Origin of the sequence: Janthinobacterium amylolyticum, assembly GCF_051380655.1 — a bacterium.
Lineage (GTDB): Bacteria > Pseudomonadota > Gammaproteobacteria > Burkholderiales > Burkholderiaceae_D > Janthinobacterium.
Genome location: NZ_JBNYXL010000006.1, coordinates 279308 through 394650, shown reverse-complemented (window position 1 = coordinate 394650; position 115343 = coordinate 279308). Strand labels below are relative to the sequence as shown.

Annotated in this window: 97 protein-coding genes (2 of these 97 running past the window's edge); 68 read left to right on the top strand and 29 right to left on the bottom strand. The window is 63.5% G+C overall.

Annotated elements, in window-relative coordinates; translation table 11 throughout:
- The 10 genes from ACQ4WR_RS15430 to leuB all read left to right on the top strand — a co-directional run.
- On the top strand, window positions 1–1063 hold the 3' portion of the coding sequence (locus ACQ4WR_RS15430; RefSeq protein WP_436488258.1) for an ABC transporter substrate-binding protein. The gene continues 11 nt to the left of window position 1, outside the view; only the last 1063 of its 1074 coding nucleotides appear in the window; its start codon lies beyond the left edge, outside the window; the stop codon is at window positions 1061–1063.
- 14 nt (window positions 1064–1077) lie between these two features.
- Window positions 1078–3261, top strand: coding sequence for an ABC transporter permease (locus ACQ4WR_RS15425; protein WP_436488256.1), 2184 nt, complete (start codon window positions 1078–1080; stop codon window positions 3259–3261).
- Between the two features lie 11 nt (window positions 3262–3272).
- Window positions 3273–4325: an ABC transporter ATP-binding protein gene (locus ACQ4WR_RS15420; protein WP_436488255.1), complete on the top strand. Its 1053-nt coding sequence runs from the start codon at window positions 3273–3275 to the stop codon at window positions 4323–4325.
- Between the two features lie 41 nt (window positions 4326–4366).
- Entirely contained in the window at window positions 4367–5419 is a 1053-nt protein-coding gene (locus tag ACQ4WR_RS15415) for an ABC transporter substrate-binding protein (protein ID WP_436488253.1), read from the top strand.
- Entirely contained in the window at window positions 5412–6269 is an 858-nt protein-coding gene (locus tag ACQ4WR_RS15410) for an ABC transporter ATP-binding protein (protein WP_436488251.1), read from the top strand. Before ACQ4WR_RS15415 ends, ACQ4WR_RS15410 begins: the two co-directional genes overlap by 8 nt.
- Complete coding sequence (locus ACQ4WR_RS15405) at window positions 6266–7126, top strand: ABC transporter permease (RefSeq protein WP_436488249.1); 861 nt, start codon at window positions 6266–6268, stop codon at window positions 7124–7126. The genes ACQ4WR_RS15410 and ACQ4WR_RS15405 overlap by 4 nt, the downstream gene beginning before the upstream one ends.
- Before the next feature lie 56 nt (window positions 7127–7182).
- Window positions 7183–8175 (top strand): porin, encoded by a 993-nt coding sequence (locus tag ACQ4WR_RS15400; RefSeq protein ID WP_436488247.1) that lies wholly within the window; start codon window positions 7183–7185, stop codon window positions 8173–8175.
- 51 nt (window positions 8176–8226) lie between these two features.
- Window positions 8227–9627 (top strand): 3-isopropylmalate dehydratase large subunit, encoded by a 1401-nt coding sequence (gene leuC, locus ACQ4WR_RS15395; RefSeq protein WP_436488245.1) that lies wholly within the window; start codon window positions 8227–8229, stop codon window positions 9625–9627.
- 79 nt (window positions 9628–9706) lie between these two features.
- Window positions 9707–10354: a 3-isopropylmalate dehydratase small subunit gene (gene leuD / locus ACQ4WR_RS15390; protein WP_436488243.1), complete on the top strand. Its 648-nt coding sequence runs from the start codon at window positions 9707–9709 to the stop codon at window positions 10352–10354.
- Between the two features lie 11 nt (window positions 10355–10365).
- The gene (gene leuB, locus ACQ4WR_RS15385; protein WP_436488242.1) at window positions 10366–11442 is read left to right on the top strand and encodes a 3-isopropylmalate dehydrogenase; all 1077 of its coding nucleotides are present in this window, start codon (window positions 10366–10368) and stop codon (window positions 11440–11442) included.
- Window positions 11443–11455: 13 nt separating this feature from the next.
- Here the strand turns inward: leuB and ACQ4WR_RS15380 are convergent, their stop codons facing one another.
- Window positions 11456–12097, bottom strand: a complete 642-nt coding sequence (locus ACQ4WR_RS15380; protein WP_436488241.1) for an acyl-homoserine-lactone synthase — start codon at window positions 12095–12097, stop codon at window positions 11456–11458.
- Window positions 12098–12295: 198 nt separating this feature from the next.
- Between ACQ4WR_RS15380 and ACQ4WR_RS15375 the strand changes: the two genes are divergently transcribed.
- On the top strand, window positions 12296–12592 hold the full coding sequence (locus ACQ4WR_RS15375) for a hypothetical protein (protein WP_070260281.1): 297 nt from the start codon (window positions 12296–12298) through the stop codon (window positions 12590–12592).
- Window positions 12593–12641: 49 nt separating this feature from the next.
- On the opposite strand, the gene ACQ4WR_RS15370 is transcribed toward ACQ4WR_RS15375, so the two are convergent.
- Window positions 12642–13193: a DinB family protein gene (locus ACQ4WR_RS15370; RefSeq protein WP_436488239.1), complete on the bottom strand. Its 552-nt coding sequence runs from the start codon at window positions 13191–13193 to the stop codon at window positions 12642–12644.
- A 265-nt stretch (window positions 13194–13458) separates the two neighbouring features.
- Here ACQ4WR_RS15370 and ACQ4WR_RS15365 point away from each other — a divergent pair, with 265 nt between their 5' ends.
- Complete coding sequence (locus tag ACQ4WR_RS15365) at window positions 13459–15471, top strand: S9 family peptidase (protein ID WP_436488237.1); 2013 nt, start codon at window positions 13459–13461, stop codon at window positions 15469–15471.
- Window positions 15472–16025: 554 nt separating this feature from the next.
- Here ACQ4WR_RS15365 and ACQ4WR_RS15360 read toward each other — a convergent pair.
- Window positions 16026–16229, bottom strand: a complete 204-nt coding sequence (locus tag ACQ4WR_RS15360; RefSeq protein WP_180979491.1) for a hypothetical protein — start codon at window positions 16227–16229, stop codon at window positions 16026–16028.
- On the opposite strand from ACQ4WR_RS15360, the gene ACQ4WR_RS15355 reads away from it, so the two are divergent.
- Window positions 16228–22932: a putative Ig domain-containing protein gene (locus ACQ4WR_RS15355; RefSeq protein ID WP_436488235.1), complete on the top strand. Its 6705-nt coding sequence runs from the start codon at window positions 16228–16230 to the stop codon at window positions 22930–22932. The two genes, ACQ4WR_RS15360 and ACQ4WR_RS15355, sit on opposite strands and share 2 nt — an antisense overlap.
- A gap of 193 nt (window positions 22933–23125) precedes the next feature.
- The gene (locus ACQ4WR_RS15350) at window positions 23126–23419 is read left to right on the top strand and encodes a DUF6916 family protein (RefSeq protein ID WP_436488233.1); all 294 of its coding nucleotides are present in this window, start codon (window positions 23126–23128) and stop codon (window positions 23417–23419) included.
- 96 nt (window positions 23420–23515) lie between these two features.
- On the opposite strand, the gene ACQ4WR_RS15345 is transcribed toward ACQ4WR_RS15350, so the two are convergent.
- From ACQ4WR_RS15345 to ACQ4WR_RS15335, 3 genes are read right to left on the bottom strand one after another with little or no spacing between them, the layout of a single operon-like run.
- The gene (locus ACQ4WR_RS15345; RefSeq protein ID WP_436488231.1) at window positions 23516–24049 is read right to left on the bottom strand and encodes a phage tail protein; all 534 of its coding nucleotides are present in this window, start codon (window positions 24047–24049) and stop codon (window positions 23516–23518) included.
- Between the two features lie 49 nt (window positions 24050–24098).
- A complete protein-coding gene (locus ACQ4WR_RS15340; protein ID WP_436488230.1) occupies window positions 24099–24632 on the bottom strand; it encodes a phage tail protein in 534 nt (177 codons plus the stop codon).
- A gap of 30 nt (window positions 24633–24662) precedes the next feature.
- Window positions 24663–25163, bottom strand: coding sequence for a phage tail protein (locus tag ACQ4WR_RS15335; RefSeq protein WP_436488336.1), 501 nt, complete (start codon window positions 25161–25163; stop codon window positions 24663–24665).
- 432 nt (window positions 25164–25595) lie between these two features.
- Here ACQ4WR_RS15335 and ACQ4WR_RS15330 point away from each other — a divergent pair, with 432 nt between their 5' ends.
- Window positions 25596–32414: an IPT/TIG domain-containing protein gene (locus tag ACQ4WR_RS15330; protein ID WP_436488228.1), complete on the top strand. Its 6819-nt coding sequence runs from the start codon at window positions 25596–25598 to the stop codon at window positions 32412–32414.
- A 96-nt stretch (window positions 32415–32510) separates the two neighbouring features.
- Here the strand turns inward: ACQ4WR_RS15330 and ACQ4WR_RS15325 are convergent, their stop codons facing one another.
- The 9 genes from ACQ4WR_RS15325 to ACQ4WR_RS15285 all read right to left on the bottom strand — a co-directional run bounded on the left by ACQ4WR_RS15325 (window position 32511) and on the right by ACQ4WR_RS15285 (window position 41049).
- Window positions 32511–33227 (bottom strand): glycosyltransferase family 2 protein, encoded by a 717-nt coding sequence (locus tag ACQ4WR_RS15325; RefSeq protein ID WP_102299572.1) that lies wholly within the window; start codon window positions 33225–33227, stop codon window positions 32511–32513.
- A complete protein-coding gene (locus ACQ4WR_RS15320; protein ID WP_436488226.1) occupies window positions 33224–33868 on the bottom strand; it encodes a class I SAM-dependent DNA methyltransferase in 645 nt (214 codons plus the stop codon). The genes ACQ4WR_RS15325 and ACQ4WR_RS15320 overlap by 4 nt, the downstream gene beginning before the upstream one ends.
- Entirely contained in the window at window positions 33865–34635 is a 771-nt protein-coding gene (locus ACQ4WR_RS15315) for a PIG-L deacetylase family protein (protein ID WP_436488224.1), read from the bottom strand. The genes ACQ4WR_RS15320 and ACQ4WR_RS15315 overlap by 4 nt, the downstream gene beginning before the upstream one ends.
- Window position 34636: 1 nt before the next feature.
- Window positions 34637–35680 (bottom strand): acyl-CoA dehydrogenase family protein, encoded by a 1044-nt coding sequence (locus ACQ4WR_RS15310; protein WP_436488222.1) that lies wholly within the window; start codon window positions 35678–35680, stop codon window positions 34637–34639.
- Window positions 35681–35847: 167 nt separating this feature from the next.
- Window positions 35848–36468, bottom strand: a complete 621-nt coding sequence (locus ACQ4WR_RS15305) for a hypothetical protein (protein ID WP_436488221.1) — start codon at window positions 36466–36468, stop codon at window positions 35848–35850.
- A gap of 165 nt (window positions 36469–36633) precedes the next feature.
- Window positions 36634–38715 carry a methyl-accepting chemotaxis protein gene (locus tag ACQ4WR_RS15300; RefSeq protein ID WP_436488219.1) on the bottom strand — a complete coding sequence of 694 codons (2082 nt, stop codon included), beginning with the start codon at window positions 38713–38715 and terminating at the stop codon, window positions 36634–36636.
- Window positions 38716–38772: 57 nt separating this feature from the next.
- Window positions 38773–39555, bottom strand: coding sequence for a TorF family putative porin (locus tag ACQ4WR_RS15295; RefSeq protein WP_436488217.1), 783 nt, complete (start codon window positions 39553–39555; stop codon window positions 38773–38775).
- Window positions 39556–39831: 276 nt separating this feature from the next.
- Window positions 39832–40257, bottom strand: a complete 426-nt coding sequence (locus ACQ4WR_RS15290; RefSeq protein ID WP_436488215.1) for a hypothetical protein — start codon at window positions 40255–40257, stop codon at window positions 39832–39834.
- Between the two features lie 558 nt (window positions 40258–40815).
- Window positions 40816–41049, bottom strand: a complete 234-nt coding sequence (locus ACQ4WR_RS15285; protein ID WP_102293634.1) for a DUF3563 family protein — start codon at window positions 41047–41049, stop codon at window positions 40816–40818.
- 437 nt (window positions 41050–41486) lie between these two features.
- On the opposite strand from ACQ4WR_RS15285, the gene fucP reads away from it, so the two are divergent.
- Window positions 41487–42791 carry an L-fucose:H+ symporter permease gene (fucP, locus tag ACQ4WR_RS15280; RefSeq protein ID WP_102293633.1) on the top strand — a complete coding sequence of 435 codons (1305 nt, stop codon included), beginning with the start codon at window positions 41487–41489 and terminating at the stop codon, window positions 42789–42791.
- Between the two features lie 56 nt (window positions 42792–42847).
- Here fucP and ACQ4WR_RS15275 read toward each other — a convergent pair whose 3' ends face one another.
- On the bottom strand, window positions 42848–43741 hold the full coding sequence (locus ACQ4WR_RS15275; RefSeq protein ID WP_436488212.1) for a LysR substrate-binding domain-containing protein: 894 nt from the start codon (window positions 43739–43741) through the stop codon (window positions 42848–42850).
- Between the two features lie 159 nt (window positions 43742–43900).
- Between ACQ4WR_RS15275 and scpC the strand changes: the two genes are divergently transcribed.
- The gene (scpC, locus tag ACQ4WR_RS15270; RefSeq protein ID WP_436488210.1) at window positions 43901–45397 is read left to right on the top strand and encodes a succinyl-CoA:acetate CoA-transferase ScpC; all 1497 of its coding nucleotides are present in this window, start codon (window positions 43901–43903) and stop codon (window positions 45395–45397) included.
- A 207-nt stretch (window positions 45398–45604) separates the two neighbouring features.
- On the opposite strand, the gene ACQ4WR_RS15265 is transcribed toward scpC, so the two are convergent.
- Window positions 45605–46267 (bottom strand): TetR/AcrR family transcriptional regulator, encoded by a 663-nt coding sequence (locus ACQ4WR_RS15265; protein ID WP_102293630.1) that lies wholly within the window; start codon window positions 46265–46267, stop codon window positions 45605–45607.
- Window positions 46268–46568: 301 nt separating this feature from the next.
- Here ACQ4WR_RS15265 and ACQ4WR_RS15260 point away from each other — a divergent pair, with 301 nt between their 5' ends.
- Together ACQ4WR_RS15260 and ACQ4WR_RS15255 are read left to right on the top strand one after the other, a co-directional pair.
- Complete coding sequence (locus ACQ4WR_RS15260) at window positions 46569–47690, top strand: M14 family metallopeptidase (protein WP_436488208.1); 1122 nt, start codon at window positions 46569–46571, stop codon at window positions 47688–47690.
- Window positions 47691–47702: 12 nt separating this feature from the next.
- Window positions 47703–48167: a CYTH domain-containing protein gene (locus tag ACQ4WR_RS15255; RefSeq protein ID WP_102293639.1), complete on the top strand. Its 465-nt coding sequence runs from the start codon at window positions 47703–47705 to the stop codon at window positions 48165–48167.
- A 191-nt stretch (window positions 48168–48358) separates the two neighbouring features.
- On the opposite strand, the gene ACQ4WR_RS15250 is transcribed toward ACQ4WR_RS15255, so the two are convergent.
- From ACQ4WR_RS15250 to ACQ4WR_RS15230, 5 genes are all read right to left on the bottom strand, one after another.
- Complete coding sequence (locus ACQ4WR_RS15250; protein ID WP_436488207.1) at window positions 48359–49612, bottom strand: DUF2863 family protein; 1254 nt, start codon at window positions 49610–49612, stop codon at window positions 48359–48361.
- 212 nt (window positions 49613–49824) lie between these two features.
- Entirely contained in the window at window positions 49825–52545 is a 2721-nt protein-coding gene (acnA, locus tag ACQ4WR_RS15245; protein WP_436488205.1) for an aconitate hydratase AcnA, read from the bottom strand.
- A gap of 90 nt (window positions 52546–52635) precedes the next feature.
- Complete coding sequence (locus tag ACQ4WR_RS15240) at window positions 52636–53205, bottom strand: hypothetical protein (RefSeq protein ID WP_102293626.1); 570 nt, start codon at window positions 53203–53205, stop codon at window positions 52636–52638.
- A 13-nt stretch (window positions 53206–53218) separates the two neighbouring features.
- Window positions 53219–54217 (bottom strand): HpcH/HpaI aldolase/citrate lyase family protein, encoded by a 999-nt coding sequence (locus tag ACQ4WR_RS15235; RefSeq protein ID WP_102293625.1) that lies wholly within the window; start codon window positions 54215–54217, stop codon window positions 53219–53221.
- Window positions 54218–54328: 111 nt separating this feature from the next.
- A complete protein-coding gene (locus ACQ4WR_RS15230) occupies window positions 54329–55318 on the bottom strand; it encodes a malate dehydrogenase (protein WP_034752084.1) in 990 nt (329 codons plus the stop codon).
- A gap of 305 nt (window positions 55319–55623) precedes the next feature.
- Between ACQ4WR_RS15230 and ACQ4WR_RS15225 the strand changes: the two genes are divergently transcribed.
- From ACQ4WR_RS15225 to ACQ4WR_RS15180, 10 genes are all read left to right on the top strand, one after another.
- Window positions 55624–56508: a GntR family transcriptional regulator gene (locus tag ACQ4WR_RS15225; RefSeq protein WP_102293624.1), complete on the top strand. Its 885-nt coding sequence runs from the start codon at window positions 55624–55626 to the stop codon at window positions 56506–56508.
- A gap of 304 nt (window positions 56509–56812) precedes the next feature.
- The gene (sdhC, locus tag ACQ4WR_RS15220; RefSeq protein WP_102293623.1) at window positions 56813–57235 is read left to right on the top strand and encodes a succinate dehydrogenase, cytochrome b556 subunit; all 423 of its coding nucleotides are present in this window, start codon (window positions 56813–56815) and stop codon (window positions 57233–57235) included.
- On the top strand, window positions 57235–57600 hold the full coding sequence (sdhD, locus tag ACQ4WR_RS15215; protein WP_102293622.1) for a succinate dehydrogenase, hydrophobic membrane anchor protein: 366 nt from the start codon (window positions 57235–57237) through the stop codon (window positions 57598–57600). The genes sdhC and sdhD overlap by 1 nt, the downstream gene beginning before the upstream one ends.
- Window positions 57601–57602: 2 nt before the next feature.
- Complete coding sequence (gene sdhA / locus ACQ4WR_RS15210; protein ID WP_102293621.1) at window positions 57603–59384, top strand: succinate dehydrogenase flavoprotein subunit; 1782 nt, start codon at window positions 57603–57605, stop codon at window positions 59382–59384.
- Window positions 59385–59394: 10 nt separating this feature from the next.
- Complete coding sequence (locus ACQ4WR_RS15205; protein WP_102293620.1) at window positions 59395–60105, top strand: succinate dehydrogenase iron-sulfur subunit; 711 nt, start codon at window positions 59395–59397, stop codon at window positions 60103–60105.
- 117 nt (window positions 60106–60222) lie between these two features.
- Window positions 60223–60504, top strand: coding sequence for an FAD assembly factor SdhE (locus ACQ4WR_RS15200; protein ID WP_034752073.1), 282 nt, complete (start codon window positions 60223–60225; stop codon window positions 60502–60504).
- A 122-nt stretch (window positions 60505–60626) separates the two neighbouring features.
- Complete coding sequence (gene gltA, locus ACQ4WR_RS15195) at window positions 60627–61931, top strand: citrate synthase (RefSeq protein ID WP_102293619.1); 1305 nt, start codon at window positions 60627–60629, stop codon at window positions 61929–61931.
- 198 nt (window positions 61932–62129) lie between these two features.
- Entirely contained in the window at window positions 62130–62780 is a 651-nt protein-coding gene (locus ACQ4WR_RS15190) for a PEP-CTERM sorting domain-containing protein (protein WP_436488201.1), read from the top strand.
- Between the two features lie 130 nt (window positions 62781–62910).
- Window positions 62911–63252, top strand: coding sequence for a winged helix-turn-helix transcriptional regulator (locus ACQ4WR_RS15185; protein ID WP_436488199.1), 342 nt, complete (start codon window positions 62911–62913; stop codon window positions 63250–63252).
- Between the two features lie 217 nt (window positions 63253–63469).
- A complete protein-coding gene (locus tag ACQ4WR_RS15180) occupies window positions 63470–64012 on the top strand; it encodes an NAD(P)H-dependent oxidoreductase (RefSeq protein WP_436488197.1) in 543 nt (180 codons plus the stop codon).
- A 20-nt stretch (window positions 64013–64032) separates the two neighbouring features.
- Here ACQ4WR_RS15180 and ACQ4WR_RS15175 read toward each other — a convergent pair whose 3' ends face one another.
- Complete coding sequence (locus tag ACQ4WR_RS15175; RefSeq protein WP_436488195.1) at window positions 64033–64533, bottom strand: MBL fold metallo-hydrolase; 501 nt, start codon at window positions 64531–64533, stop codon at window positions 64033–64035.
- A 117-nt stretch (window positions 64534–64650) separates the two neighbouring features.
- On the opposite strand from ACQ4WR_RS15175, the gene ACQ4WR_RS15170 reads away from it, so the two are divergent.
- The 20 genes from ACQ4WR_RS15170 (at window position 64651) to ACQ4WR_RS15075 (ending at window position 91140) form a co-directional block, all read left to right on the top strand.
- Window positions 64651–65625, top strand: coding sequence for a LysR family transcriptional regulator (locus tag ACQ4WR_RS15170; protein ID WP_436488194.1), 975 nt, complete (start codon window positions 64651–64653; stop codon window positions 65623–65625).
- A 255-nt stretch (window positions 65626–65880) separates the two neighbouring features.
- Complete coding sequence (locus ACQ4WR_RS15165) at window positions 65881–68733, top strand: 2-oxoglutarate dehydrogenase E1 component (protein WP_102293615.1); 2853 nt, start codon at window positions 65881–65883, stop codon at window positions 68731–68733.
- Between the two features lie 115 nt (window positions 68734–68848).
- On the top strand, window positions 68849–70105 hold the full coding sequence (gene odhB / locus ACQ4WR_RS15160; protein WP_436488192.1) for a 2-oxoglutarate dehydrogenase complex dihydrolipoyllysine-residue succinyltransferase: 1257 nt from the start codon (window positions 68849–68851) through the stop codon (window positions 70103–70105).
- Window positions 70106–70199: 94 nt separating this feature from the next.
- On the top strand, window positions 70200–70586 hold the full coding sequence (locus ACQ4WR_RS15155; RefSeq protein WP_102293613.1) for a PspC domain-containing protein: 387 nt from the start codon (window positions 70200–70202) through the stop codon (window positions 70584–70586).
- Window positions 70576–72006, top strand: coding sequence for a dihydrolipoyl dehydrogenase (gene lpdA / locus ACQ4WR_RS15150; RefSeq protein WP_034752057.1), 1431 nt, complete (start codon window positions 70576–70578; stop codon window positions 72004–72006). Before ACQ4WR_RS15155 ends, lpdA begins: the two co-directional genes overlap by 11 nt.
- A gap of 93 nt (window positions 72007–72099) precedes the next feature.
- Window positions 72100–73197, top strand: a complete 1098-nt coding sequence (zapE, locus tag ACQ4WR_RS15145) for a cell division protein ZapE (RefSeq protein WP_436488190.1) — start codon at window positions 72100–72102, stop codon at window positions 73195–73197.
- A gap of 16 nt (window positions 73198–73213) precedes the next feature.
- Complete coding sequence (locus ACQ4WR_RS15140) at window positions 73214–73927, top strand: hypothetical protein (RefSeq protein ID WP_436488188.1); 714 nt, start codon at window positions 73214–73216, stop codon at window positions 73925–73927.
- Between the two features lie 152 nt (window positions 73928–74079).
- On the top strand, window positions 74080–74280 hold the full coding sequence (locus tag ACQ4WR_RS15135) for a YdcH family protein (protein WP_102299483.1): 201 nt from the start codon (window positions 74080–74082) through the stop codon (window positions 74278–74280).
- A 43-nt stretch (window positions 74281–74323) separates the two neighbouring features.
- Window positions 74324–76366 (top strand): DNA repair helicase YoaA, encoded by a 2043-nt coding sequence (yoaA, locus tag ACQ4WR_RS15130; protein WP_374755288.1) that lies wholly within the window; start codon window positions 74324–74326, stop codon window positions 76364–76366.
- A 286-nt stretch (window positions 76367–76652) separates the two neighbouring features.
- Window positions 76653–77258, top strand: coding sequence for a toll/interleukin-1 receptor domain-containing protein (locus tag ACQ4WR_RS15125; RefSeq protein ID WP_436488185.1), 606 nt, complete (start codon window positions 76653–76655; stop codon window positions 77256–77258).
- A gap of 20 nt (window positions 77259–77278) precedes the next feature.
- The gene (locus ACQ4WR_RS15120; RefSeq protein WP_436488183.1) at window positions 77279–79759 is read left to right on the top strand and encodes a tetratricopeptide repeat protein; all 2481 of its coding nucleotides are present in this window, start codon (window positions 77279–77281) and stop codon (window positions 79757–79759) included.
- Between the two features lie 93 nt (window positions 79760–79852).
- Window positions 79853–80590: a 5'/3'-nucleotidase SurE gene (surE, locus tag ACQ4WR_RS15115; protein WP_102299477.1), complete on the top strand. Its 738-nt coding sequence runs from the start codon at window positions 79853–79855 to the stop codon at window positions 80588–80590.
- A gap of 35 nt (window positions 80591–80625) precedes the next feature.
- Window positions 80626–81516, top strand: a complete 891-nt coding sequence (locus tag ACQ4WR_RS15110; RefSeq protein ID WP_102299475.1) for a protein-L-isoaspartate(D-aspartate) O-methyltransferase — start codon at window positions 80626–80628, stop codon at window positions 81514–81516.
- 42 nt (window positions 81517–81558) lie between these two features.
- Window positions 81559–82476, top strand: coding sequence for a peptidoglycan DD-metalloendopeptidase family protein (locus ACQ4WR_RS15105; protein ID WP_436488180.1), 918 nt, complete (start codon window positions 81559–81561; stop codon window positions 82474–82476).
- Between the two features lie 8 nt (window positions 82477–82484).
- Window positions 82485–83516: an RNA polymerase sigma factor RpoS gene (gene rpoS, locus ACQ4WR_RS15100; protein ID WP_102299710.1), complete on the top strand. Its 1032-nt coding sequence runs from the start codon at window positions 82485–82487 to the stop codon at window positions 83514–83516.
- A 138-nt stretch (window positions 83517–83654) separates the two neighbouring features.
- Window positions 83655–84998: a 23S rRNA (uracil(1939)-C(5))-methyltransferase RlmD gene (gene rlmD, locus ACQ4WR_RS15095; RefSeq protein WP_436488178.1), complete on the top strand. Its 1344-nt coding sequence runs from the start codon at window positions 83655–83657 to the stop codon at window positions 84996–84998.
- A gap of 750 nt (window positions 84999–85748) precedes the next feature.
- Entirely contained in the window at window positions 85749–87692 is a 1944-nt protein-coding gene (locus tag ACQ4WR_RS15090; protein WP_436488176.1) for a glycosyl hydrolase family 18 protein, read from the top strand.
- A gap of 83 nt (window positions 87693–87775) precedes the next feature.
- Window positions 87776–88822, top strand: a complete 1047-nt coding sequence (locus ACQ4WR_RS15085) for a cupin-like domain-containing protein (RefSeq protein ID WP_436488175.1) — start codon at window positions 87776–87778, stop codon at window positions 88820–88822.
- 304 nt (window positions 88823–89126) lie between these two features.
- Window positions 89127–90272, top strand: a complete 1146-nt coding sequence (gene cfa / locus ACQ4WR_RS15080) for a cyclopropane fatty acyl phospholipid synthase (RefSeq protein WP_436488334.1) — start codon at window positions 89127–89129, stop codon at window positions 90270–90272.
- A gap of 28 nt (window positions 90273–90300) precedes the next feature.
- Window positions 90301–91140: a LysR family transcriptional regulator gene (locus ACQ4WR_RS15075; RefSeq protein ID WP_436488174.1), complete on the top strand. Its 840-nt coding sequence runs from the start codon at window positions 90301–90303 to the stop codon at window positions 91138–91140.
- A gap of 64 nt (window positions 91141–91204) precedes the next feature.
- Here ACQ4WR_RS15075 and ACQ4WR_RS15070 read toward each other — a convergent pair whose 3' ends face one another.
- Window positions 91205–91891 carry a Bax inhibitor-1/YccA family protein gene (locus ACQ4WR_RS15070; RefSeq protein WP_071322696.1) on the bottom strand — a complete coding sequence of 229 codons (687 nt, stop codon included), beginning with the start codon at window positions 91889–91891 and terminating at the stop codon, window positions 91205–91207.
- Between the two features lie 221 nt (window positions 91892–92112).
- Between ACQ4WR_RS15070 and ndk the strand changes: the two genes are divergently transcribed.
- The 19 genes from ndk (at window position 92113) to ACQ4WR_RS14975 (ending at window position 110864) form a co-directional block, all read left to right on the top strand.
- Window positions 92113–92529 (top strand): nucleoside-diphosphate kinase, encoded by a 417-nt coding sequence (gene ndk, locus ACQ4WR_RS15065; protein WP_092795197.1) that lies wholly within the window; start codon window positions 92113–92115, stop codon window positions 92527–92529.
- Window positions 92530–92655: 126 nt separating this feature from the next.
- Window positions 92656–93831, top strand: a complete 1176-nt coding sequence (gene rlmN / locus ACQ4WR_RS15060) for a dual-specificity RNA methyltransferase RlmN (RefSeq protein WP_071326298.1) — start codon at window positions 92656–92658, stop codon at window positions 93829–93831.
- 56 nt (window positions 93832–93887) lie between these two features.
- The gene (gene pilW / locus ACQ4WR_RS15055) at window positions 93888–94619 is read left to right on the top strand and encodes a type IV pilus biogenesis/stability protein PilW (protein ID WP_436488173.1); all 732 of its coding nucleotides are present in this window, start codon (window positions 93888–93890) and stop codon (window positions 94617–94619) included.
- A 67-nt stretch (window positions 94620–94686) separates the two neighbouring features.
- The gene (locus ACQ4WR_RS15050) at window positions 94687–95625 is read left to right on the top strand and encodes a helix-turn-helix domain-containing protein (protein WP_436488171.1); all 939 of its coding nucleotides are present in this window, start codon (window positions 94687–94689) and stop codon (window positions 95623–95625) included.
- 38 nt (window positions 95626–95663) lie between these two features.
- A complete protein-coding gene (gene ispG / locus ACQ4WR_RS15045) occupies window positions 95664–96938 on the top strand; it encodes a flavodoxin-dependent (E)-4-hydroxy-3-methylbut-2-enyl-diphosphate synthase (RefSeq protein ID WP_436488169.1) in 1275 nt (424 codons plus the stop codon).
- A gap of 86 nt (window positions 96939–97024) precedes the next feature.
- Window positions 97025–98386, top strand: coding sequence for a histidine--tRNA ligase (gene hisS, locus ACQ4WR_RS15040; protein WP_436488167.1), 1362 nt, complete (start codon window positions 97025–97027; stop codon window positions 98384–98386).
- A 53-nt stretch (window positions 98387–98439) separates the two neighbouring features.
- Window positions 98440–99108, top strand: a complete 669-nt coding sequence (locus ACQ4WR_RS15035; RefSeq protein WP_102296628.1) for a YfgM family protein — start codon at window positions 98440–98442, stop codon at window positions 99106–99108.
- 78 nt (window positions 99109–99186) lie between these two features.
- Complete coding sequence (gene bamB / locus ACQ4WR_RS15030; RefSeq protein WP_102296630.1) at window positions 99187–100332, top strand: outer membrane protein assembly factor BamB; 1146 nt, start codon at window positions 99187–99189, stop codon at window positions 100330–100332.
- A gap of 5 nt (window positions 100333–100337) precedes the next feature.
- Window positions 100338–101684 (top strand): ribosome biogenesis GTPase Der, encoded by a 1347-nt coding sequence (der, locus tag ACQ4WR_RS15025; RefSeq protein WP_070221915.1) that lies wholly within the window; start codon window positions 100338–100340, stop codon window positions 101682–101684.
- A gap of 256 nt (window positions 101685–101940) precedes the next feature.
- The gene (gene hfq / locus ACQ4WR_RS15020) at window positions 101941–102177 is read left to right on the top strand and encodes an RNA chaperone Hfq (RefSeq protein WP_008450615.1); all 237 of its coding nucleotides are present in this window, start codon (window positions 101941–101943) and stop codon (window positions 102175–102177) included.
- A gap of 114 nt (window positions 102178–102291) precedes the next feature.
- The gene (gene hflX / locus ACQ4WR_RS15015; protein ID WP_102296631.1) at window positions 102292–103515 is read left to right on the top strand and encodes a GTPase HflX; all 1224 of its coding nucleotides are present in this window, start codon (window positions 102292–102294) and stop codon (window positions 103513–103515) included.
- 2 nt (window positions 103516–103517) lie between these two features.
- A complete protein-coding gene (hflK, locus tag ACQ4WR_RS15010; RefSeq protein ID WP_436488164.1) occupies window positions 103518–104816 on the top strand; it encodes an FtsH protease activity modulator HflK in 1299 nt (432 codons plus the stop codon).
- Entirely contained in the window at window positions 104816–105703 is an 888-nt protein-coding gene (gene hflC / locus ACQ4WR_RS15005; RefSeq protein WP_102296635.1) for a protease modulator HflC, read from the top strand. The genes hflK and hflC overlap by 1 nt, the downstream gene beginning before the upstream one ends.
- A 268-nt stretch (window positions 105704–105971) precedes the next feature.
- Window positions 105972–107132 (top strand): ATP phosphoribosyltransferase regulatory subunit, encoded by a 1161-nt coding sequence (locus ACQ4WR_RS15000; protein WP_102296637.1) that lies wholly within the window; start codon window positions 105972–105974, stop codon window positions 107130–107132.
- A gap of 3 nt (window positions 107133–107135) precedes the next feature.
- Complete coding sequence (locus ACQ4WR_RS14995) at window positions 107136–108449, top strand: adenylosuccinate synthase (protein ID WP_034752021.1); 1314 nt, start codon at window positions 107136–107138, stop codon at window positions 108447–108449.
- A gap of 66 nt (window positions 108450–108515) precedes the next feature.
- Window positions 108516–109061 carry a phosphoribosyltransferase gene (locus ACQ4WR_RS14990; protein WP_092795180.1) on the top strand — a complete coding sequence of 182 codons (546 nt, stop codon included), beginning with the start codon at window positions 108516–108518 and terminating at the stop codon, window positions 109059–109061.
- Between the two features lie 68 nt (window positions 109062–109129).
- Window positions 109130–109639 (top strand): GNAT family N-acetyltransferase, encoded by a 510-nt coding sequence (locus ACQ4WR_RS14985; RefSeq protein ID WP_436488162.1) that lies wholly within the window; start codon window positions 109130–109132, stop codon window positions 109637–109639.
- Complete coding sequence (locus ACQ4WR_RS14980) at window positions 109636–110562, top strand: WD40 repeat domain-containing protein (RefSeq protein WP_436488160.1); 927 nt, start codon at window positions 109636–109638, stop codon at window positions 110560–110562. The genes ACQ4WR_RS14985 and ACQ4WR_RS14980 overlap by 4 nt, the downstream gene beginning before the upstream one ends.
- Window positions 110559–110864 (top strand): NIPSNAP family protein, encoded by a 306-nt coding sequence (locus ACQ4WR_RS14975; protein ID WP_436488158.1) that lies wholly within the window; start codon window positions 110559–110561, stop codon window positions 110862–110864. Before ACQ4WR_RS14980 ends, ACQ4WR_RS14975 begins: the two co-directional genes overlap by 4 nt.
- Before the next feature lie 6 nt (window positions 110865–110870).
- Here the strand turns inward: ACQ4WR_RS14975 and ACQ4WR_RS14970 are convergent, their stop codons facing one another.
- The 5 genes from ACQ4WR_RS14970 to ACQ4WR_RS14950 form a co-directional block, all read right to left on the bottom strand.
- Window positions 110871–111530 carry a glutathione S-transferase family protein gene (locus ACQ4WR_RS14970; protein ID WP_436488156.1) on the bottom strand — a complete coding sequence of 220 codons (660 nt, stop codon included), beginning with the start codon at window positions 111528–111530 and terminating at the stop codon, window positions 110871–110873.
- A 115-nt stretch (window positions 111531–111645) separates the two neighbouring features.
- Window positions 111646–113082: a Dyp-type peroxidase gene (locus ACQ4WR_RS14965; RefSeq protein ID WP_436488154.1), complete on the bottom strand. Its 1437-nt coding sequence runs from the start codon at window positions 113080–113082 to the stop codon at window positions 111646–111648.
- Window positions 113083–113158: 76 nt separating this feature from the next.
- On the bottom strand, window positions 113159–113617 hold the full coding sequence (locus tag ACQ4WR_RS14960; protein WP_146012446.1) for a hypothetical protein: 459 nt from the start codon (window positions 113615–113617) through the stop codon (window positions 113159–113161).
- Between the two features lie 284 nt (window positions 113618–113901).
- Window positions 113902–114963: an AI-2E family transporter gene (locus ACQ4WR_RS14955; RefSeq protein ID WP_102296649.1), complete on the bottom strand. Its 1062-nt coding sequence runs from the start codon at window positions 114961–114963 to the stop codon at window positions 113902–113904.
- Window positions 114964–115166: 203 nt separating this feature from the next.
- A protein-coding gene (locus ACQ4WR_RS14950) for a hypothetical protein (protein ID WP_436488151.1) crosses the window boundary here: on the bottom strand, window positions 115167–115343 show its 3' end. The gene runs 585 nt beyond the window's last position; the window shows 177 of its 762 coding nt (coding positions 586–762); its start codon lies beyond the right edge, outside the window — the gene reads right to left on this strand; it ends in the stop codon at window positions 115167–115169.

Genomic DNA, 115343 nt, shown 5'->3' with positions numbered 1-115343 from the left:
AAACTTGGCAGTAAGCCGGGCGGCGCGCCTGCGCCGCGCACTGGGCGCGGCGGCAGTGGCGCTGGCGGCATGCATGGCGTGGGCGCTGCCGGCGGTCGCGCAGGCGGCCGGGCAACTGAACCTGTATTGCGCCTATCCTGACGCGGCGATGTGCCAGGCGCTGGCGAATGGTTTCGGCGCGCGCCACGGCGTCAAGGTGAGCGTGGTGCAAAAGCCCACCGGCGAGCTGTATGCGCAGATTAAGGGCGAGGCCGGTAATCCGAAGGGCGACCTGTGGTGGGGCGGCTCCGGCGATTCCTTCCTGCAGGCGGCGCAGGACGGCTTGCTGGAAACCTACCGCTCGCCGCAGCTCGCGCAGCTGGCCGCCTGGTCCCTGATCCAGGCGGAGCAGTCGGCCTACCGCAGCGTCGGCGTGTACCGCGCCGTGATGGTGCTGGCGTATAACACCGAATTGCTGAAGAAGAAAAAGCTCGCGCCGCCGCAGTGCTGGCGCAACCTGGTCGATCCCATCTACAAGGGCGAAATCGAACTCTCCAATCCCGCCTCGTCCGGCACGGCCTACATGATGCTGGCCACGATGGCCCAGCTGTTCGGCGAAGACGGCGCCTTTCGCTACCTGCAACAGCTCCATCCTTCGGTCACCAGCTATGCGCGCAGCGGTGCCGGACCGCTGAAGGCTGTCGCGCGCGGCGAGGCCAGCATCGGCGTGGCGATGTTGCATGGCGTCATGACGGAACGCGAAAACGGCTTTCCTGTCGCCTATACGCTGCCCTGCGAGGGCACGGGCGCCGAGGCGGGGTCCATGGCGATCCTGCGCAATGCGCGCAACCTGGCAAATGCCAGGCTGTTCTATGACTGGGCCCTGGGGGCCGAGGCGCAGGCCCTGCCATATTCGCTCAAACAGTATCCACTGCCAGCGAATCGTGACATCAAGCTGCCACCCGGGATGCCGGACCTGGCCAAGGCGAAGTTCCTCGACTACGACTACGCCAAATTCGGCTCCCGCGAACAGCATGCCTTGCTGCTGGGACGCTGGAATAAAGATGTTGCCAGTGCCCAATGACAGGATATCGCGCCATGGCTGTTTCTGATGGGAACGCGGCGAGCGCCGCGGCTGGCGGCGCCGGCCGGCACCGCATTGCGTCCTGCTGGTACTGGGTCCTGCTCGGTCTGCTCGGTGCCTGTCTGCTGCCCTGGCATGCGCAGTCCGATGGACGCTGGCTGCTGCCCCCGGCCTTGCTGCTGGGCGAGCCGGCCAGCATGGCCGGCGCGGTGCTGCTGCTGCAGTCGCGCGATGGCGGCGCGCTGCCGCCGCTGCTGCTGCCATTGCTGCTGGGCTGGGCCGTGTGGCGCCGTCGTCCGCCCGCCGTGGTACTGCGGTTGGCGGGGGCTGCCGGCTTGTTGTGGCTTGGCCTGTGCGCTTTTTCCGCCAGCGGTGCCAGCATCGGGCCTGGCCAGCTGGCGTGCGCGGCCAGTCTGCTGTCCTGCCTGGCGCTGGGCCTGAGCCAGCGCGGCTACTTCGGCGGCGACGCCTTCGTGGCCGGCACGGTATTGTCGATCAGCCTGCTGGTAGGGGTGTTCACGCTGGTGCCGACCGCTGCCATGCTCTCGCATGCATTCGATGATGGCCATGGCGGGCATGCCTGGACCGCGCCGCTGCGACTGCTATACAGTGGCTACCTGTGGAGCGGCGCCTGCCTGACCGGCGCGGGACGCTGCGGTACGGTCTGGACCACACTGTTCATCGCCACCATGTCTGCACTGCTGTGTACGCTTGTCGGCTTCGCGCTGGCGCTGCAGATGGCCCGCGTGCGCGGACCGCTGACGCGCGTGGTGCAATGGCTGTCGGTACTGCCGCTGATCGCCCCGCCTTTCGTGGTCGGCCTGGCGTTCATCCTGCTGTTTGGCCGTTCCGGCCTGTTCAATACCCTGCTGGAAAGCTGGTTCGGCATCGTGCCCGGGCGCTGGATCTACGGCGTACAGGGCATCTTGCTGGCGCAGTTGTTTACGTTCACGCCGGTTGCCTGCCTGGTCCTGCGTGGCGTGGTCGAGGGTATTTCGCCGGCGCTCGACGAGGCGGCGCAGACCTTGCGAGCGGGGCCGTACCAGCGCTTCTTCAGCATTACCTTGCCGCTGGCCAAGCCGGGCCTGACCAGCGCCTTCCTGATTTGCTTCGTCGAATCGCTGACCGATTTCGGTAATCCCATCCTGCTTGGCGGCAATACTGAAGTGTTGGCCACCGATATCTTTTTTGCCATCGTTGGCGCGCAGCAGGATGTCGGCCGCGCGGCCAGCCTGTCGGCATTGCTCCTGGGATTGACGCTGGTGGCGCTGTGGCTGCAGCGGCGCGTGCTGGGCAAGGCTTCCTACGCCACCATCGGCGGCAAGGGCGCCGCCACGCGCCATGCGCCATTGCCGGTGAGCCTGCAACGGGCCTGCGGGAGCGCTGCCGTCCTGTGGAGCGCGCTGACGCTGCTGGTCTTCATGCTGGTGCTGGTGGGCGGTTTTGTCGTCAACTGGGGGCGCGACTACCGGCCCAGCATGGTGCATTACCTGAATGCGTTTGGCGTGACCCCTGGCGCGGCCGATCCCCTGACGGGCGTGGCCTGGGAAAGCTTGCTCGGCACGCTGGGCATGGCGTTGCTGGTGGCGCCGCTGGGTGCGGTGCTGGGCCTGCTGGCCGGCTGGGTCATCAGCCGCCAGCAGTTTTCCGGCAAGCGCCTGTTCGAGGCATTCAGTTTCCTGCCACTGGCGGTGCCGGGCACGGTGATCGGCGTGGCGTATGTGCTGAGCTTTAACGGCCCGCCCCTGGAACTGACGGGCGGCGCGGCCATCATCGTCATCTGCCTGCTATGCCGCAACCTGCCCGTGCTGGTGCAGACCACGGTGGCGGCACTGGCGCAGGTTGAACGCAGCCTGGGCGAGGCGTCGCTGACCCTTGGCGCCAGCAATTTGCAGACCCTGCTGCGCATCGAGCTGCCCTTGCTGCGCCAGGCGCTCAGCGGCAGCCTGATCTATGGCTTCGTGCGCGCCATGACCACCATCACGGCCGTCATTTTCCTGGTCTCGGCCGGCCACGAGCTGGCGACCACGTTCATCATCAATCGCGTCATCAATGGCGATTACGGGCTGGCGGTTGCCTACAGCACGCTGCTGATCGGGCTCAGCCTGGTGGTCGTGGCCCTGGTGCAGCGCCTGGTCGGGCGGCGCCGCGCGGGGCCGGCATCCGGCGCCGGCGGTATCCCTATTCATGTTTCCTGAGGAGCAGCACGATGGCAGCAGCACAGATTCAATTGCAGGGCGTCTCGAAACGCTACGGTACGGTCACCGCCGTGGATGACGTGTCACTGACGATCGAGGCCGGATCGCTGACGACCTTGCTGGGGCCATCGGGCTGCGGCAAGACCACGATGCTGCGCATGCTGGCGGGGCTGGAACTCGCCTCGGCAGGCCGGATTCTCATCGGTGGCCGCGATGTCACGCATGTCGGCGCTGCCGGGCGCAACGTCACGATGGTGTTCCAGAGCTACGCCCTGTTCCCGCACATGACGGTGTTCGACAACGTCGCCTACGGCTTGCGCCTGGCGGGGTGTGCCAGGGCGGAGGTACAGGAGCGCGCCATGGCCGGCCTGGCGCTGACGGGACTCGATGCGTATGCGCGGCGCTGGCCGTCCGAGCTGTCCGGCGGCCAGCAGCAGCGCGTGGCCATCGCCCGCGCGCTGGTGCTCGAGCCGGAGGTGCTGCTGTTTGACGAACCGCTGTCGAATCTGGATACGCAGCTGCGCCGCATGCTGCGCAAGGAAATCCGCGAATTGCAGCAGCGCTTGCAGCTGACCGTGGTGTACGTCACCCACGACCAGGCCGAGGCGCTGGCCATTTCGGACCAGGTGGTGCTCATGCATCGCGGCAAGGTGGCGCAGGCCAGCACGCCGCAGGGCATCTACCGCGCGCCGCGCGACGCTTTCGTCGCCACTTTCCTGGGCGACTGCAACCTTGCGCCGGGTCGCCTGATGGCCATCGAAGGTGCGCTGGGAAGAGTCAGCATGGGCGGCCTGGAACTGCGCCTGCCCCATTGCGGCCAGATGCCAGGGCCGGTGCAACTGGCCATGCGTCCGCAGGCGCTGCGTCTTGCGGGCGCGGGCCAGGCGGGTGGCGTGGCTGCCGAGATCACCAGCGTCACCTTTCTGGGTGGCTTGCTGGAGATCGAATTGCGCACCGCGTTCGGCCCCTGGCTGGTGCATGCGGCGCCGCAAGCGGGCCTGGCGCCGGGCATGGCGGTCACGGTCATGCTCGATACAAGTTCCATGGCGCTGCTGGCCGCGTAGGCGCCATCCCCCTCAAAAAAATCTCAGAGAAGGACTTTCGCATGATGAATCGACGAACTATGCTTGCCCGGCTGGGTCTGATGGCCGGCGGTGCCGCCGCCTGGCCGGCGCGCACGGCCGCGGCGCCGCCGCTGGCCCCCGTGCTGGCCGGGCACCCCGCCTACATCGTGAACTACCTGCCGCACATGGTCGCCTTGACCCAGCAGTATATGCGCGAGGAGGGCCTCGATTTCCGCCTCATGTCGTCCGATGGCGGGACCAAGCTGCGCGACATAGTCGCCGGTGGCCAGGTCAGCTTCGGCCTGGGCGACAGCACGCATCCTATCCAGCTGGCCAACCGCGGCCGCCCGGCCAAGATACTGCTGGCGATCGACCGCCGCTGTCCGTATACGAACGTGGTGGTGCGCAGCGACCTGTACGAGAAAGGCATCACCACCTTGCAGGCGCTGGCCGACTACCGCCGGCCGGACCGCGCGCGTCCCATCGTGGCCGTGGCGACCCTGGGAGGCGGCCAGTATGTGTATGCCAGCTACCTGTTCGAGCAGATCGGTGCCGCCAACAAGCTGAACCTGGTGTCCGGCGGCGTCACGCTGACCATGCTCGGCGGCCTGCGCAGCGGTCAGTTCGACGCCATCATCGCGCCGGCCGCCTGGCAGATCGAGGCTGAGCGCGGCGGTTTTGGCAAGACCATCTTTGACGTGTCCGACGAGGCCAGCTGGAACCGCTATTTCGGCGGCCCCCTGCCGGTAACGTGTGCCTATGCACTGCAATCGACGATCGACCGGTATCCGCAACTGGTGCAGGCATATGTCAATGGCATGGTGCGGGCGCTGCACTGGATACGCCGCAGCAGCAGCGCGCAGATATGGCAGGACGTCGGCGCCAGGCAGCTGCGCGAAACGCGCGCCGATACGGCCGTGATGGAACTCGATGCCTTCAAGCGCACGGCCAGCTACGACGGTGAAACCGATGCCGCCGCTTTTGCCAACGGCGCGCCCATCTGGTTCCGTCCGGGCACCGGCATCAAGCCGATCCGCTACGCGGACGTCACCGACCTGTCTTTCCTTCACCTGAGTAGGCGCAAATATGGCTAGCACATTACAACCCCTGCAGGAAGCGCTGCCCGGACCGCAGTTGCGGCTGGTGCCCGAAACGACGCAGCCGCGCCTGGAATTGCGCGGACTGACGCGCGACTTCACCCTCAACGCGCGGCCCGTGCGCGTCGTCGACAACCTCTCGCTCTCGATTGCCAAGGGGGAGTTCGTCTCGCTGATCGGCCCGTCCGGCTCGGGCAAAAGCACCATTCTGAACATGCTGTCGGGCGTGCTAGAGCGGACGGCAGGCGACGTGCTGGTCGACGGTGTCAGCCTGTCGTCGAGCGACATGATGCGCGAGCTGGGCTATGTCTTCCAGAGCGACAACTGCTACCCCTGGCGCAACGTCGCCGACAATATCGGCCTGGGCCTGGAGCTGGCCGGCATCCCCAAGCCAGAACGGCGCAGGCGCGTGACCGAGGCCATCGAACGCATCGGCCTGCAGGGATTTGAACGGGCCTTTCCCAAGATGCTGTCGGGCGGCATGCGCCAGCGCGTGTCCCTGATGCGTACGCTGATCATGCGCCCCAGCATCCTCCTCATGGACGAGCCGTTTGGCGCGCTCGATACGCATACCAAGTTCGAGATGCACAAGCTGCTGCTCGAACTTTGGCAAGCCGAGCAGCAGACGGTGGTTTTTATCACGCATGATCTGGGCGAGGCCATTACGCTGTCGGACCGTATCGTCGTGCTGTCGGCGCGGCCCGGCCGCATCAAGGAAATCTTCGACGTCAAGCTGCCACGCCCACGCGACGCACTGTCGGTGCGCGAATTGCCGGAATACAGCGCCCTGTTCGCACGCATCTGGCATTCGCTGGGCGAGGAATTCAACAAGGGAGAGGCGACATGACACTGAGCCGCTATACCTGGCATTCGGTCTGGTTCTGGCGCATTGCCGTGCTGCTGATCCTGCTCACAGTGTGGCAGTGGGGCTTCAGCCTGCAGCCGAAGCTGCCGTGGCTGGTGCCCAGCTTCATCGATCCCTACTTCATTTCCACGCCCACGGGCGTGTTGCACAAGCTGAGCCACATGGCGTGCATGACGGACGAGGAAGGCCACCTGCTGCCGGGGCGCTCCGGGGCGGTGGCGGCCTGCTTCAGCGCTACCGACAATAATCTGCTGGCCGCCATTTCAGCCACGCTGCGCAATACCTTCTGGGGCTTTGCGCTGGGCGTGAGCACGGGATTTGCCGTCGGCCTGCTGCTGGGCCGCTCACCTTTCTGGGCCAGCGTCTTCGACCCTTACATCGTCGGCTTCAACTCGGTGCCGCGCATCGCGCTGGTACCGCTGATCGTGCTCATTTTTGGCCTGGGCGATGCATCCAAGATCCTCACGGCCTGGCTGATCGTCTTCTTCGTGGTGTTCTTTAACACCTTCGGCGGCGCGCGGCAGGTGCAGCGCGACCTGGTCCATGTGGCGCGCGTGCTGGGCGCGACGAACTGGCAGGTGATGACCCGCACTGTCATTCCGTCCACGCTGGAATGGGTCTTCGCCTCGCTGGTGCCCAGCGTGTCATTTGCGCTGATCGGCGTCATCGTGGGCGAATTCATCGGTTCCGAACAGGGACTGGGACGCCTGATCATCGAGGCGCAGGGACGGGGCGACGCGGCCGCCATGATGGCGACGCTGAGCGTGCTGGTACTGATAGGCGTCATGTTGTCGGGGCTGATCCACCAGTTACAGGAGTACTTGCTGCGCTGGCGCTGAAGAGCTGCACAGGCGGTGATCCGATCGATTCTTTACATAGGACTGGTAACGATTTCATGAAAAAAAAGACAGGCATCCTGCTGGCGCTGGTGGCGGCGCTGGGCTGGCACAGCGCCGCCACCAGCGGCGAACTGAAACTCTACGGCCTCATGGACATGGGCCTGAATCTGGAAAATGATGGCAGCGGAGGAGGAACCGTCACGCGCCTGAACAGCGGAGGCCAGAGCAGCAGCCGCATCGGCATCAAGGGCAGCGAAGCGCTCGGCGGCGGCCTGGTCGCCAGCTTTGTGCTTGAGAACGGTATTCTGGCCGATACCGGCGGCATCGACCAGGGCGGGGTACTCTTCGGGCGCCAGTCCTGGGTCGCCCTGGGGGGCGATTTCGGCATGCTCAAGCTGGGCAGGAAATACACGGTCAGCGCCGAGGTGCTCGACAGTTTTGATCCCTTCCACATCAATATGGCGGGCGACGCCAGCCGTCTGTTCAACGTCAGTGGCAAGCGCGTCAACAACAATCTCAGCTACACGACGCCGGAGCTGGGCGGCCTGAGCGCGCAGCTGTCGTGGGGATTCGGCGAACAGCCCGGCAGCCTGGCGGCCGGTCGCCAGCTTGGCGCCAGCGCCAGCTACGCGCGTGGCCCGTTAGCGCTGGCGCTGGCCTATGTCGACCAGGACAGCGCCAGCACGCGCGCCAGTGCCAGCACCATCATGCTGGGTGGCGTGTACGACGCGGGCGCGCTGAAGCTGCACGCGGGCGCGGCGCGCAACACCGACAGCCTGGGCCTGGACACGCGCGACCTGCTGCTCGGCGTCAGCGTGCCGTTCGGCGCCGCGCTGCTGCTGGCCGATTACATCCGCAAATGGGATAGCGGCAAGGCTGGTGGCAATGCCGGCCAGTTCGCCCTTGGCTACAGCTATGCGCTGTCGCGGCGGACCAATGTGTATACCTCGTACTCGCAGACGCACAACGGCCACGCTGCCAGGTACAACACCGCGCGCACCGGCGACACCGACCGCCTGTTCAATGCGGGCATCCGCCACTTCTTTTGAGGCGGCGCCTGTCTACCTGACCCCTAACGCGGCCTTGCCGCCCTGGACACGATGAAAACGCTCTACGATAAATTATGGGAATCCCACGCGGTGCAAGTTGACGAGGATGGCACCGCCATGCTGTATATCGACCGGCACCTGCTGCATGAAGTCACCAGTCCGCAAGCCTTCGAGGGCTTGCGCGCGGCCGGACGCAAGCCGTGGCGCGTTGGCGCCAACCTGGCGGTGGCCGATCACAACGTGCCGACGGGCGACCGTGCCAGCGGCATAGCCGATCCGGTCGCGCGGCGGCAGGTACAGACCCTCGATACCAACGCCCGCTTCTACGGCCTGACCTATTTCGACATGCACGACAGGCGCCAGGGCATAGCGCATGTGGTCGGGCCGGAGCAGGGGGCGACCCTGCCGGGCATGACGGTCGTCTGCGGCGATTCGCACACCTCGACGCATGGCGCCTTTGGCTGCCTGGCCTTCGGTATCGGCACTTCCGAAGTCGAGCATGTGCTGGCTACCCAGACCCTGCTGGACCGCAAATCGAAGGCCATGCTGGTGCATGTCGACGGCCTGCTCGAATCCGGCGTCACGGCCAAGGATATTGCCCTGGAAGTGATCGGGCGGATCGGTACGGCCGGTGGCACCGGCTACGCCATTGAGTTTGCCGGTCCGGCCATCCGCGCGCTGTCGATGGAAGGGCGCATGACGCTCTGTAACATGGCGATCGAGGCGGGCGCGCGCGCCGGCATGATCGCGGTGGACGAGACGACGATTGCCTATGTCAAGGGGCGGCCGTATGCGCCGGTGGGCGCGCAGTGGAAAAAAGCCGTCGCGTACTGGAAGACGCTGCACACGGATGCGGGCGCCAGTTTCGACCGCGTGGTACTGCTCGATGCCGCTGGCATCAGCCCGCAAGTGACCTGGGGCACCTCGCCGGAAATGGTCGTGGCGGTCGACGGCCGCGTGCCGGATCCCGGCGCGGAGCGGGACGCGGCGCGGCGCGAGGCCATGAGCAAGGCGCTGGCCTATATGGATCTGGCGCCCGATACCCTGATCGCCGACATCCGCATCGACAAGGTGTTCATCGGCTCCTGCACCAATGCGCGCATCGAGGATCTGCGCTCGGCGGCCGAGGTCGTGCGCGGCAAACGGCGCGCCGCCAGCGTCAAGCTGGCCATGGTGGTACCCGGCTCGGGCCTGGTGAAGGCGCAGGCCGAGCGGGAGGGGCTGGACCGCGTCTTCAGGGAGGCCGGCTTCGAATGGCGCGAGCCTGGCTGCTCGATGTGCCTGGCCATGAATGCCGACCGCCTGGAACCGGGTGAACGCTGTGCCTCGACCTCGAACCGCAACTTCGAGGGACGTCAGGGCGCGGGTGGACGCACGCATCTCGTCTCACCGGCGATGGCCGCCGCGGCAGCCATCGCCGGTTGCTTCGTCGATGTGCGCAAGATGCGTTAAGGCCGGCATACGCCGGCTGCATATCAACGCGGCGCCAGCTGGACATCCGGCCGGCGCGCTCTCCAGGGAGGCTCAAAGCATGGAAAAATTCACACAGCATACCGGTCTGGTCGCACCACTCGACCGCGCCAACGTCGACACCGACGCGATCTTGCCCAAGCAGTTTCTGACGGCGATCCACCGCACCGGCTTCGGTCCCAATCTGTTCGACCAGTGGCGCTATCTGGACACCGGCGTACCAGGCCAGGATAACAGCCGCCGTCCGCTGAATCCCGACTTCGTGCTCAACGAGGCGCGCTACCAGGGCGCCTCGATACTGCTGGCGCGCGCCAATTTTGGCTGCGGCTCATCGCGCGAGCATGCGCCCTGGGCGTTGGGCCAATACGGCTTTCGCGTCATCATCGCACCATCGTTTGCCGATATTTTCTTCAATAACTGCTACAAGAACGGCTTGCTGCCCATCGTGCTGGCTGAAGCGCAGGTCCATTACCTGTTCAATGCGGTCGGCGCCGAACCTGGCTTCCGGCTGGAAGTCGACCTGGCGCGTCAGCGCGTTGCCGCCACCGATGGCAGCTTCGCCTGTTCCTTCTTCATCTCCGCGTTCACCAAGTATTGCCTGCTGAATGGCTTCGACGATATCAGCCTGACCTTGCGCCGTGCCGATGCCATCCGCCGTTTTGAAGAGCGCCATCTGACGAAAAATCCCTGGCTGGCCAACGTCCTGTAAAGGTTATTTCCATGAACATTGCAATTTTACCCGGCGACGGCATCGGTCCTGAAATCGTCGCGCAAGCCGTCAAGGTACTGAATGTACTGGGCGAATCGTTCGAGCTGGAAAGCGCGCCCGTGGGCGGCGCCGGCTATGCGGCCCATGGACACCCGCTGCCCGAAGGTACTCTTGCCCTGGCGAAAGCGGCCGATGCCGTGCTGTTCGGCGCTGTCGGCGATTATCAATACGACAATCTGGAGCGCCAGTTCCGTCCAGAACAGGCGATCCTGGGCCTGCGCAAGAACCTGGGCCTGTTCGCCAACCTGCGTCCGGCCATCCTGTATCCGGAACTGGCGGGCGCCTCGACCCTGAAGCCGGAAGTGGTTTCCGGCCTGGATATTTTGATCATCCGTGAATTGACGGGCGACATTTATTTCGGCCAGCCCCGTGGCGTGCGCGAGTGCCCGGACGGCCCGTTCAAGGGCCAGCGCGAAGGCTTTGATACCATGCGCTATGCGGAAGGGGAAATCCGCCGCATCGCCCACGTGGCTTTCCAGGCCGCGCAAAAGCGCGACAAGCGCCTGACCAGCGTGGACAAGGCGAACGTGCTGGAAACCTTCCAGTTCTGGAAAGACATCGTCATCGACGTGCACAAGGAATACCCGGATGTGGCGCTTGACCACATGTATGTCGACAACGCGGCCATGCAGCTGGTGCGGGCGCCGAAGAAATTCGACGTCATGGTGACCGGCAACATGTTCGGCGACATCTTGTCGGACGCGGCCGCCATGCTGACGGGGTCGATCGGCATGCTGCCGTCCGCTTCGCTGGACGCCAATAACAAGGGCCTGTACGAGCCATCGCACGGTTCGGCGCCCGATATCGCCGGCAAGGGCATCGCCAATCCGCTGGCGACGATCTTGTCGGCCGCCATGATGCTGCGCTATTCGCTGAATCGCGAAGAGCAGGCCGACCGGGTGGAAGCGGCCGTGAAGAAAGTACTGGCGCAGGGCTTGCGCACGGCCGACATCCATGAAGCGGGCATGACTTTGGTCGGTACCGAGGCGATGGGTGATGCTGTGGCGCGCGCCTGTGCCGCTGCCTGAGATGGCGCCGCCTCTATTGCACTACACGCGCCGGCTGGCTGGTGCGTGCTGGCAAGGCCAAATGCTGGGCGGCAACCAACAGGCTCGAACGTGCCGCCGCCAGTTGCGCCGTCGTGACGTCAATCGAGAACGCCACCGAGCGCTCGTGCCCGACCATCATCGGCGGGCCGAAACGCTTGACGTGCAAGCCGATCTTGCGCAGCAGTTTTTCAAAGGCGACGGTCGTGACGCCGACGTAGCGCGTGATGTTGTTGTCCAGGGCGAATTCAAGGGCCTCGACCACCATGTGCGAACTGGCCAGCGAGAAGCGGTGTTCGCCGCCTTTCGACTGCTCGAAGGCGAACCGGCTGAGCTCCCAGGTATCTTCGGCGTTTGGAATGGGATTGCCTTGCAGCAATTGCGGGAAAACGGACTTGAGCATGTAGTCGCCGGTCGTCGGCAGCAGGCGCGCGCAGCCGAACAGTTTGCCGCTGATATCGCGCGCCAGCATGTACACGGGGAACAAATCATCGTATTCGTCCGATTCCATGCCGTCCGTCGTATGCACGTCCCAGTGCAGCCGTTCGCAGAACACCATGTGGCGCAGCCGGTACATGGCATGGGTGTCCTCGGGTTTCATGTTGTCGCGTGTACAGGCGCTGACGGTGATGACCATGGTTCGCTCTCCATTCAAATTTGATAATGCTTCCATATAAACATTGACTGTAGTTAACTGATACTGTAGGTTCCAACAGGTGTCTGTCCGACAATAGACGTGTCATGGCACGGGCCCAGGAAGCAACGGCTGGCATCTGCGAATAGCAACAAGGTGTTGTGGCGCCACGCCTGCAGGCGCCGTGATCAGAAAAGAGTAATGCCGATGAAATTTCCAGAAGCGATGACGGATAGAATTTCCGTGTTGAAGTCGAACGGTGTGCGTGTCGATGGCTTGCGTGCACTGGTTAAGAAAAACAGTATCCTGACCCAGCAGGATCTGGTGGTGATCGAGGCAGGCGACTTAATCGTGCGGCAACTTTGCACGGGGCGCGAAGAGACGTATGAAGTGCTGGATCCGGGATTCCACGAGAAATTTTATGATATCCGGGCGGCATACCATATGGAGGTGCGGCGCTGCGACCGCGCCAGACGCGGCAAGTTGGCCGCGGACTGACGCGGGAAGGCTGGCGGCGGGGGCGTGCTGCCGCCCGTACCTGCGCTCGTCAGTCTTCGTTGGGAATCAGCATCAGCAGGTCGGTAACGCCGATGTCGATGCTGCTTTGCGACAGCAGGGTGGTGGCCTGGCCCCGGTGATGCGTCTGGTGGTTGAAAAAATGCATGATCAGGCTCGAATAGCGCTTGCGCGACACCATGCCTTTCATGTTGGCGTAGCCGAGCGGCTGCTCCAGGTCACCTGGCGTCAGGTCGGCGGCCCAGCGCTGTATGGTCTGGTCCAGCGTATGGCGCAGCCTGAGCAGGCCCGTCAGGTCTTCGGCCTGCGGCTGGTTCAGCGCCGCCGGGGCGGCTGCGGCGCGGATGGCGTCGAGCGCCGGCTGGCGTGCCGGATGTCCGCAGAACCGCTTTAGCCAGATCGTATCGGCGACGACAAGGTGATTCATCGTGCCGAAGAGGGAGCCAAAAAAAGCCTTGCGGTCGGCAAAGAGCTCCTCCTGAGATAGTTGCCCAGCTGCACTATACAGTTTCTCATTCATTAGTTCATTGTAGGCGGCCATTCGGACGATATGGTCACATGTGCTCATGAGTGCTTTCTCCATGTCAGGGCTGAAATACTGCACGCAGATAGTGTATGGTTTTGCAAGAATTGGCAAGCGTGCTACGTCCGCTCGGGTCACGCCATCGTGCCAGCGTTTTGCGTTTGCTCAATGCTTGTCTCCGGCATTTCATTCCCCGCTATAGGCATTCTGTTCCCCCATTTCCTGCTTTGGTCATTGTGATCAGCCTGGCAACAGCCGTTTGGCCTATGATGGCCTGGCACATGCACGTGTGATGTTCCCTTTATTTATCAACCATGAGGTGTCCATGATTCGCTATGCCCTGCCTGCCCTGTTGTTTGCCGCCGCCCTGCCGGCGCATGCCCAAGCCCCTGCCAATGACACGCCGCTGATCGAGCGGGCGAAGATCTTTGGCAACCCCAGCAAGTCTGGCGGGCGCATCAGCCCGGATGGCAAGTGGCTGTCGTGGATCGCGCCGCGCGATGGCGTGCTCAATGTGTGGGTGGCGCCGGCCAGCGACTTGGCGCAGGCGCGGCCGTTGACGCAAGAGAAAGTACGCCCCATCCGCAGCAGCTTCTGGTCGCCCGATTCCAGTACCCTGCTGTTCATCCAGGACAAGGGCGGCGATGAAAACTTCCTGCTGTACGGCGTCAATGTGGCGACGGGCAAGCAGATCAATTACACGCCGTTCGAGAAAACCCGCGCACGGGTGATCCAGATCAGCAGCAAGGTCAAGGACCGCATCCTCGTGGGCATCAATAACCGCGATGCGCGCTGGCACGATGTGTACAGCCTGGACCTGGCCAGCGGCAAGCTGACCCTGGTGCAACAGAATGATGGCTATGCAGGTTTCCTGGCCGACGAGCAACTCAAGCTGCGCATCGCCAGCAAGGCGCGCGCCGATGGCGGCATGCAGTATTTCCGCATGAGCGATGGCAAGGCCGAGAGTGCGCCGCTGGCCGAAGTGGGGCTGGAAGACTCGCAGACGACGTCGCCGCTGGCCTTCACGGCCGATGGCAAGATTTTGTACTGGACCGATTCGCGCGGCCGCAATACCTCGGCGCTGCTGGCGCAGGACGTCGCCAGCGGCAAGACCACGGTGGTGGCGCAAGACCCGCGCGCCGACATTTCGGACGCGCTGTACGATACGCGCACGGGTAGGGTGCAAGCCTACACGGTCGACTACCTGCAGCAGGAATACCTGCCGCTGACGGACGACCTGAAGGCCGACCTGGCCTTCCTGAAGAAGAACACCGAGGGCCAGTTCAATATTACGTCGCGCACGGAAGCGGACGACAAATGGCTGGTCGGCGTGGATGCCGTCACGGCGCCCGCGTCAAGCTGGCTGTATGACCGCAAGAGCAAGAAGCTGACGCAGCTGTACGTCACGCGGCCCGAGCTGGTGGGCGCGCCGCTGGTGCCCATGTATCCGCAGGAAATCAAGGCGCGCGACGGCCTGACGCTGGTGTCCTACCTGACCTTGCCGCACGCATCGAAGGCGGGCGCCGGCGGCAAGGCTATGCAGGCGGTGCCGATGGTGCTGCTGGTGCATGGCGGCCCGTGGGCGCGCGATACCTACGGCTACAACGGCTACCACCAGTGGCTGGCCAACCGCGGCTACGCGGTGCTGTCGGTGAACTACCGTGGTTCAACGGGTTTCGGCAAGCAGTTCATCTCGGCCGGCGACCTGCAGTGGGGCCGCAAGATGCATGACGACTTGCTCGATGCGGTGCAGTGGGCCGTGAAGAGCGGCGTGACGACGGCCGACAAGGTAGCCATCATGGGTGGCTCGTATGGCGGCTACGCCACCCTGGCCGGCATGGCGTTCACCCCCACCACATTTGCCTGCGGCGTCGACATCGTCGGCCCGTCCAACCTGTTTACGCTGCTGCAAACCATCCCGCCGTACTGGGAAGCGGGCAAGCAGCAGTTTTACAAACGCATGGGCGACCCGACCACGGAAGAGGGCCGCGCACTGCTGAAGGAACGCTCGCCGCTGAACTTCGCGCAGAATATCCAGCGTCCATTGCTGATCGGGCAGGGCGCGAACGACCCGCGCGTCAACGTGGCCGAATCGGACCAGATCGTGGCGGCCATGGCGGCGAAGAATATCCCTGTCACCTATGTGCTGTTCCCGGACGAAGGCCATGGCTTTGCGCGCCCCGTCAACAACATCGCCTTCAACGCGGTGACGGAAAACTTCCTGGGCCAGTGCCTCAACGGGCGGGCCGAGCCGATCGGCGCCACCTTGAAGGCATCGACCGCGCAGGTCAAGCACGGCGCAGAGTTTGCGCCGGGGCTGAAGGAAGCGATGCGCTAACCCCGCAGTGCCAGCGGCGTGGCTGGCCGGGCGCCATGCCCGGCGCGCCGTGCCGCCGCCTGTGGACCCGGCGCATGGCGCCGGACACGGTCGCTAGCAAGGTGACAGCCTCCGGCGCGTGAGTCGAAGCGGGTGGCAACATTGCCCGCAGCGCGCGCGGCAGAGTTACGCGCCTTGATGTTGTCTGCACGCAACAGTGCCGCACCCCGGCGGCAGTGCAACGGCACGCCGCCGGGAGACTGGGTGTTTGTCAGGCAAATGCTATCCGCACCTGCGGAATGCGCGGTGATTCCCCATTGCCGCTATACAAAATATGGTGCTGCGATGCCCATGCTCGTCAATATCCATGACACGGTCCAGCAAAGATACGCTTTGTTACGGCACCGTCACGCCTTGATCGTTGTTAAATGCGCTATCAATGAGTACATTTACGCACGACAATTGATTATTGTTAAATGTGGTTATTTTTAACAACAGTCTGGAGTTGCGTTATTTGTCGCTCGTAGTAGCATATATTGACTCAAAGCAAGGTTTAAGCGTGCTGTGACGCTTGTTCAGATGCGGCTGGCAATGGGTGTCGACGTTGCCATATTCGGGCGAGATCCGGTTTTAAAAATGTACTGAAAGAAAATAATGTCCCTAAATTTCGCGAAATTTGGATGGTTGACCGCGCCTGCCGGCGCCGTTGACCATTCCGGCGCTGGTGCGCGCAGCACGCCGCCTGCCATGCTGCGGCCACCGACGTGGCTGATGCGCATGACGGCGGCCCTGCTGTTTGCCGTGCTGTCCCTGTGCTCGTACCAGGCTTCGGCGGCGAGTACCTGTCCGAGCCCGCGCGCCGTCAGCGTGGTGGCGGGGGGAGAATATTACGAGGATTATACCAATGCCCCTTGCTCCCAGTTTGGCCTGACGGGTACCCTGGTGGCGCCGCTGTATGGCACGCTGGAAGATTCCAATGCGACGAATGCCGTGCGCTACCGGAATACCAATCTCAGCGCGACTTCGGATACATTTACCGTCAGGGATGATGTGGGGCAGCCCATCGTCTACAACGTCACGATCACCTCGGCCATCGTGGTAGCGCCGGCCACCGTGCCAAATGCCACGGTGGCCCAGGCATACCCCACGACAACGTTTACATCGACGGGTGGCGCGGCGCCATACACTTACGCCATCAGCGCTGGCGCCTTGCCGGCTGGCATGAGCCTGAGTGCTGGCGGCGTGCTGTCGGGTACGCCGACGGCGGGCGGCACCTTCAACTTTACCGTGCGCGCCACCGACTCGCTGGCCGTGAACGGCACGCGCCCTTATACACTGACGGTCTCCGCGCCCACCATCGCCATCTTGCCGACGACCCTGCCGGCAATGACATCCGGTGTCGCCTACAGCCAGACGATAGCCGCCAGCGGCGGCACCGGCACGTACACCTATGCCAGAACGGCCGGCAGCCTGCCCGCAGGCTTGACCCTGGCATCGAACGGCACCCTGTCCGGCACGCCCACGGCGGCCGGAGCCTACAGTTTTACTGTCACCGCGACCGACAGCAGTACCGGCGCCGGCCCCTATTCGGGCGCGCGCGCCTATTCCGGCACGGTGGCGCCTGGTGCGCCGACGGCCGGCGCCGCCAGCGCCACGGTGGCCTACGGCAGCAGCGCCAACCCGATCACCCTGAACCTGGGCGGCGGTGCGGCGACGTCCGTGGCGGTGGCGTCTGCCGCCTCGCACGGCACGGCGACGGCCAGCGGCACCAGCATCACCTATACGCCGACGGCAGGTTACGGCGGGCCGGACAGCTTTACCTATACGGCCAGCAACGGCGTCGGCACTTCGACGCCGGCCACCGTGACGATCACGGTTGCCAGCGCCACCATCGTCCTTGCACCGAGCACCGTGCCGGCGGCAACCGTCGCGCTAGCCTACAGCCAGACTGTGACGGCCGCGAACGGCACGGGTCCCTACACTTACGCCATCAGCGCCGGCTCCCTGCCGACCGGACTCAGCCTGAATACGGCTACCGGTAGGCTGTCGGGTACGCCGACGGCCGGCGGCGTCTTTAACTTCACCGTGCGCGCCACGGACAGTTCGACGGGCGACGGTCCGTACGCGGGCGCGCGCGCCTACTCGCTGACGGTGGCGTCGCCGACGCTCGGCGTCGCCCCGTCGACCCTGCCTGTGCCGACAGTGGGCGTGGCCTACAGCCAGGCCATTACCGCCAGCGGCGGCACGGCAGAGTACAGCTATGCCGTCACCGCCGGCAGCGTGCCTGCGGGCTTGACCCTGGCGGCGAACGGTATCTTGTCCGGCACGCCCACAACTGCCGGCGCCTACAGCTTTACGGTCACCGCGACCGACAGCAGTGGCGGCGCCGGCCCCTATACGGGGGGGCGCGCGTATTCCGGCACGGTAGCGGCCGGTGCGCCGACGGCCGGTCCTGTCAGCGCCACGGTGGCCTACGGCAGCAGCGCCAACCCGATCACCCTGAACCTGGGCGGCGGTGCGGCTACGTCCGTGGCGGTGGCGTCTGCCGCCAGCCATGGCACGGCGACGTCCAACGGCACCAGCATTACCTATACGCCGACGCCAGGTTACGGCGGACCGGACAGCTTTACCTACACGGCCAGCAACGGCGTCGGCACCTCTGCGCCGGCCACCGTGACGATCACGGTTGGCGGGCCAACTGTGACGCTGACGCCCACCACGGTGCCGGCGGGAGCCGTCGGCGTGGCCTACAGCCAGACCGTGACGGCTGCGAACGGCACGGGGCCGTACACTTATGTCATCAGCGCCGGTTCCCTGCCGACCGGGCTCAGCCTGAATACGTCCACCGGTACGCTGTCGGGTACGCCGACGGCCGGCGGCGTCTTCAACTTCAGCGTGCGCGCCACGGACAGTTCGACGGGCAGCGGCCCGTATTCGGGTGCGCGCGCCTACTCGCTGACGGTGGCGTCGCCGACGCTCGGCGTCGCCCCGTCAACCCTGCCGGCGCCGACAGTGGGCGTGGCCTACAGCCAGGCCATTACCGCCAGCGGCGGCACGGCAGCGTACAGCTATGCCGTCACCGCCGGCAGCGTGCCTGCGGGCTTGACCCTGGCGGCGAACGGTACCTTGTCCGGCACGCCCACAACTGCTGGTGCCTACAGCTTTACCGTGACTGCCACTGATAGCAGCACCGGCATCGGCGCGCCATTCTCGGCTTCGCGCGCGTATTCCGGCACGGTAGCGGCCGGTGCGCCGACGGCCGGTCCTGTCAGCGCCACGGTGGCCTACGGCAGCAGCGCCAACCCGATCACCCTGAACCTGGGCGGCGGTGCGGCTACGTCCGTGGCGGTGGCGTCTGCCGCCAGCCATGGCACGGCGACGGCCAGCGGCACCAGCATTACCTATACGCCGACGCCAGGTTACGGCGGACCGGACAGCTTTACCTACACGGCCAGCAACGGCGTCGGCACCTCGGCGCCGGCCACCGTGACGATCACGGTTGGCGGGCCAACTGTGACGCTGACGCCCACCACGGTGCCGGCGGGAGCCGTCGGCGTGGCCTACAGCCAGACTGTGACGGCTGCGAACGGCACGGGGCCGTACACTTATGTCATCAGCGCCGGTTCCCTGCCGACCGGGCTCAGCCTGAATACGTCCACCGGTACGCTGTCGGGTACGTCGACGGCCGGCGGCGTCTTCAACTTCAGCGTGCGCGCCACGGACAGTTCGACGGGCAGCGGCCCGTACTCCGCTGCGCAGGCTTACTCGCTGACGGTGGTGGCGCCGACGCTCAGCGTCGCCCCGTCGACCCTGCCGGCGCCGACAGTGGGCGTGGCCTACAGCCAGGCCATTACCGCCAGCGGCGGCACGGCAGCGTACAGCTATGCCGTCACCACCGGCAGCGTGCCTGCGGGCTTGACCCTGGCAGCGAACGGTACCTTGTCCGGCACGCCCACAACTGCTGGTGCCTACAGCTTTACCGTGACTGCCACTGATAGCAGCACCGGCATCGGCGCGCCATTCTCGGCTTCGCTCGCGTATTCCGGCACGGTAGCGGCCGGTGCGCCGACGGCTGGAGCTGTCAGCGCCACGGTGGCGTTTGGCAGCAGCGCCAACCCGATCACCCTGAACCTGGGCGGCGGCGGGGCGACCTCGGTTGCCGTCGCTTCCGGCGCCTCGCACGGCACGGCGACGGCCAGCGGCACCAGCATTACCTATACGCCGACGCCAGGTTACGGCGGACCGGACAGCTTTACCTACACGGCCAGCAACGGCGTCGGCACCTCGGCGCCGGCCACCGTGAGCGTTACCGTGGGCGTGCCCACGGTCAGCCTGGCGCCGGCCAGCTTGCCCAATCCAACGGCGGAAACGCCGTATAGCGCGACCATCACGGCGGCGGGCGGCACGTCACCGTATACCTACAGCGTCAGCGCCGGCAGCCTGCCTGCCGGCGTGAGCCTGAATACGGCCACCGGCGTGCTGTCCGGTACGCCGACCGTGGCAGGCAATTTCAGCTTCAGCCTGCGGGCCAGCGACAGCAGTACGGGCGTGGGCGCGCCATTCAGCGCGACCAACAGCTATTCCTTGACCATTGCCGCACCGACGATCACGCTAACGCCTGCCAGCTTGCCTGCGGCAGCGGCGGCCACGCCGTACAGCCAGCAACTGACGGCTACCGGTGGCGTCGGACCGTATGTCTACACGGTCGTCAGCGGCAGCCTGCCGGCGGGCCTGACCTTGAACGCCAGCGGTTTGCTCAGCGGTACGCCAACGGCGGCCGGCAGCTTCAGCTTGACCGTGCAAGCACAGGATGCGCACCTGTTTACTGGCGCGCAAAGCTATACCTTCGCGGTGTCGTCGGCCAACGTCAACCTGACCTTGCCGAGCTTGCCTAATCCCACGGCGGCAATCCCGTACAGCGCCATCTTCACGGCGGCGGGCGGCACGGCGCCGTACAGCTACAGCATCAGCAGCGGCAGCTTGCCACCTGGCCTGAGCCTGAACGCCGCCACCGGCGTGCTGTCGGGCACGACGAATGTGGCCGGCAGCTTCCCGTTCAGCATCAAGGTGACAGACAGCAGCACCGGCACGGGGGCGCCATTCAGCGCCACCAGCAGCTATACCATGGTGGTGGCCGCGCCGACCCTGACCCTGACGCCAGCCAGCCTGGCCGGCATCCGTATCGCCGAAGCCTACAGCCAGGCCTTCACGGCTGGCGGCGGCGTGGCACCGTACGTGTACACGCTGAGCAGCGGTACCTTGCCCACGGGCCTGGCGCTCGATGCGGCCACGGGCGTGCTGAGCGGCACGCCGACAGCGGTGGGCAGTTTCACCTTCACTCTGCAGGCAAAAGACGCCAACCAGTTCACGGTGCAGCACGCCTTGACCCTGCAGGTGACCCAGGCGCCGCCACCGGTGGCCAATGAAACGGCGATTACGCCGGCAAATCAGGAAGTGAGCCTGAATATCGCTTCCACCGATGGCAGCCCGATCACGGATGTCACCATCGTCACGCCGCCGCAGCATGGCCGCGTCACGGTGACGACGACGGCTGCATCGGCGCGCATGGCGCGCGCCGCCACCGGCGCCATCTTCAAGGTGACGTATGTGCCGAATGCCGATTACTTCGGTGCGGACAGTTTCGCCTACACGGCAACGGGTCCGGGCGGCACGTCGGCGCCCGCCACCGTCAGCCTGACCGTCGCGCCCTTGCCGCCTCCAGTGCCCGTGGTCAAGACTGCCACGGCGGAACCTGGTGGATCCGTCACCCTGAATGTGACGGAAGGCGCCACCGGCGGCCCGTTCACGGCAGTGGCCATCACCACGCAGCCGACGAGCGGCACGGCGGTGGTCAGCGGCCTGAAGATTGTCTACACGCCAGGCGTCGATAGCAGCGGCGATATCAGCATCGGCTACACCCTGTCGAACGTGTTCGGCACCTCGGCGCCGATCAAGGCCAGCATCAACGTCAACCCGATGCCGCAAGTGGTGAGCCTGAGCGCCACGGTGGTAGCCGGCCTGGCGGTGAATGTCGACCTGACGGCGGGCGCCACGGGCGGACCGTTCACGGCGGCCAATGTGCTGAGCGTGGCGCCGGAGAGCGCGGGCAAGGCGGTGGTGCGCGATGTCGGCACGGCCGGCAAGCCGCTGTACCAGCTGAACTTTACGGCGTCGGGCAAGTTTGCCGGCGCGGCCGTGGTCAGCTACACCCTGAGCAACGCCTACGCCACCTCGAAGCCGGGCGTGGTCAACGTGACGGTGACGGCGCGTGCCGACCCGTCGACCGATCCGGAAGTGATCGGCCTGCAGGCGGCGCAAGCCGATGCGGCGCGGCGCTTCGCCACGGCGCAGCTGTCGAACTTCACGCAGCGCCTGGAAAGCCTGCACGGCGACGGCTGGGGCCGCTCGAACTTTGGCCTGAACCTGACGCCGTCGAACGACAGCGGCAACCCGACGGCGGCCCTGGCGCGCTGGCAGGAACAGGAAGCGGACCGCGTGTTCGGCACGGCCGTGAAGCCGTATATGCGCAAGGCTTCCCTGCGCCAGCCCGATGCCGGTTTCAGCGGCGACAAGGCGGGCGCGGACGTTGGCCAGGCAACAAACGGCTTGCCGGACATGCCGCAGCGTCCGGAGTCGCAGAAGCAGGCCCTGTCGCTGTGGCTGGGCGGCGCGGTGGACTTTGGCCAGCATTACGTGAACGGCCGCGAGACGGGCTTCCGCTTCCGCACCAATGGCGTGAGCGTGGGTGGCGACTACCGTATCAGCGACCTGGCAACCCTGGGCGTGGGTGCCGGTTTCAGCCATGACCGCAGCGACGTGGGCCAGAACGGCAGCCGCAGCACGGCCGACAGCGCCGTGGCGGCCGTGTATGGCAGCCTGCGTCCGAGCAAGGGCGTCTTCCTCGATGGCGTGCTCGGCTATGGCACCTTGCAGTACGACGCCTCGCGCTACCTGACCGATGGCAGCGGTTTCGCCACGGGCGAACGCGACGGCAAGCAAGTGTTTGGCGCGCTGGTGGGCGGCATGGAAATGCGCCATGAAACGTGGATGTGGTCGCCGTACGGCCGCGTGGAACTGATGTCGGCCAAGCTCGATCCGTACACGGAGACGGCGACGGGCATCAATGCGCTCAGCTACTTCAAGCAGACCGTGCGTTCGCGCATCGGCGCGCTGGGCGTGCGCGCCGAGGGCATCTACGTCGGTGGCCTGGGCACCTGGTTCCCGCGTGCGCGCCTCGAGTACCGCCACCAGTTCGAGGGCGCCGACAATGCGCGCCTGGCGTATGCCGACCTGGCGGCGGACGGCCCCGTGTATGTGATCCGCACGGTGCCGCAGCAGACGGGCAACTGGACGGCGGGCCTGGGCGTGAAGCTGCTGCTGTCGAACGGCATGACATTGACGCTGGACTACAACAGCAATCTGAACATCGATAGCGGACGTACCCAGTCGGTGATCTTTGGCGTGGCCATGCCGCTCAAGTAAACGCTGCACATCAGGGAAGTAACGCCGCGGGGCGGGGGCAGATTGCTCCCGCCCCGCGGCGCATTTGGGGACTGGGAAATGCAGGGCTGGATTGCCCGGCTTTTTCCTGCCAAATGCCGTGCCAGGGCGGCCATGATTCCATTAGAATCAAGCCTTGTTTCAACCTCACTGCACACGGAATGGAATACCTGGAATGATGAATGTCCTGACCCTCGAACATTTTGCCGCGCGCGTCAACGAGACGTTTATTTCGCTCAGTGACGGCAATGCCGCCTTTGTCCTGAAGGAAGTGCGCCCGCTGCCGTCAGCGACCCTGGAGGGCATGCTGCGCAAGCCGTTCAGCCTGATGTTTCACAATAGTTCCGCCATCCTGTTCAGCCAGAAAATCTTCCAGATGCAACACGCGGCGTTTGGCGAGGTGGGTATTTTTTTAGTGCCGGTGGCGCGTGACAGTCACGGCTTTCTGTACCAGGCAATATTCAACTGAGCGCGCAAGGGGCCAGTCGATAGCGGAGGGTATCCAGGGCAGGGCGGACGCCATGATGGCGCGGCCCGCCTGGAGTGTCAGGTCGCGCGACCTGGATTAATCAAACTGCGGGAATTCGCCTTGCAGGGCGATGCAGAAATTGAGCGCCAGCATCGGCTGGCGGTTTTCATGCGGCTGGCCACCACCGGCGGAGCCGATTGCCGCCGGCGACAGCGTCCCGTTGGGCGGTGTCGATGGCACGAACGCCGAGGTGCCGCCAAGCGCAATCAGGGCATCGCCAGCGAGCGGCGTGTTGTGCTGCAGGGCGGGGGTGGGCTGGCGGTACACATTGAGCTGATGGGTGTGGTTGGGCAGCTCCGTGAGGTTCAACGTGACACTGTTGCTGCCGAATGTCTCGCCCATCGTGCGCGGCGTCAGGCCCGGTCCCTGGCCCTGGCTGCAGGGCGCACGTCCCGTGAAATTGGGCAGCTGGAAAGTGGTGGTCCCATTCCCGCCATACTGCGTGCCGATCAATGAAAACAGGGCGGAATATTGCTGTATCTGCAGGGTGGCGCCATTACAGCTGGCCCAGCCGTAGGGTGTGAAATTGAAGCCAAAGACTTGTATTTCGCCGAGGTATGGTGATGTCACGGTAGGTTCTCCTGAACGATTTTATGGGCTGCGCTTGCGTTGCCGGCGGTTACTGCTGCGTTGGGAAAATGCCTGCCCATGCGATGCAAAAGGAGGCGGTCAGGGTTGGCATGGTGTTCGGGTGCGGCAGGTTGCCCCCCGTGGCGCCTACGGCGCTGGTCGACAGCGGATAGGCGGTCAGGCCGTTCAGGTCGCTGGTGTACATCTTGTCGTTATTCGACGGCGCGGTCAGCAGCAGATTGTTCGCCGGTGCATTCGCCGTGGCCAGCGTGCTGTTCACATTGAACGGGTGCGTGTGCAGGGGCAACTGGGTCGGCAGCAAGGTCACCGATTCGCTGCCGCTTCGTTGCCCGATGGGGCGGTTTGACAGGCCGGGGCCGGTACCCATGTGCAGGGGAACCTGGCCGCGCAGGTCGGGCACGGCGAAGGTGTTGACGCCGTCGCCGCCGTAGGTAGTGCCCAGCAGGGCGAACAGAACTTCGTTCTCGGCGATCGATTTCAGGCTGCCATCGCAGGCGAACCAGCCGCTGGGAATGCGGCCAAAGGAAAACAGGCGAATTTCGCCGACATAGGGTGTGGTCATGACTATGCTCCGTGAGAGGTGGCGGATTCGTTAGTTGCGCGACGGGAAGATACCGCTCAGGGCGATATTGAAATTGATGACCGAAAACGGCTGCATATTGTTATGCGCCTGATTGCCGCCCGTCAGCCCCAGGGTTTGCGGAGCCAGGGTGACTTGCGGGCCGGCCGAGCCATAGATGGATTCCGCGCCGCTGCCGCCAAACAGGGTATTCGTGGGATTTTTCGAGGTGCCGCCCGTCGTCACCGTATTGGCCGCATGCGTATGCGGCGGAATCTCGGTCGATATCAAGGTGATATTCTCCGACCCCGCCCGCGTGCCGATCTGGTAAGGGGAAGGTTGCCAAGAAGCATCGACCGAAGTACCCGCGCCAACGGGGGTACAGCCTTGCAAGTTAGGCAGGGCAAAAGTGGTGCTGCCATTGCCGCCATAATTGGTGCCCAGCAGTGCAAACAGGGCCTGGTTCTGGGCCACGGGCAGCAATTGCCCGTTACATGCTGCAAATCCACGTGGCGCAAAATTGAATCCGCCCATCATGATTTGTCCTAGGTACACATCAGCCATCGTCGTTCTCCCACGGTTGGAATGCAATAAAATACCAAATGAATAATATTTTCCATTTGAAATCAATATTGTGTTTTAAAAAACCCTTTTTGTTATAGTTACTTTATTGAAATCTCGGAGTAGCATACGTTGTCGTATGGCAAGCGTCAATATTTGTTGGCACTCTGTAGAACCCACAACTGGCAACGCTTGCGGCCTGAATTTACTTTCATTTTTGTCTAAAAAATCCTCTGTATTGGAGAAGTTATGTTGCGTACTTGCAACGCTTTCGTCGGTCGTCCGGCATATTTTTTCCTGCTGTCTTACTGCGCTGGAACGTGGCGGCGCATAGCCAGCGCAAGGGCAGGCCGGGCAGCGGCGTCCTGCCGTTTCGGACTCTGGTTCGCGTCCCTATGCCTGCTGATGCTGGCGTTCGGTGCCAATCCGGCGCAAGCGGCACCCGGTGATCCGAGTACGAAATGCAATCCCAATCAGAGTTTTACCGTTGCCTCCGGCGCGTCGTACCAGATCGACCTGTCGGCTTGCAGCAGTTTTGGCCTGGTAGACAATGGCGCGACCGCATTGCACGGCACGATTACTGGTCTCGTCAATAACGGTAGCGGCATTGCCACCTATATCAATAATGGCGACGGCGCGCTGTCCGACAGTTTTATCCTGTGGGATGAAGACAGCCAGGCCATCACTTTTACGGTGACTGTCTTGCCCGCTGCCAGTGCCTTCACGGTGTCGCCAGGCAGCTTGGCCGCGCCCGTGATTGGCGTGCCGTACAGCCAGACCATGTCGGCCAGCGGCGGCGTGGCTCCCTACACCTATGTGCTTGATTCCGGTACCTTGCCACCTGGCATCACCGTCTCGCCAAGCGGCGCGATTTCCGGCACCGTGACGGCGACTGGCGCCTATACGTTCGGCGTCAAGGTCACGGATTCGACGGCAGGCACGCCGCTGACCGTCACCAAGAACTATTCCGTGTCGATTGCCGTACCGATCCTGTCCATCACGCCCACCACTCTGGCGGCCGGCGGACTGTCGACGCCGTACAGCCAGCAGATGTCGACCGCCAACGGCACCGCCCCCTTCACTTACGTGGTGGAGTCGGGCAGCTTGCCGCCTGGCATCACCCTGTCGGGCAGCGGCTTGCTCGCGGGTACACCCACCGTGCTGGGTAACTATAACTTTGTCATCAAATCGACGGATGTCACGGGCGGCAACGGACCGTACAACACCTCGCGCAGCTATGCCCTGACCATCAACGCCCAGCCGCCACCGACCATCACCGCCGTGACGCCGGCCACCGGCCCCAGCAGCGGCGGCACCGCAGTGACCATTACGGGCACGGGCTTTACGGGTGTCACGGCGCTGAAGTTCGGCAGCAACAACGGCGTCGCCGTGACCGTCGTCAATGCCACGACCATGACCGCCACCTCGCCAGCCGGCAGTGCCGGCGTCGTGAACGTGGTGGTGACCGCGAGCGGAGGCACCAGCGCCACCGGCCCCGCGAACCAGTTCACCTACATCCCCGCGCCAGTTGTCAGCAGCATTTCGCCCACGGCCGGCCCGACCGCCGGCGGTACCAGCATCACCATCACGGGAACGGGCTTTACCGGTGCCACGGCGGTGACCTTCGGCGCCACGCCCGCCACCGGCTATACCGTCAACAGCGCCACGCAGATCACGGCGACGGCACCGTCGGGCACGGGCACGGTGGACGTGCGCGTGACGACGGCGGGTGGCACCAGCGCTACGAGCGGGGCGGACCAGTTTACTTATGCGCCGGCACCCACTGTCACCAGCATTTCGCCAACGGCGGGGCCGGCCGGCGGCGGTACCACCGTCATCATCACGGGCACGGGCTTTGGCAGCACGACGGCGGTGACGTTCGGCGCCACGGCGGCGAGCGGTTACACCGTCAACAGTGCCACGCAGATCACGGCGACGGCGCCAGCCGGCACAGGTACGGTAGACGTGCGCGTCACCACGGCTGGCGGCACCAGCGCCACCAGCGCCGCCGATCAATTTACCTACGTCCCGGCACCGACGGTGACGAGCATTTCGCCAACGGCGGGGCCTGCCGGCGGCGGTACCACCGTCATCATCAGCGGCACGGGGTTTGGCGGCACCACGGCGGTGACCTTCGGCGCCACGGCAGCCTCCGGCTTTACCGTCAACAGCGCCACGCAGATCACGGCGACGGCGCCAGCCGGCAGCGCCGGCACGGTAGACGTGCGCGTCACCACGCCGGGCGGCACCAGCGCCACCAGCACGGCGGATCAGTTTACCTTTATCGGAGTGCCGACGGTCAGCAGCCTGTCGCCCACGGCAGGTCCCGCCGCCGGCGGCACTTCGGTCATCATCACCGGCACGCGCTTTACCGGCGCCACGGCGGTGACGTTCGGCGCCACGGCGGCCACGGGCTTCACGGTCAACAGCGCCACGCAGATCACGGCGACGGCACCGGCCGGCACGGGCACGGTGGACGTGCGCGTCACGACGACGGGCGGCACCAGCGCCACCAGCGCGGCGGATCAATATACGTATGTGGCGGCGCCAGTGGTCAGCAGCATTTCGCCCGCGGCGGGTCCCGCCACGGGCGGCACCACAGTAACGATTACCGGCTCGGGCTTTAGCGGCACGACGGCCGTAACCTTCGGCGCCACGGCGGCAACTGGCTACACAGTCAACAGCGCCACGCAGATCACGGCCACGGCGCCAGCGGGTAGCGGCACGGTGGACCTGCGCGTCACCACCACGGGCGGCACCAGCGCCACCAGCGCGGCGGATCAGTTCACCTATGTCGGCGCGCCAGCGGTGAGCGGCATTTCGCCCACGGCCGGCCCAACGACAGGCGGCACTTCCGTCATCATCAATGGTACGGGGTTTAGCGGCACCACGGCGGTGACCTTCGGCGCCACGGCAGCCTCCGGCTTTACCGTGAATAGCGCCACGCAGATCACGGCGACGGCGCCAGCCGGCAGCGCCGGCACGGTGGACGTGCGCGTCACCACGCCGGGCGGCACCAGTGCGACCGGCGCGGCCGATCAATTCAGCTACCTCGTGGCGCCAACTGTCACCAGCATATCGCCGACAACGGGTCCTGCGGCCGGCGGCAACACGGTAATCATCACCGGCACGGGTTTCAGCACGGCAACGGCGGTGACCTTCGGCGCCACCGCCGCCCCGGGCTATACCGTCAACAGCGCCACGCAGATCACGGCGACGGCACCGGCCGGCAGCGCCGGCACGGTGGACGTGCGGGTCACTTCCACTGGCGGCACCAGCGCCACCAGCGCGGCGGATCAATATACGTATGTGGCGGCGCCGGTGGTGAGCAGCATTTCACCGACCTCGGGTCCCACCACGGGCGGCACCACCGTGACGATTACCGGCTCGGGCTTTAGCGGCACGACGGCCGTGACCTTTGGCGCCACGGCGGCGACCGGCGTTACCGTCAACAGCGCTACGCAGATCACGGCCACGGCGCCAGCGGGTAGCGGCACGGTGGACGTGCGCGTCACCACCACGGGCGGCACCAGCGCGACCAGCGCGGCGGACCAGTTCACCTATGTCGGCGCACCAACGGTGAGCGGTATTTCACCCCCGGCCGGCCCTGCGACGGGCGGCACTTCCGTCATCATCAGCGGTACGGGGTTTGGCGGCACCACGGCGGTGACCTTCGGCGCCACGGCAGCCACCGGCTTTACCGTCAACAGCGCCACGCAGATCACGGCGACGGCGCCGGCCGGCGGCGCAGGCACGGTAGACGTGCGCGTCACCACCACGGGCGGCACCAGCGCCACCGGCGCGGCGGACCAGTTCACCTATATGCAAGCGCCTGTCGTCAGCGGTATCACCCCTGCCTTCGGGCCGGTCGCCGGCGGCAGCAGCGTCGTCATCACCGGTACCGGCTTCACAGGCACGACGGCCGTGGCTTTCGGCACCACGGCAGCCTCCGGCGTTACCATCAACAGCCCAACGCAGGTCACGGCGACGGCACCGGCCGGCACCGGCACGGTCGACGTGCGCGTCACCACGGCGGGCGGCACCAGCGCCACCAATGCGGCGGATCAATTTACCTACATTCCGACCGGCGTGCTGACGTTTGCCACACCGACGGCGGCATCCGTACCATTGGGTAACAGCTTCAGCAATGCTGCGATCTCGACCCTGAGCGGCGGCAGTTATGGCGCCATCAGCTATACCAGCTCGAATGCGGGCGTGGCCACCGTCAGCGGTACCGGCGTCATCACTCCCATCGCCGCCGGCAGCAGCATCATCACCGCTACCCAGGCCGCCGTTGCAGGGGTGAACACGGTGGCGACGCAAACTTACACGCTGACAGTCTCGTCGGCCATGGAGATCACGCCGGCTTCCTTGCCGGCGGCGCAGGTCACCGTGGCCTACAGCCAGCAATTGACGGCCAGCGGTGGTAGCGCACCGTACTCGTATGCGGTGTCGGCGGGCAGCCTGCCGGCCGGGATCAGCCTGAACAGCAGCGGCGTGCTCAGCGGCACGCCGACGGCGGCCGGCAGTTTCACGCTCACCGTGACCGTCACGGATGCGCATCTGTACACGGGCGCGAAGAGCTACACGCTGTCCGTGTCTTCCGCCGCCGTGGTGCTGGCGCCAGCCAGTCTGGCCAATGCAACGGCCACCGTGCCTTACAGCGCGACCCTGACGGCAACGGGCGGCACGGCGCCGTACAGCTATGCCGTGGTGGGCACGCTGCCTGCTGGCCTGAGCCTGAACGCCGCCACCGGCGTGCTGTCGGGCACGACGAATGTAGCCGGCAGTTTCCCGTTCAGCATCAAGGTGAGCGACAGCAGCACCGGCACGGGGGCGCCATTCAGCGCCACCAACAGCTACACCATGGTCGTGACGACACCAACCCTGACCCTGACACCGGCCAGCCTGGCGGCCATCCGCGTCGGCGATGCCTACAGCCAGGCCTTCACGGCCGGCGGCGGCGTGGCGCCGTACGTGTACACGCTGAGCGGCGGCACCTTGCCGACCGGCCTGGCGCTCGATGCGGCCACGGGCGTGCTGAGCGGCACGCCGACAGCGGCGGGCAGCTTCACCTTCACCCTGCAGGCAAAAGACGCCAACCAGTTCACGGTGCAGCAAGCCTTGAGCCTGCAGGTCAACCAGGCGCCGCCACCGGTGGCCAATGAAACGGCCACCACCTCGGCGAACCAGGAAGTGAGCCTGAATATCGCTTCCACCGATGGCAGCCCGATCACGGATGTCACCATCGTCACGCCGCCGCAGCATGGCCGCGTCACGGTGACGACGACGGGCGCATCGGCGCGCATGGCGCGTGCCGCCGCAGGCGCCAGCTTCAAGGTGACGTATGTGCCGAATGCCGATTACTTTGGCCCGGACAGCTTTGCCTACACGGTGACGGGCCCGGGCGGCACGTCGGCGCCCGCCACCGTCAGCCTGACGGTGGCGCCGCAACCGGTGCCCGTGCCCGTGGCGAAGACGGCGACGGTACTGGCTGGCACGCCGGTGACCCTGAAAGTAACGGAAGGCGCCACCGGCGGCCCGTTTACGGCGGTGGCCATCACCACGCAGCCGGCGAGCGGCACGGCGGTGGTCAGCGGCATGGACATTGTCTATACGCCAGGTGTCGATAGCAGCGGCGACATCAGCATCGGCTATACCCTGTCGAACGTGTTCGGCACGTCGCTGCCGGTGAAATCGACCATCAGCGTCAACCCGATGCCGCAAGTGGTGAGCCTGAGCGCCACGGTGGTAGCCGGCCTGGCGGTGAATGTCGACCTGACGGCGGGCGCCACGGGCGGGCCGTTCACGGCGGCCAATGTGCTGAGCGTGGCGCCGGAGAGCGCGGGCAAGGCGGTGGTGCGCGATGTCGGCACGGCCGGCAAGCCGCTGTACCAGCTGAGTTTTACGGCGTCGGGCAAGTTTGCCGGCGCGGCCGTGGTCAGCTACACCCTGAGCAATGCCTACGCCACCTCGAAACCGGGCATGGTCAACGTGACGGTGACGGCGCGTGCCGACCCGTCGACCGATCCGGAAGTGATCGGCCTGCAGGCGGCGCAAGCCGACGCGGCGCGGCGCTTCGCCACGGCGCAGCTGTCGAACTTCACGCAGCGCCTGGAAAGCCTGCATGGCGACGGCTGGGGCCGCTCGAACTTTGGCCTGAACCTGACGCCGCCGAACGACAGCGGCAACCCGACGGCGGCCCTGGCGCGCTGGCAGGAACAGGAAGCGGACCGCGTGTTCGGCACGGCCGTGAAACCGTATATGCGCAAGGCTTCCCTGCGCCAGCCCGAAGCCGGTTTCAGCGGCGACAAGGCGGGCGCGGACGTAGGCCAGGCAGCAAACGGCTTGCCGGACATGCCGCAGCGTCCGGAGTCGCAGAAGCAGGCCCTGTCGCTGTGGCTGGGTGGCGCGGTGGACTTTGGCCAGCATTACGTGAACGGCCGCGAGACGGGCTTCCGCTTCCGCACCAATGGCGTGAGCGTGGGTGGCGACTACCGTATCAGCGACCTGGCGACCCTGGGCGTTGGTGCCGGTTTCAGCCATGACCGCAGCGACGTGGGCCAGAACGGCAGCCGCAGCACGGCCGACAGCGCCGTGGCGGCCGTATATGGCAGCCTGCGTCCGAGCAAGGGCGTCTTCCTCGATGGCGTGCTCGGCTATGGCACCTTGCAGTACGACGCCTCGCGCTACCTGACCGATGGCAGCGGTTTCGCCACGGGCGAACGCGACGGCAAGCAAGTGTTTGGCGCGCTGGTGGGCGGCATGGAAATGCGCCATGAAACGTGGATGTGGTCGCCGTACGGCCGCGTGGAACTGATGTCGGCCAAGCTCGATCCGTACACGGAGACGGCGACGGGCATCAATGCGCTCAGCTACTTCAAGCAGACCGTGCGTTCGCGCATCGGCGCGCTGGGCGTGCGCGCCGAGGGCATCTACGTGGGCGGCCTGGGCACGTGGTTCCCGCGTGCGCGCCTCGAGTACCGCCACCAGTTCGAGGGCGCCGACAATGCGCGCCTGGCGTATGCCGACCTGGCGGCGGACGGCCCCGTGTATGTGATCCGCACGGTGCCGCAGCAGACGGGCAACTGGACGGCGGGCCTGGGCGTGAAGCTGCTGCTGTCGAACGGCATGACATTGACGCTGGACTACAACAGCAATCTGAACATCGATAGCGGACGTACCCAGTCAATGATGTTCGGCATCGCCATGCCGTTGAAGTAACGTTGAAGTAACGTTGAAGCAGCCATGACTTGACTGGGTAGACAGGCACCAGCCTGATCGCCGGAGCGGATAGCAATCCGCTCCGGCGATTTTTTTTCAGTTCTGCGTCAGGCGCGTGGTGTCTTTCAGCGCCGCCACCACCTTCAGCAGGGTGTCGCCAAAGCCGCCCCTGGCTTTCGCGTGGCGGCGCGCGCTGGTGGTGACGCGCGGCGCGGCGCTCCAGGCGATGTGCGCGCCGCTGGCCTGCAGCGCCGCCACCAGTACCACGTCTTCGCTGCAGGCCAGGGGGGCGAAGCCGCCGGCGCGCAGATAGGCGCTGGCGGACACGCCGAAGTTGGCGCCGTGGATGTGCCGGTGGCCATCGGCATCCGTGTAGCTGCGGGCGAAATGTGAGCGCAGGGCCTTGGCGTGGCGCCCGTGCGGCGACCAGTCCTCGACCGCCACCGTGCCGCAGACGGCATCGGCATTCAGGCCCAGCTGGGCGCTCAGCCAGGACGGCGAGACGCGCGTATCGGCATCCGTAAACGCCAGCCAGCGGGCGCCGCGTTGCAGCAGCAGCCGTGCGCCGGCGGCGCGCGCGATCCCCACGTTGCGGGCGTTGACGCTGATGCAGTCGAGGCGCCAGCGCCGGTCCACCTGCATGGCATGCGTCAGCACGATGCGCTGTGAACGGTCGCTGCAGGCATCGAGCACGATGACGATGCTGACCGCTTCGCCCTGCAGCAACGGGCAGGTGGCGGCGGCGCGCAGCGCCGTCAGGCAGTCGTCCAGACAGGCTTCCTCGTCGTGCACGGGGACCACCACGCCGATCATGCGAAGCCCTCGCGCTGCGCCACCGAGCGCGCATCGTTCGACCAGATCCCCAGTAAAAAGTCGGTTTCCTCATGGCGCAGCACGCGGTGCAGGCCGGGCGCATCCTGGAACGCGGCATGCACGCGCACGGTCGAGACGATGCGCTGGGCGAACGGCGCGCGCCAGTGGCACAGCACGATGCTGCCGCCCGGCGCCAGGCTGGCGATGCTGTGCTCGACCACGCGCCCCAGTTCTTCCGGCGACAGGTAATAGGCGATCTCGCTGAGGACGATCAGGTCGAACTTGTCCTCGCCCGGCAGGATGCGCGGCCAGTCCTGTGGCAGCCGGTGCTGCGCGAGACTGACATGGTCGCCGCATCCGGCATCCAGCAGGCGCTGCCGCGCCAGCTGCAAGGCCTGCGCTGAAAGGTCGGCCGCCAGCACGTGGTTGCAGCGCCGCGCCAGTTCCACCGTCAGCTCGCCATTGCCGCAGCCCGGTTCATACGCATGGCGGAAGCGCCGCTGCGGCAGGCTGGCCAGCAGGATGGCGCGCTTGCGTTCCTCGTACCAGCGCTGGCGCACCAGCCACGGGTCGCTGTCGTCGCGGTACAGCTGTTCAAAGTAGCTGGCGCGCTGGTCATCCTTGTCGGCGGACGGTTTCATAGAAAATACACCTCCCAGGCATGCAGCAGGCGCTGCAAGGCGTCACCGGCGACGATCGGCGGCTGGCCCGTCGACGGGTCGCCTTGCATCTGGCTGGCAAAGCAGCGCAGGGCGGCGCGCTTGCGCTGCAATTGGGCGGCGGACAGGGGCAGGCGGCGCGCGCGGTGCCAGGGCATGCGCATGTCGCCCGGCTCGGCCCAGTGCCAGCCCCAGACGGGCATTTCCACCAGGCTGGCGCCGCTGGCCGAACAGGCCGAAGCGCAGGCCCAGCCGCACGCCTCGTGATCGGGATGGCCGTCCAGGCGCCAGGTGGTCAACACCCTGTCGCCGGGGCGCAGCTGCGCCGCCAGCAAGGCGCTTAACTGCGGCGTCATGCCAGCGACGCCGCCATCGGGCAGGCGCAGGCGCAGCCATGCGGGCGGCGCCATGCCCAGCATGGCAAGCGCCTGCGCGGATTCGCGTGGGCGCACGCGGCGCAGTCGTTCCGGCGGCCAGAGCGGCGAACCCGGATGGCTGGCGTCGCCATCGGTGACGGCGACGAGCAGCAACTCGCTGCCCTGCGCCGCCAGCAGCTGCAGCAGGCCGCCGCAGGCAAGGATTTCATCATCGGGATGGGGCGCGACGATGACAGCCCGCGCGCCCGGCGGCACCAGTTCGGCCGCGCTGACGAGGGGCACGTCATGGAGTCCAGGCCAGGACAGCCACACGTGGTCTGGCGTGCCGCCGCCTTCGATGCGGCGCGCATGCATGTCGGGATGGGCGAACATGTCACAGCCCCCAGGGATGTTCTTCGGCGCCGGCGACGATGCCGCCCAGCACGGCCTGGTCGCGCTCCGCGTGGCTCTGGCGCAGGAAGACGGGCAGGTCGGCCGCCAGCCGCGCGAACTGCGCATCGCGGCACAGGGGGCCGGCGCCCAGTGCGCGCGTGGCCAGCTGCAGCACCAGGGTGGCGGCGTCTTCCACGGTGAGGCGCAGGCGCAGCGCCAGGGCCATGGCGTCGCGCTGCGGGTGCTGGTCGATGTCCGCCGCGCCTTCGCGCAGCAGGGCGCCGGCCGCGCGCAGCGCGCAGTCGATGCGGCCCAGTTGCGCCAGGCGGACCGGGTCGGGGGCGGCATGCTGCGCGCGCGCGTGCAGATGGCTGGCGATGGCGCAGGCGGCGCCATACCAGGCGGCGGCGATGCCGGCGCCGCCATGCCAGAAGCCGGGACGTTCCAGGTAGGCGCCAGGCGCCCCCACGGGAAAGGCGCGCGCGGCGGAAAAGGTCACGTCGACGCTGGCGCAGGCCGCCATGCCGACGGCGTGCCAGCCTTCGTCCGTGACGTGCACGCCCGGCTGCGACAGCGCCACGGAGGCAAGGCAAGCCTGGCCCTCGGCGTTCCAGCAGCTGACCAGTGCATGACTCAGGCCGCTTGCGCCGGAACACCAGGCCTTGCGGCCATCGAGCACATAGCGGCCATCGGCAGTTTGCTGCAGCTTGACGCGCGCGCCCGGCATTTCCGCGCACCACACGCCCCAGCTGCTGCCGGCCGGCGCGCCCGGACCATCGATTTCCGCCAGGATGGCCAGCGCATCGGTATGGCCTTCATACAGCTTGAGCACGGAGAGGTCGATGGCGGCCACGCCGGCCAGCGCCTGCCAGCGCCGCAGGGTGGCGCCGTGGCCGGGCAGGGGCAAGTTGTCCAGCCCACGCTCCTGCAGGCAGCGCAAGGCTTGCACGGGCGGCAATGGGCTGTTTTGCGGGCGCAACAGGGCGCGCAATGCCGCGTGGCTGAAATCGGCATCGGCAGGCGGGGAATGGGCAATGGTAGACATGGCAAGCTCCTGTTTTTCAAGAGCTTAGCTTTTCATTTTTGCAATGTATGTTCGGTTCTGCACATTCGCGCTTAAACGGACGCGGCGCTTGCAGGAGGACAGGGGTAGGGGCAGGGACTGCGGTAGCGCAAGCCGCGGGGCCGTGCGGCGCCGCAGCCGAGACTGCGTTATTTTTTGCGGTACAGCGTGTCGTGGACGTAAGAGTCGCCAACCTTGACGACAGTGTAGAGCTGGTTGTCGCGCAAGAACAGGCCGCCGGCAATGCTCTGCGCCGGGCGGGCACCTTCGTCGAGGACGCAGCTCGCACCGCCGTCATGCGAGATGCACCATTGCTGCTGGCCATCTTTGAGCAGGTACTCGACGCCAGCTCCCGTGACCGCGAAGGAAAAGGCGGGGATCGACAGCGTGCGCTTGTCGATGCGCACATCGCTGAGGCCGGCATTGTGCGGCAGCTTGAGCAGGATATCGGCGATGCCGTCCGGTGCCGCGCTGATTGTCGCGCTCATGGATTCCGTCGCCAGCAAGGCGCCGCCGCAGCCGGCCTCGAAATAGGTTTCGGTGGTCGGCGTGAGTTCGAGCGCGCCACTGCCATCGCCTTTCAGCGCCACGACCAGGACCTGGCGTTCATGGCCGTCGCATGCGGCTTGCCAGGTGCCGAGATACGCGGGCTGCTCCGACGCGCCGCCCGCCAGGAGCGTGCTGGAATTGCCTGCATCGCCAGCGCCGCCACCGCAGCTGGCCAGCAATGCGGTGCCCGATGCGACGAGTACTGCCACTATTTTTTTCATGCCCCATCCTTTTATTTCGGCAAGCATGCGTGCCGTAAACGCGGAAATAGTATAGGGCGATGGATGGGCGGCAATTCTCTCCGAATGTGTTCGTGACTTGATTTAAATCAATACTCTCCACGCCGCAGGGGACCGCCTGTACCCGGTGGCGCGGAGTGCATCAGTTTAAAATTCTTCCCAGTCATCGCCAGCCGGCGCCCTGGCCGGTGCGCGCTCGGCGGGCGCCGGTTTGGCCGTGGCCAGGCGCTTGGCCGGCAACGTTGCCTTGGGGGCGCTCGCGGCCACTGTCGCCGCCTTGGCTGCCGCTGGCGCAGCCTGGCGCGCCTGTTCGCCCAGCTTGAACACGCTGACCACGTCGGCCAGGTGGCTGGCCTGGTCTTGCAGGCTTTCGGCGGCGGCTGCCGCTTCCTCGACGAGGGCCGCGTTTTGCTGCGTCACGCCATCCATTTGCGCCAGCGCCTGGTTGACCTGGGCGATGCCGTCGCTTTGCTCGGTCGTGGCCACGCTGATGTCGGCCATGATGGCCGTAACGCGGCGCACGCTGTCGACCACTTGCTCCATGGTGGCGCCCGCTTCATCGACGAGCTTGCTGCCTGCCGCCACCTTGCCGACGGAGTCGTCGATCAGCAGCTTGATTTCCTTGGCGGCGGCCGCCGAACGCTGTGCCAGGCTGCGCACTTCCGTGGCGACGACGGCAAACCCGCGCCCCTGTTCGCCTGCCCGCGCCGCTTCCACGGCCGCGTTCAGGGCCAGGATATTCGTCTGGAAGGCGATGCCGTCGATGACGGAAATGATGTCGACGATCTTGTTCGACGAGTCATTGATCGAGGTCATGGTTTCGATCACCTTGCCCACCACTTCACCGCTCTTTTGCGCCACGCTTGAGGCGGACGCGGCCAGCTGGTTCGCCTGGCGCGCATGGTCGGCGTTTTCCTTCACGGTACCCGTCAGTTCTTCCACCGAGGCGGCCGTTTCTTCCAGCGAGCTGGCTTGCTGCTCCGTGCGGGCCGACAGGTCGTTATTGCCCTGCGCAATTTCCGCGCTGGCGCGCGCCACGTTGTCGGCGCTGGCCTGCACCTGCAGCAGCACGGCGTGGATCTTTTCGACGAAGGCGTTGAAGCCCTTGCCGATGACTGCCAGCTCGTCAGTGCCCTTGACTTCCAGCTTGACGCGCAGGTCGGCGTCGCCGCTGGACAGGTCCGTCATGGTGCGGCCCAGGGTGCGCAGCGGACGGGTCAGCTGATTCACGACGAGGATCAGAATGCCGGCCGTGGCCGCCGCGCACAGCAGGGCGACGATCAGGGTATAGGTCATCAGGTCGCGCGCCGAGGCGGTGGCCACGCTTTTCGGGAAGCTCAGTTCCACGCTCCACGGCGCGATGTCCGGGTGGATCTGCAGCGGCTGCAGCAAGTGGATGTAACCGTTGTCGTCCTCGTACTCATAAGGCTGGCCCTGGCGTACTTTTTCCAGGCCGGCGGCCGGCACGTCGTCGGCCTTCTTGCCCAGGCGATCAGCCACGGGATGGCTGGCGTACAGGCCGCCGTTCGAGATCAGCGCCAGCTTGCCGCCTTCGATCACTTTCAGGTCGGCCAGGATTTTAGCGAGGCGCGTGAGCATGAAGTCGGCGCTGGCCGTGCCCTTGAAGCTGCCGTCGATCATGATGGGCGCGACGAGCGAGGCCATCAGGACATTCTTGCCGTCGACGGGGTAGATGTAGGGTTCCGTAAAGTAGGTCTTGCCGGTGCGCTTGGGCACGTCGTACCAGTCGTTGGCGCCCGGTTTCGGGTCGAAGACGATGGGTTCGACCTGCAGCTTGCCGCCGGCACCGCGTGTCCAGTAGGGCATGAAGCGGCCGCTGGCGTCGTAGTTCGGTTTCTGGTTGGCAAATTCCGCATCCTTGCCGTCGAGCGCGTTCGGCTCCCACGTCACGGCCGAACCCAGCAAGTCTTCCGAACTGCTCAGGGTGGCCTTGGTGAGTTCATTGATCTGCTCGCGCTGCATGGGCAGGTTGGCGCCCTTGGTGCCGCGCATGGCGCCGGCCAGGCTGGAGACGCTGGACAGATTGCTGGCAATGCGCGCCTGCAAGGCGCCCGCCACTTCACGCGCCGAGGTGTGCGCCAGTGCCAAAGCGGCCGCTTCGGCGCTGGCGCTGCTCTTGTAGCCGATCACGGCCGCCGTGACGCCCAGGCTGAGGATGGCCAGCGCGGTGGCGGCCACGCAGATTTTACTGTTGAGTGAGAGTTGCATGATGCGGTTCCTTGGTAGGGAGGGATATCGGTGTCATCGGCGCTGCGGGTCGCGTGCCTAGAAAGTCTTGCTGACGGCCAGCACGAAGGTGGCGGCGGCCGGGTTCGAGGTGTCGAACTGGCCCGCCGCATTCGGGATGCCCAGCGTGTAATGATCGTAGGCATCGGTGGCGCCCCAGGCGCGCGTGACGGCGCCGCTCACGCTCCAGCCGCCGGCCAGGGTTTTGGTGACGCCCGCCTTGGCGTCGCGCCAGTTCCAGATGCCATTGCCCGTACCCGCCACACGGCCGTTGCCGGCATGCAGGTTCAAGGTCCAGGCGTTGCCCAGGTCGACATTCGCGCCCACGTCCAGGTAGCCCGTGCCCCGCGCATGCGTGATGCCAAAAAAGTCGCGCGTGACGGTGTGGTTGTACTTGGCGTACAGCATCTTGTAGCTGAGGCCCAGCGACAGTTCGCCATAGTCGTATTTGACGCCGGTGGCGCGGTAGATGGCGCCCGGGTACTTGTAGTAATACGCCAGCACGCTGTAGCCCAGTTCGCCCGCCGTGCCGCTGTAGCCGCCGTACAGGTCCCATTCGATGGTCGCATCCTCGATGTAGCGGTCGCTGACGCTGGAGGCCCAGGTGCCCAGCGACCAGCCGCTCGGATGCGCGTAGTCGATGCCCGCCTGCAGCGCGGGCTTGCCCCACGTCTGGCGAAAGCCGCGCGAGATGTATTGCGAGGTGAGGCTGGCATTGGCGCTGAAGGTGGCGCCGGCCGGTGCGCTGTCGTCGGCGCGCGCGGCGGGCGCCGCCAGCGCAAGCAAGGCGCAGCCCAGCAGGGAAGTGGTCAGAAATTGCATGGTTGATCGCATGGTAGTCGGCTCCGTATTTGCAGGCAGCGGCGGTCGAGGCGCGCTATCCCGGGGATGGCAAAAAGAATGCGGAAAGGACGAGGCCGTGGAGAGGAAAGATGGCGCAGTCATGCTGCTGACAGCGGCATGCAAGCGGCCGCATGAACATGCACACATTCTCACCAAACGTAACCGAAAGGATAGGCGGGATGACTAGGACAAGTCAATAATGTTGCGGTGCGGAAATCGTAAGTTGTTGTTTAGCGGCACTTTTTCATGCTGTTGTCACAATCGCGGCGTGCCGCGGCGGGCGGCTGCGCCCAGGGCGGCCAGCAAACCGGGCAGGGCCGCGTGCAAGGCCGCCACGTCCGCTGGGGGCATATCGGCTTGTACCTCCACTGCGCCTGACGGCTGGCCCCAGACCACTTGCGCGCTCAGTTGGACGCCGGCGTCGAGGTCCGCATCAAGGCCCGCTGCGCTGACCAGCAGGGCGACTTCCTCCGGCTGGTCGTCGGCAACATTGTCCAGCAGGCAGGAAATACCCAGGTGATACGCCTGGAACGCATCGGCCGAGCCGCTGGAAAAGGCGAACACGGACGCCAGCACCTGTGGCGCGGCGGCCGACAGCTGCGGCAGGGCGGCGCGGAACAGGGGCAGCAAGTCGTTTTCCAGCTGGGCGGCCAGCGGGTGTGTATGGCTCAGGACGGTCATGGCGGTACTTCATGTGGGACAGGCAAGGGGCGCCATTATAGGGCGCATGCGGTGCCGCCGGGGTGCCGCAATCAGGGAGGAGCGTAGGTGGCGTGTCTGCTGGAAGCGGATATGGCGTTGTGCGCCGGCGTATGGCGTGCTGGCCGGCAAGCCGCGCCGCAAGTGCCAGGGAGGCCAGCAACCGCTGCCGCCCATGACCCCGGTGCCACGTCGAGTGCGCCCGTCACCAGCGCGGCCGCGTCCCGCAGCGACACGGACAGCCGCGCAGTTGACGGCGCTGGCGGCGGTTCCGATCAGCGTCGCCATTTCAGGCGTATGTCGTGACAGCCAGGATGACGCATCATGGGATGCGTAGAAGTACGTAGTAAAACTAGATAAACTGACGGTGAAACGTGCAGATGGCCGTGAAAATGAGCTGACGCACTGCAGCATACCGGCCCTGGCCTATGGCTGATATACCCGCATGGCCCATCCTGTGCTCAAGCGCGGGGCGAGCAGGATGGGACTGTCGATGGTGTTGCTGTTACTGCTTGCTGCTGACTATTTACTGCTTGCCGCTTAACGGCTCAGGCCGCTCATCCAGCTAGGCTGCGGGTTGGCGCGGGCCAGTTCGCGCATGCGGTATTCCAGGTCGTAGCGGTCGGTCGATTCGGCCAGGTAGGCTTCTTCGTAAGCGCGCTCGCGGCGGTCGCTGCTCTGGTTCAGCCAGGCGCCAAGGCGTTTGGCGGCATGTGCCAGGGTGGCGATGATGTTGTTGTTTTGCGTGGTGTGGTAGGTAAAGGCGGTAGACATGGCAAACTCCTTGAGTGGTGTGCCGCGATGTGCTGCACTGCAACATAAGTATACCAACTTCAAGATATAAGGCTACTTTTGATTTCAAATGTCAGCTATTCATTTTTAGAATAACTATTGGGAAAGCTGCGCAATACGGGGCTTTAAGGCATAATGCGGGCGCAGTATAGTAGTTTTACTACAAGACTGTTTTGTCCTGAATGTTGTTTTCAGACGCAGCCCGCAGGCCTGCCGCGTCCACAAGACATCATTTTGGCGAGAAACGGTCGGCCGTGCGCCTGCCGCGTGCAAGTCGCGCCATGCCTGCCCCTGTTTTGCTGATGGCAGTCATGGCCCACGCTGATATCTGCGTGGCGCTTGCGCGTCCTGGTGCTGCCCGGGTGGAATCGCTTCCATGCCCGGCAAGACAAAACTTGGATTTGAAAAATGGAGAAGGTATGGAATACGTAAAGCAAGGCCAGGGCGTACCGTCCGCACGGCCAGGCACGCAAAACAATACAAGCGCCCTGATCATTGTCACGGTGCTATTTTTCATGTGGGGGCTGCTGACTTCGCTCAATGATGTGCTGATTCCCCATCTGCGCTCGATCTACACCCTGACCTATGTACAGGCGATGCTGGTGCAGTTCTGCTTCTTTGGCGCCTACGCCATCGTCTCGCTGCCGGCCGGCATGCTGATCAAGCGCATCGGCTACCAGCGCGGCGTCGTCGCCGGCTTGCTGATCGCCGCCGCCGGCTGCGCCATGTTCTATCCCGCGTCCACCGGCAGCTACGCGCTGTTCCTGCTGTCCTTCTTCATCCTGGCGGCCGGCATCACCGTGCTGCAGGTGGCGGCTAATCCCTACGTGACGGAACTGGGCGACCCGCAGACGGCGTCGAGCCGTTTGACCCTGACACAGGCGTTCAATGCGCTGGGCACCACCGTGGCGCCGGCCTTGGGCGGCATGCTGATCCTGTCGGGCACGGTCCTGACGGTACAGCAGTTCGACCTGCTGCCGGCCGCCGAGCAGCTGGCCTATCGCGCCAAGGAAGCGGCCGCCGTGCAAGGCCCTTACCTGGTGCTGGCCGCCACCCTGGTGATCCTGGCCGTGCTGTTCGCACTGGCAAAATTGCCGAAGATTTCGCATGCCGACGACGCGGCCAGCCTGGCGCACGATGGCAATACAGTCTCGATCTGGTCGCACCGCCACCTGGTGCTGGGCGCGCTGGCCATCTTCCTGTACGTGGGCGGCGAAGTCAGTATCGGCAGTTTCCTCATCAACTTCCTGGGCGAGAGCCATATCGCAGGCCTCAGTCATGCCGACGCCGCGTATTTCGTCAGCTATTACTGGGGTGGCGCCATGCTGGGCCGTTTCGTCGGCTTTGCCGTGATGCGCTATGTCAGCCCGGGCAAGACCCTGGCCTTCAACGCGGCCGTCGTCATCGCGCTGATCCTCGTTGCCGTGTTCTCCAGTGGCCATACTGCCATGTGGTCGCTGATCGCCGTCGGCCTGTTCAACTCCATCATGTTCCCGACCATCTTCAGCATGGCCTTGAACAAGCTGGGCGCGCAAACGGGCCAGGGTTCGGGCATCCTGTGCATGGCCATCGTCGGCGGCGCCATCGTGCCGTTCATCCAGGGCTTCCTGGCTGATCACATCAACCTGCAGCTGTCGTTCCTCGTGCCGGCCCTGTGCTATACCTTCATCCTGTACTTCGGCTGGAAATACGCCAGCATGTACAACGACGACGCGGCTAAATAAGCCTGTCGTGATCAATCAGCAGGGTGGCCTCGGCCACCCTTTTTTGCGTCATTTTCTCAGTGCCCGAATTTCGTGCCCAGCACATCCTGGCACACCTCGAGCCAGGCGCGCGCCGCGTGCGACAGATAGCGCCCGCTCCAGATATGCGCCACCTGCCACGCCACTTCCGGCTCGACGATGCGCACCGTTTCCAGCGGCTCGCCAGCCAGGCGGTGGATGAACGGTTCCGGCAGCAGGGCCACGCCCAGGCCTGCCGAGGCCATTGCCACCAGCCAGTCCCACTGGCCGCTCTGCGCGGCGATCGTCGGCGCAAAGCCCGCTTGCGCGAAGTGCTGGCGCAGGCTGCGCGTCAGGGCGAAATCATCCTTCAGCAGCACCAGCGGCAGCTCGGCCAGCGCCTTGAACGGCAAGGTCGTGCGGTTTTTCTGGAACGTGCCCGGCTCGGCCAGGGCCCAGATCGGGTAGCTGGCGACGGCCACCGTCACCAGGTCCAGTTCCGGATCGGCGGGCAGCACCGTCATGCCGATTTCCAGTTCGCCTGCCGCCACCATGCGCTCGATCTGCTGGCCCGTATCTTCCTGCAGGGTCAGGCTGATGTGCGGATAGCGCGCGCGGAAGGCTTTCAATACCGGCGTAAACAGCACATTGATCATGGGCGGGATGCCGACCGTCAGGCTGCCGCGCTGCAAGGCCTGCGTGTCGCGCACTTCCAGGGTCAGCTGGCGCATATTGGCCAGCATTTCCTGGCCGTGCTGGTAGACGATGCGGCCCGTGTCCGTCAGGGTCAGCTTGCGCCCGTCGCGCACCAGCAGCTGGGCGCCCACCTCGTCTTCCAGCTGGCGCACCATCTTGCTGATGGTCGACTGGGTCAGGTGCAGTGATTCAGCCGCCTGCGTAAAGCTCGACAGGCGCACGGTTTCCACGAAATAGCGCAGGGAACGGATATCCAAGAGGGTGCTCGGCATTGGCAAGGCATGAAAATATCGACTGGATGTGGCGAAATTAATTCATGCCATGCATATGACCGCGATTTTATACTGAATCCACTTATGGGGCTGGTGTATGACAGCCATCCAGTTTGAGAATATGAAGAAGATCAGGAGCATCAGATGTACGAGGACCGTATCCGCCACCCAGGCCTGCTCAGTAAAATCATGAGCGCCACCGAGGCCGCCACATTATTCCACAACGGCATGCGTGTCGGCATGAGCGGTTTTACCCGTGCCGGCGACGCCAAGGCCCTGCCGCGCGCCCTGGCCGAGCGCGCCCTGCAAGACCCGTTGAGCCTGACCTTGATCACCGGCGCTTCGCTGGGCAATGGCAGCGATGGCCTGATGGCCGAGGCGGGCGTACTGGCGCGGCGCATGCCGTTCCAGGTCGATCCTGTGCTGCGCGGCAAGATCAACAATGGCGAAGTCATGTTCATCGACCAGCATTTGTCGGAAACGGCCGAGCAGCTGCGCTCGGGCAACCTGGCCGCCGTGGATATCGCCGTCATCGAGGCGACAGCCATCACGGCGGCGGGCGCCATCATCCCGACCATGTCGGTGGGCAATTCCGCCGCGTTTGCCCAGCAAGCCACGCAAGTCATCATCGAAATCAACCTGTCCACGCCGCTGGCGCTGGAAGGCTTGCACGACATTTATATTCCGCAAGCCCTGCCGGGCCGCGAACCGATCCCGCTCACGCGCGTGGACCAGCGCCTGGGCAGCACGGCGATTGCCATCGACCCGGCCCGCATCGCCGCCATCGTCATCACGGACAGCCCCGACAGCCCGTCGAACGCCTTGCCGCCCGATGCGGAAACGCAGGCCATCGCCGGCCACGTCATCGCCTTCCTGGAAGGCGAAGTGGCGGCTGGCCGCATGGGGCCGGAATTGCTGCCGCTGCAGGCGGGCATTGGCACGATCGCCAACGCCGTGCTGCATGGCCTGATCGGCTCGCCTTTCCGCAACATGACGATGTATTCGGAAGTGCTGCAGGACAGCGCCATCGAGCTGCTCGACTCAGGCCAGCTGGCGTTTGCCTCGGCCTCGTCGATCACCCTGTCGGCTGCCGTGCACCAGAAGCTGATGGACAATATCGACCATTACCGCTCGAAGATCGTGCTGCGCCCGCAAGAGATCAGCAACCATCCGGAAATCGTGCGCCGCCTGGGCATCATCGCGCTGAACACGGCGCTGGAATTCGATATCTACGGCAACGTCAATTCCACGCACGTGTGCGGCACGCACATGATGAACGGCATCGGCGGCTCGGGCGACTTCGCGCGCAACGGACAAGTGTCGATGTTCGTGTCGAAATCGGCGGCCAAGGGCGGGCGCATTTCCAGCGTCGTGCCGATGGTTTCGCATGTCGACCATACGGAGCATGACGTTGACGTGCTGGTGACGGAATGGGGCTTTGCGGACTTGCGCGGACTGGCGCCGCGCGAACGGGCGCCGTTGATCATCGAGCGCTGCACGCATCCCGATTACCGTGCGCAACTGCGTGCCTATTACGACGCGGCATGCCTGCGCGGCGGCCATACGCCGCATATCCTGCAAGAGGCGCTGGCGTGGCATACGCGCTATCAGGAAACGCAGAGCATGCGCGTGGCGGAGTAATTATTGGGCATGGCTATTTCGCCGGGAAATATCGCCGGTTGATATGGCATACGGATGGCAAAGGGCAGGGCGGCGCAGACCGCGCCTGCCTTTTTACTGTTCGCCTCAGTATATGCGCAGCGCCTTGGCGCCCAGGCCCAGCAGGGCAAACGTGGTGGTGGCCTGGATACCCATGAACCACAGGAAGTGGCTGTGCATGATCAAACGTCAGGAGGCCGGCGCAAAGCGCAGGCGGATACCTTCCGTGACGACGGCCAGCAAGTCGTCGATATGCTGGTGCATGTCCGGGTGCGGCGTCCATGGGTCGCCCGCATCCATGACGATGCGCAGCGAGACCAGGCCGTGCAGCGACTGCCAGAAAATCTGCGTCATGGCGTGCAGGGCCGGCTCGTCCTCGCGCACCTGGCCGGCCTGCGCCAGATCCTGGAACAGGTGCAGCGCGTAGGCATACGGGTCTTGCTCGATATTGCCGTGTTCCACTTCGACGGCGTCGACTTCCGCATGCGGGCGCAACTCCATGAAGATCAGGGAATACTCGTCCGGATGCTGGAAACCATACTCGATGTAGGCGCGGCCGATCAGGCGGATGCGCTGCCACGGATCGCCGCTGTTGGCGCAGGCCGTGCGCATGGCGCGCACCAGTTCCAGCAAGTCCTTGTCCATGGCCTGGGCGATCAGGGTAGCCTTGTCGCGGAACAGGGCGTACACGACGGTAGTGGAAAATCCGGCCGCTTCGGCCACCTTGCGGATGGAGACGGCGCGCGCGCCGCCTTTTTTGATGAGGTCCTTGACGACGTCGATGATGTGCTCGCGCCGCGCCTGAGCCTCGCGTAACTTTCTTTCCTGGATGTTAGTTAACTTCTTGTCCACGCTCTTTCCTGGCGACTCTATGAAAGCAAGAATTATAGGGCGGCAGTGGGTTGCCAATGTGTCTGGGATTGTTACAAATCAAATTTTTGTCCGGTTGATGCGACAGTTGGCCAATTTTTCGTGTTTTTGCCCGGGGGTTTTCCATCGATGCCCCGGAATGGTGCAGGAATGGACATGCCAGGCTTTGCGAATGGCGGCAAAGGGCGGAAAATAGCGGGATAGCTTACACTGCGTTTTTTAGCGCGACGGCGGGCGCCCACGAGGCCGCGCCGGGACACTTACCTTTGGACGGGATCATTACATGACCATTAAAATCAGCCAGAACTTCGACTCGGGCGCCATCGACGTGGTGAGCGCCGCCAGCGCCGGCGCCATCGACGTGAACCTGCGCAAGGACAGCCACGCCGACATTCACCAGTGGTTCCACTTCCGCCTGCAGGGCGCGCGCGGCCAGGCATGCACGATGCGCTTCCTGAACGCGGGCCAGGCCACCTATCCTGCCGGCTACGAGGACTACCAGGCCGTGGCCAGCTACGACAGCGAAAACTGGTTCCGCGTGCCGACGTCGTTCGACGGCCAGGTCATGACGATTTCGCACACACCGGAACTCGACAGCGTGTACTACGCCTACTTCGAGCCGTATTCGTGGGAGCGTCATTTGCGCCTGCTGGGCGAAGTGGCCGAGCATCCGCTGGCGCGCGTCTCCGACCTGGGCAGCACCGTCGATGGCCGCGACATGAACATGGTCACCATCGGCAACCCGCAGGCGGAAAAGAAAATCTGGGTCATCGCACGCCAGCATCCGGGCGAATCGATGGCCGAATGGTTTGTCGAAGGCCTGATCGACTCCCTGCTCGACGATGCCAACCCGATCGCGCGCAAACTGTTGCAGCGCGCCGTGTTCCACATCGTGCCGAACATGAATCCGGACGGTTCCATCCGCGGCAACCTGCGCACGAATGCGGCCGGCGCCAACCTGAACCGCGAATGGATGACGCCGTCGCTGGAGTCCAGCCCGGAAGTGCTGTGCGTGAAAAACAAGATCCACGAGACGGGTGTCGACATGTTCTTCGACATCCACGGCGACGAAGCGCTGCCGTACAACTTTGTGGCCGGCAATGAAATGCTGGAAAACTTCACGCCGGCGCAAGCGGCGCATCAGAAGGCCTTCATCGAGCGCTACAAGCAAGCCAGCCCCGACTTCCAGGACAAGTTCGGCTATGCGGCCAGCAAGTACAAGTCCGACATGCTGACCCTGGCGTCGAAATACATCGGCCATCACTTCCAGTGCCTGGCGCTGACCCTGGAAATGCCGTTCAAGGAAAACGCAGACTTGCCGGATCCGGCAGTGGGCTGGAATGGCGCGCGCAGCGCGGCTCTGGGCGCGGCCATGCTGCAGCCTATCCTGCTGTCGCTGGACTGAGCGGCGTTGTTCATGGGTATCGAGATCGAGCGTAAATTCCTGCTGGCCGGCGACGCCTGGCGCGGCCTGGGCCAGGCGGTGCTGCTGCGCCAGGGTTATCTGTCGTCCACGCGCGAGCGTGTGGTGCGCGTGCGCATCGAAGGCGAACAGGCGATGCTGACCATCAAGGGCGCCAACGTGGGCGCCACGCGCGGCGAGTGGGAGTATCCGATCCCGCTGGCCGACGCGGCCGAGCTGCTCGATGGCTTGTGCGAGCAGCCGCTGATCGAAAAATACCGCCACCGCATCGAACACGCGGGCATGGTGTGGGAAGTCGACGAGTTCCTGGGCGCCAATGCGGGCCTGGTGGTGGCCGAGATCGAACTGGCATCGGAAGACCAGCCGTTCGAGAAGCCGGACTGGATCGGCGCGGAAGTGTCGGGCGATGCGCGCTACTACAACGCGAACCTGATCCGCCACCCGTTCTCGCAATGGTGATGCGGCGTTAAATAGTTTGTTGAAATGCAAAAGGCGGAACCGAGGTTCCGCCTTTTTTGCATGCGCTGATGGTGTTGTCGGATGACGCCGTGCCGGCCAATCCGACCTACGGCTTTTTGTGCGACAACACTATGACAGCAGCGTAGGTCGGATTAGCGCGCAGCGCGTAATCCGACAACACCGTTACAGCATCAGTGGAAATGCTCTGTGCCCTGCGGCGTATCTTCGGGCATCTCCGCATGCGCCAGCTCGCCGACCGGATCGGCAAACAGGGGTGCGCCGCAATCGTCGCAGTATTCGCCGACAAAGCGTTCCGCGTGGCGCTTGATCTGCGTCACGCCGGCGGCGTTCAGGTGCTCGATGATTTCATCGACGGGCGTCTTCTGCTTGTCCAGCGCGGCGATGCCGACCTGGATCAGGCCTTCGATCGGCGTGCCATCCTCGTCTTCCTGGCCATACAAGGGCCAGACGATGCCGTAGATGACGTCCGGCGCCTGGCGCAGGGTGAAGGCGATGCGGTATTCATCGACCTGGCCGTCGGCCGATTCCTCGCCGAAGCCGGCGATCACGGCGCGCAGTTCCGATGGCTCGATGGCCAGTGTGTGCGTCAGGTAATGCACGGCGGCGCGCACGGAGACGGGACGGATCAGCTTGTCCGCTTCGCGGCAGGCCACGTAATAGGCTTCAGGCAGCAGCAGTTCCAGGCCGCAGCCGGGCAGCAGGCGGGCGATGGTCGGCGTCGCTTGCGTGCGCCATTGTTCCAGGGCGGCGCTGCGCTCGGCGATGAAGTCGAGCTGGCTGGCCGGCGTTTGCCAGCGGAACAGCGGCGCACCAGCGGGCGCCACCACGGCCACCAGCAGGTAGCGGGTGTCGGCCAGGAAGGGCGCCGTTTCCGCTTCCTTGCCCGACGGCTTGACGGGCGTGCCTTTCAGGGCGGCCAGGGCCAGCTTCTGCGTCTTGGCATAAGTCTCGACATGGCTGCGCGGCAACTGGTCGATCGAATACAGGGTTGGCGCCATGGCCGTCTTGGTGCCGTCGGCCAGCAGGTGGGCGGCAAAGTGCGCGGACAATACGCCGTGCGCGTCGCCGGCCATGGGGCCGGAGGCGATGGAAAAGCGCGTCCACGCGAGGATGGGCACGGCGACCAGCAGGGCGTCGTAGCGCACGTCTTCGTGCACGATGACGGTCGATTCGCTGACGGCTTCAACGCAGTCCATCAGCACGTCGTAGGCGTTCAAGTCTTCCTTGAACAGGCTGCCCAGGGTGTTGTCGATGGTGTCCTGGTGGCCGGTTTTGAGTAATTTCTGGAGCTGCGTATCCAGGCTGTGTTCCCAGGACCGCTCTTCGAGACGGCTGGCTGCCTGTACGATCGCCTGGGCAAAGGTGACCAGGCGCTGGCTGTCGGCAGTCAGTTTATGGGATGAATCTTTGGAAGGACGACGCATAGCGGGATAAGAGTCTCGGAAAGTGAAAAAAATGGATCAGTCAAACAATGATAAACCCTTATAACCGTATTGTAGAGGATTCGGCCACACGCAATACGTAAGCTATCCTCAGATCATGCCGATAGTCGATATTTCAAGTTAAAACGGCCGCGATGGACGAAAAAAAGCGCCGGTCGAAACCGGCGCCTTTATCTTGCATCACAACTGATCGATTACTCGGCCAGCAGCTGACGCAGCACGAATGGCAGAATACCGCCGTGCTTGTAGTAGTCGACTTCGATCGGCGTATCGATGCGCAGCAGGACTTTGACTTCCTGGCTGCTGCCGTCGGCGCGGTGGATCACCAGGGTCGCCAGTTGCTGTGGCTTGATTTCGCCTTCGAGGCCTTTCAGGTCGAAGGTTTCCTTGCCGGTGATGCCCAGGGTTTGCACGCTGTCGTCGCCGATGAATTGCAGCGGCAACACGCCCATGCCCACCAGGTTCGAGCGGTGGATACGTTCGAACGAACGGGTGATCACGGCTTTCACGCCCAGCAGCTGCGTACCTTTTGCCGCCCAGTCGCGCGACGAGCCCGTACCGTACTCTTCGCCGCCGAAGACCATGGTTGGCGTGCCTTCAGCAACATACTTCATTGCTGCGTCGTAGATCGACATTTCTTCGCCGGAAGGCTGGTGGATCGTGATGCCGCCTTCGACCGCCGAACCGTCCGCCTTGGCAGGAATCATGCGGTTCTTGATGCGCACGTTGGCGAACGTGCCGCGCATCATGATTTCATGGTTGCCGCGACGCGAGCCGTAGGAGTTGAAGTCCGCTTTCAGGACGCCGTTTTCCTTCAGCCATTTGCCTGCAGGACCGTTTTCCTGGATTGAGCCGGCTGGCGAGATGTGGTCGGTGGTGATGGAATCGCCGAACACGCCCAGGGCGCGCGCGCCTTCGATGCCGGTGGCCACTGCCGCTGGCGTCATCGAGAAGTTGTCGAAGAACGGTGGTTCCGCGATGTACGTCGATTTTGGCCAGTTGTAGACTTGACCGGAGACGGTCGTGACTTTTTCCCACAGCTTGCCTGGCGCGCCCTTGACGTCCGCATAGTTATCCTTGAACACCTTGGCGTTCATGGCGAACTTCATCATGGCCGATACTTCAGCCGAGGTCGGCCAGATGTCGCCCAGGTAGATGTCCTTGCCGCCCTTGCCCTTGCCGACTGGTTCCGTCATCAGGTCGCGCGTCATGTTGCCGGCGATCGCGTAAGCGACGACCAGCGGTGGCGAGGCCAGGAAGTTCGAGCGGATGTTCGGGTGAATACGCGCTTCGAAGTTACGGTTGCCCGACAGCACGGCCGACGCGACGATGTCGTGCGTGGCGATGGCGGCGTTCAGTTCCGGCGTCAGGTCGCCCGCATTGCCGATACAGGTGGTGCAGCCGTAGGCGGTCACGCCGAAGCCCAGTTTTTCCAGGTAGGGCAGCAGGCCGGCGGCGGTCAGGTATTCGGTCACGACGCGCGAGCCAGGGGCCAGCGAGGTCTTGATGTGCGGCGCGACTTTCAGGCCGGCTTCGACGGCTTTCTTGGCCAGCAGGCCGGCAGCCAGCATCACGCTCGGGTTCGAGGTGTTGGTGCACGAGGTGATCGCGGCGATCAGCACGTCGCCGTTCGACACTTTCACGCCGTTCGTCGTTTCGTACACGGCAGCCAGGTCGGCCGGGTTCTTGTTGAAGCCGTTTTCCGTGGTTGGCTTGGCGAACAGCTCGGCGAAGTTGGCCTTGACGTTGCCGATTTCGATACGGTCTTGCGGGCGTTTCGGGCCGGCCAGCGACGGGGCAACCGATGCCAGGTCCAGTTCCACCACGCGGGTGTAGTCGATCTCGCCGACTTTTGGCACGCCGAACAGGTTTTGCGCCTTGAAGTAGCCTTCGAACGCGGCGATTTCAGCCTTGCTGCGGCCGGTGCCCTTGAAGTAGTCGATGGTCGCTTCGTCGACCGGGAAGAAGCCCATGGTCGCGCCGTATTCCGGTGCCATGTTGGCGATCGTCGCGCGGTCGGTCAGGGTCAGCGATTCGGTGCCTTCGCCGAAGAATTCGACGAACTTGCCGACGACTTTTTCCTTGCGCAGCAATTCCGTGATGGTCAGTACCAGGTCGGTGGCGGTGCAGCCTTCGCGCAGCGCGCCCGACAGGTTCACGCCGATGACGTCAGGCGTCAGGAAGTAGACTGGCTGGCCCAGCATGCCAGCTTCCGCCTCGATACCGCCCACGCCCCAGCCGACCACGCCGATGCCGTTGATCATGGTGGTGTGCGAGTCGGTGCCGACCAGGGTGTCAGGGTAGTACACGTCGCCGGCTTTCTTGCCTGCGTGGTGCACGCCGCGCGCCAGGTATTCCAGGTTGACCTGGTGGACGATGCCGAAGCCTGGTGGCACGACGCCGAAGGTGTCGAATGCCTGCATGCCCCATTTCATGAACTGGTAACGCTCGTTGTTACGCGAGAATTCCAGTTTCATGTTCAGGTCCAGCGCTTTCTTTTCGCGGTAGTGATCGATGGTCACCGAGTGGTCGACCACCAGGTCGACCGGTACCAGCGGTTCGATCTTCTTGGCGTTGATACCCATCTTGGCGGCCACGTTGCGCATGGCGGCCAGGTCGGCCAGCAATGGCACGCCGGTGAAGTCCTGCAGCACGACGCGCGCCACTACGAACGGGATCTCGTCGGTGCGCTCGGCGGTCGGGCCCCAGCTCGCCAATTGCTTGACGTGTTCTTCGGTGACTTTTTTGCCGTCGCAGTTGCGCAATACCGATTCGAGCACGATGCGAATCGACACTGGCAGGCGGGAGACATTGATGCCCAGGCTTTTTTCCAGTGCAGGCAGGGAATACAGCTTGCCCTTCTTGCTGTCTGAAATATTAAAGTCCTTGAGCGTGTTCAGAGTGTTGCGGGACATGACCTCTCCTTGTTGGGTATCGTCTATTTATTGATTATTCAGGGTACAAAAAACATGACCGGACCCCCGAAGAGGCCCTTGCTACGCACATCAGCCGCCGGTGACTGGCAACACGCCCAGCGATGGCGGGGCGTCCACCAATGCTGCCGGCTTGGGCTTGGCTTGCTCCTCGTCCTTGCATTCATTGGCCAGTTGGCGGCCCTGCTTGGAATCGAGCAGCATGCCTTTGGCCGGGATGCCGATCCAGACGAGACCATACAAGCGGTTCTCGAAGCGGTTGGCGCCAGTGGTGGTGCCAACACGGCTCAGGCGATGCAGGCGCTTCTTCCAGCGCAGGGCGATGTGTTTGTCGTCAGTAGCATTGGTGTAGATGGTAATTTTATTACCAAGTTCGCAATTGAAATCCGTGGAGGCCGAACCCGCGGTATCCGGCTCGTCCGCTTCTTCCTTGTCGGCGACCGACATGGCCAGAGGGTGGGCTTCCTTGGCGGCCGGCTTGGCCTTGGTGCTCTTGGCCTTCGGCTTGGCCTTGACCGCCTTGGGGTTGGACTCTGCCTTGCCTGCCTTGGCATCCGTGGCGGCGAAGCTGGCCGGTGCCAGTGTCAGGGTCAGGGCGCCCAGCGCGACGCTGCAGGCAATTGCTAATTTGGAGATGGACATCGTGTAATTCCTGTCAGTTTTCAGTGGTGCTGGAAGAGGGGGTGTTGAGTAATGCGGCGGCCGCCTCGGGCAGGCCCAGGCCCGCCAGTTTGGCACGTTGCAAAACGGTCCAATAATATCGGTAGCTGGCGCGGTCGTGCAAGCGGCCATTTTGCGCGATCGGACCCCAGTTGGCGCGCAGCGCCTCATTCAGGATATTGCTGGCCTCATTGACCTCGGACAGGCGCGGCGTGAAAGCCTTGATGATGGGCTTGATCTGGTCCGGATGGATGCTCCACATGCGCGTGTAGCCGAACTCGGCTGTTGCGCGCTGGGCATCGTTGGCCACCACGGCCGAATCGCGCACATCGGTCGTCACATTATGCGACGGCACCTTGCCGTGCGCGTGGCAGGCGGCGGCCACTTCCAGCTTGGCGCGTACCACCAGCGGGTGCGTGAACTGGCCCGGGGTGCGCATGGCGGCGGCGGGGATGGCGCCGTAGTGGGCCGAGACGAAATCCATGATGCCGAAGGACAGGCATTCGACCTGCGGCAGGGCGGCGATCGCATACGCGTCGCGCAGCGCGCCATGCGTCTCGATCAGGATGTGCACGGGCAGGTTGTCGCGGCCGGCGCGGCGCGCATGCAGGTTGATCAGGTCGATGGCCAGCATGGCGTCCTGCACGCCGCCCACTTTGGGCACGGCGATGTACGCGAGGCGGCCGGCGGCGGCGCAGATGAGTTCCACGTCGCGCGCGAAAAACGGGCTGTCGACGTCGTGCACGCGCACGCCGATGCGGTTGAACTGGTTCTCGTCGCTGGCCAGCAGGCCGGCGATCATCTGCGCGTGGGCTTCTTCATTGCCGGCGCTGGCGCCGTCTTCGCAGTCGAACGTGATGTCGAACAGGGGGCCAAGCTCTTGTTGCAAAGCAATCGATTTACGCATCAGCTTTTCAGAGCCGGCGTAGTGGTCGCAAGCGGCGAGCAACAGCGGCTGGCGTTTGCCTTGGAATAAAACCTCGGAAGGGTGCATGCTTAAGGCATTTCTGCAGGTAAGGACTACTTGATAAAACAGCCGCGCCGCGAATCTCGCGGGGCGGCCTTCTTGGCGGGCGGCGCTCAGGCCGCGCCGCCAATACTGGATTTAGGCCAGCAGGTGTTTCACGCCTTCGCGCTCTTCGGTCAGTTCTTTCAGGGTCAGGTTGATGCGCTCTTGCGAGAATGCATCGATTTCCAGACCTTGAACGATGGTGTACTCACCGTTGTCGGTGGTCACAGGGAAGCCGAAGACGGTGCCTTCAGGGATGCCATACGAGCCATCCGAAGGTACGCCCATGGTGGTCCACTTGCCGGCGGTGCCCAGCATCCAGTCATGGATGTGGTCGATGGCGGCGTTCGCTGCCGACGCTGCCGACGACAGGCCGCGCGCTTCGATGATGGCCGCGCCGCGCTTGCCGACGGTTGGCAGGAACACATTGGCGTTCCATTCCTGGTCGTTGATCAGGTCCTTGACGGCCTTGCCGTTCACGGTGGCGAAGCGGTAGTCGGCGTACATGGTTGGCGAGTGGTTGCCCCAGACGGTCAGCTTCTCGATGTCTTTCACGGCGGTACCGGTCTTGGCAGCCACTTGCGACAGGGCGCGGTTGTGGTCCAGGCGCAGCATGGCGGTGAAGTTTTTCGCTGGCAGCGATGGTGCCGATTTCATGGCGATGTAGGCATTGGTGTTGGCAGGGTTGCCGACCACCAGCACTTTCACGTTGCGCGAAGCGACGGCGTCGAGCGCCTTGCCTTGCACCGTGAAGATCTGGGCGTTCGCTTCCAGCAGGTCCTTGCGTTCCATGCCCGGGCCGCGTGGACGCGCGCCCACCAGGACGGCCACGTCGACATCCTTGAATGCGGTCAATGGATCGGAGTGGGCGGTCATTTCCGTCAGCAGCGGGAATGCGCAGTCATCGATTTCCATCATCACGCCCTTGAGCGCCTTCTGGGCTTTTTCGTCCGGGATTTCAAGCAGTTGCAAGATGACAGGCTGGTCTTTGCCGAGCATGTCGCCATTGGCGATGCGGAACAACAGGGCGTAGCCGATCTGGCCGGCGGCGCCGGTCACTGCAACACGCATTGGGGTTTTAGCCATGATGAATCTCCAAAAATGGGAAAGAAAACGGGCTTGAAGCTGGGCTTACGCTTATCCGGAAAAACTATAATGATACCAAAACCGGCCCGCACCACCGAATTGCTGGTGTACGCTGCCGTGACGCTTGTGCTGCGCGAGACCAGAGTGGCTGGCCGACAACATAAAACGCTGGCTCACAAGTTTTATCGAGGGCAGTTTAGGCCTCCGATCTGTATCTGTCAATCATATCTTATGTCTTATATAAGACAGATAACTACGTCTGTTTTACTGGACGTGGACAGTGATTTGTGTTGAAATGTCGGACTATGAATTCCGCCTCGTCCAATCTGACCAACAATGCCACTGCTGCAAGCGGGGCGGTCAGTCCGACCGCGGGCACCCCGGCTACGCCTGCCGCCGCGGCGGCCAGCAGCACTTCCGCCCCTGTCGCCAGCGCCAATACCACTGCCGTGGCCGCGCCTGCCGCGAATGCCTCGCCCACCTTCAGTCCCTTATATCAGCAGATCAAAGCGCTCATCACGCAGAGCCTGCAATCGGGCGAGTGGAAGCCGGGCGAACTGATTCCCAGCGAAGTCGAACTGGCGGGCCGTTTCAAGGTCAGCCAGGGCACGGTGCGCAAGGCGATCGATGAGCTGGCGGCCGAGAACCTCGTCATGCGCCGCCAGGGCAAGGGTACCTTCGTCTCCACCCACCACGAGGCGCGCGCGCATTTCCGCTTCCTGCGCCTGGTGCCGGACGAGGGCGTGCCGCACTATCCGGAAAGCAAATTCATCGAGGTCAAGCGCGTGCGCGCGCCGGCCGACGTGGCGCGCCTGATGGACCTGAAGTCCGGCGACGCCGTCATCTTCATCAAGCGCGTGCAGTATTTCGACGGCATTCCTACCATCGTCGAAGAGCTGTGGCTGCCCGGCCTCATCTTCAAGGGCCTGACGGCAGAGCGCCTGGTGGAGTACAAGGGCCCCATGTACGGCCTGTTTGAAACGGAATTCGGCACGCGCATGATACGCGCGTCCGAGCAGATCCGCGCCGTGTGCGCCGACGCCGGCGCCGCGCAATTGTTAAATATCGACCTCGGCACGCCCTTGCTCAGTTCCGAGCGCGTGTCGTTTACCTACGGCGACAAGCCGGTCGAACTGCGCCGGGGCCTGTACCTGACCAGTCGTCATCATTATCAGAATGAACTCAGCTGAAGCCGCAGGGCGCCCGCGGGCGTCCGAACAAGCGGCAGGGCGGAAGTGCATCGTTTGAAAGTGCCCATCGCAAGGCGGGCATGGAGACAACAGAACGCGCAGGTAAAGCATGGCCAGCCCCGGCGGGCTGTGCTTTGCCGGCGATTCTGTAATTAAATTACGTGAACTACGGAAAGTAGCGCGGTATTTTGTAGTAAAAAACCATTTTGGTTATATGTAACAATAGATATTGGTATGGGTTGCGAAAATCGGCGAAAATCGCGGCTTCAATATTTAGTTGAAATTCAAAGGGGAGGTTTTTGTTATGTCTGAAGCCGTAAGAGAAGTACCAAAAAAAGAACGGCCGCAATTCCGTAACATCCATGTTACCGAATTGTCGAACTACCGCATGGCGATCGGCGCCATCGTCTCGATCCTGCACCGTATCAGCGGCATCATCATTTTCGCCCTGCTGCCGTGCATCCTGTACATGCTGGAACTGAGCCTGCGTTCCGAAATGTCCTACGCCTACTTCCAGGGCATCGCCTCGCACTGGTTCGTCAAGCTGATCACCCTGGGTCTGGTCTGGGCCTTCCTGCACCACTTCTGCGCCGGTATCCGCCACCTGTTCATGGACGTGCACGTCGCCGCCGAGAAAGAACCCGCGCGCAATACGGCCAAGTTCGTTCTGGTGATCAGCCTGGTACTGACCGCTCTGGTCGCTTTGAAACTGTTTGGAGTATTTTAATGGCAAACAATAACATCGGACCGAAACGCCTCGTTGTCGGCGCCCATTACGGCTTGCGCGACTGGCTGGCGCAACGCGTCACCGCCCTCGTCATGGTGGCCTATGTTGCCATCCTGCTCATCGCCTTCCTGACCGGCAGCAACTTCAGCTATGAAGGCTGGGCTGGTCTGTTCGCACAGCAATGGTTCAAATTAATCAGCCTGGTGACGTTTGTCGCCTTGTTCTACCACGCATGGGTCGGCGTACGCAATATCTGGATGGACTACGTGAAAAGCGTTGGCCTCCGCATGACCCTGCAAATTGCCACCATGCTGTGGTTGATCGCTTGTGCCGGCTGGACGGTACAGATACTCTGGAGTGTGTAATCGTGGCAGCATATAAATCTGCAATTCCTACCCGCCGCTTTGATGCGGTCATCGTTGGCGCCGGCGGTTCCGGCATGCGCGCGTCGTTGCAGCTGGCTGAAGCCGGCCTGAACGTCGCAGTGCTCTCGAAAGTTTTCCCGACCCGTTCGCACACCGTGGCGGCGCAGGGCGGTATCGGCGCGTCGCTCGGCAACATGGCCGAAGACAACTGGTTCTGGCACATGTTCGACACCGTCAAGGGTGGCGACTATCTGGGCGACCAGGATGCCATCGAATTCATGTGCCGCGAAGCACCGAAGGTCGTGTACGAACTGGAACACTTCGGCATGCCATTCGACCGCAATCCTGACGGCACCATCTATCAGCGTCCGTTCGGCGGCCACACGGCCCACTTCGGCGAAAAGCCGGTGCAGCGCGCCTGCGCGGCAGCCGACCGTACCGGTCACGCCCTGCTGCACACGCTGTACCAGCGCAATGTACGCGCACGTACACACTTCTTCGTCGAATGGATGGCGCTCGACCTGATCCGTGACGCCGAAGGCGATGTAATCGGTGTGGTCGCGCTGGAAATGGAAACCGGCGAATGCATGATCCTGGAAGCAAAAACCACGGTCATGGCAACGGGCGGCGCAGGCCGTATCTTCGCCGCGTCGACGAATGCCTTCATCAACACCGGCGACGGCATGGGCATGGCGGCACGCGCCGGCCTGCCACTGCAAGACATGGAATTCTGGCAGTTCCACCCGACCGGCGTGGCCGGCGCGGGCGTATTGATCACCGAAGGCGTGCGCGGCGAAGGCGGCATCCTGATCAATAGCGAAGGCGAACGCTTCATGGAGCGCTATGCGCCGACCCTGAAGGATCTGGCGCCGCGCGACTTCGTCTCGCGTTCGATGGATCAGGAAATCAAGGAAGGCCGCGGCTGCGGTCCGAACAAGGACCACGTGATGCTGGACCTGCGCCATATCGGCGCCGATACCATCGCCAAGCGCCTGCCGTCGATCCTGGAAATCGGCCACAAGTTCGCCAACGTCGATGCGACCAAGGAACCGATTCCCGTCGTGCCGACGATTCACTACCAGATGGGCGGCATTCCCACGAACATCCACGGCCAGGTCGTCACCCCGACCGGTCCGGACAATTCGGCGAAAGTCGTCAACGGCCTGTACGCGATCGGCGAGTGCGCCTGCGTGTCGGTGCACGGCGCCAACCGCCTGGGCACCAACTCGCTGCTGGACCTGGTGGTCTTCGGCCGCGCGGCCGGCAACCATATCGTCAACAGCGGCCTGAAAGCCAAGGAGAACAAGCCTTTGCCAGCCGACGCAGCTGAATTTGCCATGGGCCGCTTGCAGCGCCTGGAAAACTCGACCGGCACGGAAACCGTGCAGGGCGTGGCGAACGACATCCGCGCAACGATGCAGAAGTACTGTGGCGTGTTCCGTACCGACGAGATGCTGAACAAGGGCGTCGAGGAAATCATGAAGCTGGACGAGCGCCGCAAGCACGTCTCGTTCAAGGACAAGTCGATGGTCTTCAACACGGCCCGCGTGGAAGCGCTGGAGCTGGACAACCTGATCGAAACGGCGAAAGCGACGATCGTCTCGGCAGCAGCGCGCAAGGAATCGCGCGGCGCCCACGCCCAGGACGACCATCCGCAACGCGACGACGTCAACTGGATGAAGCACACGCTGTGGTACTCGGAAGGCAACCGCCTGGAATACAAGCCAGTCGTGACCAAACCGCTGACGGTCGATACCTTCAAGCCAAAACCACGTACTTTCTAAAGGTCAGAACATGGCACGCACTCTCAAATTTAAAATCTACCGCTACGATCCTGACCAGGATGCCAAGCCTTACATGCAAGACCTGACGGTCGAACTGAAAGACACCGACAAGATGCTGCTGGACGCACTGCAGCGCATCAAGTCCGACGTCGATGACTCGCTGGCCCTGCGCCGCTCGTGCCGCGAAGGCGTGTGCGGTTCGGACGCGATGAACATCAACGGCAAGAATGGCCTGGCATGCACCACCAACCTGAACGAACTGTCGGAGCCTATCGTGCTGCGCCCGTTGCCAGGCTTGCCAGTCATCCGCGACCTGATCGTCGACATGACGCAATTCTTCAAGCAGTACGATTCGATCAAGCCGTTCCTGATCAACGACTCGATCCCGCCTGAAAAAGAGCGCCTGCAGACGCCGGAACAGCGCGAAGAACTCGATGGCCTGTACGAGTGCATCCTGTGCGCATGCTGCTCCACGTCGTGCCCGTCGTTCTGGTGGAATCCCGACAAGTTCGTCGGTCCTGCAGGCCTGCTGCAAGCCTACCGTTTCATCGCCGATTCGCGCGACGAAGCCACCGGCGCGCGTCTGGACAACCTGGAAGATCCGTACCGTCTGTTCCGCTGCCACTCGATCATGAACTGTGTCGACGTCTGCCCGAAAGGGTTGAACCCGAACAAGGCGATTGGCAAGATCAAGGAATTGATGGTCCGCCGCGCGATCTGATCCGTCTGATCGCGTCCGCCGGGCGCCGTGTGCCGGAAGCGGGTATCCTCGCTTCCTGGCAGGCGGCGCCTGCAAAGCAGCACCGTGCCGCAAGGCACACGTAAAGTGGTAAACCAAATGACAGAATCAATTTTGTCCTCGCATCAGGCCGACCCGGCCAACCGCGCCCGCCTGCGCTGGCGTTCACGCCGTGGCCTGCTGGAAAACGACATTATCCTGACCCGTTTTCTCGATGCGTATGAAACCGAATTGACCGATGAAGAAGTTGACGCGCTGACGCGTTTGCTGGATTTGTCGGACAATGCGTTAATGGATCTGGTACTGGCCCGTAAAGAGCCGGAAGGCGAAGTCGATCTGCCGCATGTGCGCGCACTGCTGCAACGACTGCGCATTGCCTAGACGCCTGGGCGATATATTGCAAACGGTGCGAGTGGCGCGCTGTAGCAACGCCGAATTGCGTTGCGAATTGCAGCCAGAATTTTTGATTTTAATTTCGACTCACTCCCGAGAAGGAAGAGCCCATGAATACCTCTGACACAAAAGCTACCCTGTCGTTCTCCGATGGCAGCCCATCGCTTGAATTTCCAATCTACAAAGGCACGGTTGGTCCGGACGTCATCGACATCCGCAAACTGTACGCCGGTAGCGGCAAGTTCACCTACGACCCAGGCTTTATGTCGACCGCCTCGTGCAATTCGTCGATCACCTACATCGACGGCGACAAGGGCGAACTGCTGTACCGCGGTTACCCGATCGAACAGTTGGCCGTCAACGCCGACTTCATGGAATCGTGCTACCTGCTGCTGAACGGCGAACTGCCGAACGCGGCGCAAAAAGCCAAGTTCGTCGACACCGTGACCAAGCACACGATGGTCCACGAGCAGATGCAATTCTTCTTCCGTGGCTTCCGCCGCGACGCGCATCCGATGTCGATCCTGGTCGGTACCGTCGGTGCGCTGGCGTCGTTCTACCATGACTCGCTGGACATCAACGACCCGCGTCACCGCGAAGTGTCGGCCATCCGCCTGATCGCCAAGATGCCGACCCTGGTCGCCATGACCTACAAGTACTCGATCGGCCAGCCGTTCACGTACCCGCGCAACGACCTGTCGTACAGCGCCAACTTCATGCACATGATGTTCGCCAACCCGTGCGAAGACTACAAGGTCAACGACGTGCTGGTGCGCGCCCTGGACCGCATCCTGATCCTGCACGCGGACCACGAGCAAAACGCATCGACCTCGACCGTCCGTCTGGCCGGTTCGTCGGGCGCCAACCCGTTTGCCTGTATCGCTGCCGGTATCGCCTGCCTGTGGGGCCCTGCTCACGGCGGCGCCAACGAAGCGGCACTGAACATGCTGAAGGAAATCGGCACCGTCGAGAACATCCCTGCCTTCATCGAGCAAGTCAAGGACAAGAACTCCGGCGTCAAGCTGATGGGCTTTGGCCACCGCGTGTACAAGAACTTCGACCCGCGCGCCAAGCTGATGCGTGAAACCTGCTATGAAGTGCTGAACGAACTGGGCCTGCAAGACGACCCATTGTTCAAGCTGGCGATGGAACTGGAAAAGATTGCACTGAACGACGAATACTTCGTTTCGCGCAAACTCTACCCGAACGTCGACTTCTACTCGGGCATCGTGCAATCGGCGCTGGGCATCCCTGTGTCGCTGTTCACCGGTATCTTCGCCATGGCCCGTACCATCGGCTGGATCGCCCAGTGGAACGAAATGATCGCCGATCCTGAGCAAAAAATCGGCCGTCCGCGCCAGCTGTTCGTCGGTTCGACGACCCGCGAAGTGCTGCCACTAGACAAGCGCGCTTAAGTTACAGCGCCGTGTTCCTGCCGGGCCTTGCGGCCCGGCGCACAAAAGCGAGCCTGATGGCTCGTTTTTTTTATGCCTGCCGCGCTCGCCTGGCTGTCGGCACAATAGTTGTATAAACAAGTAATAAATATTGCAACTTTCGACGTAAATGTGGCATCATTGCATTGTTATTTTATTTACAACCAATGAAAGGCTCACATGAAACTGTCGCAACTGTTTTGCTGTGCCGTTTTTGCCGCCATGGCCGCCAGCGCTTCCGCCGCCGTGCCCGGGCATGCCTACACCCTCGATTTCAATGACCGCAGCACGGCCTGCGGCGCCCAGCCTTGCGATGGCATTCCGCAAACCTACGGCGATGTGGCCGGCGTCGTCGATCTCAGCTATACGGCTCCCTGGACGGGCAGCTACGTGCCCTGGAGTACAAGCCCTATCTCGGGAGGGTTTCTGGCGCCATCCTTTGTGCATTCCAGCGGTGCCAGCGGGGTGTCGATTTACATCGAGGCGCTGCGCCCCGGGGCCAGCGTGACCCTGCACCATTTCGACATGCTGACGACCGGCGGGAGGCATAGTCTTGACCTTATAGTGAGCGACTTGCAAGGGAAGCTGCTGTACAGCAGGCGCGCATACATTGGTTCGTACGATGATCCCACGTTCAGTACCATCGAAGGTTTTGATCCTGAAATAACAGTATTGGGCGGCCTGAGGCTGTGGTGGAGCGGGGGCGGCATGAGCGTGGGGATAGATAATATCGCTTTCGAGGTGTCGCCCGTGCCCGAGCCTTCCACTTATTTGATGCTGATGGCCGGCCTGCTGGCCATCGGCGCCGCCGCGCGCCGCCGCAAGGCTTGACGGGCCCGAGGGGGCTGGTGCACACGAGCGCGCCTTGCGGCGCGCTTTTTTCATATCGGCCATGCCGTGCATGGCCGATGGCGCGCAAAGCTGCTACGCTGGGTCCTGGATCAACAGCAAGCAGAACGTGATGAACGAAGAAACATGCGCCCCCGCCGGCGTGGCGCTGGGCGAGACGGGATTTGGCTATACCTTGTCGCTGATCGGTGGCAAGTACAAGATGCTGATCCTGTATGCGCTGGCGGCCAACAAGGTGCTGCGGCATAACGAGCTCAAACGCCATCTCGGCGGCATCGCCTTCAAGACACTCAGCGTCGTATTGAAGGAGCTGGAAGCCGATGCGCTGATCGTGCGCAAGGAATACCCGCAAGTCCCGCCCAAGGTTGAGTATTTCCTTTCAACGAAAGGCGCATCGCTGATTCCCGTGCTCAATACCCTGTGCGAGTGGGGCGAGCGGCACCAGGCCACCTGATGTCGGCACATTATCGGGGGCGGTTTTTTTGCGCCCTTATTACTTACTTTTCTTCCTGTATGTGCAATCAATGTGCGTACTTGTGAAAAATACTCGGCAGGACTATGCTGCAGTGGCCTGTGCGGGCGCGGCGACGCGCTACAGGGCAGGGTACCGGCTTGCCTGCGTTTTTGTGAGCGCGGCAGCGGTGCACCGATCCCACTCTTTTGAAAGCAGCATGATGAAAACCCTTGTAATCGTCTTTCACCCCAACCTCGCCACCTCGGTCGCCAACCGGCGCTGGCTGCAGGAAGTGGCGCAACACCCGGAGCGCTACACCATCCACGACGTGCATCAGGCTTATCCCGACGGCGTCATCGACGTGGCGCGGGAACAGGCGCTGGTGGAGGCGCACGCCGACGTGGTGCTGCAGTTCCCCGTGTACTGGTTCAGCTGTCCGCCATTGCTGAAAAAGTGGCTCGACGAGGTGCTGGCGCATGGCTGGGCGTATGGCACGGGCGGCGATGCCTTCCGCGGACGCAAGGTGGCCCTGGCCGTGACGGCCGGGATACGCGAGGAGGATTTCACGCCGGCAGGCAAGTGGCGGCACACGCTGGCGCAGCTGCTGGCGCCGTTTGAAGTGACGTTGAACTATATCGGTGCCGAAAGCCGTCCGTTCTTTGCCTTCTATGGCGCCGAAGACGGGCCGGCGGAACACGGTTATGCGGAACGCCTGGCCCGCAGCGCACACGACTATGTGCGCTTCCTGTCGGCGCTATAGGCGGGACAAGCGCCGGCGCGCTATCGGCATGCCGCGTCCAGGTGGCGCAGCGCGATCTGCCGCCCTTCCAGCGGCAGGCTGGCGCCATCATGGGGCTGCGGCAGGACGATGCGGCGCGGCGCGTTGTGCTTGAGGATGCCGCCCCAGTGGGCCACCCTGGCACCGGCCTCGCGGCGGATCGCCGCCACCGTGGCGCAGCTGGCCAGGATGCGCGCCTGCGGAAAGGCTTCCTGCAGCACGCCCAGGCCGAAATAGGCTTGCGGCTCGGCGGCGCTGATATAGATGGTGGTCAGGTGTTTGCCGCTGGCGGCGATGGTGTGTGCTAACTGCGCGGCATCGTCGCGCCGGAACTGGGCATTGACCAGGATGGCGTCGCGCACGCCGCTCAGCAGGACGGAAGGTGAGTGCGCACTGCCCAGGTATTGCAGGGCAAAGCCGGCCAGGGAAGAGCGCGGAGCAGGGAAGCTGCCGGCAAATGGGGCAGGGCGGGAGCGGTCATGCGGGACGGGATTCGACAACATGCGCGTTTCTCTGGATTCGTTATCAGTGACACATATTATCCTTTCGACTATGCGTAGCAAATAGGGTAGATTGCAATACTTAGTTGCATGGATCGGATGAATCAAGGGAGTGTCCGCATGGACCGCATCACCGCAGCACAAGTTTTTGTCGCCATCGCCGAACGCGGCAGCATGGTCGCCGCCAGCGAAGCGCTGGATATGTCGCGCGCCATGGTGACGCGCTACCTGGCCGAGATGGAGCAATGGGCCGGGGCGCGGCTGTTGCATCGCACCACGCGCCGTTTGAGCCTGACGGATGCGGGCGACGCCACGCTGGCGCGCTGCCGGCAGATGCTGGAGGTGGCGGGCGCCATGGCCGTCATGGCGCCGGAAGGCGCCGACACGCCGCAAGGTTTGCTGCGCATTACCTGTTCGCAGTCGCTGGCGCAGACGGCGCTGGCTGGCGCAGTGACCGCTTACCTGCGCCGCTATCCGCGCGCCGCCATCGACCTGCAGATGGAGAACCGCGCCGTCAACCTGGTGGAGCAGCGCATCGACCTGGCGATCCGCATCACGAATGCGCTCGAGCCGAACCTGATCGCGCGCCAGCTGGCCAGCTGCGCCTCGGTGGTGTGCGCCGCACCATCGTATCTGGCGGCGCACGGCACGCCGCGCAGGGCGGAAGACCTGGCCCTGCACAACTGCCTCACGTACACCTATTTCGGCAAGAGCCTGTGGCAGTTTACCCACAATGGGGAAGCGCTCACTGTGCCGGTCAGCGGCAGCCTGTCGGCGAATGAATCGCTGGTCCTGCTGGTGGCCACGGTGGCGGGGGCGGGCATCGCCATGCAGCCGCGCTATTCGGCCGCGCCGCTGATCGCCGGCGGTCAGCTGGTCGAGCTGCTGCCCGCCTACCAGCCGCAGGACATGGGCATCTACGGCATCTATACCTCGCGCCAGCATATGTCGCCGCTGCTGCGCACCATGCTTGATTTTCTGCTCGACTGGTTTGCCACGGATGATCAGTGGCTGGCGGCGATCGCCGCGCCGGCGTTGCCAGGCAGACCACTTGTGCGCCAGCGGCGCGCCGGCGCGGTCAGCAAGGTGCCGTAAGCGCAATAGTGGCAGGCTTGCAAGCCCGGGAAAATCAGCCACACAGCTTACATTTGCTTGCCAAATAAAATCCAACTAGCAGTTGTTGCGTTACAATACCGCGTGCTATTCTAAATGACGGTATGCAGAATGCTGGTGCAATAAAAAAGCCCTTCCCCACAACTTGATGTGCAATCCGCTAACCGGTCAGGCCGTGTCGCGGAAGGTTAGATTAACCCGCTAATCTCGCGAAGCGCGAAGAAAGGTGAGCAATATATGCAGCAATTAACGACCAACTCCTACCTGTTCGGTGGGAATGCTCCGTACGTGGAAGACCTGTACGAAGCGTATTTGAACAATCCAGGCTCGGTACCCGATAACTGGCGTTCCTACTTCGACGCGATGCAGCACGTGCCTGCCGTCGATGGCACCAACAAGCCTGACGTGGCGCATGCCTCCGTCGTCGCCTCGTTCGCCGAGCGCGCAAAGGCCGGTCCTATCCGTACCGTCACCGCTTCCTTCGATGCCGAAATGGGCCGCAAGCGCGTCGCCGCTACCCAACTGATCGCCGCTTACCGCTACCTGGGCACGCACTGGGCCAACCTGGATCCGCTGCAGCGCCAGGAACGTCCGATGATCCCGGAACTGGACCCGAGCTTCTACGGCTTCACCGATGCGGACATGGACACCGTGTTCAACATCAGCAATACCTATTTTGGCCCCGAGACCGCCACCCTGCGCGATCTGCTGAACTATCTGCGCGACACCTACACGCGTTCGATCGGCGCCGAATTCATGTACATCTCCGACCCGGCCGAAAAGCGCTGGCTGCAAGAGAAACTGGAATCGATCCGCTCCACCCCGAATTTCACCCCAGAGAAAAAAATCCACATCCTCGACCGCCTGACCGCGGCTGAAGGCCTGGAACGCTACCTGCATACCCGCTACGTGGGCCAGAAGCGCTTCTCCCTGGAAGGCGGCGAAACGTTCATCGCCTCGATGGATGAAACCATCCAGCGCGCCGGCGAAAAAGGCGTGCAGGAAATCGTCATCGGCATGGCCCACCGCGGCCGTCTGAACGTACTGGTCAACACCCTGGGCAAGGCGCCACAGGAACTGTTCGAAGAATTCGAAGGCAAGCATGGCGACGACCTGCCAGCCGGCGACGTGAAGTACCATCAAGGCTTCTCGTCGGACATCTCCACCGCGGGCGGCCCGGTCCACCTGTCGCTGGCGTTCAACCCGTCGCACCTGGAAATCGTCAACCCTGTGGTTGAAGGTTCCGTCAAGGCACGCATGGACCGCCGCGGCGACGTGCACGGCGCGCAAGTGCTGCCGATCCTGGTGCACGGCGATGCCGCTTTCGCCGGCCAGGGCGTGGTCATGGAAACCTTGAATCTGGCGCAAACCCGCGGCTACGGCACGGGCGGCACGGTGCATATCGTGATCAACAACCAGATCGGTTTCACCACCTCGGATCCACGCGACTCGCGCTCGACCCTGTACTGCTCGGACGTCGTCAAGATGATCGAAGCACCGGTCCTGCACATCAACGCCGATGATCCTGAAGCCGTGGTACTGGCGACGCAAATCGCGCTCGACTACCGCATGGAATTCAAGAAGGACATCGTCCTCGACATCATCTGCTACCGCAAGCTGGGCCACAATGAGCAAGATACGCCAGCACTGACGCAGCCGCTGATGTATAAGCGCATCGGCCAGCACCCAGGCACCCGCAAGCTGTACGCGGACAAGCTGGTAGCGCAAGGCGTGATCCCTGCCGATGGCGGCGACAAAATGGTAGCCGCCTTCCGCGACGCCATGGACGCCGGCAAGCACACCGTCGATCCAGTCATCTCGAACTTCAAGAACAAGTACGCCGTCGACTGGCTGCCGTTCCTGAACAAGAAATGGACCGACTCGGCCGATACCGCCGTGCCGATGACGGAACTGAAACGTCTGGCCGCGCGCATCACCACCGTGCCGGAACAGTTCAAGGTCCACTCGCTGGTGGAAAAAGTCCTGGGCGACCGCGCCACCATGGGCCGCGGCGAAATGAACCTGGACTGGGGCATGGGCGAACACCTGGCCTACGCTTCGCTGGTATCGTCCGGCTACGCCATCCGCCTGACGGGCCAGGATGCCGGCCGCGGTACCTTCGTGCACCGCCACGCCGTGCTGCATGACCAGAACCGCGAGCGCTGGGATGCCGGTACCTACATTCCGCTGCAAAACGTGTCGGAAAACCAGGCACCGTTCACCGTCATCGACTCGGTGCTGTCCGAAGAAGCCGTACTGGCCTTCGAATACGGCTACTCGACCGCTGAACCGAACACCCTGACGATCTGGGAAGCCCAGTTCGGCGACTTCGCCAACGGCGCGCAAGTGGTCATCGACCAGTTCATCAGCTCCGGCGAAGTGAAGTGGGGCCGCGCTTCGGGCCTGGTCATGATGCTGCCGCACGGTTACGAAGGCCAGGGTCCTGAGCACTCGTCCGCGCGTCCTGAGCGTTTCCTGCAGCTGTGCGCAGACAACAACATGCAAGTGGTGCAGCCGACGACGGCTTCGCAGATTTTCCACCTGCTGCGCCGCCAGATGGTGCGCCAGTTCCGCAAGCCGCTGGTCATCCTGACGCCGAAGTCGCTGTTGCGCAACAAGGATGCCGGTTCGCCGCTGACCGACCTGGCCAAGGGCGGTTTCCAGACCGTGATCGGCGAAGTCGACGACAAAATCGATGCCAAGAAAGTCAAGCGCGTCATCGCCTGCTCGGGCAAGGTCTACTACGACCTGGTCAACGCACGCAAGACCCGCGGCCAGACCGACACGGCCATCGTGCGCCTGGAACAGCTGTATCCGTTCCCGCACAAGTCGTTCGCTGCTGAACTGAAGAAGTTCCCGAACCTGGTGGAAGTGGTCTGGGCGCAGGACGAGCCGCAGAATCAGGGCGCCTGGTTCCAGATCCAGCACAACATCTTCGAAGGCCTGGAATCGGGTCAGCGTCTGGCTTACGCCGGCCGTCCTGCTTCGGCGTCGCCTGCTGTCGGTTACTATGACAAGCACTACGCCCAGCAAAAAGACCTGCTGGAAACGGCGTTCTCGAAGCTGAAGGGTTTCATTCTCACCAAGTAAGCGGGAATGCGGGCGCCGTGCGGTTTGCATGGCGCCTGATTACATAGATGATCACGGAGCGCCGCCCTTGCTACGCAGGGGCGGCGCCGCAAGAACAAAATAAACGGAGTTTTACATGGCACAAATCGAAGTCAAAGTTCCTCAGTTGTCGGAATCGGTTGCAGAAGCGACCCTGCTGGCATGGCATAAAAAAGTCGGCGAGCCAGTGGCGCGCGACGAAAACATGATCGATATCGAAACCGATAAAGTGGTCCTGGAACTGCCTGCGCCAGCCGCTGGCGTGATCGTGCAGATCATCAAGGCTGACGGCGCCACCGTCGTTGCCGGCGAAGTCATCGCCATCATCGATACCGACGGCTCGGCCAAGGTCAGCCCGATGGAAGTGTCGGCCGTTCCTGCACCAGCCCTGGCTGCCGCCGCGCAAGACGCCGCCACCGCCTCCGCACCAGCTGCCGCGACCAAGGGCGATGTCGCCATGCCTGCCGCCGCCAAGATCCTGTCGGAAAAAGGCCTGTCCGCTGGCGACGTCGCCGGTTCGGGCAAAGATGGCCGCGTGACCAAGGGCGACGCCCTGGCCGCTTCCGCCAAGCCTGCCGTTGCGCCGCTGGCGCCAGCCGCTGCCAAGCCAGCGCTGCAGCAAGTGGCCACCCCTTCGGCCGCCAACCTGGGCGACCGTCCGGAAGAGCGCGTGCCGATGAGCCGCCTGCGCGCCCGTATCGCCGAGCGCCTGCTGCAATCGCAATCGACGAACGCCATCCTGACCACGTTCAATGAAGTGAACATGCAGCCGGTCATCGACCTGCGCAACAAGTACAAGGACAAGTTCGAGAAAGAGCACGGCGTCAAGCTGGGCTTCATGTCCTTCTTCGTCAAGGCCGCTGTCGCCGCCCTGAAAAAGTACCCGATCATCAACGCTTCCGTTGACGGTAACGACATCGTTTACCACGGCTACTTCGACATCGGCATCGCTGTCGGTTCGCCACGCGGCCTGGTCGTGCCTATCATCCGCAACGCGGACCAGCTGTCGATCGCCGACATCGAGAAAAAAATCGGTGAATTCGGCGCGAAAGCCAAAGAAGGCAAGCTGACCCTGGACGACCTGACGGGCGGTACCTTCTCGATCTCGAACGGCGGCACCTTCGGCTCCATGCTGTCGACCCCGATCATCAACCCGCCACAATCGGCCATCCTGGGCGTGCATGCGACCAAGGACCGCGCTGTCGTCGAAAACGGCCAGATCGTGGTACGTCCGATGAACTACCTGGCCATGTCCTACGACCACCGCATCATCGACGGCCGCGAAGCTGTCCTGGGCCTGGTGGCGATGAAAGAAGCGCTGGAAGATCCTGCACGCCTGCTGCTGGACCTGTAAGCACCGTAGTCCCCCGGCTTGGCCGCCGGGGCAATGTAGCTGATACCCCTTGCCAGAAGACGCAGCTGGCTGATCTCAACGAAAGAGGATTCCCATGAACGTCTCTGAAGAAATCAAGCGTCTGCACGAGTTGCACCTGGCGGGCGCCCTGAGCGACGCGGAATTCGCGCAAGCGAAAGCCAAGCTCCTGAGCAGTATCAACCTGGACAAGCCGGACAGCACGTCCGGCGCCAATGCCTCCGGCTCCGGCCCGGCAAATGACCTGGTGCAGGAATTCAGCCGCCTGCGCCGTTCGCGCAACGACCGCTGGCTGGGCGGCGTGTGCGGCGGCCTGGGACGCGCTTCCGGCATGGAAGCGTGGATCTGGCGCCTGGTGTTCGTCCTGTTTACATTGACCTTCGGCTTCGGCGTGGTGATTTACCTTCTATTGTGGATTTTCGTACCAGACGAAGAGATTGGAATAACAAAACATGAGTACTAAACAATTTGACGTAGTTGTCATCGGTGCGGGCCCTGGCGGCTACATCGCCGCCATCCGCGCAGCGCAGCTGGGCTTTTCCGTCGCTTGCGTCGACGAGTGGTCGAACGCCAAGGGCGGCGCCGCGCCTGGCGGTACCTGCACCAACGTCGGCTGCATCCCGTCGAAAGCGCTGCTGCAATCGTCCGAGCATTTCGAACACGCGGGCCACAGCTTCGCCGAGCACGGCATCGACGTCGCCGGCCTGAAGCTGAACCTGGGCCAGATGCTCAAGCGCAAAGACACCGTCGTCAAGCAAAACAACGACGGCATCCTGTACCTGTTCAAGAAGAACAAGATCGCCTTCTTCCACGGCCGCGCCGCTTTTGCCGCCGCAGCCGCTGGCACGTATGACATCAGCGTCACGGGCGAAGCCAACGAAACCCTGACGGCCAAGCATGTGGTCATCGCCACGGGTTCGAACGCACGCGAACTGCCGGGCGCACCATTCGACGAAAAACTGATCCTGTCGAATACGGGCGCACTGGCCATCGACGCCGTTCCAGCCAAGCTGGGCGTCATCGGTGCCGGCGTGATCGGCCTGGAAATGGGCAGCGTATGGCGCCGCCTGGGTTCCGACGTCACGGTGCTGGAAGGCCTGCCGGTCTTCCTCGGCGCCGTCGACGAGCAGATCGCCAAGGAAGCGTCGAAGCTGTTCACCAAGCAAGGCTTGAAGATCAACCTCGGTTGCAAGATCGGTGCGATCACGCCAGGCAAGAAAGACGTCACGGTGGAATTCGTCGACGCCAAGGGCGAAGCGCAAAAAGCCGTGTTCGACAAACTGATCATCTCGATCGGCCGCACGCCGAACACGAATGGCCTGGGCGCCGATAAAGTCGGCCTGCAGCTGGACGAGCGCGGCTTCATCGCCGTCGATGGCGACTGCAAGACCAACCTGCCGAACGTGTGGGCGGTGGGCGACGTCGTGCGCGGCCCGATGCTGGCGCACAAGGCGGAAGAAGAAGGCGTTGCCGTGGCCGAGCGTATCGCTGGCCAGCACGGTCACACCAACTTCAACACGATTCCGTGGGTGATCTACACCTCGCCGGAAATCGCGTGGGTCGGCAAGACCGAGCAAACCCTGAAGGCCGAAGGCATCGCCTACAAGGCCGGTACCTTCCCGTTCATGGCCAACGGCCGTGCGCGCGCGCTGGGCGACACCTCGGGCATGGTGAAATTCCTGGCCGATGCGACCACCGATGAAATCCTCGGCGTGCACATCGTCGGCCCGATGGCGTCCGAACTGATTTCCGAAGCCGTCGTGGCGATGGAATTCAAGGCCTCGGCCGAAGACATCGCGCGCATCTGCCACGCTCACCCATCCTTGTCGGAAGCGACCAAGGAAGCGGCACTGGCGGTTGACAAGCGTACGCTGAACTTCTAAGCCAGTACAGTACTTCGCAGCGGGCCGGCAAAGCAGTTTCTGCCTTGCCGGCCCGTTTGCGCTATGTCCAGAATTCCTGTTGAATCGAATCCCATGAACGTTGAAGAGTTTTACCAGAACGCGTTGCAGAAGCGCGATTTCAAGGCCGATGCCGCCCAGCGCCGCGCGGTCGACCGCCTGCAGCAGTGCTATGACGAATGGGTGGCCTACAAGGGCGCGCGTTCGAGCACCTTCAAGCGCCTGATCAACCGTCCGTCCGTGCCGAAAGGCGTGTACATGTGGGGCGGGGTGGGGCGCGGCAAGTCGTTCCTGATGGACAGCTTCTATTCGGTCGTGCCCGTGGTGCGCAAGACGCGATTGCACTTCCATGAATTCATGCGCGGCGTGCACCAGCAGCTCGATGAATTGAAAGGCGTGGCCGATCCGCTCGACGAAGTGGCGAAACGCATCGCGAAGAAATACCGTCTCATCTGTTTCGATGAATTCCACGTCTCTGACATCGCCGATGCGATGATCCTCTACAACCTGCTGTCGGCCCTGTTCGACAACGGCGTGTCCTTCATCATGACCTCGAATTACGATCCGGACCTGCTGTACCCGGACGGCCTGCACCGCGACCGCATGCTGCCGACCATCGCGCTGCTGAAGGACAAGCTCGACGTGATGAACGTCGACGCGGGCGTCGACTACCGCGGCCGCGCGCTGGAACAGGTGGAAAGCTACTACACGCCGCTGGGTGCGGCCACCGACAAGGCCTTGCGCGACGCCTACGCGCACATCGCCGAGACGGCCGACGAAGACGCGCGCATCCGCATCGAAAGCCGCGAAATCCATTGCCTGCGCCGCGCCGGCGGCATCATCTGGTTCGATTTCGCCACCCTGTGCGGCGGTCCCCGTTCGCAAAATGATTACCTGGAAATCGCCAGCCGCTTCCATACAGTGATATTGTCCGGCATACCGGCCATGTCGGCGGCGCAGTCGTCCGAGGCGCGCCGCTTCACCTGGCTGATCGATGTCTTTTATGACCAGAAGGTCAAGCTGATCATGTCGGCCGAAGTGCCGCCCGAGCAGCTGTACACGAATGGCATGCTGGCCAACGAGTTTCACCGTACCGTTTCGCGTATCATCGAGATGCAATCGCGCGAATACATGGAAAAAGAACAGCGCGGCGCAGCCGACGCGATCGTTTGAGGCAGGAAGAATGAACATGATGTCAAATACACTATGCAAGCTGGCAGCGGCCCTGGGCCTGGCGCTGGCACTGTCCGCCTGCGCGCACCAGGGCGAGGCGGCGCTGGACGAGGTCGGCGCACCGCAAGTGCCCGCCACGCTCTCCGTCGAGGAGGCCGATGCCAAGCTCAAGTTGGCAGCCAGTGAACGCGAGGCGGCGGAAAACGAGTTTGCCGCGCGCGAACAGGAGTGCTACAACAAGTTCTTCGTGAACAGCTGCCTCGACACGGCCAAGGAAAAGCGCCGTTTGATCCTCGTGCGCCTGCGCGCCATCGAGGCCGAGGCGAATCATTTCAAGCGCGCCGAATCCGTGCGTCTGCGCGATATCGACCTGGCGCGTACGCAGGAAACGGCACGCCTGGATGCGGAACAGCGCGCCGCCGCCTTGCCCAAGCCCGTGAAAGTGGTAGCGCCCGAACCGGCGCCGCCCAAGCCGCAAGGCAAGAGCCTGGCCCAGCGCGAAGCCGAATATGCGGCAAGAGTGAATAAACAGGCGGCGGAAGAAGCGGCGGAAGCGCCGCGCCGCGCCGAGCGCGAAGCGGCGTTTGCCCGCAAGCAGGCTGAGGCTGCGGCGCGCCAGCAGCGCGTTGCCGCGCGCCTGGCCGAGCGCCAGGCGGAAGCCGCCGCCAAGGCCGCCAAGGCTGCCGCCGCGGCCAGCGCGCCAGCGCCGGCCGTTCCTCCCGCGAATTGACCGGCGCCGGGCCGGCGCGCCGGAAATGGCGTGCCGTATCCCGCGCGGCAGGTTAAACTACGCACTCGCCGGCAAAGCCGGCGCAGATGGCGGCTGGCGTATTTGCGTACGCCAGGCACGCCTGTTGACCAACATTGCCTGGAACGCCACACATGAGCGATGCACAGCAAATAGAGCGGCGCCTGATTGAACTCGACGTTGAACATCGCGACCTCGATACCGTTATCGAGCTGCTGATACTCGATGGCCATCATGACGAGCTGCAACTGCGCCGTCTGAAAAAGCGCAAATTGCAATTAAAAGATCACATCACATTGCTCAGAATGCAATTGGTGCCCGATGTTCCAGCCTGAGGGACGCCAGTAGCGTCCGGCCCAGCTTTCACTTAAGTATATTTTGACCGATCACAATTTATTGCCCGCAAGCCCGGATGGCCAGATTTCCGACGCGCCAGCCGAACCCCAGGCCGCGCCGGGCAAGCACGACGCCGACATCGAGCGCCTGTTTGGCGCCGGCGGCCCGCTGGGCCCGGCCGTGGGCAGCTACAAGCCGCGCCGTTCGCAAACGGAAATGGCCAAGGCCATCGCCAGCGCCATCGACAGCCAGACGACCCTGATCGCCGAGGCGGGCACGGGTACCGGCAAGACCTTTGCCTACCTGGTACCGGCCCTGATGTGGGGCGGCAAGACCATCGTGTCCACCGGCACCAAGAACTTGCAGGATCAGCTGTTCCTGCGCGACATTCCAACCGTGCGCGCGGCGCTGCAGGCGCCCGTCTCCGTGGCCCTGCTGAAGGGCCGCTCGAACTACGTCTGCCATTACCACCTGGAACGCACCCTGCAGAACGGGCGCATGACGTCGCGCGACGACGTCGGGCATTTGCGCGAAATTTCGCGCTTCATCAAGATGACCAGCTCCGGCGACAAGGCGGAACTGGCCAAGGTGCCGGAAAACGCCATGATCTGGAACCTGGTGACGTCCACGCGCGACACCTGCATGGGCGCCGAGTGCCAGTATTACCAGGATTGCTTTGTGATGAAGGCCCGCAAGGAAGCCCAGCAGGCCGACGTGGTGGTGGTCAACCATCACCTGTTCTTTGCCGACGTGGCCTTGAAGGACACGGGTGTGGCCGAATTGCTGCCCTCGGCCAACACCATCATCTTCGATGAGGCGCACCAGCTGCCCGATACGGCCACTTTATTCTTTGGCAATACGGTGTCCACCTCGCAAATCCTGGAACTGTGCCGCGACGTGCTGGCCGAGGGCCTGGCGCATGCGCGCGGCATCGACTGGGCCAAAACCGTCACGGTGGTGGAAAAGGCCGCGCGCGACCTGCGTCTGACCTTCCCGCAGGACATCGTGCGCCTGTCGCTGCCGCAAATCGCCCCGTCGAGCGACTTTTTCCCCGCGCTCGACACGCTCAAGGATGAGCTCGATGGCATGGTGGCCGTGCTGGAAACCCAGGCGGAACGGGCGGAAACCCTGGAGCAGTGCAGGGTGCGCGGCGTTGAACTGGCGCAGCAGCTGAGCGGCTGGAAGTTCGATCCCAAGGCCAAGGTGGCGGCCGGCGAGGAAGCCGTGTTCTGGGTGGAGGCGTTTTCCAGCTCCCTGCAGCTGCACAAGACGCCGCTGTCGATCGCGCCCATCTTCAACAACCAGCGCGAAGGCACGCCGCGCAGCTGGATTTTCACGTCCGCCACCCTGGCCGTGAAAAACGACTTCAAGCATTTCTCTGAACAGATGGGCTTGACGGGCGAACCGTCGCACACGTGGCCGAGTCCCTTCGACTATGGCCAGCAAGGCTTGCTGTTCGTGCCGCAAAACCTGCCGCAGCCGAACTCGCTGGGCTACACGGACGCCGTCATCGACTGCGCCTTGCCCATCATCGAGGCGGCCGGCGGGCGCACCTTCTTCCTGTGCACCACCTTGCGCGCCGTCAAACGCGCGGCCGAGCGCCTAGCCGATGAATTCAAGCAGCGCGGCCTGAACTTCCCCCTGTTCGTGCAGGGCGACCGGGGCCGCACGGAATTGCTGGACCAGTTCCGCGCCGCCGGCAATGGCGTGCTGATCGGCAGCCAGAGTTTCTGGGAAGGCGTCGACGTGCGCGGCGATGCCCTGTCGCTGGTGATCATCGACAAGCTGCCATTCGCGCCGCCCGACGATCCCGTGCTGGCAGCGCGCATCGAGGTGATGGAGAAGCAGGGCAAGAATGGCTTCATGCATCACTCGCTGCCGGAAGCCATCATCAACCTGAAGCAGGGCGCGGGCCGCTTGATCCGCGACGAGGGCGACCGTGGCGTGCTGATGATCTGCGATCCGCGCCTCATTTCCAAGCCGTACGGCAAGCGCATCTGGCAAAGCCTGCCGCCGTTCAAGCGCACGCGCGACACGGCTGAAGTGGTCGAGTTCTTCCGCAACCTGCCTCCGCGCGCGCAATAACTGTCCTGGCCGGCGCGCCCGCGCCGGCTATTCCCCGTTTATAAATTTCCCTTTGGAATCAAGCGGCTGGCGTAGCCGCGCATTGCCTGCCTGCGCGCCCGGCATGCCAAAAAGCGGCGTGATCGTGCCAGATCCTGGCATTGTTGCTGGTGTCCAGGACGCCGGACACATCTTTGCGCCAGCGCAAACAGGCCGTTGCCCAGCGGTTTACAGTGACTGCATGCCTTGTGGGATCAGGGCGCGGCGATGGCAGGCCGCACGGGCGCACGGGGAACGGGGGGATGCCATGGATATCCGCTACGGCTGTTTCTTGAGCTACGCGCACGGCCAATATGCGTTCATGAACAAGTTCAAGAATGACCTCATCGAGGCGCTGGCCTGCTACCTGGAGCCGCACCTGGACCGCGAGGAAGTCCTGTTCATCGACAGTGAGCAGCTGGGCGGCGGCGACGATATCGACCGGCGCGTGGCGCGCGCCATGTGCCAGAGCGTGTGCATGATCGTGCTGTACACGCCCAAGTACGAAGCGCATGGCTATACCCGCCGCGAGTTTGCCGCCATGCAGCTGATCGAGCAGGAGCGCCGCGCCTGGTACGATTTGCCCAGCCATTTGATCATTCCCATCATCATGACGCGCCATCCCGATGGCTTGCCCCCGCAAATCACGGAGTCCGGCCTGTACGTGGACTTTTCCGGCTACACGCTGGCCAGCGGCGACCTCAAATCCAACCCGCAATACCTGCCCGACATCGACCGCATCGTGCAGCGTATCGCCATGCATTACCACTTGCTCAAGCGCTCGACACCGCCCGGCCACGATTGCAGCCGCTTCGTGCTGCCCGCCATTCCGTCGGAGTGGCGGGCCGTCCCGCCGCCGCACTTTCCACGTTAATCCACGTAAAAGGTCCTGTCATGGAATGCCAACGCCTGTCCCTACCGCCTTTGAGCGCCCCTGGCGAAGTCGTCACCTTCTACTCCTACAAGGGCGGCACGGGCCGCACCATGGCCTTGTCGAACATCGCCGTGCTGCTGGCGCGGCGCGAAAACGCCAGCGTGCCCGTGCTGATGCTGGACTGGGACATGGAAGCGCCCGGCCTGCACCATTATTTCGAGCAGCACGAGGAGCGCCCGGGCGTGCTGGAATTCTTCGAAGCGTGCCGCCAGCAGCTCGAGCGCTTCAGCCTGGAGGCGCCGGTGCCGCGCGCGCATGGCCATGACGCCGGCGGCGCCGACGTGGCGCTGGCGCAGCGCGTGCTCGACGCCATCGACTGGCAGCAATACGTGGTGCGCGTGGACCAGGGCAGCCCGCTGTACCTGATGCGCGCAGGCTGTTTCGACGCCAGCTACAGCGAGCGCCTGGCGAAGATGCGCTGGGACCAGCTGTTCGACGCCTGTCCGGCCCTGTTCCGCTGCTTTGCCGACACCCTGGCGCGGCATTTCCGCTATGTGCTGGTCGATTCGCGCACGGGGCGCACGGACAGCGCCGGCATCTGCACCACCTTGCTGCCGAAAAAGCTCGTGGTGGTCTTCACGCCCAACCGGCAAAGCCTGGAAGGCGTCGATGCGCTCGTCACGCGGGCCATCGAATACCGGCGCAGCCATGAAGACGAGCAGCGCCCGCTGCTGGTGTATCCCTTGCCGTCGCGCATAGAAATGGGCGATGGCGCGCAGCGCGCCGAATGGCGCCGGGGCGACGCGCACAAGGGCATCGCCGGCTTCCAGCCCATGTTCGAGCGCCTGCTGCGCACCTCGTACGGCTTGCCGCAGATCGCCCTCGACAGCTACTTTGACGAAGTGCAGCTGCAGCAGACGAAAACCTTTGCCTATGGCGAACAGCTGGCCGTGCGCATCGACCAGGGCGGCGACCGCTTTTCCCTCACGCGCACCTTCGAAGCATTCCTGCACTGGCTGACGGGCGGCTATTTCCCCTGGCAGTCGAGCCGTGAAATCGCCTTGCTGGCGGCGATCGGCGAAGCGCGCCAGGCGCTGCAGGCGGAACCGGGCCGCGCCGTGGCCTTGCCGCTGGCGCGCGACCTGGCCCGCCTTGGCGAGTTGTACCGGAAAGACGGGCGCAGCGCGCAGGCGCTCGACGCCTTCCGGCAAAGCGTCGAGATCCGCGTGCGCCTGCTGGGTGAAGAGCATCCGGACAGCCTGGCCGGCAAGAGCGGCATGGCGCGTTTGCTGCGCCAGGTGGACAAGCTGGACGAGGCGCGCTTCCTGGAAGAGGACGTGGTCGACGTGCGTTGCCGGGTGCTGGGCGACGAGCATCCCGACACGCTGGCGGCCAAGGCTTGCCTGGCGCAAACCTTGATGCAGCAGGGCGAACTGGCGGCGGCGCTGCTGCTGCAAGATGCCGTGCTGGCCAGCTATGCGCGCGTGCTGGGGCCAGAACACCCGCTGACCCTGGGCGCGATGGACGGCCGTGCCACGACCCTGTTGCACATGGGCCGGCTGGAGCAGGCGCGGCAAGTGCTGGCCATGGTGGTGGCGGCGCGCGAGCGGCTGTTCGGCGCGGAGCACGGCGATACCCTGCGCAGCAAGCTGGCCCTGGCGCAGGCGCTGGGCCGGATGGGCGAGCTCGATGGCGCGCGCCACCTGCTGGGCGCCGTCCTGCAGGCGCAGCAGCGGCGCCTGGGCGGCGACCATGCGGCGACCCTGGCCACGCGCGATCTGCTGGCCGATATCGTGGCCGGGCAGGGCGACTGGGCCGGCGCGCGCCAGCTGCATGAAGACCAGGTGGCGGCGCGCGAACGCACGCGGGGGCTCGACCATCCGGACACCCTGATGAGCCAGCGCAAGCTGGCCGAGGCGCTGCTGCGGCGCGGCGAGCTCGATGCGGCCCGCAGCGTCCAGGAGCAGGTGCTGGAAGTGCACGCGCGATTGCTGGGCGAAGACCATCTCGATACCTTGCACAGCAAGAAGCAGCTGGCCGGCACCTTGCAGCAGCAGGGCGACAGCGAGGCGGCGCGCCTGCTGGAAGATGCCGTGCTCAGCGGTAGTGACCGGCTGCTGAATGCGCGTGGCGCGGCCGGCAAGGTGGCCGCGCATGCCGACAGCGTGCTCGATGGCGCGCGGCATCTGCAGGAAACCATCCTGGCGGGGCGCGCCGGCGGGCACGATGCCACCGAACCCGAGACGCTGGGCAGCATGATCGCCATGCTGCAAGGCATGATCGAGCGCGAGCAGTATGTGCAGGCGGGCGAACTTGCCGAGCATTTGAGGGCTTGCCTGCTGCGCCCCGGCGTGCCGGGCAAGCTGCGCAAGCGGGGCATGGCGCAGCTGAAGCGCATGTACAAATTGCAAGGCGACCTCGATGCCTTGCTGGCCTTGCAGGAAGACGAAGTGCAGGCGCTGGAAGGGGCCTTGTCCGAGGCAGGCATCGAGCCGCGCTGAGCATTGCGGCCCCGGCGGTGCGCCGATATAAAAATTGCTGCCTATGGCCGCGTGCATGCGCAGTGTTGACGTTGCTTCGGGTAAAATCTCGTTATGAGAATTCTTATCAGTAACGACGACGGCTACCTCGCACCCGGCCTGGCGGCACTGGCCGATGCACTCGCGCCCATTGCCGAGATCGTGGTAGTGGCGCCGGACAGCAACCGTTCGGGCGCTTCCAATTCCCTGTCCCTGGACCGGCCCTTGTCCGTGCACAAGGCCGCCAATGGCTTTTATTTCGTCAACGGCACGCCCACCGACTGCGTCCACGTGGCGCTGACGGGCATGCTGATGGAGCGGCCCGACCTGGTGGTGTCGGGCATCAACAATGGCCCGAACATGGGCGACGATACCCTGTATTCAGGCACGGTGGCCGCCGCCACGGAAGGCTTTCTGTTCGGCATTCCGGCCATCGCCTTTTCCCAGTCCGAATTCGGCTGGGCCAACCTCGATGCGGCTGCCCGCGTGGCGCGCGAGATTGTCGAGCGCCGTTTTGATGCCTTGCAAAAGCCGTATCTGTTGAATGTCAACATTCCTGCGATTCCCTACGAGCAATTGCAAGGCGTGGTGGCCACGCGCCTGGGCAAGCGCCATTCGGCCGAGCCGGTGATCCGCGCGCTCGATCCGCGCGGCCGCGAAATTTTCTGGATCGGCCCTGCCGGTGCCACCAAGGACGGCGGTCCCGGCACGGACTTCCACGCGATTGCGCAAGGACAAGTCTCGATCACGCCGCTGCAAATCGACCTGACGCATACGGCCCAACTCGATGCACTGGCGACAGGCCTGGCATGACCGCCCTCCATGAACGCTCACGATGACCGCTCACCATGACCGATAAGCCGCGCACCTTCCCCCTGTCCCTCGATTCGCTGGCCGGCAAGCCCGCCAGGCAGGGCGGGGGGCAGTCGCTGGCGCAGTCCAGGATCGCCACGCCGCAGACGGCCACGCAGAATGCGGCGCAAAGCGCGGCCCGGGGCAGCCAGCACGTGTATGGCGCGCCGGCGGTCATCGCCCCGTCGCGCGCCCAGGCCATCGCCAATGAGCGGGCGCAGCCGGCGGTAGCGGCGGCGCCGCGGCAAAATCCGCTGGTCTCGGATGCCGTGCGGCGCGCCATGGTGGCGCGCATCGCCAGGCAGGGCGTGCAGGACCAGGTGGTGCTCGACGCCATGCAGGCCGTGCCGCGCCACATGTTCATGGACGAGGCGCTGGCGTCGCAGGCCTACATCGACGCTTCGCTGCCCATCGGCCACCACCAGACCATTTCGCAGCCATACATCGTGGCGCGCATGATCGAAGTGATGCGCAATGGCGGCAGCCTGCAGCGCGTGCTGGAAATCGGCACGGGCTGCGGCTACCAGGCCACGGTGCTGTCGCTGGTGGCGAAAGAGGTGTATTCGATCGAGCGCATCCGGCCTTTGCACGAGCTGGCGAAGGCCAATTTGCGCCCCTTGCGCGTGTCAAATCTGCGTTTGCAGTACGGAGATGGTATGCTTGGCCTGCCGCAGGCGGCGCCCTTCGACGGGATCATCCTTGCCGCCGCCGGCCTGGAAGTCCCGCAAGCGCTGCTGGAACAGCTGACAGTGGGCGGGCGTCTGGTTGCGCCAGTGGGCGCGAAATTGCAGCATTTACAACTCATTACCCGGGTGGGGAAAATGGAATGGACCAGTCAGACCCTGGAAGACTGCCATTTCGTGCCTTTGCGCCCGGGCACCATATGATCCCCGGATCAGATAGCAAGCAGGACCTACAAATACATGCGAATGATTAAGAAAAGTAACGTACTTCTATGCAGCATCACCCTGGCCGCCCTGTTGAGCGGTTGCGGCACGACGGGCGTCCAGGCGCCGGTGGTGGAGCGCCAGCCGTCGGTCACGAGTGCCGCCGCCAGCGATCCGCGCGACCGCGATCCCGCTTTTTACCGGGTCAAGCGCGGCGACACCCTGCTGCGCATCGCCCTCGAGCACGGCCAGAACTACCGCGACCTGGTGACGTGGAATGATTTGAGCAATCCGAACGACATCAAGGTCGACGAGATCCTGCGCGTGCTGCCGCCGACGGGCGAGTCCGGTGGCGCGCAAACGTCGGCCATCGTCATGCCGCCGTCAACGGAAGTGCGCGCCGCCGCCCCCGTGGTGCCGAAGAAAACCGGCCCGCGCGGCGAGAAGCGCGCCTACTCCGATGCCACGCTGGCCGAGCTGCGCGCCGATGGCGGCACGTCCGACGCCAAGCCGGCGCCCGCGCCGGCAGCTGCGGTGGCCGCCGCGCCTGCTCCCGCAGCGGCCGCCCCTGCAGCGCAGGCGGCTGGCGACGACAAGATCAGCTGGATGTGGCCATCCGAAGGCAAGGTCATCGGTACTTTTGACGAAGGCAAGAACAAGGGCGTCGACATCGCCGGCAAGGCGGGCCAGCAGGTGGTGGCGGCCGGCGCGGGAAAAGTCATGTATGCCGGGAGCGGAATCCGTGGTTATGGTAATCTTGTTATCGTGAAGCACAGTAATAGCTTGTTGTCGGCGTATGCGCATAACCGCAGCATCCTGGTGAAGGAAGGGCAAAACGTCAACAAAGGCCAGGCCATCGCCGAAATGGGCGATTCCGATGCCGACCGCGTGAAGCTGCACTTTGAAATCCGTCAACAAGGCAAACCTGTCGATCCTTCGAAATTCCTGCCTAACCGTTAGGTAAAGCAATGACACACGCGCCGCACGACCAGCTGGACGATGAACCGGAACCGCCGGACGACGGGGCGGACGAAGTCGTGATGGACGATGCCGGCGAACTCGACGGCATCGACGCCGTCGAGGCGGGCGAGGGCGGCGAAGTGGCCAGCGTCAGCGTGCTGGTCGAAAGTGTCGATGAACTGAAAAAAGTGCTGGCGGCCGAGCTGTCGACCGATACCACGCAGCATTACCTGAACCAGATCGGTACGCGGCCCCTGCTGACGGTGGCGCAGGAAGTGCATTACGCCACCCTGGCCAAGCAGGGCAATTTTGAAGCCCGGCAAACCATGATCGAGCACAACCTGCGCCTGGTCGTGTCGATCGCCAAGCATTACATCAACCGCGGCGTGGTGCTGCTCGACATGATCGAGGAAGGCAACATCGGCCTGATGCGCGCCATCGACAAGTTCGAGCCGGAGCGCGGTTTTCGCTTTTCCACCTACGCCACCTGGTGGATACGTCAGAGCATCGAACGGGCCATCATGAACCAGGCCCGCACGGTGCGCCTGCCGGTGCACATGGTGCGCGAACTGAACCAGATCCTGCGCGGCAAATACCACCTGGAAGCCCAGCATCACGACGGCAAGGATGCCACCGCGGAAGATATCGCCCACCTGGTGGGACGTCCCGTGGAAGAGGTGCAGGATATCCTGGCCCTGTCCGAGCATGCTACCTCGCTCGACGCGCCGCTCGACAACGACCCGCAATCGTCCCTGATGGACATGCTGCCCGGCGCCAGCGAGGACGGCCCGGACGCGCGCGCCGAACACCATGAAATGACGGTGCTGGTGCGCGACTGGCTGACCAAGCTGCCCGACAAGCAGCGCGTGGTGATCATGCGCCGTTTCGGCCTCGACAACGACGACCCCGCCACCCTGGAAACCCTGGCCGAGGAAATGGGCGTGACGCGCGAACGCGTGCGGCAGATCCAGCAGGAAGCCTTGATCAAATTAAAACGCGCGATGGCGGCGCGCGGCGTCGTGCGCGACTCCCTGCTGTAAGCGCTGCTGCTCCGGCCCCGGTACTTCGGGGCCTGCATCTGCTATCATACGCCCCGCTCGCGGCGCCTGACTTTTCCCCATTGTTTGCAAGTTCCAGCGCGGCCCTGCGTCCTGGCCCACTCTTACCTATTGATCGCTATGCAAGAAAATATCATTGAAATCAAATCGCTCGACATGGACGCCCGCGGCGTTGGCCATATCGAGAACGAAGACGGCTCGCCGGGCAAGGTCGTGTTTGTCGAAGGCGCGTTGCCGGGCGAGCGCGTCAGCTTCGTGACGTACAAGAAAAAGAAGAACTGGGAAATGGCCCGCATGACGGCGCTGCACCGCGAATCGGCCATGCGCGTGACGCCCAAGTGCAAGCATTTCGACAATTGCGGCGGCTGCTCCATGCAGCACCTGGAACCTTCGGCGCAGGTGGCGATCAAGCAGCGCGTGCTGGAAGACAACCTGTGGCATATCGGCAAGGTGCGCCCGCAAAGCATCATGCGCCCCATGTATGGCCCGACCTGGGGCTACCGCTACCGCGCGCGCCTGTCGGTGCGCCACGTGAAAAAGAAAGACGCCGTGCTGGTGGGTTTCCATGAAAAGAAATCGGCCTTCGTGGCCGACATGGATAGCTGCGAAATCCTGCCGCCGCACATTTCCGCCATGCTGCTGCCGCTGCGCGGCTTGATCGCCTCGCTGTCCATCTTCGACCAGATGCCGCAGATCGAGCTGGCCGTGGGCGAAGACGTCACCGCCATGGTTTTGCGCATCATGGCGCCTTTGAGCGCGGACGACGAAACGAAACTGAAAGCCTTTGCCGACGAATACGGCGTGCAATGGTGGCTGCAGGTGAAGGGCCCGGAAACGGCCGTGCCGTTCTATCCGCTGCACAAGCAACTGCACTACCTGCTGCCGGAATTCGGCGTCAAGATGCCGTTCAAGCCCGTCGACTTCACCCAGGTGAACCACCACATCAACCGCGTGCTGGTATCGAAAGCCCTGCGCCTGCTGGAAGTGCAGCCGACCGACCGCGTGGCCGACCTGTTCTGCGGCCTTGGCAACTTCACCTTGCCGCTGGCCACGCAGGGCAGCGAAGTGGTGGGCATCGAAGGCAGCACCACCCTGACGGAACGGGCGCTGGAAAACGCGCTGGCCAATGGCCTGGCGGAGAAAACCTCGTTCTCGACGCGCAACCTGTTTGAAGTGACGACGGACGACCTGATCGCCCTGGGCAAGTTTGACCGCATCCTCGTCGACCCGCCGCGCGATGGCGCCATGGCCCTGTGCCAGGCGCTGGTCGGCCTGTCGCAAGTGCGTCCGGACCTGCTGCCGAAACGCATCGTGTATGTCTCGTGCAGCCCCTCGACCCTGGCGCGCGACGCCGGCATCCTGGCGCTGGAAGCGGGCTACGTGCTGAGCAAGGCTGGCGTAGTGAATATGTTCCCGCATACCTCGCACGTCGAGTCGATGGCAGTATTTGACTTGCGCACCTGAGAAAACGTCCATAGCCGCGTTGCCTTGCCTAGCCGTACTGTCGTACTGTCTTTGGCAAGGCGCCTTGCTCTGAACATGGAAAAACGTCCATAGCCGCGTTGCCTTGCCTAGCCGTACTGTCGTACTGTCTTTGGCAAGGCGCTTTGCTCTGAACGTGGAAAAACGTCCATAGCCGCGTTGCCTTGCCTAGCCGTACTGTCGTACTGTCTTTGGCAAGGCGCCTTGCTCTGAACGTGGAAAAACGTCCATAGCCGCGTTGCCTTGCCTAGCCGTACTATTCGTACTGTCTTCGGCAAGGCGCCTTGCTCTGAACGTTTTTCAGGCGCGTGGCGCGAGAGTTGGTGAACAAGACGCGGCGGGTGGCCAGGCAGGCACCCGCCGGCGTCGTTTCTGGCAGCCGTCGCCGATGCCGCTGCACGCCACCGCAATACCACTTACAGCGTGTTATAAAACTGGTCTGTATTTTCCCTGTCAGCCGTCTTTGCTTGTCCTCCCCCTGCGTTTTTTTTGTTCTCCAGTAGGACAACACGCCATCAGCATATGCTTTTGCGCTTTCTGCTTGAAGTGGTATTGATCGCTTTGATGCCACTTTAAAACCACTTGACCGCCTATTTTTTCAGCAGCATGCTGTTCTTGCAACTGCAAAAAAACGATAACACAGGGTAGCTTTTATTGAAGCAGAGTGGTATTTCCGCAACCTGAACAGGAGACAGCGTGGAAAATTTAATACTCAGAAAAACAATCAGAAACATGATGGTATGCCTGGCCAGCGGTGGTGTGTTGGCCGCATGCGGTGGCGGTGGCGATGCCAGCGCGCCGGCCAGTTCGCAATTGCTGGCCGTCAGCACGGTGGCCTGCATACCGTGGCAAGAGGGCGGCACGTATAACGCGGGCACGGTGGTCACTTACCTGGGCGCCAATTACACGGCCCTGGTGACGCAGACCGATCACGTGGGTTCGGGCTGGAATCCCGTCTCCACGCCGAGCCTGTGGAGTGCCGGCGGCGCCTGCGATGGCGGCACCACGCCGACCCCGACACCGACTCCCACACCAACGCCGACACCAACCCCGACGCCGACGCCGACGCCGAATCCCACGCCAACGCCTACGCCAACCCCGACACCGACGCCAACCGGCAGTACCTGCGCGCTGGCCTGGGCCTCGGGTACGGCCTACAGCGCGGGCGCCGTGGTCAGCTTCGCCGGTACCAATTACCGCGCCAACTACTGGACCCTGGGCGACAACCCGTCGAGCAACAACGGCGCCGCCGGCACGGGCAAGCCATGGACCAGCCAGGAACTGTGCAGCATAACGCCGACGCCAACCCCGACGCCGACGCCGACGCCGACGCCGACGCCAACGCCAACCCCGACGCCAACCCCGACGCCAACCCCGACACCAACGCCAACACCGACGCCAACGCCAACGGGCCGCGAAGTCGGTTCCTACTTTGCGCAATGGGGCGTGTATGGCCGCGACTACGAAGTGGCGAACGTGCACACCAGCGGCGTGGCCGACAAGCTGACCTTCATCAACTACGCCTTCGGCAACATCTATCCGAAGAACGGCGGCTACGAATGCGGCATGATCACCAAGGCCGAGCCGGGCGCGACGAATCCGAATGCACCGGATGCGGGCACGGGCGGCGATGCCGAGGCCGACTACATCCGCACGCCGAAGCGCACCGTCGATGGCCAGGCCATTCCGTGGGACGCTCCATTGTCGGGCAACTTCCTGCAGCTGAAAAAGCTGAAGGCGGCGCACCCGAACCTCAAGCTGTTCATTTCCCTGGGCGGCTGGAGCTGGTCGAAGAACTTCTCCGTCGGTTCGGCCACCGATGCGCTGCGCAAGCAGATGGTCAGTTCCTGCATCGACTTGTACATCAAGGGCAACCTGCCCGTCTCGCAAGGACGTGGCGGCGTGGGGTCGGCGGCCAACATCTTTGACGGCATCGACATCGACTGGGAATACCCGGTCGGCGGCGGCCAGCCGTACAACACGGTCAGCCCGAACGACAAGCGCAACTTCACCTTGCTGATGGCGGAATTCCGTGCCCAGCTCGATGCGCTGGGCGCGAGCACCGGCAAGCGCTACCTGTTGACGGCCGCTGTCGGTGCAGGCAAGGACAAGATCGACAACACGGAACCGGCCCTGTACTCGCAGTACATGGACTGGATCAACCTGATGACCTACGACTTCCACGGCGGCTGGGAAAATAGCACCAACTTCAACGCCCAGCTGTTTGCCGACCCTGCCGATCCGTCGACGGGCATGGCGCGCGAATACGTGGGCGACAAGGCGGTGCAGTACATGATTGCCGCCGGCGTGCCGCGCGACAAGCTGTTGCTGGGCATTCCGTTCTATGGCCGCGGCTGGACCGGCGTGGCGCCGGGGCCGAATGGCGATGGCCTGTACCAGCCGGCCACCGGCATGGCACCGGGCACCTACGAGTCGGGCATCGAGGACTACAAGGTCCTGGTGGGCAAGGCCGGCACGCGCTACTACCATCCCGCGACCAAGCAGCTGTACCTGTACACGGGTGCGGGCGGCCAGTGGTGGAGCTATGACGATCCGACCGTCATCGGCACCAAGGTGAAGTACGTCAAGGACCAGGGCTTGCGTGGCGCGTTCTCGTGGGAACTCGATGGCGACGCGAACGGCGTGCTGGCGACGGAAGTGTGGAAAGTGCGGTAACAGTGTGCTAGCGTAGGATGCGGCCGGGCGGCATACGCTGCCCGGCCGTTGAGTAAAACATATAAAAAATACAGGAGACGGCGATGGCGGCGGTATCGACATTCGGAGTCAAGCAGCAGGAGCAGCAGCAGGAACAGGACTTGAGCCGCGAATGGCGCAGCTGGATCGCGGAAAACCTCATGCTGGGTAGCCACCCTTCGGCCCTGATGCCGGTGCTGCAAAAGGCCGGCATCAGCGAGCCGCTGGCGCGCCGTGAAATCGAGCTGGCGCTGCAAAGCCCTTACCTGGCCGGCGCGGTGCGCCTGTCGAACCGGCTGGCCAAGCGCGACTGGGTGATCGATATCCAGCGCAAGCTGAACCAGCTGCGCAGTCCCGAGATTCCCCGTCGCGAGAAACTCACGGCGCAGGAGTTCCTGGCGGAGTTCTATACCACCAACCAGCCCGTCATCATCACCGGCATGATGGACGACTGGCCGGCCATGGCCAAGTGGAATCCCGCCTATTTCCGCGCGCATTTCGCCCAGCGCGAAGTGGAGGTGCAGTTCGGCCGCGAGGCGGACGAGCAGTACGAGATGAACAGCGTGGCGCACAAGCGCATGATGGCCTTTGGCGAATACGCGAGCCTGGTCGAAGGCAGCGGCGCGACCAACGATTTCTACATGACGGCGAATAACTATTCGCAGAACCGCCAAGCGCTGCGCGAGCTGTGGGACGATATCGGCCAGCTGCCCGAATACCTGAAGCAGGATGGCGGCCCCACGGGCTTTTTGTGGTTTGGCCCGGCCGGCACGGTCACGCCATTCCACCACGACCTGACCAACAACTTCATGGCGCAAGTGGCGGGGCGCAAGCGGCTGCGCATCATGGCCGCCTGCGAGGTGGCGCGCGTGTACAACCAGCGCCACTGTTTTACGCCCGTCGACGGGCGCGACATCGACGTGCGGCGCTACCCGCTGATGGCCGACGTGCAGGTGCGCGAATGCGTGCTGGCGCCGGGCGAGATCCTGTTCCTGCCTGTCGGCTGCTGGCATTTCGTCGAAGCGCTCGACATTTCCATGACGGTGGCGTTCACGAACTTCAAATGGGATAACGATTTTTACAGCAAGTATCCATCAAATCACGACTTTTGATCGCGGCGGCCCGTGCCGCGAACATGCTTGAAACAGCCGCCGAACAGGCGGCTTTTTTCATGCTACGTCGCGCTACGCGCTGACGGTGTTCTCATTAAATGTTGATTTAAATCATTTAAGTGCAAAATATTTGATATGAATTTCCATGATGTTTCATTATCCAGGCGGCCTGGGCGGGCGGATAATTTTATGGCTGGTGCGCCGCCAGGCCCTGAATGGGATGCCGGCGGCGCCAGCACCGACAACCATCTGGAGGCGGCAGGGCATGAACACGCAGCACACGACACAAGCATCTTTGCAGGCAATGCAGTTGCAGCAGGCACCGAACATCCCCCTCGACACGCGGCTGACGCGCGAAGCGGCCGAACTGCTGGCCAGGGCCGATATCCACCTGAACGGGCGCGCCGCCTGGGACATGCAGCTGCGCAAGCCCGGCGTGCCCGAGCGGGCCTTCGCCAGCGGCAACCTGGGCCTGGGCGAGGCCTATATGGACGGCCACTGGGATGCGCAGCAGCTCGACGAATTCTTTTGCCACCTGCTGCGCGCCAGGGTGGCCGACGACGTGCGTCCCATGCGTCTGGCTTTCCACGCGCTGTATGCGCGCCTGTTCAACCTGCAGACGGAGCGCCGCGCCTGGATGGTGGGCAAGGAGCACTATGACCTGGGCAACACCTTCTATGCGGCCATGCTCGATCCGCGCATGACCTACACCTGCGGCTACTGGAAGGATGCCGGCAGCCTGGCCGAAGCGCAGGAGGCCAAGCTGGACCTGGTGTGCCGCAAGCTGCGCCTGGAGCCCGGCATGCGCGTGCTCGACATCGGCTGCGGCTGGGGCAGTTTCATGCGCTATGCGGCGGAAAAATACCAGGTGCAGTGCGTCGGCGTGACGATCTCGAAGGAGCAGGCCGAGTATGCGCGCGCCATGCCTGGCGGCGAACACCTGGACTTTCGCCTGCAGGACTACCGCGACACCGATGAAAAATTCGACCGCATCGTCAGCATCGGCATGTTCGAGCACGTGGGGCATAAAAATCACCGCACCTTCATGGAAGTGGCGCATCGCTGCCTGGAAGACGACGGCCTGTTCCTGCTGCACACCATCGGCAAAAACAAGCGCCATTCCAGCTGCGACCCGTGGATCGACAAATACATCTTCCCGAATGGCGATTTGCCGTCGATCGGGCAGATCGGCGACGCCATGGATGAGCTGTTTGTGGCCGAGGACATGCACAACTTCGGCGCCGACTATGACAAGACCCTGATGGCCTGGCATGCCAATTTCGAGCAGGCCTGGCCGCGGTTTTCCGCCCAGCTGGGCGAGCGCTTCCACCGCATGTGGTCGTATTATCTGCTGTCGTGCGCCGGCGCCTTCCGCGCGCGCGACCTGCAGCTGTGGCAATGGGTGCTGTCGAAGCAGGGCGTGCTGGGCGGCTACGCGCGCATCAGTTGAGATGTGCGGCAGCTGATATCATGACTTGATGGATATCAATCAAGCGCGTACCTTCCTGGAAGTGGCGTCCAGCGGCAGTTTCATCATGGCGGCGGAGCGCATGCACGTGACGCAGACGGCCGTCAGCGCCCGCATCCGCACCCTGGAGCAGCAGCTGGGGCGCCAGCTCTTCGTGCGCAACAAGGCGGGTGCGCGCCTGACCTCGGCCGGCGAGCGCTTCATGCGCCACGCGGCCACCCTGGTGCAGGTGTGGGAGCGAGCGCGCCACCAGGTGGCCTTGCCGCCGGGGCGCGACGACGCCATCAGCATCGGCTGCGAACTGAGCTTGTGGCAGCCGCTGCTGGGCGACTGGCTGATACGCATGAGCCGGGATTGCCCCGAGATCGCCCTGCGCGCGGAAGTCGACAGTCCTGCGCGCCTGCTCGACGCCGTGCACGACGGCTCGCTGGACCTGGCCGTGCTGTACAACCCGCCGCAGCGCCCGGGCCTCGTCAGCGAATTGCTGGCCGAGGAAAAACTCGTGATGATCACCACGCGCGCCGACGGGCAGATGCATGCCGACAGCTATGTATATGTGGACTGGGGACCGGCGTTCGCGGCGAACCACCAGGCGGCGTATCCGGAACTGAGCAGCCCGCCCGTGTCGATTTCGCTGGGGCCGCTGGCCCTCGTGTATTTGCTGGAGGCAGGCGGCGCCAGTTACTTCCGCATCGGTTCGGCCCAGCCGTATCTGGATGCGGGTCTGTTGCACCGCGTGCGCGACGCGCCCGAATTCTCCCATTCGGCCTACGCCGTGTATGCGGCGCAGCGCGACAACCCGACGCTGGACCGTGCCCGCCGCTGCCTGCTGAATGTGGCGACAAGGTGAAGTGAATGCCGCAGACGTAAAAAAGCCGACCCGAGGGTCGGCTTTTATTTTCGTGCGTCAGCGCTTAGTCGCGGCTGCCGCCGGCAAAGCCCAGCAGGGACAGCAGGCTGGTGAAGATGTTGTACACGTCCAGGTAGATGCGCAGGGTGGCCGAGATGTAGTTGGTCTCGCCGCCGTTGATGATTTGCTGCACGTCATACAGGATGTAGGCCGAGAAGATGGCGATGGCGACCATGGAGATCACGATCGACAGTGCCGACAGGCCCAGGAAAATATTCGCCACCGATGCCAGGATCAGCACGATCACGCCGGCGAACAGCCATTTGCCCATGGCCGAGAAGTCGCGCTTCGAGACCGTGGCGATGGTGGCCATCACGGCCAGGATGGTGGCCGTGCCGCCGAACGCGGTCATGATCAGCATGCCGCCGTTCGAGTAGCCGAGCGTACGCGTCAGGATAGGCGTGAGCATCAGGCCCATGAAGAAGGTAAAGCCCAGCAGGACGGCGACGCCCAGGCCCGAGTTCTTGGTTTTTTCAATCGCGTACATGAAACCGAATGCCACCAGCATGAAGATGATGAAACCCATGCCGCCGGTCAGCATCGGCAAGTGCATTTGCACGCCGATGAAAGCGCCCAGCACGGTCGGTATCATGGACAGTGCCAGCAGCCAGTAAGTGTTGCGCAAGACCTGGTGGCGGACTTGCTGCATGCCCCCCGACAGGTCAAAGGTGCGTTGCATGTTCTGATTCATAGTGCCTCCGTGTTGTCAATTCAAATTACTACTTTGCCCAAGGATAGCATGGACCCCGGATTTTGCAAAAAAAGCAGCTTAAGATTTCATTAAACGCAGCCAATGGGGAAGTGTGCCCCCTGCCTGTCTGGGTGATATGGGGTGGAGTATGGTAAAATCAAAGGTTGATTGAGTTCTCAATTTACCGTTTTAAACCTTTCTTTTTATTGGAGTTTTCACACATGGCAATCGAACGCACCCTGTCGATCATCAAACCAGACGCAGTTGCAAAAAACGTAATTGGTCAAATCTACACCCGTTTTGAAAACGCTGGCTTGAAAATCATCGCTGCGCGCATGACCCAACTGACCCGCGAACAAGCTGAAGGCTTCTACGCAGCGCACAAAGAGCGCGGCTTCTTCAAGGACCTGGTTGACTTCATGGTTTCCGGTCCAGTCATGATCCAAGCCCTGGAAGGCGAAAACGCCGTTCTGGCCCACCGTGACCTGATGGGCGCGACCGATCCGAAGAAAGCAGAAAAAGGCACGATCCGCGCCGATTTCGCCGATTCGATCGACGCCAACGCCGTACACGGCTCCGACGCTGTCGAAGCTGCCAAAGTGGAAATCGCTTACTTCTTCCCAGAACTGAAGGCTTAATTGCCTTAGATAACGTTATTTCCTGGCGTTATCTGTGAAATAACTTATCACCCCCCTGTTCCCGCTGCGCTGTGGAGTTTTCGCTCCGGATGCGCGCGGGGACGGATTTTTAGAATAGACATGATCATGAATACGACGACCCTCACCAACTTGCTGGACCTCGATCCCGCGCAACTCATCGCCTACTGCGCCGAGTTGGGAGAGAAACCGTTTCGTGCGAAACAATTGCAACGTTGGATACATCAGTTCGGCGCTTCCGATTTCGACGCCATGACGGATCTGGCCAAGTCGCTGCGCGACAAGCTGGCCACGCGCGCCGAAGTGCGCGCCCCGGCCATCATCAGCGACCACACGTCGACGGATGGCACGCGCAAGTGGCTCGTTGACGTGGGCAATGGCAATGCCGTGGAAACCGTGTTCATTCCGGAAGACAACCGCGGCACCTTGTGCATCTCGACCCAGGCCGGCTGCGCCGTGAACTGCCGTTTCTGCTCGACGGGCAAGCAAGGCTTCAACCGCAACCTGTCCGTGGGCGAAATCATCGGCCAGCTGTGGATGGCGGAATTCGAACTGCGCCGCACCAAGGGTATCGAACCGGGCCCGAAAGGCGAGCGCCAGATCACCAATGTGGTGATGATGGGCATGGGCGAGCCTCTGCTGAACTTTGAGCCGACCGTCACGGCCCTGAAATTGATGCTCGACGACAACGCCTACGGCCTGTCGCGCCGCCGCGTGACGCTGTCGACCTCGGGCGTGGTGCCGATGATGGACAAGCTGTCGCAGGAAGTGCCGGTGGCCCTGGCCGTCTCGCTGCACGCCTCGAACGACACCTTGCGCGATGGTTTGATTCCACTGAACAAGAAATACCCGCTGAAGGAATTGATGGCAGCCTGCAAGCGCTACCTGGAATTCGCCCCGCGCGACTTCATTACCTTCGAGTACTGCATGCTGGACGGCGTCAACGACAGCGACGAGCATGCGCGCGAACTGCTGGCGCTGGTGCAAGACCGCGAGTTCGGCGTGAACTGCAAGTTCAACCTGATTCCATTCAACCCGTTCCCCGAGTCGGGCCTGTTCCGCTCGAAAAACCCGCGCATCAAGGCCTTTGCCCAGGTGCTCATGGATGGCGGCATCATCACCACCGTGCGCAAGACGCGCGGCGACGATATCGATGCGGCCTGCGGCCAGCTGGCCGGCGAAGTCAAGGATCGCACGCGGGTGCAGGAACGCATGGAAAAAATGACTGAATATCAACAGAAATTTGGCGCCAATTTCGGCAAGATCGTGGAGATCCGCTCCTGATGCGGGGAAGCATGGCTTATGCTGGCGTACTTGCCGTGGCTGCTGTCAGCCTGGGCGTGTTGCTGGCCGGCTGTGCTTCCACCGCGGACAAGGAGCAAGCTGCATCGGTCGAACAGCGCGCCGCCTTGCGCTTGCAGCTGGCCAGCGCCTATTATATGCAGAACCAGTTCGTGGTCGCATTGGAAGAGGCAGAGCAGGCGGTGCAACTGCTGCCAGGCAACGCCCAGGGGCGCGGCATGCGGGCCCTGATCTTTGCCGCCCTGCGCCAGCCTGTAGCTGCTGAAAAAGATTTTCTTTACGCATTGCGCCTGGCGCCCCACAATCCCGAGTTGAGCAATAATTATGGCCTGTTTCTATGCCATACCGGGCGCGCGGCGCAGTCGCTGGCGTATTTTGATGCCGCATTGCAAGATGCCGCGTATGCCACGCCTGAACTTGCGCTGCATAATGCGGCGGCGTGCAGCCTGCTCATGAAAGATTACCCGCGCGCCGCCAGCTACTGGCTCAAGGCGGAGCGCATCGCACCTGGCGCGGCAATCACCTATGCCGGCCTGGTGCGCGTGTATTACGAACAGCAAGACTACCGGCAAGCGGCTCATTACCTTGAGCGGCTCGGTAAAGTAGCGACAATGGAGAGCCAGACGGCCGATGTGCTGTGGCTCGGGATCAAGGTGCAGCATAAGCTCGGGGATGCGGGTGCGGAAGCTGGCCTGGGGGCGCATTTGCGCAACCACCATTCCGGCTCGTCCGAATATGCTGCTTATCAAAGTGGGGCGTTTGATGAGTGAGACAGGGATACCAATGAATTCAGAGTGGGCAGAAACGCCTCAGCAGCAGCCCCAGGGCAATCTTGCGTTGGCAGGCGCACAGTTGAAGGCGCAGCGCGAAGCGCTGGGCTGGCCGGTGGAACAGGTGGCGGACCAGCTCAAGCTGGCGCCGCGCCAGGTGATCGCGCTGGAAGAGGGCGACATGGCGGCTTTGCCGAACGTTGCCGTGGTGCGCGGTTTCGTGCGCGCCTATGCCAAGGTGGTGCGTCTTGACGCGGCGCCGCTGGTGGCCATGATCGAAGTCCATCCGGCGCCGGCGCAAGACCCGGCCGCGCCCGTACGGCGCGAGATTTCCGCCACGTTTTCCGAATCGCGCTTCCCGTCGATGACGCAGCGCTCGTCGAACCAGACGCCCCTCTGGATCGCCGGCGCCGTGGCGGTCGTCGTGGCCGCCGCCTTTGGCGCGTATAAGCTCGGCTATGTCCCGGCCAGCCTGCTGTCCTCGCATGCCGAAAAAGAAGCGCCGCATGCGGAAGTGGGTCCTGTGGAAACGACCCTGATCAAGCCGGGCCAGGACTTGTCGCCCGTGCAGACGCCGTCCGTGCCGCTGATTTCCGTGCCGCCGCCGCCAGGCAACGATACGCAAACGGGCGCGCCAGCCGCGTCCGCCATCGCTGCGGCGCCCGCCGCCGTGGTGCCGCCAGCGGCAGTGCCCGCCGCGACGACCGCGGCAGCGGCAACGCCGGCCGCCGTCACGCCGCCTGTTGCGGCCGCGGCCGCGGCCGTGGGCGCGAACGCGCTGGTACTGAAGGTGGAGCAGGATTCCTGGGTGGAAATTCGCCGCCCCGGCACCTCGCCGCTGATTTCGCGCATGGTCAAGGCGGGCAGCACGGAAACGTTCGATATCACGGGCCCTGCCACCCTGGTGGTGGGCAAGCCTGGCGTGGTGCAGGCCACCTTGCGCGGTGCCAAGCTGGACTTGCCGACTGTTCCGGGCGGCACAATTTCCCGTGTCAGCATCAAATAATTGCAGTAACCGTTCAAGCAAACTCAGAAGATAATATTATGGCTACCTCGAAAACAGCGATCGGCTCCGGTCCATCCGACCGGCGCGACAGCCGCAAGGTGCTGATCGCGCACGGCCAGCGCCAGATCTGGGTGGGCGGCGACGCCCCCGTGGTGGTGCAGTCGATGACGAACACGGATACGGCCGACGCCATCGGCACGGCGATCCAGATCAAGGAACTGGCGCGTGCCGGCTCCGAGCTGGTGCGCCTGACGGTGGACCGTCCGGAAGCGGCCGCGGCCGTGCCGTATATCCGCGAGCAGCTCGACAAGATGGATATCGACGTGCCGCTGGTGGGCGATTTCCATTACAACGGCCATACCCTGCTCAACGACTACCCCGATTGCGCGCGCGCGCTGTCGAAGTACCGCATCAATCCGGGCAACGTGGGCAAGGGTGCCAAGCGCGACACGCAATTTGCGCAAATGATCGAAGCGGCCTGCCGCTACGACAAGCCGGTGCGCATCGGCGTCAACTGGGGCAGCCTGGACCAGGCCTTGCTGGCGCGCATCATGGACGAAAACGCGGGCCGCGCCGAACCGTGGCCGGCGCAAGCCGTCATGTACGAGGCGCTCGTGACGTCGGCGATTGAAAACGCCGTGCGCGCCGAAGAACTGGGCCTGGGCCGCGACAAGATCATCCTGTCATGCAAGGTCTCGGGCGTGCAGGACCTGATCGCCGTGTACCGCGAACTGGCGCAGCGCTGCGACTATCCGCTGCACCTGGGCCTGACGGAAGCGGGCATGGGCAGCAAGGGCATCGTCGCCTCGACGGCGGCCCTGGCCGTCTTGCTGCAGGAAGGCATCGGCGACACCATCCGCATTTCTCTCACGCCGGAGCCGGGCGGCGACCGCACGCGCGAAGTCATCGTCGGCCAGGAAATCCTGCAAACCATGGGCTTGCGCAAGTTCGCGCCCATGGTCATCGCCTGCCCTGGTTGCGGCCGCACGACGTCGACCACTTTCCAGGAACTGGCCGACAACATCCAGACCTATCTGCGCGAGCAGATGCCGGAATGGAAGAAATCGTATCCGGGCGTGGAAGCGATGAACGTGGCCGTCATGGGCTGCATCGTCAACGGCCCGGGCGAATCGAAGCATGCGAACATCGGCATCAGCCTGCCCGGCACGGGCGAGTCGCCGGCCGCGCCCGTGTTTGTCGACGGCGAAAAAGTCGTCACCCTGCGCGGCGAGCGCATCGTCGAGGAATTCCAGGACATCGTCCTCAATTATGTTAAAAGCCATTATGGCAAGACCGCACCGGTTGCCGCGTAATCGGTCGGGCAGGTCGGGTTGGCCCTTCGGGCGCCATCCGACAACGTAGATACAGCAACAAGCAAAGAACAGCAAAGAAGAACACTATGTCCGAAAATAAAAAAGCAGATAAGATCACCGGCGTGAAGGGCATGAACGATGTCCTGCCGGCCGACGCCCCGCTGTGGGAGTTGTTTGAAAACACGGCGCAATCCGTGCTGCAAAGCTACGGCTTCCAGCAGATCCGCACGCCGATCGTGGAAGAAACGAAATTGTTCGCGCGCGCCATCGGCGCCGTGACCGATATCGTGGAAAAGGAAATGTATTCGTTCACCGATTCGATGAACGGCGACAACCTGACCCTGCGCCCTGAAGGCACGGCCGGCGTGGTGCGCGCCGTGGTCGAGCACAACCTCGTCTACGAAGGGCCGAAGCGCCTGTGGTACAAGGGCCAGATGTTCCGCCACGAGCGTCCACAGAAGGGCCGCTACCGCCAGTTCCACCAGTTCGGCGCGGAAGCCATCGGCTTTACTGGCCCGGACATCGACGCCGAGCTGATCATGATGACCCGCCGCCTGTGGGATGACCTGGGCCTGGAAGGCATCCGCCTGGAACTCAATTCGATCGGCGACGCAGCCGAGCGCCTGCGCCACCGCGCCGACCTGATCACCTACCTGGAAGGCCACGGCGAGCTGCTCGACGAAGAGGCCAAGCGTCGCCTGCACAGCAATCCGCTGCGCATCCTCGACACCAAGAACCCTGCCATGCAGGACCTGGTCAATGGCGCGCCGAAGCTGCTGGACTACCTGGGCGAGGAATCGCTGGCGCATTTCCACGGCGTGCAGAAGATCCTGAACCACAACAATATTCCGTTTACCGTCAATCCACGCCTGGTGCGCGGCCTCGATTACTACAACCGCACGGTGTTCGAGTGGGTCAGCGACAAGCTGGGCGCGCAAGGCACGGTCTGCGCCGGTGGCCGCTATGACGGCATGGTGGAAATGTTCGGCGGCAAATCGACGCCCGCCGTCGGTTTCGGCATGGGCGTCGAACGCCTGGTGCTGCTGATGAAGGATGCGGCCGAGCCAGAGCAGCCGGCGCAGTGCGACGTCTACCTGGTGCACCAGGGCGAGCAGGCCGGCCTGCAAGCTTTCGTGCTGGCCGAGCGGATTCGCGATGCGGGCCTGGACGTTGTGCTACATTGCGCAGCGAGCAACGGTGGCGGCAGCTTCAAGACGCAAATGAAAAAGGCCGATGCCAGCGGCGCGGCGTTTGCCGTGATCCTGGGCGACGATGAAATCGCCAACAACGTCGCCACCGTGAAAGCCATGCGCGAAGCCGATGCGGGCGCGCAGCAGAACACGGTGCCGTTCGACGATGTTGTCGACTATGTGGTCGACCAGATCATCGGCGAACATGACTGCGGCCATGACCACGGTCCTGGCGGCCACGTGCATCACCACCACTGATTTGAAGCAACACAGTTGTACCCTCGATCAACTACTCATTAAAACTGACGACCATGGCATACGATCACGAAGAACAAGAACAACTGGCAACCCTCAAGGCCTGGTGGCAGCGCAATGGCAATCTGACCTCCTGGGTCCTGATCGTGGCGCTGGCAGGTTATAGCGGCTGGGCTGGCTGGCAGTACTACCAGCGCACCCAGGCGGCGCAAGCGGGCCAGTTGTACGATGAATTGCAAAACGCCATCGCCGCCAAGGATACGGCCAAGGTCATGCGCGCGGCCGGCGACATGCAGTCGCGCTTCGGCGGCACGGCCTACGCGCAGATGAGCGCCCTGGCCGCGGCCAAGGTAGCCTTCGACGCGAACGACCTGAAAACGGCGAAGACCCAGCTGCAATGGGTGGCCGAGCATGGCACGGAAGAGTACAAGGCCATCGCCAAGCTGCGCCTGGCCGGTGTCTTGCTGGATGAAAAAGCCTACGACGAAGCACTGAAAGTGCTGGCGACGGCTTCCGTGCCGCAATTTGCCGGTGCCGTGGCGGACCGCAAGGGCGACATCCTGGTGGCGCAAAACAAGCTGGCCGATGCCCGCACGGCCTACCTGGCCGCGATAGCCGCGACGGACAAGAACAATCCAGGCCGTCAATTGATCCAGGTCAAGCTGGAATCGATCGGCGGTACGGTGCCGGAAGACAAGGCCAAGGCTGACAAGGCCGCCGCCTGATAGAGCCGGTTGCGCTGCGCGGCCCCTGCGCCGCCGGCCTCACCGTTACAAGTACAAGAAAAAGGTTGGATAACACTTATGCGTGTCACTGAAAAGCTGGTAGCTGCAAGCCTGTTGGCCCTGATGGCGGGTTGCTCCTCGTGGAACCCGTTTGCCTCGAAAGATCCGAAAGTCGAACCGGCCAAACTGGTCGAGTTAAAATCGAGCATCGCCGTGCGCGATGCCTGGAAATATTCGATCGGCAAGGCGGGCGTGTATGCGTTCACGCCGGCACTGGCTGGCGGCAGCCTGTACGTGGTCAACGCCGATGGCGCGCTGGCGCGCCTGGATGCGGCCAGCGGCCGTGAAACCTGGCGCATCAAGGCGGGCAGCGATATCACTTCGAGCGCCGGCAGCGATGGCACGGTGGTGGCAGTCGGCGCCGCCAAGGGCGCCGTGCTGGCGTTTGACGCCGATGGCAAGCAGCTGTGGAAAGCGCAGGCGTCCAGTGAAGTGCTGACGCCGCCAGTGGTCAGCCAGGGCGTGGTGGTGGTGCGCAGCGTCGACAACCGCATCGTCGGCTTCGACGCCAAGACGGGCGAGCGCAAGTGGACCGTCCAGCGCGCCACGCCGGCATTGACCCTGCGCAATGCGCCGGGCATGGTGCTGGGCGGCACGAACGTATATGTGGCCCAGCCGGGCGGCAAGCTGCTGGCCCTGACGGCGGCGACCGGTGTGGTACGCTGGGAGATCGTCGTCAGCGAACCGCGCGGCGCTACCGAACTGGAGCGTGTCTCCGATATCGCCGGCACGCCGGTGGTGTTCGAGGGCGAAGTGTGCGCCGTGACGTACCAGGGCAAGGTTGGCTGCTTCGATGCGGCCACGGGCGTGCCACGCTGGAACAAGCCATTGTCGTCCGATGTGGGCGTGGCGGTGGACCAGCGTTTCGTCTTTGCCGCCGATGACCAGGGCGCCGTCCTGGCGTTCAGCCGCGATGGCGGGCAGAGCGCCTGGAAGAATGACGCGCTGGCACGCCGCCGCCTGTCGACGCCAGCGTCGTTCGGCCGCAGCGTCGCCGTTGGCGATTATCAAGGTTACATCCACTTCCTGTCACGGGAAGATGGCGCATTAATAGGTCGGGTCAGCACCGACGGCAGCCCGATTGTTTCGGCTCCCGTTGTTGCCGGTTCGAATTTGATTTTTCAAACCCAATCAGGGACAGTGACCGCTCTCGCGGTCGAGTAATACAAATGAAGCCGGTAATTGCACTAGTAGGTCGACCCAATGTTGGGAAATCGACTTTATTCAATCGTCTGACCCGCTCGCGCGATGCGCTAGTGGCGGATTTGCCTGGGTTGACGCGCGATCGTCACTATGGCGAAGGCCGTGTCGGCGAACGTCCCTTCCTGGTCATCGATACGGGTGGTTTCGAACCCGTCGCCAAGGAAGGCATCATGCACCAGATGGCACTGCAGACCAAGCAGGCCGTGGCCGAGGCCGACGTGGTGGTATTCATCGTGGACGGCCGCCAGGGCCTGACCCCGCATGACAAGACCATCGTCGACTTCCTGCGCAAGAGCGGTCGTCCGGTCTTGTTGGTGGTCAACAAAAGCGAAGGCATGCGCTATACGGCCGTCGTGTCCGAATTCTATGAATTGGGCATGGGCGATCCGTATGCGATTTCGTCGGCGCACGGCGACGGCGTCAACGACCTCGTCGAAGTGATGCTGGACCTGGCGTTCGCGCAGCGTCCGGATGAGCCTGAAGAGCTGGAAAAGACCGACCGCGGCATCAAGATCGCCCTGGTCGGCCGTCCGAACGTGGGCAAGTCGACCTTGATCAACACCCTGCTGGGCGAAGAGCGCGTGATCGCCTTCGACATGCCGGGCACGACGCGCGATTCGATCGAGATTCCGTTCGAGCGCGATGGCCAGCAATACACCCTGATCGACACGGCCGGTATCCGCCGCCGTGGCAAGGTGTTTGAAGCGATCGAGAAATTCTCGGTGGTGAAAACCCTGCAGTCAATTTCCGAAGCCAACGTGGTGGTGCTGATGCTTGACGCGCAGCAGGATATTTCCGAGCAGGACGCGCATATCGCCGGCTTCATCCTGGAATCGGGCCGCGCGCTGGTGGTGGCCGTGAACAAATGGGATGGCCTGCAATCGCACCAGCGCGACGAGATCAAGATCGATATCGACCGCAAGCTCGATTTCCTGTCGTTCGCGCAGATGCATTTCATTTCCGCGCTGAAGGGCACCAACATCGGTCCGCTGATGAAGTCGCTCAACGCCGCATATGCGGCCGCCATGTGCGACCTGTCGACACCGAAGCTGACGCGCGCCCTGATCGAGGCCGTGGAGAAGCAGGAGCCGCGCCGCAAGGGTTCGATTCGTCCGAAGCTGCGCTATGCCCACCAGGGCGGCATGAACCCGCCTGTGATCGTTATTCACGGCAATGCGCTCGACGCCGTCGGCGATCCGTACAAGCGCTATCTCGAAAAACATTTCCGCGATACCTTTGCGCTGGTCGGTACGCCATTGCGCATCGAGTTGCGCACGGGTAAAAACCCGTTCGCACGCACGCCGAGCAAGTAACGGCAAGCAGCTAATGATTTAGCAGCTGGATTAAGTGCATATTAAGGCGCCGCAGAGATAATGCGGCGCCGACAGCCAATAATATGGCGATTTGCACGAAAATAATAAAGTGTTAATGCGCCATGCGCGACAGCGATCGCGAAAACAGGTTACAGTAGCTGTGATGCATCTTTCTCTCTCTGAAAGGTGTGAGAGCACTTGAAATCAAGCGAGTCGCCTCCAATTCTTACACAACAACATAAACAACGGAGCTGTTATGAGCAACAAAGGGCAACTGTTACAAGACCCATTCCTCAATGCATTACGCAAAGAGCATGTTCCTGTCTCGATTTACCTGGTCAATGGCATTAAATTGCAGGGCCATATCGAATCGTTCGATCAATACGTCGTATTGCTGCGCAATACGGTGACACAGATGGTGTACAAGCATGCCATCTCGACAGTGGTGCCGGCCCGTGCCGTCAATCTCAATATTGAATCTGAAGCGGAGTAAAGCGTTGAGCTTGACGGCCCAGCGCCTTTCACCCTCCATCGCTCCCGTCCGCGCCAGCGGCGCTGATGCGTTTGCATCGGCGTCGGCGTCCGCTTCAACTTGCCTGTTCCCATCATGCGCGCGGCACTAGTCGGGGTTGACTTCGGTCACAGCGACTTCGCCGCCAGCATGGAGGAACTCATGCTGTTGTCGCGTTCGGCCGGCGCGGACCCGATTTCCACCATCACGGCCAAGCGTTCCAGTCCCGATTCCGCGTATTTTGTCGGCAGCGGCAAGGCGGACGAAATTGGCGACGCCGTCGTCAATGATGGCCTGGAAATCGTCATCTTCAATCACGCCCTTTCACCTGCCCAGCAGCGCAATCTGGAAAAGCGCCTGAATGTGCGCGTGCTCGACCGTACCAGCCTGATCCTCGACATCTTCGCGCAGCGCGCCAAGAGCCACGAGGGCAAGCTGCAGGTCGAGCTGGCCCAGCTGCAGCATCTGGCCACGCGCCTGATCCGCGGCTGGACCCACCTGGAGCGGCAAAAGGGCGGTATCGGCTTGCGCGGTCCCGGCGAGACGCAGCTTGAAACGGACCGCCGGCTGATCGGCGACCGCGTCAAGGCACTGCGCGCGCGCCTGGAAAAACTGCACAAGCAGCGCGAAACGCAGCGCCGCGCGCGCGGGCGCAATCACACATTTTCCGTGTCCCTGGTCGGCTATACCAATGCCGGCAAGTCGACCCTGTTCAATGCCGTGACCAAGGCCGGCGTGTATGTCGCCGACCAGTTGTTCGCCACCTTGGACACCACCTCGCGCCGGGTTTACCTGGGCCAGGAAGTGGGCAATGTGGTGATCTCCGACACGGTCGGTTTCGTGCGCGAATTGCCGCACCAGCTGGTGGCGGCTTTCCGCGCCACGCTCGAAGAAACCATCCATGCCGATCTGCTGCTGCACGTCGTCGACGCCTCGTCGCCGGTGCGCATGGAGCAGATCGAGCAGGTCAACCTGGTCTTGAAAGAGATCGGCGCCGATCATATTCCGCAGATACTCGTGTGGAACAAGATCGATGCGGCCGGGCTGGAGCCTTCGGTGGAGCGCGACGAATATGCTACGATCAGTCGCGTGTTCGTCAGTGCGCAAAAGGGCAGCGGTCTCGACCTGCTGCGTGATGCAATTGTCGAGATGGCCAAGAAAGCGCCGGGCTCGGCTCACCTCTATCAGAACGGCGACGCGCAGTTGCAGGACGATCAGCTGATTGATCTGCCCGAGCAGCACGATGACGCCGCGGACCAGGCCGAAGAGCCTGGCGAGGACGATAGGTTTTCCACCCACTCCCAAGTCGGAACACGATAGTTATGCTTGTCTCCCTACTCAAAAAAACAGGCTTGAAGTTGTCCCTGAACGACCCCCGCTGGGGCAATCGCAAGGACGACGGCAAGAAAGCCCAAGAAGGCAAAAAGCCCGGCGAAGGTCCGCCGGACCTCGACCAGTTATGGCGCGATTTCAATCAGCGCCTGAACGCCTTTTTTGGACAGAAGAACCGTCCCGACAACGGCGGCAATAACAACGGTGGCGGCGGCAGCGGCCCGCGTCCCGACATGAAGGGTGCCGGCATCACCGCCGGCGTGGTCGGCGTGATCGCCGTGCTGATCTGGCTTGCCAGCGGCGCCTTCATCGTGCAAGAGGGCCAGAGCGGCGTCGTGCTGACGTTCGGCAAATACACGCGCACCACGCCGGCCGGTTTCAACTGGCGCTGGCCTTACCCGTTCCAGACCGATGAAACCGTCAACGTGTCGCAGGTGCGCACGGTGGAAGTGGGCTACCGCCAGTCGCTGCGCAACAAGCAGGCCAGCGAATCGCTGATGCTGACGGACGATGAAAACATCATCGACATCCAGTTCGCGGTGCAGTACACCCTGAAAGATCCTGTCGAATGGCTGTTCAGCGTGCGCGACCAGGAAGACACCTTGCGCCAGGTCGCCGAAACGGCGATCCGCGAAGTGGTCGGTCGCAGCAAGATGGACTTCGTGCTGTATGAAGGACGCGAGAAAGTCGCGTACGAAACGCAGCAGCTGATGCAGCAGATTCTCGACCGCTACAAGGTCGGCGTCTTCATCAACAACGTGACGATGCAGGCCGTGCAGCCGCCGGAGCAGGTGCAAGCCGCCTTCGACGATGCCGTCAAGGCGGGCCAGGACCGTGAACGCCAGAAGAATGAAGGCCAGGCTTACGCCAACGACGTCATTCCGAAAGCGCGCGGCGCGGCATTCCGCCTGATGCAGGAAGCCGAAGCGTACCGCTCCCTGGTGACCGAGAACGCCGAAGGTAATGCTTCGCGCTTCAAGCAGGTGCTGGTCGAGTACCAGAAGGCGCCGGCCGTCACGCGTGACCGCATGTACCTGGAAACCATGCAGCAAGTGTTCAGCAGTGCCAGCAAGGTCATGGTTGACGCCAAGACGGGCAGCAACCTGCTGTATCTGCCGCTCGACAAGTTGATCGCCCAGCAGGCGGCGTCGGACGCTTCGGCCGCGGCAGCGCGCGCCGCAGCGGCCGCACCCGCCGCCAATACCGTAATGCCACAGGAAGCCATGCAGACAGTAGAAGTCAATTCGCGTCGCGACAGCCGCTCTTCGCGTGAACGGGAGAGCCGCTAATGAACCGTATCGTCGCCGCCCTGATCGCGGGCTTTATCGCGATCATGCTCTTGTCCTCGACCGTGTTCGTCGTCGACCAGCGTAAATACGCCATCGTCTTCGCCCTGGGCGAGGTCAAGGAAGTGATCAGCGAACCTGGCTTGTACTTCAAGCTGCCGCCGCCGTTCCAGAACGTCATGTACCTGGACAAGCGCGTGCTGACCATCGACACGCCGGAACCCGAGCGTTTCATCACGGCCGAGAAGAAAAACATCCTCGTCGACGCCTTCGTGAAATGGCGCATCTCCGATCCACGGCTGTATTTCCGCAGCTTTGGCGGCGATGAAAGCCGCGCCCGCAACCGCATGTCGCAAATCGTCAAGGCTGCACTGAACGATGAAATCACCAAGCGCACCGTGCGCGAAGTGATCTCGGGCCAGCGCGGCAAGGTGATGGAAGCCATCCTGGCGAAGGTCGCGGCGGAAGCCAAGTCGATCGGCGTGGGCATCGTCGATGTGCGCCTGAAACGCGTCGACTACGTCGAGCAGATCAACAACTCGGTGTACGACCGCATGAAGTCCGAGCGCGTGCGCGTGGCCAACGAGCTGCGTTCGACCGGTTCGGCCGACTCCGAGAAAATCCGCGCCGACGCCGACAAGCAGCGCACGGTGATCCTGGCCGAAGCCTATCGCGAAGCCGAGAAGATCCGCGGCGAGGGCGATGCCAAGGCGTCGCAGGTGTATGCGGAAGCGTTTGGCCGCAATCCGGAGTTCTACAAGTTTTACCGTAGCCTGGAAGCCTACCGCGCCACCTTCAAGGACAAGGGCGACGTGATGGTGGTCGACCCGAGCTCGGAATTCTTCAAGTACTTCAAGGGCAACGGCACGGCCGCGCCGTCGAAGAAGTAAGGCAGCATCCAGACCGTCCCGGCCCGCAAGGGCAGGGCGGCGGCAGCGGGGCCGGCATCGATGCCGGCCCCGTTTTTTTGTGCCCGTCAGGTTGTTGCGGGAGGGCATAAAATGCGGTGTTTTTAGGGCTGCGCGGCAGCAAATCGGAGAACTTATCCCTAAAGGCCCGTGTTTTCGCGTAAAATATCAGGTTCGGCCTCTTGCCTGGCGCGCCCGCCGCTGCCTCGCATGATGCATTTTTCAACTTTCTTCCGTATCTCGCTCCCTCATGCCGAATTGGCTTTTGCCCGAAAATATTGCCGATGTTCTGCCGTCGGAAGCGCGCAAGATCGAAGAGCTGCGCCGCCTCATGCTGGACAATTTCCGTCTGTACGGATATGAACTGGTGATGCCGCCGCTGCTCGAGTATCTGGAATCGCTGATGACCGGCGCCGGCAAGGATACCGACCTGCGCACGTTCAAGCTGGTCGACCAGCTGTCCGGCCGCATGCTTGGCCTGCGCGCCGACATGACCACGCAAGTGGCGCGCATCGACGCCCACCTGCTGAACCGTGCCACCGTCACGCGCCTGTGCTACGCCGGCAGCGTGCTGCATACCCGTCCATCGGGCTTGCACGCCACCCGCGAGCCGCTGCAGATCGGCGCCGAAATCTATGGCCACGCCGGCCTGGAGGCGGATGCCGAGATCCAGGAACTGGCGCTCGCCTCGCTGGCACTGGCCGGTTTTGACAGCGTGCGCCTGGATTTGTCGCACGTCGGCCTGTTGCGCGCTATCATTGCGCAAGACGCCGCCGCCGTGCGCGACGAAGCTGCCCTGTACACCCTGCTGCGCGCGAAAGATGCGCCTGGCTTGCGCGCCCTGACCGCATCTTACGATGCCGTGACGCGCGATGCGCTGCTGGCCTTGCCCGGCCTGTACGGCGACATCGACGTGCTGGCGCGAGCGCGCGAAGTGCTGCCGCCGTTGCCGGGCGTGCTGAAGGCGCTGGCTGAACTGGCCGCGCTCGCAGGCTCCGCCCTGGGCCGCGCCGAAGTGGCGATCGACCTGGCCGACCTGCGCGGCTACCAATATGAAAGTGGCGCGATGTTTGCGCTGTATGTACCTGGCTTGCCGAACGCGGTTGCGCGCGGCGGCCGTTATGACCACGTCGGCGAAGCGTTCGGCCGGGCACGTCCCGCGACCGGCTTCTCGCTCGATTTGCGCGAACTGGCGCGCCTGCTCCCAACGGCGGAACGGAAGCATTCGATCCGCGCCCCATGGGGCAGCGCGCCAGAATTGAAGGAAAAAATCGCCGAGTTGCGCAAGGCGGGCGAGGTCGTGATCCAGAGTATGCCGGGTCACAGTAATGAACAAGACGAGTTCGAGTGCGATCGCGTGCTGGTACTTGCCGATAATGGTAGTAGCTGGATTCTTAAAAACTTAGGTTAAGTGATGTCAAAGAAAATTATGGCAAAGAACGTCGTTGTCATCGGCACCCAATGGGGCGATGAAGGTAAAGGCAAGATCGTCGATTGGTTGACCGATCACGCCCAAGGTGTGGTGCGCTTCCAGGGTGGCCACAATGCAGGCCACACGCTGGTCATCGGTGGCGTGAAAACCGCGCTGCAGCTGATCCCGTCGGGCATCATGCGTCCAGGCGTTGCCTGCTACATCGGTAATGGCGTGGTCGTTTCCGTGCCGGACGTGCTGCGCGAAATCGACAAGCTGGAAGCCGTCGGCGTCGAAGTCGCCTCGCGCCTGAAAGTGTCGGACGCCGCGCCCGTGATCCTGCCTTACCACACCGCGATCGACCTGGCGCGTGAAGCCAAGCGTGGCGATGCGAAGATCGGCACCACCGGCAAGGGTATCGGCCCGGCCTACGAAGACAAGGTGGCGCGCCGCGCCATCCGCATTGCCGACCTGCTGAACGAGAAGCGCTTTGCCGAAAAGCTGGCGGAAAACCTCGATTACCATAACTTCGTGCTGGAAAACTACCTGAAAGCACCGAAGGTCGACTATCAGAAGACCCTCGACGACGCGCTGGCCTATGTGCCGCGCCTGCGTCCGATGGTTACCGACGTGTCGAGCGCGCTGTACAAGGCGCACAAGGCCGGCGCCAACCTGCTGTTCGAAGGCGCGCAAGGTTCCCTGCTCGACGTCGACCACGGCACCTATCCATTCGTCACCTCGTCGAACTGCGTGGCCGGCAATGCCGCCGCCGGTTCGGGCGTGGGTCCTGGCATGCTGCACTACATCATGGGCATCACCAAGGCCTACACGACGCGCGTCGGCTCCGGCCCGTTCCCGTCGGAACTGCCAACGGATGCGGGCGTCGGCCACCACCTGGCGCAAGTCGGCCATGAATTCGGTACCGTGACGGGCCGTGCCCGCCGCTGCGGCTGGTTCGATGCCGCCTTGCTGCGCCGCTCGGTGCAGATCAACGGCGTGACGGGCATGTGCCTGACCAAGCTGGATGTGCTCGACGGTATCGAAACGCTGAAGCTGTGCACCGGCTACACCATCGACGGCGTGGCCACGGACATCTTCCCGTCGGGCGCTGAAGAAGCCGCCCGTTGCGTGCCGGTGTACGAAGAGATGCCGGGCTGGACGGAAAGCACCGTCGGCGCGAAATCGCTGGCGGCCCTGCCAGCAACGGCGCGCGCTTACATCAAGCGCATCGAAGAACTGGTCGGCGTACCGGTGGACATGGTTTCGACCGGTCCGGATCGTGAAGAAACGATCGTGCTGCGCCACCCATTCGAATAAGCTGCTGGACACAATCCGCCGCAAGGCGGATTTTTTTAATCAAGCCAATAACAAGATTCCACTATCATGACTACCCCACAATCGAACGATCAACATCTCTGGGTCAACTGGGAAGAGTACCACCGCCTGATCGAGCGCCTCGCGCTCAAGGTCCACGAATCGGGCTGGAAATTTGACCAGGTATTGTGCCTGGCGCGCGGCGGCGTGCGCCCTGGCGACGTCTTCTCGCGCATTTTTGATTTGCCGCTGGCCATCCTGTCGACCAGCTCCTACCGCGAAGACAAGGGCACCACCCAGGGCGACCTGGATATCGCCAAGTACATGACCATGACCAAGGGCCCGCTGGCCGGCCGCATCCTGCTGGTCGACGACCTAGCCGATTCGGGCGTCACGCTGGATAAAGTCACGCGTCACCTGAAAGACAACTTCCCGGGCGTGACCGAAGTCAAATCGGCCGTGATCTGGCTGAAGGGCTGCTCCGTCGTGCGTCCAGACTACTTCCTCGACGAGCTGCCACACAACCCGTGGATCCACCAGCCATTCGAAGATTACGACGGCCTGCGTCCGCACCAGCTGGCGGCGTGGATCAAGAAGGGCGAGTCGAGCAAGTAATCACTGCTTGCGTGTTGGCGAAAAAAAGACGATCGTGTATCGTCTTTTTTTTCGTCCAAGGAAATGCCATGACTATCCTGCACACGGCGCGCCTGCGCCTCGAACCCGTCACAGAGAAGCATTACGACGCCATGCACGCCATGAACTCGGATACCGAAGTGATGACCTACCTTAACGCGGGCCAGCCGGAGACGGAAGAGCATACGCGCGCCGCCGTTGCCCGCATCATGGGACGCTGGGCCGAGTGGGGATATTCGTGGTGGGCCCTGATGCGCACTGAAGACGAGGTGCTGGTAGGACTGGCCTGCCTGCAGCATATCGGCGGCGACAAGACGCAGCCGCACGAAATCGGCTGGCGCCTGGCGCGGGCTGGCTGGGGCAAGGGCTATGCGAGCGAGGCGGCCAATGCCATCGTCGCGCATGCGTTCGGCGTCGTCGGCGCGCCCGAAGTGGTGGCCGTGGCGCACCCGGACAACGCCGCCTCGATCAAGGTCATGACGCGCCTGGGCATGCAGTACGTGGGCATGGAGCGCCACTACGACATCGACAGCGTGGTGTACCGCCTGGCGCGTCCATGACGGCAAGCGCGAAGCCCCTCAAGCTGGGCTGCAGCTACAGCGTGCAGTTTTCACCGGATGGCACGCGCCTGGCCGTGCTGGGGCGCGACCTGGTCGTGTGGGACGTGGCTACGCGCCAGAAAGTATGGCGCGGCAAATTCATCGCCCACTGTTCCAGCATGGCGTTCTCGCCCGACGGCGCCCGACTGGCCGTCAAGAGCACGACGGGCCAGATGGCCGTGGTGGATGCGCTCGCGGGCCAGCTGCTGCTGAATTTCCAGAACAAGAAGGATGGCGAAGGCTGCGGCCCCGCATGGTCGGCCTGCGGTCGCTATCTTGCGGACGGCGGCTGGGATGGCCGCCTGCGGGTGCGCGATGCGCAGACGGGCCAGGTCTTGAGCATGCAGGAGCATCCGCGCGAGATGCTGCGCGGACTTTGGCTGATCGATGGCGGACGGCGCTTGCTGGTCCTGCATGGCGTCAAATCGGTGGAAGAAGGACAGGTGCAGCCGCCCGACTATTGCAGCGTGTGGGACTGGCCGCCGCAGGCCGATGCCGGCCGCGTGGCGCTGTCGCTGCCCAAGCTGGCATCGTGCGCGCCATCGCCTGACGGTGAGCGCCTGGCCGTGCTGCATTACGCCGGCGGCCAGGAATATCTGTCCGTGCATGCGCTGGACGATGGCCGCCAGCTGGCCAGCGTTCCCGTGGAAGCGGGCGCCGGCACGGGCGACGCCTTGCGCTGGCTGCCCGACGGCAGCGCGCTGGGACGCATCGGCAGGGGCAAGCTGCTGTTCTACGCCTGGCCCGGCCTCGGCGTGCTGGCCGAACACGCGTTTACCTACCCCTGCGCGCTGGCCTTCCTGCCGGGCACGCCACTGGCCGCCATCGGCTCGTGGGAAACGGGCCTGCTGACGGAATTGAATCCATACAAGGAAAACCCATGATCACCTGCTATCTGCGCTACATCATCGACCCCTATAAACTGCAGGAATTCGAAGCCTACGGCAAGCTGTGGATACCGCTGGTCGAGCGCTTCGGCGGCCGGCACCACGGCTACTTCCTGCCATCGGAAGGCGCCAGCAACGTGGCGCTGGCCATGTTTTCCTTCCCCAGCCTGGCCTTGTACGAACAGTACCGCATCGACTCGCTGCAGGACGCCGAGTGCCAGGCGGCCTTCCACTACGCCGAGGAGACGCGCTGTATCGTCAGCTACGAGCGCAGTTTCTTCCGTCCCGTGTTTGGCTGATCAGCCTCAATCGCGCTGCGGCGCGCCGAGCGGGAAGAGGTGCCGGTACGGGCGTGCCTCTTCCACCGCGCGGGCGAATGATGGACGGGCCAGCAATCGCGCGCGGTAGGCACGCAGCAGTGGCAGCGTGGCGGGGATCGGCTGCGTCCAGTCCGCATAGAACAGCGTCGGCGCGGCAGCGCAGTCGGCCAGGCTGAAGTGCTCGCCGGCGGCCCACGTCCTGCCGGCCAGGCGCGCTTCCAGCCAGGCATAGGCGAGGTCCAGCTTTTCCGCGGCAAAGGCGCGGCCTGCCAGGGTTTGCGCCGCGTCGCCGCTCAGGGCCGCGTTGACGGCATGCTGCACCGGCGTCATGACGTGCAGATCGCAACAGCGGTCGAGAAAACGCACTTCCAGCGCCTGCAGCGGATCGTCCGGCAGCAGCTGGCGCGGGCCGGGATGGGCCAGTTGCAGGTATTCGATGATGATGCTGGTCTCGGCGACATTGCGCTCGCCGTCGACCAGCAATGGAAACTTGCGCAGCGGCCAGCGCTCCAGCCATTCTTGAAGGTGCCGCGGCATGTCCGGCGCCAGGCAGCGGAAGGTGAACGGCAGGGCGTTCTCGTACAGGGCAATGAGTACCTTTTGCGTGTACGAGGAAAAGGGATGGCCGTAGAGGATGAGGGACACGGTGGGATCTCCTGTGCAAGGCGTGGCAGCACGCGCGTGCTGCCACGATAGATCAATGACGGCCGCCCTGCAAGCGATCCGCGCCGTAGCCGTCCCCCTCCTTGGCCCGCAGAGCCTATCCCAGGCTGGCCAGGTAGCGCAGTCCCGTGATGCTGGGGAAGAAGCAATACACGCCGCCGCGCGTGATGACGCTGCGCGAGAAATGCCGCAGTGTCATATTGCCGCTGCCCTTGGCGCCCACGCCGGGCAAGGTGAAGGAGCTGACGGCCGGGTCGTTGATACCCAGGAACACGTCCTGGCCGCTGATGTTGAGCGTGGCATTGCCCGCCTCGGGACCGGCCGGGCCGACAGCCGATTTGACGAAGGTATCGTCATCGTTCCATTGCTGCATCAGGAATTCGAACTGATTGCGCAGGTTGGCATTGATGAAATAGCCGACCAGTCCCCGCTGCTCTGCGATGGGGGTCACCGGATCATATTCGCTGCCGTAGGGCATGGCGCGCCGCACGATGCGGTGGTGGCTGGCCGAGGTGCCCACGACGCCTTCGTCGCGCGGATTATTGCGCCGGATATGCGCGCCGATCGGGCATTTCAGTCCCAGCGTGTCGTCCAGTTCCGGCTGTTTGGCATCGACATAGTGAAAGTGGTTCAGGCTGGCGTCGGGCAGCACGGGGCCAGGCGCGTCCGGCCTGAGCACGAGCGGATTGCCGTTGCGCCAGCGCCCGCACATCTTGGCCGCCACCATTTCGGTGCTGAGGCCGGAACTGGCTGCGGCCTCGCTCAGGATGTTGTCGAACAGGGCCACGTCCTGCTCCAGGATGCGGAAGGCGGCATAGCTGCCATTGGTGGACAGCTGCGGTGGCTGTACCTGATAGGTGCCGCCGTTTTCATTCGGATAGCCGAGCAGGAATTCCCCCGTCTTGACGCTGTTGAGGGGATCAGGTTCGGACTCGTGCTCGTGCTTGCGTGGCGGGGCACCGTCGACATCCGGCTGGGCGATATTGTCGCGGTAGCCGAAGTGCACGCGGTTGCCTGGCAGGGCCACGCCGTCGTGCACATACAGTTCGCGCCAGCCGGCGGCAAAGGCGCGGCGCAGTGTGGCCGAGGTCGCCTCCAGCACTTCCACCGATTCACTGACCCACAAGCTCAGCAGTGCATGCACCTGGCCCGCCTCGGTGGCCGCCCCCAGGTTGCCGAGCCAGTGTGCGGGGGCGCTGTCGCCCACGTCGCCCACGGCGGCGACGCTGGCCGGATCGGCCGCGCCGCGCTGGAATGCCTGGTCAAAGGTCGCCAGGTCGGCGGCTGCAACGCCCAGCGCAGACAGTCCGGGCGCGGTAAAACTGAGGTTCAGGAAGCACGGCGGCTTCGGGTAGATATGGCGCGCGGTGGTGATCGACGGCAGTCCGTCGCTGCCGTCGAGCAGGGCGGCGATGGTGGCGCGTGCCTGCGCCGCATCCGTGATGCCGAGGATGAAATGGCGCGCCAGGTTGACGCGGTAGCCGCGCAGGATCGTGCCCTGCACGTCGTCGTAATCGATGATGGAATCGGCCATGCTGTCTCTCCGGGGGCTGGGGCTGGGGCTGGCAAGGTGACGGGGCCGCTCGGGCAGCCCCGGCGTGGCGTGCTGCTCAGGTCGAGGCGAGGATCTGCTGGACCGTCTGCGGATAGGCGCTGTACAGGCCCGTGTTGGGCACCTGCTGTGCAGCGTCATTGGCGGTGATGAAGGCTTCGAAAGCGGCCACGTGGTTCGTCACGGGGATCAGCGCCTTGCCGCCGACGACAAACTGCAGCAGCGCGTCGAATACCTCGCCCAGCTGGGCCACGAAATCCTCGATGTAGCCGTTGAAGCTGCCGTCATACTCGGTGATCACGCCGATGACGAGGGTATCGGAAGGCCCTGCCGCGTGAATGCTGGGCAGCAGATTGGCCTGGGCGCGGTCAAACAGGACGAAGCGGGCAAAGTGCACGGTACCGATATCGGTGAGGGCGGCATTGATCTTCGCCTGGTACTCCTGCAGCGCGGCGGCGATGGAGATCGGATTGGTGCCGGGTAGTACCGGCATCATTAAGCACAGTGGATTTGCCATGGCAGGCTCCTCGTTACGTGGTTGTCGGGAGGACCGACACTACGCCGCGGCGCCCACTGCGTCAAAAACTATATTTGCGCTGTTGTTGCTGAAATCACACCATGGCAACATGATAGTTGCCGCGAAAAGCGGTCTCATGTGAATAGTTGCCGGGGCTGGCCGGCGCCCGCGGACACTCTGCCGCCAGGCGGCTCCGGCCTGTTTTGGCCGGCACAAGTAACAGTGCCGGCGGCGCCCGATTCCGGCGCATTTTTTTGTCCGTGCGCGGCAGCTGGCGGCCGGCGTCAGTCCTCGGCCTGGAATTCGCTGGCCGAGACAAACAGGTCCCACGAGGCGATGAACAGGGCCGCCACCACGGGACCGATGACGAAGCCGTTCAGGCCGAACAGGGCCATGCCGCCCACGGTCGACAGCAGCACCACGTAGTCTGGCATCTTGGTATCTTTTCCCACCAGAACGGGGCGCAGCACGTTGTCGACCAGCCCGATGACGAAGACGCCGAACGCAGCCAGCCCCGCGCCTTGCCAGATGGCGCCGGTGGCCAGGAAGTAGACGGCGACGGGCGCCCAGACGAGGGCGGCGCCGACGGCGGGCAGCAGCGACAGGAAAGCCATCAGCACGGCCCACAGCAGGGGCGCGGGCACGTCGAGGAACCAGAAGGCCAGGCCGCCCAGCGCGCCCTGGGCGATCGCCACCAGGATGTTGCCCTTCACGGTGGCGCGGATCACGGTGGTGAAATTGGTGAACAGGCGCTGCTTGTACTTGCGGCTCAGCGGCACGGCGTCGCGGATGCGGGCCGACAGGGTCGAGCCATCGCGCATGAGGAAGAACAGCAGGTACAGCATGATGCACAGGCTGGTAAGGAATTCAAACGTGTACAGGCCCACATTGATGGCTTTGACGGCTACCACCTGGCTGACCTGCTTGGCGCCATCGGCCAGCTTGTCCTGCAGGCTCGCCAGGCTGGACAGGTTGAAGCGTTCGAGCAGGTTGATCAGCCATTGCGGCAGCACGGCCATGATCTTGTTGAAGAACATGCCGACCGTGATTTCGCCCGAGCGCACCATCTCCACCACGCCCGCCGCCTGGTTCACCAGCGACACGGAAATGAGCGACAGGGGCAGGATGACGATGACGATGATGAGCAGCAAGGTCAGCAGCGAAGCGAGGCCCGCGCGTCCTTTGGTCTTGCGCAGCAGCCAGCGGTAGACGGGCGCAAACAGGATTGCCAGCACCACGCCCCAGAAGATGGCGCCCGCATACGGCGCCAGTATCCAGCCGAAGCCGATGGTGACGATGCTCAGCAGGAGCAGGAACACTTTCTGGTGCAGCGTAAGGGTAGGCATGGCGGTAGCGGAATGATAATGGTTGAGTTGCCCCATCATAAGCGAGGCCCGGGGATGGGGGCTACACAAATGTGGCCTTGCGTGCGGCATGCCACATGTGCCAGACAAAGGCGGCGTTGCAAAAAATGCGCCAATCCAGATGCGCAGGCGCTGGGACAAACATGTCCACGCGAAGGTGCTGCATTGCCGCTGTATTAACCGCGTTAAAACCGGATGGGACAAGGCGCCGCCGTCCCTTCGCCAAAACCGGCGTAGCCGGATCGCGCGCTGAGGTTCAGCGACATGCTGCCCTTGTCCGGCAAATAGATGCAGTATTCGCCGGTCGCCGTGATGACGCGGTAGATGCGCTTGGGATCGTTCGGCGCGCTCCACAATTCGAT

Excerpts from the sequence above, each read along its gene's own strand:
- ACQ4WR_RS15410 (WP_436488251.1), top strand. The coding sequence starts at position 5,412 with ATGGCTAGCACATTACAACCCCTGCAGGAAGCGCTGCCCGGACCGCAG.
- ACQ4WR_RS15370 (WP_436488239.1), bottom strand. The coding sequence starts at position 13,193 with ATGGAGAAAGCACTCATGAGCACATGTGACCATATCGTCCGAATGGCC.
- ACQ4WR_RS15310 (WP_436488222.1), bottom strand. The coding sequence starts at position 35,680 with ATGTCTACCATTGCCCATTCCCCGCCTGCCGATGCCGATTTCAGCCAC.
- ACQ4WR_RS15420 (WP_436488255.1), top strand. The coding sequence starts at position 3,273 with ATGGCAGCAGCACAGATTCAATTGCAGGGCGTCTCGAAACGCTACGGT.
- ACQ4WR_RS15315 (WP_436488224.1), bottom strand. The coding sequence starts at position 34,635 with ATGTTCGCCCATCCCGACATGCATGCGCGCCGCATCGAAGGCGGCGGC.
- fucP (WP_102293633.1), top strand. The coding sequence starts at position 41,487 with ATGGAATACGTAAAGCAAGGCCAGGGCGTACCGTCCGCACGGCCAGGC.
- ACQ4WR_RS14985 (WP_436488162.1), top strand. The coding sequence starts at position 109,130 with ATGACTATCCTGCACACGGCGCGCCTGCGCCTCGAACCCGTCACAGAG.
- rpoS (WP_102299710.1), top strand. The coding sequence starts at position 82,485 with ATGACACACGCGCCGCACGACCAGCTGGACGATGAACCGGAACCGCCG.
- surE (WP_102299477.1), top strand. The coding sequence starts at position 79,853 with ATGAGAATTCTTATCAGTAACGACGACGGCTACCTCGCACCCGGCCTG.
- bamB (WP_102296630.1), top strand. The coding sequence starts at position 99,187 with ATGCGTGTCACTGAAAAGCTGGTAGCTGCAAGCCTGTTGGCCCTGATG.
- ACQ4WR_RS15400 (WP_436488247.1), top strand. The coding sequence starts at position 7,183 with ATGAAAAAAAAGACAGGCATCCTGCTGGCGCTGGTGGCGGCGCTGGGC.
- ACQ4WR_RS15375 (WP_070260281.1), top strand. The coding sequence starts at position 12,296 with ATGCCGATGAAATTTCCAGAAGCGATGACGGATAGAATTTCCGTGTTG.
- lpdA (WP_034752057.1), top strand. The coding sequence starts at position 70,576 with ATGAGTACTAAACAATTTGACGTAGTTGTCATCGGTGCGGGCCCTGGC.
- odhB (WP_436488192.1), top strand. The coding sequence starts at position 68,849 with ATGGCACAAATCGAAGTCAAAGTTCCTCAGTTGTCGGAATCGGTTGCA.
- hflX (WP_102296631.1), top strand. The coding sequence starts at position 102,292 with ATGCGCGCGGCACTAGTCGGGGTTGACTTCGGTCACAGCGACTTCGCC.
- rlmD (WP_436488178.1), top strand. The coding sequence starts at position 83,655 with ATGCAAGAAAATATCATTGAAATCAAATCGCTCGACATGGACGCCCGC.
- ACQ4WR_RS15240 (WP_102293626.1), bottom strand. The coding sequence starts at position 53,205 with ATGTCCATCTCCAAATTAGCAATTGCCTGCAGCGTCGCGCTGGGCGCC.
- gltA (WP_102293619.1), top strand. The coding sequence starts at position 60,627 with ATGAATACCTCTGACACAAAAGCTACCCTGTCGTTCTCCGATGGCAGC.
- ACQ4WR_RS15300 (WP_436488219.1), bottom strand. The coding sequence starts at position 38,715 with ATGCAACTCTCACTCAACAGTAAAATCTGCGTGGCCGCCACCGCGCTG.
- ACQ4WR_RS15175 (WP_436488195.1), bottom strand. The coding sequence starts at position 64,533 with ATGTTGTCGAATCCCGTCCCGCATGACCGCTCCCGCCCTGCCCCATTT.
- ACQ4WR_RS15105 (WP_436488180.1), top strand. The coding sequence starts at position 81,559 with ATGATTAAGAAAAGTAACGTACTTCTATGCAGCATCACCCTGGCCGCC.
- ACQ4WR_RS15190 (WP_436488201.1), top strand. The coding sequence starts at position 62,130 with ATGAAACTGTCGCAACTGTTTTGCTGTGCCGTTTTTGCCGCCATGGCC.
- ACQ4WR_RS15260 (WP_436488208.1), top strand. The coding sequence starts at position 46,569 with ATGACCATTAAAATCAGCCAGAACTTCGACTCGGGCGCCATCGACGTG.
- hfq (WP_008450615.1), top strand. The coding sequence starts at position 101,941 with ATGAGCAACAAAGGGCAACTGTTACAAGACCCATTCCTCAATGCATTA.
- ACQ4WR_RS15205 (WP_102293620.1), top strand. The coding sequence starts at position 59,395 with ATGGCACGCACTCTCAAATTTAAAATCTACCGCTACGATCCTGACCAG.
- sdhD (WP_102293622.1), top strand. The coding sequence starts at position 57,235 with ATGGCAAACAATAACATCGGACCGAAACGCCTCGTTGTCGGCGCCCAT.
- ACQ4WR_RS15125 (WP_436488185.1), top strand. The coding sequence starts at position 76,653 with ATGGATATCCGCTACGGCTGTTTCTTGAGCTACGCGCACGGCCAATAT.
- ACQ4WR_RS14995 (WP_034752021.1), top strand. The coding sequence starts at position 107,136 with ATGTCAAAGAAAATTATGGCAAAGAACGTCGTTGTCATCGGCACCCAA.
- ACQ4WR_RS15425 (WP_436488256.1), top strand. The coding sequence starts at position 1,078 with ATGGCTGTTTCTGATGGGAACGCGGCGAGCGCCGCGGCTGGCGGCGCC.
- ACQ4WR_RS15255 (WP_102293639.1), top strand. The coding sequence starts at position 47,703 with ATGGGTATCGAGATCGAGCGTAAATTCCTGCTGGCCGGCGACGCCTGG.
- hflC (WP_102296635.1), top strand. The coding sequence starts at position 104,816 with ATGAACCGTATCGTCGCCGCCCTGATCGCGGGCTTTATCGCGATCATG.
- ndk (WP_092795197.1), top strand. The coding sequence starts at position 92,113 with ATGGCAATCGAACGCACCCTGTCGATCATCAAACCAGACGCAGTTGCA.
- ACQ4WR_RS14980 (WP_436488160.1), top strand. The coding sequence starts at position 109,636 with ATGACGGCAAGCGCGAAGCCCCTCAAGCTGGGCTGCAGCTACAGCGTG.
- ACQ4WR_RS15330 (WP_436488228.1), top strand. The coding sequence starts at position 25,596 with ATGCTGGCGTTCGGTGCCAATCCGGCGCAAGCGGCACCCGGTGATCCG.
- ACQ4WR_RS15325 (WP_102299572.1), bottom strand. The coding sequence starts at position 33,227 with ATGATCGGCGTGGTGGTCCCCGTGCACGACGAGGAAGCCTGTCTGGAC.
- sdhC (WP_102293623.1), top strand. The coding sequence starts at position 56,813 with ATGTCTGAAGCCGTAAGAGAAGTACCAAAAAAAGAACGGCCGCAATTC.
- ACQ4WR_RS15090 (WP_436488176.1), top strand. The coding sequence starts at position 85,749 with ATGATGGTATGCCTGGCCAGCGGTGGTGTGTTGGCCGCATGCGGTGGC.
- der (WP_070221915.1), top strand. The coding sequence starts at position 100,338 with ATGAAGCCGGTAATTGCACTAGTAGGTCGACCCAATGTTGGGAAATCG.
- ACQ4WR_RS15085 (WP_436488175.1), top strand. The coding sequence starts at position 87,776 with ATGGCGGCGGTATCGACATTCGGAGTCAAGCAGCAGGAGCAGCAGCAG.
- ACQ4WR_RS15225 (WP_102293624.1), top strand. The coding sequence starts at position 55,624 with ATGAATTCCGCCTCGTCCAATCTGACCAACAATGCCACTGCTGCAAGC.
- ACQ4WR_RS15335 (WP_436488336.1), bottom strand. The coding sequence starts at position 25,163 with ATGGGCGGATTCAATTTTGCGCCACGTGGATTTGCAGCATGTAACGGG.
- ACQ4WR_RS15290 (WP_436488215.1), bottom strand. The coding sequence starts at position 40,257 with ATGACCGTCCTGAGCCATACACACCCGCTGGCCGCCCAGCTGGAAAAC.
- ACQ4WR_RS15355 (WP_436488235.1), top strand. The coding sequence starts at position 16,228 with ATGACGGCGGCCCTGCTGTTTGCCGTGCTGTCCCTGTGCTCGTACCAG.
- ACQ4WR_RS15035 (WP_102296628.1), top strand. The coding sequence starts at position 98,440 with ATGGCATACGATCACGAAGAACAAGAACAACTGGCAACCCTCAAGGCC.
- ACQ4WR_RS15165 (WP_102293615.1), top strand. The coding sequence starts at position 65,881 with ATGCAGCAATTAACGACCAACTCCTACCTGTTCGGTGGGAATGCTCCG.
- ACQ4WR_RS15185 (WP_436488199.1), top strand. The coding sequence starts at position 62,911 with ATGAACGAAGAAACATGCGCCCCCGCCGGCGTGGCGCTGGGCGAGACG.
- ACQ4WR_RS14955 (WP_102296649.1), bottom strand. The coding sequence starts at position 114,963 with ATGCCTACCCTTACGCTGCACCAGAAAGTGTTCCTGCTCCTGCTGAGC.
- ACQ4WR_RS15295 (WP_436488217.1), bottom strand. The coding sequence starts at position 39,555 with ATGCAATTTCTGACCACTTCCCTGCTGGGCTGCGCCTTGCTTGCGCTG.
- ACQ4WR_RS15235 (WP_102293625.1), bottom strand. The coding sequence starts at position 54,217 with ATGCACCCTTCCGAGGTTTTATTCCAAGGCAAACGCCAGCCGCTGTTG.
- ACQ4WR_RS15250 (WP_436488207.1), bottom strand. The coding sequence starts at position 49,612 with ATGCGTCGTCCTTCCAAAGATTCATCCCATAAACTGACTGCCGACAGC.
- ACQ4WR_RS15360 (WP_180979491.1), bottom strand. The coding sequence starts at position 16,229 with ATGCGCATCAGCCACGTCGGTGGCCGCAGCATGGCAGGCGGCGTGCTG.
- hflK (WP_436488164.1), top strand. The coding sequence starts at position 103,518 with ATGCTTGTCTCCCTACTCAAAAAAACAGGCTTGAAGTTGTCCCTGAAC.
- rlmN (WP_071326298.1), top strand. The coding sequence starts at position 92,656 with ATGAATACGACGACCCTCACCAACTTGCTGGACCTCGATCCCGCGCAA.
- ACQ4WR_RS15170 (WP_436488194.1), top strand. The coding sequence starts at position 64,651 with ATGGACCGCATCACCGCAGCACAAGTTTTTGTCGCCATCGCCGAACGC.
- ACQ4WR_RS15405 (WP_436488249.1), top strand. The coding sequence starts at position 6,266 with ATGACACTGAGCCGCTATACCTGGCATTCGGTCTGGTTCTGGCGCATT.
- ACQ4WR_RS15140 (WP_436488188.1), top strand. The coding sequence starts at position 73,214 with ATGATGTCAAATACACTATGCAAGCTGGCAGCGGCCCTGGGCCTGGCG.
- acnA (WP_436488205.1), bottom strand. The coding sequence starts at position 52,545 with ATGTCCCGCAACACTCTGAACACGCTCAAGGACTTTAATATTTCAGAC.
- ACQ4WR_RS15180 (WP_436488197.1), top strand. The coding sequence starts at position 63,470 with ATGATGAAAACCCTTGTAATCGTCTTTCACCCCAACCTCGCCACCTCG.
- leuC (WP_436488245.1), top strand. The coding sequence starts at position 8,227 with ATGAAAACGCTCTACGATAAATTATGGGAATCCCACGCGGTGCAAGTT.
- cfa (WP_436488334.1), top strand. The coding sequence starts at position 89,127 with ATGCAGTTGCAGCAGGCACCGAACATCCCCCTCGACACGCGGCTGACG.
- ACQ4WR_RS15350 (WP_436488233.1), top strand. The coding sequence starts at position 23,126 with ATGATGAATGTCCTGACCCTCGAACATTTTGCCGCGCGCGTCAACGAG.
- ACQ4WR_RS15000 (WP_102296637.1), top strand. The coding sequence starts at position 105,972 with ATGCCGAATTGGCTTTTGCCCGAAAATATTGCCGATGTTCTGCCGTCG.
- ACQ4WR_RS15230 (WP_034752084.1), bottom strand. The coding sequence starts at position 55,318 with ATGGCTAAAACCCCAATGCGTGTTGCAGTGACCGGCGCCGCCGGCCAG.
- ACQ4WR_RS15120 (WP_436488183.1), top strand. The coding sequence starts at position 77,279 with ATGGAATGCCAACGCCTGTCCCTACCGCCTTTGAGCGCCCCTGGCGAA.
- ACQ4WR_RS15415 (WP_436488253.1), top strand. The coding sequence starts at position 4,367 with ATGATGAATCGACGAACTATGCTTGCCCGGCTGGGTCTGATGGCCGGC.
- ispG (WP_436488169.1), top strand. The coding sequence starts at position 95,664 with ATGGCTACCTCGAAAACAGCGATCGGCTCCGGTCCATCCGACCGGCGC.
- ACQ4WR_RS14975 (WP_436488158.1), top strand. The coding sequence starts at position 110,559 with ATGATCACCTGCTATCTGCGCTACATCATCGACCCCTATAAACTGCAG.
- ACQ4WR_RS15110 (WP_102299475.1), top strand. The coding sequence starts at position 80,626 with ATGACCGATAAGCCGCGCACCTTCCCCCTGTCCCTCGATTCGCTGGCC.
- scpC (WP_436488210.1), top strand. The coding sequence starts at position 43,901 with ATGTACGAGGACCGTATCCGCCACCCAGGCCTGCTCAGTAAAATCATG.
- leuB (WP_436488242.1), top strand. The coding sequence starts at position 10,366 with ATGAACATTGCAATTTTACCCGGCGACGGCATCGGTCCTGAAATCGTC.
- ACQ4WR_RS15305 (WP_436488221.1), bottom strand. The coding sequence starts at position 36,468 with ATGAAAAAAATAGTGGCAGTACTCGTCGCATCGGGCACCGCATTGCTG.
- ACQ4WR_RS15320 (WP_436488226.1), bottom strand. The coding sequence starts at position 33,868 with ATGAAACCGTCCGCCGACAAGGATGACCAGCGCGCCAGCTACTTTGAA.
- ACQ4WR_RS15135 (WP_102299483.1), top strand. The coding sequence starts at position 74,080 with ATGAGCGATGCACAGCAAATAGAGCGGCGCCTGATTGAACTCGACGTT.
- ACQ4WR_RS15285 (WP_102293634.1), bottom strand. The coding sequence starts at position 41,049 with ATGTCTACCGCCTTTACCTACCACACCACGCAAAACAACAACATCATC.
- ACQ4WR_RS14965 (WP_436488154.1), bottom strand. The coding sequence starts at position 113,082 with ATGGCCGATTCCATCATCGATTACGACGACGTGCAGGGCACGATCCTG.
- ACQ4WR_RS15155 (WP_102293613.1), top strand. The coding sequence starts at position 70,200 with ATGAACGTCTCTGAAGAAATCAAGCGTCTGCACGAGTTGCACCTGGCG.
- ACQ4WR_RS15365 (WP_436488237.1), top strand. The coding sequence starts at position 13,459 with ATGATTCGCTATGCCCTGCCTGCCCTGTTGTTTGCCGCCGCCCTGCCG.
- ACQ4WR_RS15075 (WP_436488174.1), top strand. The coding sequence starts at position 90,301 with ATGGATATCAATCAAGCGCGTACCTTCCTGGAAGTGGCGTCCAGCGGC.
- ACQ4WR_RS15200 (WP_034752073.1), top strand. The coding sequence starts at position 60,223 with ATGACAGAATCAATTTTGTCCTCGCATCAGGCCGACCCGGCCAACCGC.
- ACQ4WR_RS15340 (WP_436488230.1), bottom strand. The coding sequence starts at position 24,632 with ATGACCACACCCTATGTCGGCGAAATTCGCCTGTTTTCCTTTGGCCGC.
- ACQ4WR_RS14990 (WP_092795180.1), top strand. The coding sequence starts at position 108,516 with ATGACTACCCCACAATCGAACGATCAACATCTCTGGGTCAACTGGGAA.
- ACQ4WR_RS14960 (WP_146012446.1), bottom strand. The coding sequence starts at position 113,617 with ATGGCAAATCCACTGTGCTTAATGATGCCGGTACTACCCGGCACCAAT.
- hisS (WP_436488167.1), top strand. The coding sequence starts at position 97,025 with ATGTCCGAAAATAAAAAAGCAGATAAGATCACCGGCGTGAAGGGCATG.
- ACQ4WR_RS15070 (WP_071322696.1), bottom strand. The coding sequence starts at position 91,891 with ATGAATCAGAACATGCAACGCACCTTTGACCTGTCGGGGGGCATGCAG.
- leuD (WP_436488243.1), top strand. The coding sequence starts at position 9,707 with ATGGAAAAATTCACACAGCATACCGGTCTGGTCGCACCACTCGACCGC.
- ACQ4WR_RS15380 (WP_436488241.1), bottom strand. The coding sequence starts at position 12,097 with ATGGTCATCACCGTCAGCGCCTGTACACGCGACAACATGAAACCCGAG.
- zapE (WP_436488190.1), top strand. The coding sequence starts at position 72,100 with ATGAACGTTGAAGAGTTTTACCAGAACGCGTTGCAGAAGCGCGATTTC.